This is a genomic window from Nonomuraea aurantiaca (genome assembly GCF_020215705.1).
GTDB classification, from domain to species: Bacteria; Actinomycetota; Actinomycetes; order Streptosporangiales; family Streptosporangiaceae; genus Nonomuraea; species Nonomuraea aurantiaca.
This window is the reverse complement of the sequence record NZ_JAIWNB010000001.1, coordinates 1,140,898-1,254,289: the sequence shown is the minus strand read 5'-3', so window position 1 is coordinate 1,254,289 and position 113,392 is coordinate 1,140,898. Positions and strand designations below refer to the sequence as shown.

Sequence of the window (113,392 nt, the reverse complement as noted above, 5' to 3'; positions counted from 1 at the left end):
GAGCGTGTCGAGCTCGGCGGCGTGCGCGCCGACGAACGCGGCGAGCGAGTCCTGGATCAGCCCGGCGGCGTGGGTGGCGGCGATGGACTCGGAGAAGGTCCGTACGCCGTGCCCGGCCGCCTCGTCGGCGATCTCCTCGGCCAGGAGCCGGGCGGCGACCCGGGAGTTCGCCGGATCCGTGATCACCCTGGCGGCGGCCTCCTCGATCGCCAGCCGCCGGTCGACGGTCTTGGCGGTGGCCGGCCGGTGATCGGCCTCAATGATCTGCGTCACGTGCTCTCTCCTCGCGAGCTCATCCCCGTGAGGGCGCGCGAGAGCACGGCGGCCCTGGACTCCACGGCCGCGACGCCCCCGGCCCTCCCTCGAGGCCATGGACACTTCGATGGGCGGAGCCGGCCGGCTCCCCCAACGTCGCCGGCAGGTCTTCGGGCTCGCGGGCATGATCGATGCTTCCTACTGGCCGTCGCTTCCCGGAGGTCTCCAGTGCTCGTGACGGCGGTCGTTCCCGCTCACCGCTGCGGGGCAGCCCCGGAATCGCACCGGGTTCCCTTTTGCTCCGCCCCGAGGGGCGAACCAGCGACGAGCAGAATCCTACATCTAGTGGCCGCGGTCGCAACTACCCCAGCATGTTGTGTTAGCGGTGTCGATCATGCCCAGATCGCGGAGCACGGCCCTGGTCCTGCCGATCTCCGAGGCCAGCCACTGTTCGAAGTCGTCGCCGCTGAGCGGGATCGAGGTCCATCCCTCCGCCCGGCAGGCCGCCCGCCACGAGTCGGACGCCGTGACCTCGTCACAGAGCCGGATGGCGACCGCCTTGCCGTCGTCGGACATCCCCTCGGGCCCCACGGCCGCGCACCAGTCGGCGAAGTCCACCCGCACTCCGCACTCCAGCAGGCTCGGCGCCTCGACGCCGTCCACCCGGCGCGCACTGGAGACGGCTAGCACCCTGACCAGTCCCTTGCCGATGGCGCGGCGCCAGTCCGCGAGCGTGCCGGTCGCCGCGGCGGCCTTGCCGCCGAGGAGCGCGGCCGCGGCCTCCTCGCTGCCGGGAAAGCCGGTGTAGTCGACCTGCCGGGTGTCGGCGCCCAGGCCCTTGGCGATCAGCCCGAACAGCAGGTGGTCGGGCTCGCCCTGCGGTCCGCCCGTCAGCGGCGTGCGGTCGGGGTGGGCGACCAGCTGCGCGCCGAACTGGTCGAAGGTGGCGAACTTGGAGCGGGCGGGCACCACCACCACCTCGATCTGGCCGGTGAGCCGGGCCAGCGGCGTGGCGGTGTCGAGCAGCGACAGCCCGTTGTTGAGCTCGGTCGCGGCCAGCGCGGGCAGCCCGGTGACGGTGATGCGGGTGACGGGCGGCGTGTCGGAGACCGGGAAACCGGCGTCGCGGGCGGTCTCGACGAGCGCCTTGGTGACACGGGCCCAGCGCCCGGCGCCCGGGACGATCGCGAACCGGCCCGAGAGGCCGGCCGCGTTGACGGCACGTCCGCCGAGGCCCCTCTCCGTGCCACATCCTGTCGCGCAGGCCGCCACCGCCAGCCCGAGCGCGAAGAACCCCCGTCGGCGCATGGCGTCCTCCCCCTCGCACCCCATTAACTACCCCAGGTCACTGACACTTAACGCACTGTTACACATCAGGGCTGTCATTATCTGGGATCACGAAAAGTCGGGAAGAACTACGAAGTTTTCTCGCCCACACCGACGAGCAGGTACGACGGCAGCGAGGGCTCGCTGACCAGCCTCGGCCGGTCGGGACGCCAGTCGGGGGCGTGCACCAGACCCGGCTCGATCAGCTCGAAGTCACCGAAGAACGCCCGGATCTCCCTCGGCGTCCGGTCCGTGCCGGCCCCGGCCGACGTGGGCCGGCGGAGCGGCGTGGCGCCCTCCTCGAACCGCCCCCGCGAGGTCGCGTGGGTGAGCACCAGGTGGCTGCCGGGCGCCACCGCCTCGCGCAGCCTGGTCACCATCTTGCCCGGGTCGCGGGCGTCCGGGATGAAGTGCAGGATCGAGACCAGCAGTACGCCCACCGGCTCGTTCAGGTCGAGGAAGCGGGACGCCTGCGCCAGCACCTCGTCGGGGTCGAGCAGGTCGGCCTGGACGAAGACGGCCCGGCCCGCCTCCTCCAGCAGCGCCCTGGCGTGCGTGGCGACGACCGGGTCGCGGTCGACGTAGACGACTTTCGCCTCCGGTGCCACCTCGTGCACGTTGCCCTGGGTCGGCAGCCCGCTGCCCAGGTCGAGGAACTGCCGGACGCCCGCGTCCGCCAGGTGGCGGACCGCGCGCTGGAGGAAGGCCCGGTTGGCACGCGCCAGAAGGACGGCTTGCGGAAGCAGGGCCGCAAGCCGGTCGATCGCCTCGCGGTCGACGGCGTAGTTGTCCGTGCCGCCGAGCATGTAATCGTACATTCGTGCGAGATTTGGCGTTTCACCATGAAACTCGGGCACAGTTTCGATCTTAAGTCCTGCCGGTCCACTTATCACGGGCTATGTGCCTATTGTGGCCGCCGGGTCGTAGCAGTTACTCGACTGTGACGCTCTTAGCCAAATTGCGTGGCTTATCCACATCGCGCTCGAGGGCCACGGCGGCGTGGTACGCCAGCAGCTGCAGCGGGATCGTGAGCAGGATCGGGTCCAGCTCGATCTCGTTCTTCGGCACCACGATGACGTCGTCGGCCAGCTTGGCGTCGGGTTCGCGGTGGCCCACCATGAGCACCTTGCCGCCGCGGGCGCGGATCTCGCCGAGCGTGGTGAGGTTCTTGTCGAGCAGCTCGTCGTCGGGGACGATCGCCACCGTCGGCATCTCGGGGCCGATGAGGGCGAGCGGCCCGTGCTTGAGCTCGCTGGCCGGATAGGCCTCGGCGTGCACGTACGAGATCTCCTTGAGCTTCTGCGCGCCTTCGCGGGCCACGGGATAACCGCGGACCCGGCCGACGAACATCATGCTCGGATAGTTCGCGTACTTCTTCGCCAGCTCGGCGATCTTGTCGCCCTGCGCCAGGATCTCCTCGATCTGGCCGGGCAGCCTGCGCAGGCCCTCGCAGACGCGGCGGCCGTCGGCGGGCGAGAGGTCGTGCACCCGGCCGAAGTGCAGCGCGAGCAGCGCGAACGCCAGGGACGTCGAGGTGAACGCCTTGGTCGAGGCGACCGAGACCTCGGGCCCGGCGTGCAGGTAGACGCCGCCGTCGACCTCGCGGGCGATGGCGCTGCCGACCGCGTTGACGATGCCGATGACCCGACCGCCCTTGCGCTTGAGCTCCTGTACGGCGGCGAGCGTGTCGTAGGTCTCGCCCGACTGGCTGATCGCGACGTAGAGCGTGTCGGGGTCGACGACCGGGTTGCGGTAGCGGAACTCGCTGGCCGGCTCGGCGTCGGCCGGGATGCGAGCCAGCTCCTCGATCAGCTGCGCGCCGATCTGGCCGGAGTAGTAGGCCGAGCCGCAGCCGATGATCTTCACCCGGCGGAAGGAGCGGGTCTCGCGGGCGTCCATGTTCAGGCCGCCCAGGTGCGCGATGTGGAAGCGCTCGTCGAGGCGGCCGCTCATGGTGCGCGAGACCGTGTCGGGCTGCTCGGAGATCTCCTTGAGCAGGTAGTGCTCGTAGCCGCCGGTGTCGTAGTGCCCGGCGTCCCAGTCGACGGTCAGCGGCTCCTTGGCGGTCTCGCGCGCGTCGCTGGCGAAGGTGTGGAACCCGTCGGCCTTGAGCACGGCCAGCTCGCCGTCCTCCAGGTGCACGACCTGGCGGGTGTAGCGGACGAGCGCGGCCACGTCGGAGGCGGCGAACATCTCCTTCTCGCCGATGCCGAGCACGATCGGGCTGCCGTTGCGGGCCACGACCACCTCGCCGGGGCGCTCACTGTCGAGGACCGCGATGCCGTACGTGCCGACGATGCTCTTGAGCGCCTTCCGTACGGCCTCCTCCAGCGTGTCGGTCTCCCCGACCGTACGGGCGATCAGGTGCGCGAGCACCTCGGTGTCGGTCTCGGAGAGAAACTCCGCCCCGTCGGCGGTCAGCTTGGCGCGCAGCTCGTCGGCGTTCTCGATGATGCCGTTGTGCACGACCGCGATCCGCTCGTCGGACGACAGGTGCGGGTGCGCGTTGAGGTCACTGGGCACGCCATGGGTGGCCCACCGCGTGTGACCGATGCCGAGGGCACCCTTGAACCTGGCGGGTACGACCTTCGCCAGGTCGGCGACCCGGCCTTTGACCTTGCGTACCTTGAGCCCCTTGTTGGACACGACGACGCCGGCCGAGTCGTAGCCTCGATACTCCAGCCGTTGCAGCCCTTCCAGCAGGATGGGCGCCGCATCCTTCGACCCAACATAGGCCACTATTCCGCACATACGACGCTCTCCTCTATCTTTGGGGCTTTTCTACCCTTTTGTCCGCTTTTATCCGTACACGATCCTGCGCAGTTGCCGGAGCGAGAGCTCCGGCGGCGCCACCCGGCGCCCGCGCAGTTCCGCGGCGACCCTGGGGAAGATCTCGTCGTTGGTCAGACCGCGAGACTTCAGCTCCCCATGACGCCGCCGGACGAACTCCTCGACCGGCTCGGAGAAGTACGACAGCACGTCGGCCACCACGCGCGCCGCCTCACCAGGACCCAGACCACTGGTCCTGACGAGATGGGCGACGAGGTCTTCGTAGGGATGCCGTGCCAGGGACACAGATGAGGACACTACGCAACTGTGATGCGACACGCTAATATCCTGCCCGAAATCGGGCAGGATATTAGCTAAAGCACGGCCGATCGACCCCATCCCTTACCGAGACGGCGCCAGGCGAACGCGCCGGCCGCCGCACCGAGGCCGATGAGGACGGCCGCGGGGCCCACCGTGGCGGACACGTCGCCGCGCACGGCGGCCTGCAGCATGGTCGTCGCCCAGTAGCCGGGCGAGGCCGGCGCGATGGTCTGCGCCCATGACGGCATCAGCGCGTACGGCACCAGCGCCCCGCCCAGCGCGCTGACCGACAGGGCGCCGATGTTGCAGAGCGTGCTGAGTTCGCCATGGCTGCGGACCACCGCGGCCAGCGCCGTACCCACGCCGAGGAGGGCGAAGCACCACGCGGCGACGGCCAGCCCGAGCGGCCAGAGCGGCCCAGTCGGCCGCATGCCCACGGCGAGGATCCCGTAGACCAGCAGGACGACCTGCTGGACAGCCAGGATGGCGAAGACCGGCAGGGTCTTGCCGATGATCAGCTCGGGCACGCGCGCCCGGGTCGCCCTGATCCGGTCCCAGGTGTGCCAGACGCGCTCGGTCAGCACGGCGCTCGCCACGTCGGCCATCGACAGCACCGAGAACATCACGAGCAGTCCCGTCACCACCTGCGCGGGCTGCCCGAGCATCGACTTGAAGACCAGCATGAGCACCATCGGCATCACCAGGTAGCTGACCAGGTGGGCGGGATCGCGCCTGCGCAGCAGCACGTTGTGCCCGACCAGCACCGCGATGCGATGGAGCGAGTCACGCGACATGGGCCGACTCCGTTCTTGCCTCTCCCCCGAAGGGGGCATCCCAGATAGACCCCAGCCCCGACGGCCCGTCTCCGCCGTTCCCGAAGGGGGATTCCTCCTCAGGGACCTCAGCCACGACGGACCGTCACAGAGATCAAGACGGTCCCGCGACCAAACACCCGAGGAACCACTGCGGTCCCCGCATCAGTGAATGCCGGACAGCTCCTGGGAGGCGCATCACGCCACATGGGACAGCTCCTTGTAGAGGTCGTCGAGCGACGGCTGGCGGATGTCGATGCCACGCACCGGCCGGTCGAGGCCGCGCAGCAGCTCGGCGAGCGTGGCCGTGGGGTCGGCCGTGGTGACGGCGAGCTCCTCGTCGTCGAGAATCACCCGCACCTCGCCCGGCAGGCCCTTGAGCAGCTCCTCGCCCGTACCTCTGGCGATCACCCTGCCGCTCTTCGCGACCGCGATCGTGGCGTCCAACTCGGTCAGTTCGGGCAGGTAGTGGGTGGCGTACACGACCGTGGCGCCGTTGTCGGCCCGGCGGCGGACGGCCGCGAGAAGAGCGGCTCGCGTCTCGGGGTCGGCGCCGACCGTCGGCTCGTCGAGCAGCAGCACGGCCGGGTCGGCGACCAGCGCGGTGGCGGCCTGGGTGCGGCGCTGCTGGCCACCGGACAGAACGCTCACCCGCCGGTCCAGCTCCTTCGTCAGCAGCATCTCCTCGGCGATCCGGTCGATGGCCTGCTTGAGCGCCTGGCGGCGCAGCCCGGCCAGGCCACCGAAGAAGCGCAGGGTCTCGCGGACGGTGACGCTCGGGTAGAGCGCGAGCTGCTGCGGCGCGACGCCCACCTGGCCGTCGATCACCACATGTCCCGACTCGGGAGCGATGAGGCCGGAGGCGATCTCGAAGAAGGTCGTCTTGCCGGCGCCGTTGTGCCCGACCAGACCCGCGATCTCCCCCGGCGCCACCTCCAGGCAGAAGCCGTCCAGCGCGGCCACCTCGTTGAAGCGCTTGACGAGTTCGGTCGCCTTGAGCATGTCTCCCGCCCTTTCTCGGTCTACCTTGTAGACTCCTCTACACCGTAGACTGAGGCGGTGCGGAAACTCAAGACCGAGCGGCAACCGGAGATCCTCGACGCCGCCCTCGCGATCGCCGACGAACGCGGCCTCGACGCCCTGACCATGCGAGCGGTCGCCGAACGCATCGGCCTGACGCCCATGGCCCTTTACGGATATTTCCGCAACAAGGATGAGCTGCTGGACGGACTCGTCGGGCGACTGCTGACGACTCTCCCGGCGGGCCCGCCCAGCGAGTCGTGGGACCAGCGGCTGAGCGCGTTCGCGTGGGCCACCAGGAGGCTGGCGCGGGAGCATCCCAGCGTCTTCCCGCTGCTGTTCGCCCGGCCGTCGGTCACGGCCGACGCGGTGCGGGTGGTGGACTGGATCTACCAGGCGCTCATAGACGCGGGGGTGCCCGACGCCGAGGTGCCGCGGATCGAGCGCATGGTCAGCACGTTCGTGCTCGGCTTCGCGACGTCCGAGGCGAACGGCCGGTTCTCGGCGGCCAGCCACGACGTCCGCTCACGCCGGGGCCGGGGGGACTTCCCGGCGCATCAGCGGCTGATGCCTTACCTCGACGCGCCGGCCGACCTGGACGCGGAATTCGCCGCCGACCTCGCGGACCTCGTCCGTATCATCCGCCCCGCCTGACCCATCTCCTTTCGAGGAATGGTTACTCTCGGTGGTTGCACTGTTGCGTGCTGTTCCGCCGTGTAGGGGGTCCTCATGTTGCTGTGGGTCGTCGTCGGTCTCACCGCGTCCACCGTCGCCATGCCCGGACTCCCCGGACTGCCCGAACTACCGGACCTGCCGGACCTGGGCGGCGTAGGGCATCGGGCTGACATGAGCCGCCAGGGCGACTTCGCGGCGGCGGCGCGGGAGTTCGGGGTGCCGGAGAGCGTGCTGCTGGGCGTGTCGTACCTGGAGGCCAGGTGGAACGCGAACGGCGGAGCACCCAGCGTGGCCGGCGGCTACGGCCCGATGCACCTCGTGGACGCACCGGCCGTAACGGGAGACAGGCACATCGCGGATCCGCCGGCGGTAGCCGGAGGCACGCACCTCGTGGACGCGCCAGCGGTAGCCGGAGGCAGGCACCTCGCGGACGCGCCGGCTGAAGCGGGGGGCAGGAATCTCGTGGAGGCCCCGGGCGTACCCGGACGCGTGCGTGACGGGGCGGCCGCACGGGAGGCGACGCTGCGGCTCGCGGAGCGCCTCACCGGACTGGCGCCCGCGCGACTGCGCGCCGATCCCGCCGCCAACATCCGAGGCGGCGCCGCCGTGCTCGCGTCCTACCAGCGCCGGCCCAGCGCGGACCCCGCCGACTGGTACGACGCGGTCGCCCGCTACTCGGGCGCGCCCGACCCGAACGCGGCCCGCGCCTTCGCCGACGAGGTGTTCGCGGTGATCCGCGCGGGAGCCACCCACCGGACGGACGACGGCCAGCCGGTACGGCTGACGGCCATCCCCACCCTCCGCCCCCTGACCCATCTACGCCCAACCCACCTCACCCCAACCCGCCTCACCGCACTTGGTCCCGGCGCGACTCCCGTGGCAGCAGCACCTGTAGCGGGCGGCCACCCCTCAACCTCACGGAAGACCGCGAACACCGCTGGAGGTTCCTCGGCGGCATCCGAAATCACCGACGCCGGCTACCCGCCCCCCTTCCCACTCCCGGCCCCAGCCCCAACCCCGCCCCCAGCCCCGACCGACGTGGCACAACCCCGGCCCGACGTGGCACAACCTGTGGCAGGCCAGGCAAAACCTGCGGCGCCAGAAGACCAACCGCCGCCCCCCGGAACCGACACGAGCCGTCCGACACTCCCGGCACCGCACACAAGCACAAAAGCAACCACAAACACGGCGAACGTCGAATGCCCCGCCTCACTGGCCTGCGAGTGGATGCCCGCCGCCTACAAACGCACCGGCAAGGGCGACTACGGCAACCACGACACCCTGAATGGGCCGAGACGCATCGACTACATCGTGATCCACGACACCGAGGGCACCTACGAAGGCGTCCCGTCGATGGTGAACGACCCCGAGTACGTGAGCTGGCACTACACGATCCGCTCCAGCGACGGACATGTCGCCCAGCACGTACGTACAAAGGACATCGCCTGGCACGCCGGCAACTGGGACATCAACTCCCGCTCCATCGGCATCGAACACGAGGGCTACCTGGCCAGCGGCGGCACCTGGTACACGGAGGCGATGTACCGCTCATCAGCCAAACTGGTGAAATATCTGGCCACCAAACACCACATCCCCCTCGACCGCGCCCACATCCTCGGGCACGACAACGTCCCGGGCCCGAGCCCCGAAACGCTCCCATCCATGCACGAGGATCCCGGCCCGTACTGGGACTGGGCACACTATTTCCGCCTGCTGGGCAGCCCACTCAAAAAGGCCAAGAAGGGCACGTCGATCATCATCCGCCCCACCTATGAAACCAACCAACCACATTTCACCGGCTGCACCGCCAGCCCCAGCAATCCCACCAATCCCATCGAGATCAACCCCATCAAACCAATTGGGAACTCCAACCCCGCCCAGCCTGGCCAGTCCGTCAAGCCTGCCCAGCCTGCCAATTCCGCCAACCCCACCGAGCCCGCCAAATCCGCGAAGCCCACCAAATCAACTAAATCCACCGGGCCCTGTCCCCCACACGGCGCCTCCGCCGTCTTTCTGCGCACAGAACCGCGCGAGGACGCCCCACTCGTGGACGACATCGGCAAACGCGTCGGCAAGCCCAGCACGTACAGCGTCTACGACCACAGCGCCCGCGCCTCGACCGGCCAGCGCTACGCCGTGGCGGACCGGAAGGGCGACTGGACGGCCATCTGGTATCTAGGCGGCAAGGCCTGGTTCTACAACCCCGCCGCCGCCCCCACCGCCATCCCGGCGAGGGGCCCGCTCGTCACCCCCCGCAGAAAACACATCAAGGTGTACGGCCGTGCATACCCCGAAAAATCCGCCTACCGAGGCGCCGTCGCCTACCAGCCCTCAACCCCGCTCGACTACGTCGTACACCCCGGCCAGTACTACTCGCTCGGCCTCACACTGCCCGGCTCCTACCACGCGACGAACTCTTTCAACCCGACCAAGCACGTCACCGTCACGGGCAAGGACCGCTACCACCAGATCCAGTTCGGCCACCGCGTCATGTTCGTCATGGCCAGAGACGTCCGCGTGACCCACCGAGCCCCAGCGGTCCGCATAACCCATCGGCCCCCACCGATCCGCATAACCCACCAAACACCACCAGCTCGGGCGGCCCAGCGACCCCACCGGCCCGCGTGACCCACGAGCCGCACCGCCCCGTACAGCCCGCCGAACTCCACCGCCGCCTGACCCAACGAACCACACCTGCCACCTGACCCGCTGAATCTCACCCGCACCCCCGCTCACCGCACACGCGCACTCCCCGAAGGCGATATGGTTTTCCCGTGGCCGGTACGTCGCCGGAAACACGCGGAAGTGGCTCAGTGGTAGAGCATCACCTTGCCAAGGTGAGGGTCGCGGGTTCAAATCCCGTCTTCCGCTCGGAGTTCAATCTCCTGGTGGAGTGGCCGAGAGGCGAGGCAGCGGCCTGCAAAGCCGTCTACACGGGTTCAAATCCCGTCTCCACCTCGGTCGCTGGACAGCGGACCCTCCCGGGTCCGCTAAAGTTAAGTGTGGCACCACGCGGAAGTGGCTCAGTGGTAGAGCATCACCTTGCCAAGGTGAGGGTCGCGGGTTCGAATCCCGTCTTCCGCTCGGAGTTCAAGTAACTCGATAAGGACGATTAGCTCAGCGGGAGAGCGCTTCCCTGACACGGAAGAGGTCACTGGTTCAATCCCAGTATCGTCCACCACGCTCCATGGCGGGCCAGAGCTCATCTGGCCAAACAGGAGTTATAGCCCCAGCTCACGGCACACGCCGGAAGTCTGGGGCTTCTTGTCGTTCCGGGTCGATCATGGCTGCTGTCAGCACCGGCGCCGGCATGGTCGCCATCCGCCTCGCCCGGCCATGCAGCATCTGGTAGGCGGTTATCCCGTTGACGACCAGCGTCACCAGCGGCGACCAAACCCTGGACGGGCAGCTACGGTCCTGGGCTCGCATCCAGGAACGGCCGGACGTCAGTCCCCGCGTCGCCGGTGCCGCCATCCTCATCTGGACCCGGGTCCACGGGATCGTGAGCCTCGAACTCACCGGATTGCTCCACGACCATCCCCTCGACGCACAGCGGCTGATCCGCCTGGAGATCGACAGCGCCCTCCAGCGGCAGCTGGCCCCGACCGCGAACTAAGCGGCCTTCCGGACCTCAAGCGCGTCGGCCGCCGTCTCCAGTGCGGCGAGGTGCTCGTCGACCGAGCGGAGTCCCGCCCGCATGGTGTTGACGGCGAGGTGAGTGGCCCCGGACTCCCGCCACTGCCGGGCCGCCTCGCGTAGTTCCTCCGCGTCGCCCGTCCAGCTGACCCGGCCTTCCATGCCCAGCGTGGCGGGGTCGCGGCCCGCCTGCGTGGCGGCCTCCGCGACCATGGCCTTGGCCTCGTCGAGCTTCGGTCCCGGAGGCATCTGCGGAAACCACCCGTCGGCCAGGCGTCCGGCGCGGCGGTACGCCGGGGGCGACTGCGCGCCGAACCAGACGGGAATCGGCCGCTGCACGGGCAGCGGCGCCAGCCCCGCGCCGGTCACCCGGTCGAAGGTGCCCTCGAACGTGAGCGACGGCTCGGTCCACAACCGGCGCATCAACGTCACCTGCTCCTCGATGCGCTTGCCTCGGGTGCTGAAGTCCTGGCCGAGGGCTTCGTACTCCACCTTGTTCCAGCCCAGTCCCACGCCCAGCCGGAACCGGCCGGAGGTGAGCAGGTCGACCTCCGCCGCCTGCTTGGCCACCAGGGCCGTCTGCCGCTGGGGCAGGATGATGATGCCCGTGACGAGCTCCAGCGAGGTCAGCGCGGCGAGGTAGCCGAACAGGACCATCGGCTCGTGGAAGGTGGTCCGTACGTCGTAGGGGCCGTCCCAGCCCTCGTGGACCGCCGGATCGGCGCCTACGACGTGGTCATAGGCCAGTACATGCCGGAACCCGAGCTCCTCGACCCGCTGTCCGTAGGCCCGTACGGCGCCCACGTCGGCGCCGAGCTCGGTCTGAGGAAAGACGACACCGATTTGCATGCGTGGCTCCCGTCAAGATCCGGCGATTCCTGAAACATCATCGGGTATCCGGCGTCGATCATCCAGATCCGACACCTGCTCAGGAGCCGCCGGTTCCGCGTGCTAGTCCACCTCCACGACCGGCCGGCCGAACTGGGCCGAGTACAGGCGGGCGTAGGCGCCGTCCGCGGCCAGCAGCGACTCGTGCGTGCCCTGCTCAACGATCCGCCCGTTCTCCATGACCAGGATCAGGCTGGCGTCACGGATCGTGGACAGCCGGTGGGCGATCACGAAGCTGGTACGCCCCTCGCGCAGCGAGCTCATCGCCCGCTGGATGAGCACCTCGGTCCGGGTGTCGACCGAGCTGGTGGCCTCGTCCAGGATCAGGATCGCCGGCTCGGACAGGAACGCGCGGGCGATCGTGATCAGCTGCGTCTCGCCCGCGCTGACCGTCGCGCCCTCCTCGTCGATCACCGTGTCGTAGCCGTCGGGCAGCGTGTGCGCGATGCGGTCGACGTGGGCGGCCTCCGCGGCGGCCTCGATCCGTTCGCGTGTGGCGCCCTCCGCCCCGTAGCCGATGTTCTCCGCGATCGTGCCGCCGAACAGCCAGGTGTCCTGCAGCACCATGCCGATGTTGGCGCGCAGCTCTTCCCTGGACATCTCCGCGATGTCGACGCCGTCGAGCGTGATGCGCCCGCCGGTCACCTCGTAGAAACGCATGATGAGGTTGACCAGCGTCGTCTTGCCCGCTCCCGTGGGGCCGACGATGGCCACGGTCTGGCCGGGTTCGACGGTCAGCGACAGGTTCTCGATCAGCGGCCGGTCCGGCGCGTACCGGAAGGACACGTTCTCGAACGCCACGCGGCCCCTGACCTGCTCGGGCCGTGCGGGCTTGGCGGGCTCGGCGGACTGTTCCGGGGCCTCCAGCAGCTCGAAGACTCGTTCGGCCGAGGCGACGCCCGATTGCACCAGGGTCGCCATGCCGGCCACCTGGGTCAGCGGCTGGCTGAACTGCCTGGAGTATTGGATGAAGGCCTGTACGTTGCCCAGCGAGATCGAGCCCGAGGCCACGTTGAACCCGCCCACCACGGCGACCAGCACGTAGTTGAGGTTGCCGATGAACATCATCGCCGGCTGGATGAGCCCGGAGATGAACTGGGCGCGGAAGCTGGAGGCGAACAGGGCCTGGTTGTGCTCGTCGAAGGTCTCGGCGACCTCCTTCTGCCTGCCGAACACCTTGACCAGCGTGTGCCCCCCGAACATCTCCTCGATGTGGCCGTTGAGCTTGCCGGTCGAGGACCACTGCTTGATGAACTGCGGCTGCGACCGCTTTCCGATGACCGTGGTGACGTACACCGACAGCGGCACCGTGACCAGCGCGATGAGCGCCAGGAGCGGCGAGATCCAGACCATCATCACCAGCACGCCCACGACCGTCAGCACCGACGAGATGAGCTGGCTCATCGTCTGCTGCAGCGTCTGCGCGATGTTGTCGGTGTCGTTGGTGGCGCGGCTGAGGATCTCGCCGCGCGGCTGGCCGTCGAAGTAGCTCAGCGGCAGCCGCGCCAGCTTGGCCTCGATCTGCCCGCGTAGCCGGGACGCCGCCCGCTGCACGACGATCGTGGTCAGCCGGAACTGCACGATCCCGAGCAGCGCCGCCACCAGGTACAGCGCCAGCACCCAGCCCAGCACCTGGGCCAGCGCGGTGAAGTCGATGCCCTGGCCGGGCACCACGCTCATCGCCGACACCATGTCGGCGAACGTGCCCTGGCCCCTGGCGCGCAGCCCCGCCACGGCCTGCTCCTTGGTGATCCCGGCGGGGAGCTGGGTGCCGATGATGCCCGAGAAGATCAGGTCAGTGGCGTGGCCGAGGATCTTGGGGCCCGTCACGGTCAGCGAGACGCTGACCGTACCGAGGGTCAGGATGACGGCCAGCAGCGCGCGCTCGGGGTGCAGCAGCCGGAGCAGGCGGCGTAACGAACCGCCGAAGTCGTGCGCCTTCTCGGCCGGCCCGGACATCATCATCCGGCCCGGCCCGAAAGCGGGCGCGGGGCGGCGCGCGGGGGTCTGGGTGGTCATGAGCTCTCCTTCGCCGGTCGCATGACCAAGGTGCTGTGCATGGTGATGAGCTCGGTCATGCCGCGGCCTCCTGTTCGGTGAGCTGAGACAGCACGATCTCCCGGTAGGTCGGGCAGGTGTCCATGAGCTCGGCGTGGTCGCCGCTGCCGACCACGCGGCCGTCGTCGAGCACGATGATGCGGTCGGCGTCGCGGATCGTGTTCACCCGCTGGGCCACGATGACGATCGTGGCGTCGGTGATCTCCTCGGCCAGCGCGGCGCGCAGCCGGGCGTCGGTGGCGTAGTCGAGGGCGGAGAAGGAGTCGTCGAACAGGTAGATCTCGGGCCGGTGCACCAGCGTCCTGGCGATGGCCAGGCGTTGGCGCTGGCCGCCGGAGACGTTCGTGCCGCCCTGGGAGATCGGCTCGTCCAGCCCTTCGGGCATCGCCTCGACGAACTCGCGGGCTTGTGCCACGTCAAGCGCCTGCCACAGCTCCTCGTCGGTCGCGTCCGGCTTGCCGTACCGGAGGTTGGAGGCGATCGTGCCGGAGAAGAGGTACGGCGACTGCGGGACCAGGCCGACCGCCCGGGAGAGCGCGGCCGGGTCGAGGTCTCGTACGCTGACGCCGTCGACCAGCACCTCGCCGGCGGTCGCGTCGAACAGCCGCGGGATGAGGTTGAGCAGCGTCGTCTTGCCGCTGCCCGTGCTGCCGATGATCGCGGTGGTACGGCCCGGCCGCGCCGCGAAACTCACCTCGCACAGCACCGGCTCGTCGGCGCCCGGGTAGCGGAAGTCCACGGACCGCAGCTCCAGCTCACCGATGTGGCTCTCCGGGGCGACGGGGGTGGCCGGCGGGTGGACGGTCGGCTCGGTGTCGAGGACCTCCTCGATGCGCTCGGCGCAGACCTCGGCGCGGGGGATCATCATGAACATGAACATCGCCATCATCACCGACATGAGGATCTGCATCAGGTAGGAGATGACCGCGGTCAGCGCGCCGACCTGCATGCTCCCGTCGGCGATGCGATGGCCGCCGAACCAGACCACGGCGACGCTCGACACGTTCACCACCAGCATGACCGTGGGGAACATCAGCGCCATCAGCCGCCCGACCCGCAGCGACACGTCGGTCAGCTGGTCGTTGGCCACCGCGAAGCGCTCACGCTCGTGCCGGTCGCGGACGAAGGCCCTGATGACCCGGATGCCGGTGATCTGCTCGCGCAGGACCTGGTTGATCCGGTCGATGCGCTCCTGCATCGTGCGGAAGAGCGGACGCATGCGCATCACGATCACGCCCACGATGACGAGCAGGACGGGCAGCACGACGAGCAGCAGCGACGACAGCGTCGCGTCGTGGCGCAGCGCCAGCACGATCCCGCCGACGCACATGATCGGCGCGGCCACCATCATCGTGAACGTCATCAGCACGAGCAACTGGATCTGCTGTACGTCGTTGGTGGTCCGGGTGATCAGGGACGGCGGGCCGAACCGGTTCACCTCCTGGGTGGAGAAGTCCTGGACCCGGTGGAAGATCGCGGCCCGTAAGTCCCTGCCCAGGGCCATCGAGGTCCGGGCGCCGTAGTAGACGGCCACGACCGAGCAGATGATCTGGAGAAGCGTCACACCGAGCATCACCAGCCCGACGCGGGCGATGTATCCGGTGTCACCCTTGACGACCCCGTTGTCGATGATGTCGGCATTGAGGGAGGGCAGATAGAGCGTGGCCAGCGTCTGCACGAACTGGAAGAGGACGACGAGCGTGATCTCTTTCCCGTACGGCCTGAGCTGTGCCCGCAAGAGACGGAGCAGCATCAAGAAGTGCTTTCTGTCGAAGGAGTGGGGGAAGGCCGCAGGAGCAGCCCGTCGAGCAGAACGGAGACGATCTCCGCGTCGTCCATGTCGCCGAACTCGCCGCCCTGGCCGAAACCGCGATGCACACTCACCGCGATCAACATCAGGAGCAGCTGTGCCGTGGCCTCGGGAGAGCGGCGCAGCCGGTCGCGGTCGGGCTCGAGCAGAGCGGCGAGCGCGGCCAGTATCTGACGCCGGCTGTCCATCATCCGCTCGCGGAACTCGACGTCGTCGACCATCAGCTCCTTGGGGCTGGAGATGAGGTTGGCATTGGCGGTCATTCCCGCCCGCAGCATCGTGACCGCCTCGCGCAGCCGCGCGCGCAGCTCGGTCCGCGTGCCGATGGCCGTCAGCGCGTCCACCGCCGACTGCGGGTCGAACGCGCTCATCACCGCCGCACGCACCAGCGAGGCCTTGTCGGGGAAGACCCCGAAGATCGTCCCCTCGGCCACGCCCGCGGCCTCGGCGATCTGGCGCGTGCTCACCGCGGTGCCGTACTCGCGCAGGAGGGGCAGCGTGGCGGCGATGAGTGTGGCCCGACGCTCTTCCGGCGCCATGGCCGGCACTCTTCGCCTCTTCGTCATGGGGAGGATCCTAATGAGCGAGTACTCACTCGTTCAAATGGTTTTATCCGGGCGACGATGAAATCCCCTGACGGGCCCCTGTGACGGTCCGTCGTGGCAGAGGCCCCGAGGAAGGGACTCTCTTGCACGTTTTGTGGGATTCGCTGGGGTAGTGGGTGTTTCGGAGGGTCGAGGAAGCATGGTGGAGATCGAACGTAAATACGATGTCAACGGCCCCGCCGAGCTCGCGATCGAGGACTTCGCCGGCCCGGACGGCAAGGTCACGGTGGATGAGCCGGAGACGTGGCGGCTGGTGGCCGACTACGTCGACACCCCGGCCCTGACGCTCGCCGCCCACGGCATCACCCTGCGCCGCCGCCGGGGCGGCCAGGACGCCGGGTGGCATCTCAAGTTGCCGGTGGCCAAGGGGGCCAAGCGGGAGGTGCACGCGCCACTGGGCGCCGGTGTGCATCAGGTGCCCGCCCGGCTGACCGACCTCGTCGCGGCCCACCTGCGCGGGCGCGACCTCGTCCCGGTCGCCACCCTGACGACCACCCGCACCACACGCAGGCTGCGCGACCAGGAGGGCCGGGTGCTGGCCGAGGTCAGCGACGACGTGGTGGTGGGCCGCCGCCAGAACGCCGACCGGCCGCCCGTCTCCTGGCGCGAGATCGAGGTCGAGCTGGTCGACGGCCCCATGGACGTACTCGATGCCGTCGAGAGCAGGCTGCGGGACGCCGGAGTGGTGCCATCACCGGCCGGTTCCAAGCTGGCGCGCGTGCTGGGCGCCGACCTGCCCCCGGAAAGCGGCCACGAGGACGGGCGGAGCGCCGGGGCGGTCCTGATCGCCTACCTCCGGCGTCAGCGCGAGCAACTGCTCGCCAACGACCCGCTGGTACGCCTGGCCGACCACGACGACGACTCGGTGCACGCCATGCGCGTGGCCCTGCGGCGCATCCGCAGTCTCCTGCGCACCCACGCTCGGCTGCTGGACGGCGACCGGATCGGCCCCCTCGACGCGGAGCTGCGATGGCTGGCCGCCGAACTGGGCACGGTGCGCGACCTCGAAGTGCTCACCGCCCGATTCGCCCGCCGCCTCGCCGACCAGCCGGCCGTCGGTCCCCGGGAGGCGGAGTGGCCTGCCGTGCTGGCCGAGCGCGAGCACAAGGCCAGGCGGGCACTCAAGAAGACGCTGCGGACACCGCGGTACTTCGCCCTCCTGGCCGCCGTCGACGATCTCATCGCTGACCCGCCCTTCCGCGACGGGGCGAGCCGCCGGCCCTCGGCCCTGGTGGCCAAGAGCTGGCGCAAGGTCCTGGCCAAGTACGCCAAGGCCGCGCACCTGCCCCCGGGAGAGGAGCGCGACCAGGCCCTGCACGCCACCCGCAAGGCGGCCAAACGCGCCCGCTACACCGCCGAAGCCGCCAGCACCGTACTCGGCAAGCCCGCCGCGAAGCTCGCCGAGCACGGCGAACGACTGCAGGACGCCTTCGGCCGCCGCCAGGACGCGCTGGTCGCCCAGCAACAGCTCACCCAGCTCGCCACCAGGGCGGACCTGTCGGCGGCCGATGCCTTCACCCTCGGCCTGCTGCTCGCCGAGGAACGCCATGAGGCCGCCGAGGCCTACCGTGACCTCGCGCCGATCTGGAAGAAGGCCGCCAAACCCAAGCTCCTGCGCTCCCTCAAGCGATGACGATGACACCGCTGGTCAGTCAGGAGGCTCCCCGTCCGCCGCGGCTCGGGCCCGGTCGCCGACCCACACGGCGATCTGGGCGCGTGAGTTGAAGCCGAGCTTGTTCAGGATGTGCTCGATATGCCCCTCGGCAGTGCGCGGGGCGATCACCAATGCGGCGGCGATCTGCTTGTTGGTCATCCCCTGGGCCACCAGCTGGGCGATCTCCGTCTCGCGGCGGGTGAGCCGCGCCGGCTCCCCCTTCGCCGCCTTCTCGTCCTGGGGCGGCTCCTCCTGGAGCGCGTAGCCGAGCGCCTCCTCATAGGAGAGCCGGGCACCCCGCCAAACCTCGGCGTCGAAGGCCGCGTCTCCCAGGGCCGCGCGCGTGCGGCGCTCGCATTCGTCGTGGTAGCGGACCAGGTGCCCGTACCCGGACAACGGCGCGCCGATCGAATTCCAGACGGTCTTCAGGATGCCCAGCAGCCGGGCGGCTCTCGGATAGTGCTGCTCCGTCTCGGCGATCCAGGCCAGCACCTCGAGGTTGACCCCGACGCCCAGCGGATCGTCGAGCGAGCGGTTGAAGACCAGGCTCTCCTTCTCGAGTTCGGTCGCGCGGCGGACGTCCCCCTGCCGCCACACCTCCACGCCGAGCGCCATCATCGTGTACGCCTTGTGCCACCCCTCCCCATAGGCGTCGCACACGGCCAGGCAGTCGTCGCCCAGCGAGATGGCCTGCGAGGAGTCACCCAGGTAGGAGTGCGCGAGGGACAGCCGGATGAGGGCCAGGGCCAGACCCACGGGGTTCTCGGTGTTCCGGTGGAGTGCCACGGCCTCCTCGTACAGCCCGATGGCCGCTTCGGTGTCGCCGCGGTACATGGCGATCATGCCCGAGTAGAGCGCGACGTACCCGCGGACCAGCTCGTCACCCAGCCGCTCCCCCAGGATCCGGCTCTCCTCCAGCATGGCCGCGGCGGCGGTGATGTCGGCCTGGATGATGGCCAGCCAGCTGTTGGCCCACAGCCCCCGGGCGCGTACCTCGCTGGGCTCGGTGTCCAGGGCCAGCCCTCGGTCCAGCCAGCGCCGGCCCTCGCCGAGGTAGTAACTGGTGATCCAGTGGTAGAGCAGGTCGGCGGCCATGCCCAGGCCGACCCGGACCTCCGCCGGGTCGCCGTAGAAGCTGTCGATGGCGGTGCGCAGGTTGGCGTGTTCGAGCTGCAGCCGGTCGAACCACGTCACCTGCGAGGGGCCGAACAACTCCGCGTGGGCCCGCGCCGCCAGTGCCCGGTAGTAGGCGCGGTGCCGCCGTTGCAGCGCCGGCTCCTGGCCCGAGGCGGTGAGCCGTTCGCGGCCGTACTGGCGGACGGTGTCGAGGAGCCGGTATCTCACCCCTCGGCCATGCTCCTCCCGGAGGAAGACGGACTTGTCGACCAGGCCCATCACCAGGTCGATGACCTCCTCGCGGCTGATGCCGTCGCCGGAGCAGACCGCCTCCGCCGCCTCCAGGTCCAGCGTGCCGGCGAACACCGACGCGCGCTCCCACATCAGCTGTTCCCGCTCCGAGCAGAGGCCGAAGCTCCAGTCGATCATCGCGCGCAGCGTCTGGTGGCGCGGCAGCGTCGCCCGCGAGCCCGCGGTGAGCAGCCGGAACCGGTCGTCCAGCCGGTCGTGGAGCTGCTGGAGCGACAGTGCCCGCAGCCGCACGGCCGCGAGCTCGATGGCGAGCGGCAGCCCGTCCAACCGGCGGCAGATCCGCAGCACGAGGTCCCGGTTGTCCTCGGTGACGGCGAACGTCGGCAGGACGGCCCGGGCCCGCTCGGTGAACAGCCGCACCCCGTCACACTGCATGAGCGTCTCGGCGGGCATCCGCGGTCTGTCGGAGTCCGGCAGCGGAAGCGTCGGCACGGGCAGCATCTGTTCGCCGCTGATGCCCAGCGTCTGCCTGCTGGTGGCCAGGATCCGCAGCTCAGGGGCGGCCCGTAGGAGCGTGTCGGCCACCACGGCGCACTCGTGGACCAGGTGCTCGCAGTTGTCGAGGATCACCAGCGTCTGCTTGTCGCGCAGGTGGCCGACGAGCACCTGCAGGGGCGTGCAGACGGTGTGGTCGCGGATCTCCAGGGCCTCGGCCACGACCTGAGCGAGCAGCTCCGGATCCTCCAGCGAGGCCAGCTCGACCAGCCACACGCCGTCGCGGAACGCCCGCCGCACCTCCAGCCCCACGCGCAGGGCCAGCCGGGTCTTGCCCACCCCGCCCACGCCGATCAGGGTCACCGTCCTGGACGCGGACAGCAGCGTTTTGACCTCGGCAACCTCGTGCCGACGGCCCACGAAACTCGTCACCTCGGCCGGCAGCCACCCGATCTGCTGCCGCCGGGACTCCCCTGTTGCCCTGATTGCCATGACGCCCTCGTGCCGGCTCGGCCAAGCAGGTCATCACCGTGCTGAATCCGGGCCCTAACTACCCAGGTTATGCCCAGACCGTTTCCCGGTGCACAGCGTGATGAAGTGGACATAGCCTGGTGGTGAGTGATGGCGCGGATACAGAGGCGCCACAAGGCAGGATGGACGCGGAGGTGACCGGTTCTCCGGAACGTCGGCGGGTAGACGGCCCCGGCATCGTCGGGCGCAGGCATGAGATGTCCGCTGTGCGGCGAATGTTGAGCCATACCCGGTTGCTGACCCTCACGGGCACCGGTGGAGTCGGCAAGACCCGGCTGGCCGTGCAGGCGGCCGGGGCCCTGCGCGGGGCGTTCGCGCACGGAGTCGAGCTGGTCGAGCTGGCCACTCTCGAGGATGCCGACCTTCTGGAGTCGGCCGTGGCCACGGCGCTGGGCCTGCGTGAACAGGGCCCCTGCTCCATGACCACGCTGGTGGACTACCTGGCCGACCGGCGGATGCTGCTGGTGCTGGACAACTGCGAGCATCTGCTGGAGGAGTGTGCCCTCCTGGTGGACCGCATGCTGCGCGGCGCTCCGCGGCTACGGATCCTGGCGACCAGCCGGCAGGCGCTCGGCGTCTATGGCGAGCAGGTGCTGCACGTCCCGCCGTTGTCGACCCCGGATCCCGGCGAGGCGGTACGCGACATCGCCCGCCATGACGCGGTCCGCCTGTTCGCCGAGCGCGCGGCGCGGGCCCACCCGGGGTTCACGGTCGACGCGGCCAACGCCGCGACGGTGGCCCGGCTGTCACAGCGCCTGGAGGGGATTCCGCTGGCGATCGAGCTGGCCGCGGTGCGGCTGCGCACGACGCCCGTGGAGCAGTTGCTGCGCGAGCTGGACGAGCACTTCGAGGCGCCGGCCGAGGACGCGCGTTCCGGCCTGCCCCGGCACCGGTCGCTGCGCGCCACCCTGGACTGGAGTTTCGGGCTGTGCTCGGCGGCCGAGCAGCGGCTGTGGAGCCGGCTGTCGATCTTCGCCGGCGGCGTCACGCTGGAGGCCGCGGAGGCGATCTGCTCTGGAACGGAGATCGAGAAGGAGGATGTCATAGATCTGATCGCCGGCTTGGTAGACAAGTCCGTACTCATCGCGACAGAGCGCGACGCCGGGGTGTACTACCGCATGCTCGACAGCATCCGCTCGTACGGCCGTGAGGAGTTGGGCGCCGCCGAGGCGAGGGCGCTGGGCCGGCGATACGTCGAGCATTACCGGGGCGAGGTCGAGCGGCACCGGTTGGATCGGCTCTGTGCTCATCAGCTCGAGGGGTTCAGGGCCCTGCTACGTGAGCTGCCCAATCTGCGCGTCGCGCTCGACCAGTGCTTCGGCCGGGCGGGCGAGGCGTCTGTGGGGCTGGAGATCGCCTCGGCGCTGTGGGTCTTCTGGATCATCGCCGGCTCTCTCACCGAGGGCCGGCACTGGCTGGATCGTGGCCTGCGGCTCGTGCCGGAGGCGAACTCCGCCCGGGCCCACGCCCTGTGGGTCGACAGCCTGCTCGCCCTCCACCAGGGCGACCTGAAGACGGCCCTGCCGCAGCTCGAGGAATGTCAGATGCTGGCCCGGCGGCTGGGTGACGCGTCGGCTCTCGCGTTCGCCACCCAGGTCTCGGGCATCGGCGCCTTCTCGGCAGGAGAGCCCCGGCGGGGTCTCGAGCTCCTGGAGAACGCCCGCGCCGGGCACCTGGCCCGCGGAGACGTCGACGCCGCCAGCATCAATCGGTTCTACGCCGCCGCCTATGGCGCGGCCGAGGCCCCGGAGCTCAGTATCACCCTGGGCGACTGGTTCCTCGCGCTGTCGGAGGCCCGTGGCGCCCAGCTCTCACGCGGCTACGCGCTGTTCGCCTTGGGCATGGCCGCGTGGAACCAGGGTGACTGGCGCAGGGCCGAGGCCTTGATGAGGGAGGCGGCCGAGCTGCGGAACAAGATCAACGACCGGTGGGGTCTCACGCAATGCCTGGAGGTGCTCGCCTGGACGGCCTGCGCGCAGGGCCGATACGAGCGGGCGGCCACGATACTCGGCACCGCGCACCCGCTGTGGCGGGCGATGGGCGCCTCACCGACCCGGCTGTTTCCCCACGTACGGGGCCACGAGCAGTGCATGGCCCGCACCCGCGAGGAACTGGGCGGGCGGGCGTTCACGGCGGCCTTCCGCCAAGGGGCGCGGCTCGGGCTGAAGCGTACGATCACGTACGCGATCGGGCGGCCCGGCGGCGAGTGACCCTCGGATACGAGAACGGGACGCCGGGACCGATCTCAGTGGTGACCCGATCGGCTCCGGCGTCCCTTGTTCAGGGGGTTCCGTAATGATCGTTTATTCAGTATGGCAACCTCCGTCCTGACGGCGTCCGCAGATCTGGCCGATCATCTGTGGTGCGGATAGGACGTTTGCGGACACGAATCTGGCGCATGAACTCTCTCTCGTCACCTTTCCGGATCGTGGGCGAGTGGGCCCGGGTTTCAGCACTGGCGCATGCCGACCGGCAGTTCGCACCAGACGACCTTTCCCCGATGGGTGCGGATGCTTCCCCAGCAACACGACAGTGTGTCGACCAGGTGCAGTCCGTGACCCCTCTCCTCGTCCGGACGGGGTGCGCGCGCCTGAGGCAGTTCGGGATTCGCATCCTCGACCTCGAAGCGCAACAGCCCGTCCTCAGCGGAGAGGCTGAGATCGACGGTCCCTTTCACATATTTCAGCGCGTTGGTGACCAACTCGCTGACCAGCAGTTCGGCGACCTCGCCCTGGCCGTCGAAGCCCCATTGGGACAGCAGCGCACGTGTCAGGTGGCGTGCCTTGGGCACCGAGCCGAGTTGGTGCGGGAGCCTCCATGAGGCAGCCCGCCGCGCGTCGGCTGGACAGTCGCTCTCGACCCTGGCCGCGAACCTGTGCCGTTCCTGCGCACCATCCCCTTGCGGCACAGACCCCATCCCTGCTCCAAGCAGTAGGTGGCGAAAGATTTCGCCTCGCGGTCGGAAACGAAGGGGGGCGGACTTGGAGGGCTGATGCTTGTACATGGCTCGCAGCCTCGATCCTCACTTCCAGCGGTTGGTACTTTGGCCATCAGCCTTCCTCACACCTCGCGATGACGAGACGTGAGAAACCCCCATAGGACTACCTATTTCGACTACGTAGGTAGTCGCCGGGACCCCTCCCTGCTCGACCTGGCCGATGGTGCACAACCGACCCGGCTCAGCCGGTAGCTTTCTGTAGTATTCCAGTTACGTTAGGTAGTTTTCGCTGCTGGGCATCGGTGCAAGGGGTCCACTCCTGATCGAAAGGAAGCCGATGCGCATCCCCTCTCTCGCGGCGTCATCACTCGCCCTCGTGGCGCTGCTCGAGATGCAGACCGCCGAGCGCGCCGCGCCGTTCGTCTTCCAGCTCACCGACCCCGCGAAGATCGAGCACGCCCGGCGGATCCTCAGCGGCGAGGAGCGGGAGGAGGTGCACGTCCTGGGCCGGATCGTCAAGAGACCGGTCCCCTACAACCCGCGCTGGAGCTTCCACTACGACCCGAACACGATCAGCTTCTTCGCGGTGGCCATCGAGGCCTGCGACGCCACGGTGCCCTACACCGAAGACCACCTCGACGAGGCGTGCGGCGCCTTCCTGCCTGGCTGCGTCTTCTGTCCCTGGACGTCCAGGCTGGCCCGCGAGATCCCCGCACCCTGAGAAACCAAGAGCCATTCCCCGCACCACCGAAACCTCCGCGGTCACGCCCGCGGAGGTTTCGGTGTTGACGGTGTGTGTTGACCCGCGAGCGCCGAGAGCCTCGTGTCGTTCGGCAGAAACTTGACCATGGTCACGGAAGCGCCTTACGTTCGAGCGATGAATCCGACAGGGAGAGCAGCCGGCATGAACGTCGAGGAGCTCGTCGCGATCGACGTCCACACGCACGCCGAAGTGTCCAAGGACGGCCACGGCTCGCTGAGCCCGGAGCTGTTCGGCGCGTCGGCGGAGTACTTCAAAGGACATGCGCGGCCGGGCATCCCCGAGATCGCCGCCTACTACCGCGAACGGAAGATGGCCGCGGTCGTGTTCACCGTGGACGCCGAGCACGCCACGGGTCACCCGCGCATCTCCAACGAGGAGGTGGCGGAGAGCTGCGCCGAGCACGCCGACGTGCTGATCCCGTTCGGCAGCGTGGACCCGTGGAAGGGACGGGCGGGCGCCCGTGAGGCGCGCAGGCTCGTCGAGGAGCACGGCGTGCGCGGCTTCAAGTTCCACCCCAGCATTCAGGGCTTCGCGCCGAACGACCCGATGGCCTACCCCCTCTATGAGGTCATCGAGGAGCTCGGGGTGCCCGCGCTGTTCCACACCGGGCAGACCGGCATCGGCGCGCGGGTGCCGGGCGGGGGCGGGATCCGGCTGAAGTACGGCAACCCGATGCTGGTCGACGACGTCGCCGTGGACTTCCCCGAGCTGCGGATCATCCTGGCCCACCCATCCTTCCCCTGGCAGGACGAGGCGCTCGCGGTGGCCACGCACAAACCGTACGTCTACATCGACCTGTCAGGATGGTCGCCGAAGTACTTCCCCCCGCAGCTCGTCCAGTACGCGAACACGCTGCTCAAGGACAAGGTGCTCTTCGGCTCCGACTACCCGGTGATCACCCCCGACCGCTGGCTCGCCGACTTCGCCAATCTCGACATCAAGCCCGAGGTCCGTCCGATGATCCTCAAGGACAACGCCGTGGGCCTGCTCGGGCTCCGGCCATGACCTTGACTATGGACGCCTCCAAACCACATTAAAAGACGACCGTATTCCCAAAAGGGTGTGATAGTACCTTTTTGGCATGTTTATCATAATTAAGATGGAGGTATTTTCGGACAGGCTACTGACCGTCCAGCTTGTGACCTAATTTTCTGACCTGCTGTTTTTCGCCAACGCTTCACGACGCCCAGATTCCCACCCGCTCCCCGACGCGGAGTTAGGAAGCCCAGAAAATATTTGCGGTTCCGGCCCGAAATATGATCGGTTACGATCGTGAGAAATTTTCTCATCGTGGGCGGCGGGGTGGCCGGCGCGAGCGCGGGGTACTTCCTCGCCGAGTCCGGTACCGTGACGCTGCTGGAGATGGAGCACGCTCCCGGCTACCACGCGACCGGACGGTCCGCCGCGCTCTTCTCGGAGTACTTCGGCAACCCGGCCGTACGAGCGCTCACCACGGCGAGCCGGCCGTTCCTCACCGCACCACCGCCCGGCTTCGCGGACGGTCCGCTGCTCACCCCGCGCGGCGTGCTGACGCTGTGTCCCGTGGGCGCGGAGAAGCGGTTCGCCGAGATGCTGGCCGACGGGCTGGAGGCCCCGACTCCGGTCCGTGAGATCGACCACGATGAGGCACACCGGCTCTGCCCGATCGTGCGGTCCGGCTGGTACAGCCGCGCCATGCTGAAACCCGGGGCGATGGACATCGACGTGGCCGCGCTCCACCAGGGCTTTCTCGGCGGCATTCGGACGCGCGGCGGCCAGGTGATCACGTCGGCCCGGGTGCGGAGCCTGTCCCGGCGAGATGGGCTCTGGCGGGCGGAGACCGACGCGGGCGAGTTCACCGCGCCGATCGTGGTCAACGCCGCCGGCGCGTGGGCCGACGAGGTGGCCGGGCTCGCCGGCGTCCGGCCCATCGGCCTGCGGCCGCTACGGCGCACCGCCTTCCTCACCGACCTGCCCCAAAGCGGCGCGGGCGGCTGGCCGATGGTCACCGACGTGGCGGACACCTTCTACTTCAAGCCCGAGTCGGGACGCCTGCTCGTCTCGCCGGCCGACGCGACCCCGATGCCGCCCGGCGACGCCCGTCCCGACGACCTCGACATCGCGATCGGCGTGGAGCGATTACAGCGGGCCACCACGCTGGTGATCCGCAGCGTCCGGCACGCGTGGGCCGGCCTGCGCAGCGCAGTGGCGGACGACACGCCCGTGGTCGGCGAGGCCCCTGACGCACCGGGCTTCGTCTGGCTGGCCGCGCTCGGCGGGTACGGCGTGCAGACCGCACCCGCCGTCGGCCGGATCGCCGCCGCCGCAGCGACGCGCACCCCGCTGGACGTCGCGTACGACCACCTCTCACCGGAACGCACTCACCTGGAACGGCCTGGAACGCCTATGAGTAGGGCGGCATTCCTAACGGAGAGGTGGAAATGACCGGACAGCCCACCGGCAACGACCAGGAAGGGTCCCAGGGGCAGGGACCAGCTCCTTCCGAACCATCGATCGAATCCCAGAGCTTCGCCGGCCGAACGGTCGACTTCGGGGCGTTCCGCCCGATCTCAGCGCTTATAGAGGAGCAGACCGACCGCCATCCCGAGCGCCCGGCGGTGTCGTTCGAGGGCCGGATGCTCACCTATCGGCGGCTGGACGAGCTGGTGAACGGCCTGGCGGTCACGCTGACCGGGCACGGTGTGGGCAAGGGCGACGTGGTCGCGGTCCTGCTGGTCAACTCTCTGGAACTACCGGTCACGTATCTGGCGCTGATGAAGCTGGGCGCGGCCTTCGTCCCGCTCGACCCGTCGTGGCCGGAGGATCGGCTCCGCGGCACTTTCGGGGTGCTGCCGGCCGGGCCGATCCTGTGCGCCACCGCCGATGCGCTGCCGCAGGAGTTACGGCATCGCGCGGTCACCGTGGAGGTCGACCGGATCGTCCCGTCGTCCCGGCGGCCGGCGGTACCGGTGGGTCCCGATGACCTGATCTACGGCTATTTCACCTCGGGCACCACGGGCACTCCGAAGTGCGCGATGAACCGGCACGCGGGGCTGACCAACCGGTTTCGCTTCATGACGCGCTACTTCGCCGCGACGGGCACGGACGTCGTCCTGCAGAACAGCAGGCACACCTCCGACTCCTCGCTCTGGCAGCTGTTCTGGCCGCTGACCACGGGCGGACACACCGTACTGCCCGTACAGGAAGAGTTCCTCAACCTGCAGCACACCATCGACCTGATCGCCGAGTACGGCATCACGACCGCGGACTTCGTCTCCAGCGTCTTCAACGCGCTGGTGGCCATCGTGGACAGCGACGAGCAGACGCTTCGGAAGCTGTCGTCGCTGCGGCGGCTCGTCGTCGGGAGCGAGGCGGTCAACCCCCGCGCGGTGCACCGGCTGATGGCGCTGCTCCCGGGCCTGCGGGTGACCAACGGCTACGGCCCGACGGAGGCGTCCATCGGGATGGTCTTCCATCCCGTGTCCGCGGCCGACGGGGACACGATTCCGCTGGGCCGCCCGATCGACAACTGCTATGCCGTGGTGGTCGACGACGACCTGCGCCCGCTGCCGCCCGGCACCACCGGCGAGCTGGCCATCGGCGGGGAGTGCCTCGGCGAAGGGTATTTGGGCGACCCGGCCGCGACCGCCAAGGCGTTCGTCCCCAACCCGTTCCCGGAGATCATCCCTGGCCCCCGGCTCTACCTCACCGGCGATCTCGGTCATCTGGACCACGAGGGCCGGCTGTTCTTCTCCGGACGCAAGGACTTCCAGGTCAAGATCCGCGGTGTGCGGATCGAGCTGGGCGAGATCGAGGTGGCGGCCGAGAGGTGCCCCGGGGTCCGGCAGGCGGAGGTCCTGGTGGCCGAGCAGCGGGGGACGAAGGCGCTGGCGTTGTTCGCCTCCGGCACCGGCCTCACCGAGGCCGCGCTCAGCGAGCACCTGCGCCGCACCCTGCCCAGGACCAGCATGCCCCGCTACTTCTTCCTGCTGCCGGAGATGCCGCTGAACGACAACGGCAAGGTCGACCGGGGGCGGCTCCAGGCGGTCCTCGACGGCAGGCTGGCCGAGGACACCGCCCGGCTGGCCGAGAGCGCGCCGACCACGAACCTGGCCGACCAGGTCCTGCGGGCGCTGCGCTCGGCGCTCGGCCGGCCCGGCCTGACGGGCGACGCGCACTTCGCGGAGGCGGGCGGCGACTCCATCCAGGCCCTGTCCGTCGTGCACATGATCACCGCGGAGTGCGGTGTGCGGGTCGACGTCAAGGATCTGTACGACCACCCGACCGCGAACGAGCTGACGCCCCTGATCGAGACCCGGCGGCGCGACGGCGTGGCCATCGAGGACGAGTCCGTGCTCATGGCCCACGACTCGACGGTGCCGGAGGGCGAGCCCATCCGGCCCGCCGACCGGTCGGGCAGGCTGCGGAGCGTGCTGGTCACCGGGGCGACCGGCTTCGTCGGCAGCCGCCTGGTCCATGAGCTGCTGGCCCGTACCGACCTGCGGGTTCGCTGCCTCGCGCGGGCCGCCGACGACACCGGCGCGACCGCGCGGGTCGTCGAGGCGCTCCTCGAACGGGGCCTGTGGGAGCCGCGGTTCGCCGACCGGCTCGAAGGGTACGCGGGCGACCTGGCGTTACCAGGCCTCGGGCTGACCGCCCGGACCTGGGAGCACCTGGCACGCACGTGTGACCTGGTGCTCCACAACGGCGCACTGGTCAACTTCCTGTTCGACTATCGCGCCCACCGCCAGGTGAACGTGCGCGGCACCATCGAGCTGGTCCGGCTCGCGATGGCCTACCGGCCGGTGCCGGTGCACTATGTCTCGACGCTCGCGGCGCTCCAGGACGAGGCGCTCCGGCACCCCGACCGCCTGCCGGAGGACTACGAACCGTCCCTCGCCAGGACGCCCGCCGGCGGGTACAGCCGGTCCAAGTGGATCGCCGAACGCTACCTCGCCGAGGCCCGGCGCCGGGGCGCGCTGGTCACCGTTCTGCGGCTCGGCGAGGTGATGCCGAGCGCCGACAACGGATACCCGAATCCGGTGGCTCTCACCCATCTGCTGCTGTCGGCCTTCCTGCGGCTGGGCGTCCGGCCCGAGGTCGCCACGCGCTCCGACTACACCCCGGTCGACTATGTGGCGGCCCGCGTGGCGGCGGCGGTGTGCGACGACGGCGCCTGGGGCCGTACCCTGCACGTCTTCCGCGCCGAGAGCGTTAGCTTCGACGACGTCCTGCTGCGCGCCGGCGCGGCCATCGCGCCGATCCCGTGCGGCGACTTCGTCACGCTGGTCCGCGAGGCGGCCCGGGCGAGCGCCGACCGCGAGCTGGCCGCGCTCGCCTCCCTCCTGCCCACTCCGGAGGGCATGGGCGAGGAGGGGCTGAAGCGGGCCTTCGCCGGCCTGCTGACCGACAACCCCGCGCTGTTCCGCAAGGACGAATGCCGCCGGCTGGAGCAGCGCTGGCAGCTCGACGACGGCAGCCTGGACGGCTCGATCACCGCATACCACGCCCGGCTGGCGAGCGGAAGCGGGGACGGCCGCGCGGTGAAGGGACGCCCGCTGATCACCACGCGACAGAGAGGCTAGGGATGCGACACCGCAAGATGGGGAACCTCGGCTGGGAGGTCAGCGAGGTCGGTTACGGCATGTGGGGCATCGGCGGCGGCCCCGGCAACTTCACCGGCTGGGATTACGACGTCGCCCCGCGCTGCCTCGACGAGGCCGTGGCGCTGGGCTGCGACTTCTTCGACACGGCCTGGGTGTACGGCCGGGGCGTCAGCGAGCAGATGCTCGGCGCGCTGCTGCGCCGCCATCCCGACCGGAAACTGTACGTCGCCACGAAGATCCCCCCGAAGAACCGCGAATGGCCGCCCGGACCGGACGACACCCTCGACGACGCCTACCCCGCGGACCACATCAAGGAGTACACCCATCGCAGCCTGGAGAATCTCGGGGTGCCGCGCATCGACCTGATGCAGTTCCACACCTGGGAGGACCGGTGGGCGGCCGACGAACGCTGGCAGGAGGCGATCACCGACCTCAAGCGCGAGGGGGTCATCGACGCGGTCGGCATCAGCGTCAACCGGTGGGAACCGGCCAACTGCTTCGCCGCGCTCGACACCGGGCTCATCGACGTCATCCAGGTGATCTACAACATCTTCGACCAGGCGCCCGAGGACGAACTGTTCGAGCGCGCGCTGCGCGACGGCATCGGGATCATCGCCCGCGTACCGTTCGACGAGGGCACCCTCACCGGCACGTTGAGCGCCGACAGCAGCTGGCCGGAGGAGGACTGGCGCAGCACTTACTTCTGCGCGGAGAATCTCCTACCGAGCGTCGAACGGGCCGAGCGCCTCAAGGCGGCCCTCCCGGAGGGCACCTCGCTCCCCGAGCTCGCCCTGCGGTTCATCCTCAACCACCCGGCGGTCAGCACGGTGATCCCGGGCATGCGCAGACCCGAGCACGTACGGGCGAATCTCTCCGTCAGCGACGGCCGGCCGCTCGACGACGCGCTGCTCCAGGAGCTCCGCCGGCACCGCTGGGACCGCGTCCCGGCCTGGTGGTCCGGGTGAACCCGCTGATCGTCATGTGGGCGCACTCCCGCTCGGCCTCGACGGCGTTCCTGCGCATGATGATCGAGCGCGGCGACGTGACCGTCCTGCACGAGCCGTTCCTCGCCCTGACCGAGGAGGGCGCGGTGCCGGTCCCGTCACCGGACGGCGGCCGGGCGATGGCGCGGTCGGAGAAGGAGCTGCTCATCCGCCTCAGGGAGCTGGCCGGCGTGCGGCCGGTGTTCGTCAAGGAGGTCGTCGACTACGACTACGCCTACCTCTTCGACCACCCCGAGGAGCTCGCCGGGATGGTCCACACCTTCATCGTCCGCGATCCCAAGCCGACCATCAGCTCGCACTACGCGATCAAACCGGCGGTGACCTGCGCGGAGATCGGCTACGAGCGTCTGTACCGGCTGTTCGAGCTGGTCCGGTCGGCGACCGGGCGCAGTCCGCTCGTCATCCGCACGGAGCGGCTGGTCGGGGAGCCGGCGAAGGTGGCCGAGGCCTTCTGCGAGTACGCCGGTCTGCCCTTCCTCGCCCGCGCGCTCACCTGGGACTCCGGAGACCGGCCCGAGTGGCAGCGCACCCGCCGGTGGCATCTCGACGCGATCGGCAGCGCCGGCTTCGAGAACCGCCGCAACACCTACCCGGACACCGTCGACAACAACTCCGCCCTGAAGGCCTTCTACGACCACCACCTGCCCTTCTACCAGCGGCTCATCCAGCACGACTTCTGACCGAGAGGCCCCATGTCAACGGACACAGCCCCAGCTCCCACCGCCGTGAAGCAGTCCCCGGGCGAGGCGTTCGCGCGGGCGTTCGCGGCCGACCCCGGCCGCGCCGAGGTGACCTTCGACTACACCATCACCGAAGCACACGAGCCGACCAAGGACAGACCACGGCTGACCGTACGGAACCTGCTCAAGGTCCGCCCCACCGACGACGTCGCCCGGTTCTGGACGGAGTCCCGGCCCACCGCCGAAGAGCAGAAGGCGGTACGCGGCTCCGACGTCCGCCGGGAGGCGGCCTTCAGGTTCGGCATGGGCGAGGCCGGGGTGCACCCGATCCGGGCGTGGGTGCAGATCCCCGACGGGCTGGCCGACGACCCGGCCGCGCTGGCCACCTTCCTCGACTACCGCTTACTGGTACGGCTCGCCACCGCCGAGAACCTCGCCCTGACCAACGCCCTGCTCGACCACCCGGAGATCGCCCGGCTCCCCTACGACACCGACTACGTCACCGGAGTCTTGACGGCCTGCGACGAGGTCGAGCAGTCGGGCGCCACCCCGCACGCGATGATCATCAACCCGAACGACTACTACCACCGGCTCGTCGGCCGGAACGGCCTGCTGGCCGACCTGGCGGCGGGCAACGGCATGAAGATCAGCCGCAACCGGTGGATCAGCCCGGGGTCCGCCCTCGTCGGCGACATCTCGGTGGCGGCCAGGCTCCTGGACGCCCGCCACTCGGTGATCCGCGTGGCCGAACCGCCGCCGGGCACGTTCGCCCGGCCCGGGGTGGCCGTGTGCGCGGAGGTGTACGAGGGGGTCGCGGTCCATCTCCCTGCCCTGTTCTACCTCGTCACCCCCGCCTCGTGACCATGGTCCCCCTTCGCCATACGACCGTCTTGGTTCCTGTGACGGTCCGTGGTGGCTGGTGTCCTTTTGGAGAGATACCCCCTTCGGGGGGCAAAAGGGTGGCCCCCTCCGGGGGAACGGAGGATAAAACCCTTAGGCGATGAATTGCGGTAAATGCCGTACTTTGAATTTCGGGCAGATCAGCAGCAGACGAAGGCGTCCGCGGGGCGCCTGATGGAAGGCAGGCGAGCGTGACGGACACACATGAGGAATATCGGCGCAACGGTTGGTGGCGAAGCACGACTTTCCTGGATGACCTTCGGCATCATGTGACGGAATTTCCCGACAAGCCTGCGCTTATCAGCCGGCGCGTCGCCGAAGGCCATACCGACGTCGTCAGCTACGCGGAGCTCGACCGGCTGACCGACCGGATCGCCCACGGCCTGATCCGGCTGGGCGTACGGCCGGGAGACTACATCGCTGTCCAGTTACCCAATCGCCGCGAGGTGCTGCCCCTGACGCTGGCCTGCATCAAGATCGGCGCCCGCATCGCACCGCAGTTCCCCATCTACCGGCATCGCGAGCTCGACTTCATGATCCGGCTGACCGAGGCGCGCGTCTTCATCACCGTGAACCGCCTCGGTGACCTGCCGACCGCCGAGACCGCGATGACGCTCGCGAGCGAGATCCCGGCCCTGGAGCACGTCGTCGTGCTCGGCGGCGACGGCCCGGCCGGGTCCATCGGATTCGAGGAGCACCTCCTCGACCCCGAACCCGGTGACCCCGCGGACCTGGCCGGGCGCGCGCTGGGTCCGGACGATCCCTTCCTCATCCTGTTCACCTCGGGGACGACCGGAGAGCCCAAAGGCGCGCTGCACAGCCAGAACACCCTGCATGCCGCCATCCGCGGCTACGGGGACGCGTACGGCCTGGACGACAGCCTGGTCATCATGACGGCGCAGACCTCCATGCACTATGTGGGCCTGGTGATGACGTATCTGCAGGCGTTGATGCTGGGCGGCACCGCGGTCACGGCCGACATCTGGAACCCCGGCGTCTACCTCGACCTCATGGCAGAGCACGGCGTCACGATGTATTACGGCACGCCGCCCTTCGCCCGGGAGATCAGCGAGGAGCAGAAGGCCAACCCGCGGAAGATCCCCACTCTGCGGATCTTCGTGTCCGGCTCGGCGCCCGTCCCGCCGCACCTGGTGGAGCAGGTGAGCGAGATTCTCGGAGTACGGGTGTACGCGCTATGGGGCATGACCGAGAACGGCGGCGTCACCATGACCCGGCCCGAAGACCCGCCGGAGCGGGCGGGCGAGAGTGACGGCACCGTCGTGGTGGGCATGCAGGCGCGCATCGTCGACGAGGAGAACCAGCCGGTCCCGGCCGGCGAGATCGGCGCGTTGCAGGTACGCGGCGCGGCCCAGTGCCTCGGCTACTACCGGCGCGAGGAGATCTACGCCAAGTCGCTCACGCCGGACGGCTGGTTCGACACCGGCGACCTGGCCCGCGACGACGGGTACGGCGGCGTGCGCATCTCCGGCCGGACCAAGGACATCATCATCGCCAACATGTGTCTCAAGCTGCCGGTGAGCGACATCGAGGCGCTGCTGGGCAGGCACCCCGCCGTCCGCGACATCGCACTCATCGGCATCCCGGATCCGAAGCTGGTCGAGTTGGTGTGCGCCGTCGTGACGCCGGCCGGCGAACCGCCCACGCTGGATGATCTGCGGACGCACCTGAAGGACGCCGGCGTGAACAGCTGGTTCTGGCCCGAACGCCTCGAAGTCGTCGAGGCCATGCCGCGGACCGTGACCGGCAAGATCCGAAAGGTCGAACTCCGCGAGCGGTTCGGCGCGGCTACCAGCTGAGGTGCGCGGATCCCGGGCGCTCCCCCTGGCGGTGCTGTGCGGGAGCGCCTTTCTGGGTGCGATCGACGTACAGCTGGCCAACATCGCCTTCCCCGACATGCTCCGCAGCTTTCCGAGCAGCGGGCTGCCCGAACTCTCGTGGGTGTTCAACGGCTACGCGATCACGTTCACGGCGGCGCTGCTGCCGGCGGGCGGCCTGGCGGACCGGTTCGGCTACCGGCGGGTCTTCCTCGCCGGGCTGACGGTGTTCGTGGTCGGCGCCGCCCTGTGCGCGGTCGCCCCCTCGGCCGGCATCCTGATCGCCGCCAGGGTCGTGCAGGGCGTGGGCGGCGGCGTGATCACCCCGCTGACGCTCGCGCTGATCCTGCCGTACTACCCGCCGGAACGACGGGGCACGGCGATCGGCCTGTGGAGCGCGACGCAGTCGGTGGCGACCGCCTCCGGGCCGTCGCTCGGGGGGCTGCTGGTCGCCGTCTGGGACTGGCGTACGGTGTTCTTCCTCCACCTGCCGGTCGGGCTCGTCGTGCTGTTCGGCGCGTGGCGGACCCTGGCCAGGACGCCGCCGTCCGCCCCGTCACGGATGCCGGACATCGTCGGCCTGGTCCTGCTGGTGGCGGCCATCGGCCTGCCCTCGCTGGCCATCGTGCAGAGCGACGCGTGGGGTCCGGGCAGCCCGGGTACGATCCTCGCCCTCGCCGCCGGTGTCCTCGTCGGCGTGCTCTTCATCCGGCGGGCGCGCTCCCACCCCGCTCCCATCGTGGACCTGAAGATCCTCCGGGCACGGGGCACCCAGCGGGCCAACCTCGCGATGTTCCTCCTCGGGCTGGTGATGTTCGCCCTTCCGCTGGCCAACATCCTGTTCCTCACCAAGATCTGGGGATACTCCGAGGCCCAGGCGGGGCTCGCCGTCACTCCCGGCGCGGTCGTGCAGGTCCTCACCGCACCGCTCGCCGGGCGGCTGGCGGCGCGCACCGGGCACCGCAGGCTGGCGTTGGGCGGGGTGGTGCTGCTGTCGCTCGCCACCGGCTACCTGGCGCTCGCGGCGGGGGGCGGCCAGGCGTACCTCTCGGTGGTCCTGCCCGCGGTCGTCGCGACCGGGATGGGCGTCGCCGTGCTGGTCAACGCGCTCAGCGGTGCCGCCGTCGCCGAGATTCCGCCCGCCCGGCTGGCCACCGGCACCGCCATGTCCGTCACCTCGCGCGCCTGCGGGGCGGTCATCGGCGTCTCCGCGCTCGTGCTGGTGCTGTCGGGGGATCGCCTCGGCTCGACCGCCGCCTACCACGGTGTCTGGGCGACCATGCTCGGGCTCTGCGCCCTCATCGCGGTCGCCGCCTCGGGGCTGCGCAGCCCCGAGGCACCCGCTACGGCCGGCGCGGGCCGGCGCGAACCCGGCTCCGAGCCGCCGTGACCCTTGGGCGCCGTGGTCTTCGCGCGGGCCTGCTGGAAGAGTGATCCACGACGTAGGTCGCCGCTCTCGAGAAAGGCCCAACTCGTCGTGACGGAAGCGATGCGCCAGGCAGTGCCCTCGGCCCTTCCCCGCCCGGAATACCCTCGGCCCGCCCTGATGCGTACGGACTGGCTGAACCTGAACGGCGACTGGCAGTTCGAGATCGACGCCGGCGATTCCGGCCTCGAACGCGGGCTGGTCGAACGTGAGCTGTCGGGCCGGATCACCGTGCCCTTCGCCCCGGAGAGCGAGCTGTCCGGCGTCGCGAACGTCGATTTCATGGAGGCGGTCTGGTACCGGCGGACGGTCCGCGTCCCTGAGGCGTGGGCCGGTCGCAGCGTGCTGCTGCACTTCGGCGCCGTCGACCATGACGCGACCGTCTGGGTCAACGGGCACGAGGTCGTGCGGCATCGGGGTGGCTTCACCCCGTTCACAGCCGATCTCACCGGCGTCGCCGCACCGGGCGAGGACGCCGTGATCGTGGTCCGCGCCCGCGACAGCCGCCACAGCCTCCAGGCGCGCGGCAAGCAGTCGAGGGAGTACGCCAACGCGGGCTGCCTCTACACCCGGACGACGGGAATCTGGCAGACCGTGTGGCTGGAGCCGGTCGGCGGCGTGCACGCCCGTGAGGTGCGGGTGGTGCCGCAGCTGGCCTCGCCCGGCTTCGACGTCACCGTCCTGCTGCCGGCCAACCGGCCGGGCCATCGGGTCCGGCTCCGGCTCACCGAGACCTACGATCACGACACCAACCGTCCGGCCGGCGCCGTCCTGGCCGAGGCGGGGGTGCGCGCCGATCTCGACCTCTCCCCCAGGCTCACCCTGCGGCTGCCGGAAGGCGCGGTCAGGCCGTGGTCGCCGGCGGATCCGCACCTGTACGGGCTGAGCGTCGAGATCCTCGACGCGGCCGGGGTCGTGGTCGACGAGGCCAGGTCGTACGCGGGGCTGCGCTCGGTCTCGATCGACGGTAACCGGTTACTGCTCAACGGCCTGCCGGTGTTCCAGCGGCTCGTACTCGACCAGGGGTATTGGCCGCAGTCGCTGATGACGGCCCCGAGCGACCACGCGCTCGCCCACGACATCGAGCTGGGCATCGCGGCGGGCTTCAACGGGGCCCGCCTCCACCAGAAGGTGTTCGAGGAGCGATACCTCTACCATGCGGATCGGCTGGGCTATCTGGTCTGGGGAGAGTTCGGCGACTGGGGTGTCGACACGTCCGGACCGGCCGGGGACAACCAGCGGCCGACGGCGTCGATGGTGACGCAGTGGCTCGAAGCCGTGCGCCGCGACCTGAGCCATCCGTCGATCGTCGGCTGGTGCCCGCTGAACGAGACCTCGCAGATCCTGACGGACCGGATCACCCAGCTCGACGACGTGACGCGGGCGATGTGGCTGGCGACGAAGCTCGCCGACCCCACGCGTCCCGTTCTGGACGTGTCGGGCTACGCGCACCGCGTCGCGGAGACCGACGTCGTGGACTCGCACGACTACGAGCAGGACCCGGCGGTCTTCGCCGCGAACCACGCGGGCCTCGCCTCCGGGCGGCCGTTCATGAACACGAGCCCGGATGGCCCGATGTCCGCGGCCTATCGGGGGCAGCCGTACTTCGTCAGTGAGTTCGGCGGCATCTGGTGGGTCGCGGGCACCGAGGAGGGCGGTGATGCGCTCGATCGGTCGTGGGGGTACGGCGTTCGTCCGGCCGGTGAGGAAGAGTTCTACGTACGGTTCGGCGGTCTCGTCACCGCGTTGCTCGATAATCCGGACATGTTCGGCTATTGCTACACGCAGCTCACTGATGTGTTCCAGGAGCAGAACGGCATCTATACCTTCGATCGCTCCATGAAGCTCGATGTCGGAAGGATCCGCGCGATCCAGGTGAAGCCCGCCGCCGTCGAACGGCGGTGACGCGTACACGAGGCAGCCTTGGCTGAGCGGTCGGCATTCAGTCGGAGTAGCGCCGCTGTCTCACGCTGGCGGCCAGTGCGGCGGCTCTGGCCGCCTCTGCCGGGGTGAACGGCAGAGCGGGGCGGCTGACCAGGAGCGCCCGTTCGGGATGGACGGAAATCACCAGAGTGGTGCCGGACTCGCCGCTGTCGGCGAGGGTGTCTCCGGGGCGTCGCCACTCGACGTCCGCGGCGCGCAGCAGCTCCGCCATCGCATGGGGCAGCTGCTCCGGGTCGTCGCTGACGGCATGGGCCAGGACGAGGGCCTGGACACCGGGGTCGACCAGGTCTTTGACGTAGGCGCGGACGATGATGATGTCGAGTCCGCCGGCCTTCTCGACCGCCGACCGCAGGACTTTCTCGCTCAGCTGCGTGGGCGCCTCGACGACGAACTCGTCCAAGGCGGCGCAGCCGGATGGAGAGATCGCGCTGCTGCCCGTCGCGGCGATGTGCAGGGCCAGCACGTTGCAGTCCAGCCTGGCGAACGCCGTGGCCAGCTCCGCCAGACGGCCCGGCCGGTCGACCACCCGCGTGCGGATGCGCCACAATTTCATCGGCCGGCCTCCCTCGATATCGATCACCTCGGCGGCTTGGCGCTCGGTTCCCCATCGTCTGCGGCCTTCGCGGCCCAGGCGTTTGCGGCCGGGTCGTCGGTGGGCCAGGCGTTTGTGGACGAAGGTACACGCGATGAGCCCCGCACCGAGGGTGATCAGCACCGCGGGGCCTGGGGCGGAGTGCCCCATAAGAGTGGCGAACAGGTGGGCCAGACCGACCGCGACGAAAAGCACCGCCAGTTCTATGACCTCACGCTTCCACGAGGCGGCGGCCTGTTCAGGAGTGTGCGCCCGATCTACGTCTTTCGCATCGCTCATGCGGACAGGCTGGCAGTCCGCTGTTTCGCAACCACGCGACGTGCGGTTTCACCGACATTAACCCTGGCCCGGGGCAGCCGGGCTCGCGGCACACGCCCGCAACGCGACGAGCCGGGGCCCGCACCTCTTCAGGTGCGAACCCCGGCTCGTTGTGCGTGACTAGCGTCAGGCGGGAACGATGTTCTCGGCCTGCGGGCCCTTCTGGCCCTGCGTGATGTCGAAGCTGACCTTCTGGCCTTCCTGCAGCTCGCGGAAGCCCTGGGCAGCGATGTTGGAGTAGTGGGCGAAGACGTCGGCGCCGCCGCCGTCCTGCTCGATGAAGCCGAAGCCCTTTTCAGCGTTAAACCACTTCACGGTGCCAGTCGCCATGTCGATCTCCTCTAGGATAGGCGAAATAATCAGAACCCGCAGGTCACGGGCCCCACGTCGCCGAAATGACCCATCCGGAAATGACCGGCAAACAAAATGCGCCTGAGGGCTACGTCCCGTCAGGCGCACACAAAGTTCATTTGGGTACCAGAACTGCAACTAAGACGAGCTTACCATGCCTCCCGCGCCAATGTGTCGACCCCCGCATCGGCGCGCCGCTCACGGTCGGCGGAGGCGGATGGCAGCGGGGCGAGACCCCTGCCTGGCCCACCGATGCCGGCGGGTCAGGGCTTCCGGGCGATGCCGCCGTACATGAGCCGCTGGCCGACGCTGAGCACGTCGGGGACGGTGTCCTCGGGACGCCACAGGGGCAGCGGGACGACACCGGGCTCGACCAGCTCGTACCCGTCGAAGAACGAGGTGATCTCCTCGGGAGTCCGGAAGCGGCCGGTGCCGAGCAGCGCGAGGAACTTCTTCTCCGCGTCACGCGCGTCCTGGGTGGCGGAGCAGAAATGGGTGATGAAGACATAGCTGCCGGACGGGACCGCCGCCATGTAGGCGTCCACGATGCCCTTCGGGTCCTCGCTGTCGTGCAGGTGGTGCAGGATGCCGACCAGCATCACGCCTACCGGCCGGTCCAGGTCGATGAGCCGCTGGACCGTCTCGTCGGCCAGGATCGACTTCGGTTCGCGCAGGTCGGACGTGACCACCCCGGTCCGGTCGTTCTCGGCCAGGATCGCCCGGCCGTGGGCCAGCACCATCGGGTCATTGTCGACGTAGACCACGTGCGCGTCCGGGTCGGCCCGCTGCGCGACGTGGTGCGTGTTCTCCACCGTCGGCAGGCCGGAGCCGAGGTCGACGAATTGCGTGATGCCGCGCTCGACGAGAAAGCGTACGCCCCGGCCGAGGATCTGCCTGTTGTAGGTGGCCACATCGTAAATCTCGGGGACGACTTTCACGATCTCGGCGACGAACGCGCGGTCCACCTCGAAGTTGTCCTTGCCGTTGAGCACGACGTCATAGGCCCTGGCGATGCTGGGCCGGGTGGTGTCGATGCCATTTGCCCACAAGTCCGAATTTTCGGCCACGGTGGACTCCTCGTGAGATCGGGAACCAGTCGCAATGATCATAAGACCGCTGAATAGCCATAGGGCGGGAAAGGCGGGAGGCGGGCGTTCCCTGACATGCCATTTGAGGAATCTTGGGGTGATTGATGACTTATGTCGGATCTAGGCTGAGAGGGTCTTGCGCCAGATGTCTACAGGAGGAATGCCATGACGAGGTTCATGGATGTCCACCACCACATGGTGGGCATCACGGACGAGCAGCTCCGTGAAGCGCACGAGGCCGACCTCGCGATCCAGGGCGAAGAGGGCGTGTCCTTCATGCAGACCTGGGCGGATCCTGAGGAGGGTGTCATCTACTGCCTGTCCGACGCACCGAGCGCGGAGGCCGTACAACGCATTCACCAGCGCTCGGGCCACCCCGCCGACGAGATTCACCCCGTACCGCTGTCGCTCTGATCACCCTCCAGGAGCAGGTCCCGGAGGGCTTTGGCGGCGCCGCTCAGGAATCCGTGGCGTCGTTGGATGAGAACGACCGGGATCGAGAAGGCGGCCTCTGCGATGTCAGCCGCGTAGCCGCCGGGTGAGGCTGGTGCCGGCGAGAGTGCCGACGAAGGCGAGGACTGCCTCTCCGGTCCGTCCGCCGCTGAGCTCTCGGACCGAGTCGATGCTGTCCCGCATGACGGTGAGCAACCCGGTGCCGCGTCGTCGCCGGGGGCGCGAACAACGTGCTCGCCGAACCCGGCCTCGCCGACGCGCTCGCCCGAAGAGGCATCCTGTACGCGCCGGACTTCCTCGTCAACGCCGGTGGGCTGGTGTAACTTCCTCCAGCCGTTCACCGACGCGTTGACCCCACCGGTCACCCGTCTCGCCGGGTCCGTGCTCCGCGACATGGTGGGTGATGGGGCGGAGGCGCTGGCCAGGCTGATCCCGGAGGCCGCGCCGACGCTGCGCCAGGGGCGCCACGGCACGGTCGGGGAGGTCGGGCGGCGATCGTCGTACGAGGCGGTGGCCGCGTTCCTGCGGGCTCTGGCGGCCAGGAAGCCGGTCCTGCTGGTGCTGGAGGACCTGCACCTGGCCGGGACGGCGACCGTCGAGCTCGTCCACTACCTGGCCCGCCGGGTCTCCGGCGGGCGCCTGCTGGTCGTCGCGACTGCGCGTTCAGGGGAGGGCGCGGCGGCGATGGAGGCGCTCGGGCGCGCGGCCGGCCGGCTGGAGCCGGGGCCGCTGCCCGCTCAGGCGGTCGCGCGGCTGGCCGCGCGGAGCGGTCAGGGCAGGTGGGCGGAGGACGTCTTCCGCCGTACACGCGGCCACCCGCTGTACGTCGTCGAGCTGCTGCGCGGCCTGGCGGCGGGTGAGCACGGGGTGCCGGCGGGGTTGAGCGCGGCGGTCCTCGCGCGGGTCCACCGGACCGGCTCGCTGGTGGAGCGGCTGCTGCGGGCCGCCTCGGTGTTCCGGGGCGCCTTCGAGCCCGCGTTGGCCGGCGAGCTGCTCGGTCTGCCGCCGCAGGTGGCCGCCGAGCTGTGTGAGCGCGCGCTGCGGGTGGGCCTGCTCGTGGTGACGGGCAGCGGGTACGAGTTCGCCGACGAGCTGACCCGGGAGGCCCTGTATTCCGCCACGCCCGTCCCGACCCAGCTGGTCTACCGCCGCCGCGCCGCCGACCTGCTCGGCCACCGCGGCAACAGGCCGGTGCTCAACGGCCGGAGCCACCGCCCCGAACCCCGCTGAGGGGGAGTTCGTCGGCGTACATGCGCGCCTGCAACTCGTACAGCTCCGCGTATCGACCGGATCGGGCGATCAGCTCGTCATGCGTGCCCTCCTCCGCCAGCGCGCCCTCGTGCAGGAGGTAGATCCGGTCGGAGTTGCGCACGCTGGCCAGCCGGTGCGTGATCAGGATGACGATCCGGCCGGTGGCGAGGCGGCGCAGTGACTCGTACACGGCGAACTCGGCCTTGGCGTCCAGCGGTGCCGTCGGCTCGTCCCAGATCAGTACGGGCGCGTCGCGGAAGACGCCGCGGGCGACGGCCAGCCGCTGCCACTGGCCGCCCGAAAGTTCCTGGCCGCCGCGGAAGTACTTCGAGAGCAGCGTCTGCCAGCCGTGGGGCAGGTCCGCCACCACGGTGTCGGCGCCCGCCAGCTCGGCCGCGGCGCGCAGCCCCAGGTCGCCGGGGTCGTCGCGGTCGTGGCGGCCGGCTCGGACGTTGGCGCGGGCGGTGTGCGGCCAGCGGATCGGGTCCTGGAGCACCATCATGATCCGGTCGCCGACGCTGTGCGGGTCCATCTCGCGGATGTCCACGCCGTCCCAGCTCACCTGCCCGGCCGTGGGCTCGTACAGGCCCGCGATGATCTTGGCGAGCGTGGTCTTGCCGGAGCCGTTCTCGCCGACGAGGGCGATGGTCTGACCGGCGCGGACGGTGAGGTCGATGCCGCGCAGCGCCTCGCGGCTCCCGCCCGGGTAGCCGAACCCGACGCCGCTCAGCGTGATCACCTCCGGCGCGGCGGGCGCCGTGCGGGTGGCCGCCGCGCGGCTCCTGGAGGCGGCGTCGTCGACGAACTCCTGGTAGTCCGCCACGTACATGCCCTGCTCCAGCAGCTGGTGCGCCGAGTGGACCAGCCGGCTGAGCGCGGCGTTCGCGGTGCGCACGGCTATGACCGCGCCGCCGGCCACCGCCAGCGGGATCCAGCCCGCCTGCAGCAGCAGGCCGAGCACGGTGAACGTGATGGCGGACATGAGCCCGGTGAGCGCCCGGCCGACGGTGCCGACGCGTACCTGGCCGGTCTTCACCCGTACCTCCTGGTCGCGCAGCGGGTCGGCCACCTCGGCGTACTCCCGCAGCAGGAAGTCCTCGGCCTGGCAGGCGCGGATCTCCGGGGCGGGCTCGCGCTGCGTGCCCAGCTCGGTGATCATCTGGACCCGGCGGTTCAGGGTGACCGTGCGGGTCATGTGCGCGTACGCCAGCCGGGCCGAGCGCTGCACCGTCCAGGCCGACGGGAGTACGCCCAGCACCAGCACCGGGAGCAGCGCGGCGTGCAGGACGGCCAGGCCGGTGAACGCGGCGGCGAACGCCAGCGCCGCGCCGACGAGGTCGACCAGGTTGTCCACGGCCCGCGCGAGGTGGAACAGGCCCCGGTCGCGCGCCCGCTGCATCCGGTCGTAGAAGCCGGCGTCGTCGTAGGCGGCCAGCTCGACGCGGAGCCCGGCCTCGAACAGCTCCCCCTCCGCCATCCGGCGCACCGCGGGCGTCAGCCGGGCGTACGCGGCCGCGATGGCCGTCTCGACCGCGCCCCGCAGCAGGTACGCCCCGCCGACGAGGAGGATCATGGGCAGCGCGGCCGCCATCACCTCCACGGTGGGGCCGGTGGCGAGCAGCCGTTCCAGCGCCCCCGTGGTGGCCAGCAGGCCGAAGGCCGTGGCGGCTCCCGACACGACCTGGAGCAGGACGACCGTGACGGCGTGCCGGGGCGCCGCCCGCGCCACGATCGCGAGCACCGCCCGGCTGGTGGCCGGCAGCCGCCGGCACATCCGCCAGAAGCCCATGTCGCCCGCATCGTCGAGTTGCCAGTAAGGCGACACCATCTGAGCGTCGGCGGACGCGCTGGAGACGGCTTCATCGGCATCGGCGGACGCGCTCAAGACGGCTTCACGGTGCTGGAGAGCGGGCCGGGGTCGGGCAGGAGCACCGACGGCAGTGGGCATTCGGGATGCATGCGGAGCAACTGGTACGCGACTCCGCCGAGCCCCGGCATCAGCCCCGGCACGAACGCGTCCCTGGCGAACCCGCTGACCGGCCCGTGCTCCTCCACACTGCCGAGCAGATGGGCCTCCAGACGGGGCCGGTCCAGCCCGCCCGCGCCGAGCCCCGCGGTGACGGCGAGGTCCAGCACCTCCCAGGCCCCGAAGTCGCCGTGGCACAGGGTGTGGTTCCAGCCGATGCCGTCAGCCTGGCTGGCCTGCGCCGCGCGCCGCAGCAGGTCGCGCAGCCGGTCCGGGTCGCCGCGGCCCTCCATGAGCTGGTCGGCCGCCACGACCGCGATCCCGACGGATCCGTGGCACCACGCCGCCCCGATCTGGTCCGGGCCGCGCAGGTCGCGCCAGCTGCCGGTCTCGGGGACGTACAGGGTCTCCTCGTAGGCGAAGGCGGCCTCGGCGACGGTCACGCAGTCGGTGTCGCCGGTGGCCGCGGCCAGCCGGGACAGCGCCCAGCCGATGCCGGTCGCCCCGTGGGCCAGGCCGCCGATGCCGTCGGGGAAGCCGTCGATCGTCCAGCACGCGGTGTCGCCGCGTATCTGTGCCGCCGACACCAGCTTGCGGCCGATCGTCCTGGCCAGGTCCCCCGCGTCGGCGTCGCCCGCGCTCTCGTGGAGCCGCAGCAGGGGCACCACCGCTCCCGCCATGCCGCGTACCAGGTCGAGTGACGGGTCGGAGTCCAGCGCCGCGGGCAGCTCGCGGACGAGGTCGGCCGACCGCGAGAACGCCTCGGCCGGCTCGATCACGCCGAGGCGTACCAGCAGCAGCCAGCCCCAGATCCGCGAGGCGAGCCCGAGGTAGCCGCCGGCGGGCGCGGGCCGTCGCGTCTTGATCTCGGCCCGGTCCTTGGCCCACTGCTCCTCCGCCATCCGCACGGTACGCAGCACATCGGCCAGCAGTTGCCCGACATCCGGCACCGGGTCGGCCCGTCCCGCCTCCATCTCGCGCAGGTAGCCCGCGAGCAGCACGGCGATGCCGGCCGCGCCGCCGTACATGTCGAGGCCGAGCGGCAGCACCGCCCATCCGGTCGGGTTGAGCACCGGCGCGATCCAGGTGACGGTGCCGTCCTCGGCGCGTACGGCGGCGTCGGACAGCGACCGCATGATGTCGGCCGCCAGCGCCCGCCGCCTGCGGTCCAGGTCGTCGGTGTTCAGTACGGCCGGGAGCAGGCGCCGCTGGTCGGGTACGCCGCCCTCGTTCAGGTACGCGCTGACCAGGGCGGACTGGATCACCTGGTGCTCCAGCGCGAGGTCGGCCGACCGCCACCGGCCCAGCGTTCCGGCGATCAGGTCCTGGGCGGGACCCCACTGGGTACCGCGCGGCCCGGTGAGCCGGCCAAGGCGCGGCGTGGTGGCGAAGAACGGCACGTCGCCGTCCAGCAGCTCCTCGACCTCCGCCTCGATCACCTCGGGGTCGTCCGGCCGGCCGGGAGCGTTGGCCGCCTGCCTGGCCAGCAGGTCCGCCGCGCGCCGCCGGGCGGCGGGCTCGTCGTGCAGCGAGTGCGGATGCCAGAGCATCCGCTGCAGCTCGGCGTAGCTCTCGGTGGACCTGAGCACGACCCGGACCGGCAGGTCGGCGAACTCGCCGAGCCACCCCGCCAGCTCGCCGCCCTCGTCGAGCTTCCTGAGCCGCCCGGTCAGCCGGGTGAACCCGTCGACCACCAGGTCCCAGTGCCTGCTCAGCACGGGCTCCGGGCTCGGGTGGTTGAGCGAGAGCGGGACGCGTACGGGCGCGAGGCCGATCCGCGCCTCGTCGGTGCCGAGACCGAGGATGACGGGCAGCTCCGTGACCGGCTGCTGGCCGGGCAGTGAGCCGATGGCGGACATGTCGACACCGCGCCAGCCGAGCGCCAGCCCCCGGCCCGGCAGCAGCCCGGTGCCCAGCACCGAGCCGCCGATCAGCGCGCCCGCCCGGTCCGCCGCGAGCCCGTAGCCGGAGACGCGCGTCGGCGGCTGGGGCGTGAACAGCGTCTCGCAGTCCACGACGGTCGGGATCGGTCCTGCGGCGATCAGGTTCTCGGCGTGCAGGTCGGTGCCGCCGATCAGCCGCATCACGGCCAGCCAGTGCCCGAGGTTGCGGTAGAAGCAGCGCATCTCCTCGTCATCGGCGCAGTACCGATGGGCGACGTGCTCGGCCCAGCCGTAGCCGTCGCCGCTCACCACGTCGGGGACCCTGATCCGGGTGTCCGCGGGCTCGTCGGCCAGCAGCCGGCTCAGCAGCCGCGCCGCGGCCAGGTCCACGGCGACGGACCGCGGCTTGTAGACGACCTTGCCCGCGGCGCACGTCAGGATCGCCACGCTCTGGCCGCCGCGATGGCTGTCGCCCGCGCCGAACTCGACGCTCACCAGTTCCCCCGGCTCACCCCCTTCGGGCTGCCCCGGCTCGCCCCCCTCGAGCGGCCGGAGCAGGGTCGTGAGCAGCGGCCGGTCGGTGGCGAAGCGGGAGGCCAGGCTCATCGCCGCCGCGCACCTGTGGCCGATCAGCCGTCGCAGGCGTGGGAGCAGGGTCGGATAGTGGCCGCCCAGCGACTCCCAGAACTCCGGGGTCGCCGCCTGGGACTCCCAATCCCGCCACCTGGCCTCCGGGTCGGCGCCGGTGAGCCTGCCGGTGATCCTGGCCGCGTTCAGCTCCAGGAGCAGCACCCGGTTGGTCCTCATGCGCACGGTGTTCAGCAGCGCCGTGGCGGCGCCCGCGTGTACGGCCCGGCGCTCCGTTTGCGCCAGGCCCGCGACGGACCCGAGCCGGGCCGCCAGTCGCTCCAGTGAAGGTTCGAGCAGGCGGTCCAGCACGGTGTCGCTTACGGTGTATTCCCCCATGTCAGATCAGCAGCACAAGCGCCCGGCGGAGGCGCTGCACGCGGTGCCGCAGCCGCCCTCGGTGAGGGGAGGGGGAGGCGGGTTGCAGCCCGACGCGGCGAGGATGGATTCGAGGGTGATGTCCGCTTCCGCGTACTCACCGCTGGCGAACAGCGGGCCCGCCGGGTTGCCCCATCCTTCGACGAGCTGCGTGCCGCTCCGCCAGCCGGCCACGATCCGGTCGGCCTGCTCCGGGGTCAGTTTGGGCATGAGATCGGTCCCTTCCTTGAGCCGAACAATCCGCTCAAGATGCTGCCAACCGACGTTGCAAATCCGTTGCAGCCGGGACATCGAGCACACGGCTTGCCGAGCGCGTGCTCGTGGGATCAGGCTTCTTCTGCCAGGACGCGCTGCGCGACGGCGAAGGCGGCGTTGGCGGCCGGGACCCCGCAGTAGATCGCCGTCTGCAGGAGCACCTCGCCGATCTCGTCGGGAGTCAGGCCGTTGCGCAGGGCCGCGCGCACGTGCATGGCCAGCTCGTCCAGGTGGCCGCGGGCGACCAGCGCGGTCAGGGTGACACAGCTGCGGGTACGGCGGTCGAGGCCGGGCCGGTTCCAGATCTCGTTCCAGGCGTAGCGGGTGATGAGGTGCTGGAAGTCGCGGGTGAAACCGGTGGTGGCGGCGACGGCCCGGTCCACGTGGGCGTCGCCGAGCACCTCGCGCCTGGTACGCATCCCGGCCGCGTGACCGGAGTCGCCGCCCAGGTGGCCGGCGATCGCGGACGTGACGGTGTCGGCCCGCTCCACGCTCGCCAGATGGGCCGCGTCAGGCACCACGCGCAGCAGCGCGCCCGGGATGCCTTGGGCCAGGGTGAGAGCCTGGTCCAAGGGCGTGGCCGGGTCATCGGCACCCGCGACGATCAGCGTGGGGGCGGTGATGGCGGCCAGGCGTCCGGTCAGGTCGCAGGAGGCGATGGCGGTGCAGCAGGCCGCGTACGACTCGGCGTCCACGTGTTCCAGCATGTCCGTCACCCAGCGGCCGTCGTAGCCGGCGGTGAACCAGCGGCCCGCCAGCACCGGGGCGAGCTGGGCCACGCCGGAGGCACGTACCAGCGCCGCCCGCTCCAGCCACGGCCCCGGCTCCCCGAACCGCGCCGACGTGCAGCACAACACCAGACTCCGCACCCGATCCTGCCGACCGGCCTGCTGCTCACCGGCTTCCTGCCGACCGGCCTGCCACCGACCCGGCTCCTGCTGACCGGCCTGCCGCTGACCGGCCGCGATCGCGGTGGCGATCGCGCCGCCGAGCGAGATGCCGCCGACCGCGAACTCTCCGTCCTCCGCGTCCCCCACGTCGTCCACCAGGTCCAGTACGGCCCGCGCCAGGTCGTCGATCGTCAGGCCGGAGGCGGCGGGGGCCGAGCCGCCATGGCCCGGCAGGTCGTACCGGAGCACCCGCCACGACCGGGTGAGCGCGCTCAGCTGCGGCCGCCAGATGTCGAGCGTGGTGCCGAGCGACGGCCCGAGAACCAGCAGCGGCGCTCCGGCGGGACCGTCGACGCGGTGATGCAGCTTCATGCTCACGATCACTTCCGGTAGTCGGCCGGGACGCGGCGCTCGCGGTAGTCGGCCAGGAGACGATCGACGAGTTCCGGCGCGGCACCCAGGTAGTCCTCGGGATCGAGCAGTTCCTCCGGCCCCTCCAGCGGGCCCGGACGGCTCAGCGCCTCGTCGAGGGCGTCGCGGCCGAGGTGGACCGCGAGCCGTTCCGACACGATGCGCCCGCCGGTCAGGCAGGCGTTCTCCCGCATCCTGTCGGGGAACACCTGAAGCCCGGCGATCAGCTCGGCGGCCGTCTCCGCGGCGCCGCCGGTCAGGCGCAGACATTCGCGCAGCGGCGACCACTCCGCCTGCCAGGCGCCCGCGGCCCGCTCGTGCTCCCCCGCCTGTCCCAGTAGCTGGGCGTACGCGGGCACCTGGAGGGCCGCCGACCGGATCAGCACCGACAGGGCCGGGTTGCGCTTCTGCGGCATGGCCGAAGAGCCGCCCCGTGACGACTCGGCCACCTCGCCGACCTCGGTCTGGGCCATGAGGATCACGTCGGTCGCCACCTTGCCGAGCGCACCCGCCGTACCGGCCAGGGCAGCGCCCAGCTCGGCGGTCACAGACCGCTCGGCATGCCACGGCGCGAGCGGAGCGGCCAGCCCGAGCTCCTCGGCATACAGCTCGACCAGCCGAAGCACCCGCACCTGCGCACTCTCGCCACCCCCGGGTTCGGCGTCGGCGGTGCGGGCGGTTTCGACGAGGGCGGCCAGGGTGCCGGCCGCGCCGCCGAGCTGGGCGGGCAGGCGTAGCGCGGCCAAGCGGTCGCGGGCGTGCAGGAGGCCGGTCAGCCAGCTCGCCGCCTTGAGCCCGAACGTCGTGGGGACCGCCTGCTGGCCCAGGGTGCGAGCCGCCATCAGCGTGCCGCGATGCCGCTCCGCCAGCCCGGCGAGGACGTCCATGGTCGCGTCCAGATCCGCCGCGATCAGGGCGACGGCACGCGCGGCGACCAGCATGGCGGCCGAGTCACAGATGTCCTGACTGGTGGCTCCCCGGTGGACGAACACGGCGGCCCCTCTGCCCCCAACGGCCTCTCGCGCCTCCCCAGCGCCTCCGGTAGCGGCGGCGGCTTCGGCTTGGGCGGCGGCGTTGACGGCTTTTCGCAGGTCGGCCACCAGGGGGACGACGGGGTTGGCGGCCTGCCTGGCTCGCTGGGCGAGGTCCGGTAGGTCCGGGGTGAACCCCGAGGCCACCCGGTCGATCAGGGCGGCCGCCGCGCCGGGGATCAGCCCCGCGCGGCTCTGCGCACGGGCCAGCGCCGCCTCGGCGTCCAGCATGGCGCGCAGCCAGGCCGCGTCCGACGTCACCGCCTCCACCCGGGTGCCCGCCCGCACCGGCGCCAGCAGCCCGCTGTCCGCAGCAGCCCCGCCGGAGGCCCCCTCAGAAGTCCCGTCAGCAACCCTGCCAAAAGCGGCGGCAGTCCCGTCAGAAGTCAAGGAACACCGTCTCCCCATCCCCCTGGAGCCGCACGTCGAACCGGTACCGGTCCCCCGACCCCGTCGCGATCAGTGTCCCCCGCCGTTCCGGCTCCAAGCCGTCCAGCAGCGGATCCGGCCGATCCTCCAGGTAGACGCGGGTCAGCAACGACCGCAGCAACCCCCGCGCGAACACCTGCAGCGACAGATAAGCCCCCTCAGGCCGCACTGTACGGAACCTAAACGAACCATCCGGAGCCGTCGCACAGCGCCCGAAGCCGGACACCTCCCCATCCCCTCGCAGCAGCGCGCCGCGGTCGCCGGTGCGGCCCAGCCAGAGTTCCAGCAGCGCGTCCGGCACCGGCTCGCCGGCGCCGTCCAGCACGCGGCCGGTCAGCATGATCGCGCCCGCGTGCCCGGCAGGCACCAGCTCCCAGTCGTGCGGGTACGGCAGCGCGTGGCTGAAGAACGGCCCCACGGTCTGGGAAGGCGTGGGGTTCATGAGGACTCCGTCGGGGTTCGGCCCAGCACGATGTCGAAGGAGTAGCCCAGCGACCATTCGGGCTCGGTCAGCTCCATGGAGAAGGCCGAGACGAGCCGTTGCCTGGCCGCTTCGTCGGGGATCGACTGGAGGATGGGGTCGAAGGGCATCAGCGGGTCGCCGGGGAAGTACATCTGCGTGACGAGCCGCTCGGTGAAGGCCCGCCCGAACACGGAGAAGTGCAGGTGCGCCGGCCGCCACGCGTTGTGGTGGTTGCGCCAGGGATAGGCGCCTGGCTTGATCGTGACGAACCGGTAGCGGCCGTCCTCGTCGGTGAGGCAGCGGCCGGCGCCGGTGAAGTTCGGGTCGAGGGGGGCGGGGTGCTGGTCGCGTTCGTGGGCGTAGCGGCCGGCGGCGTTGGCCTGCCAGAGCTCCACGAGCGTGCCGCGGATCGGTTTTCCGGCGGAGTCCAGGATGCGGCCCGTGACGGAGATGCGCTCGCCGAGCGGCTCCCCGGCATGCTGCCTGGTCAGGTCGGCGTCGAGCGAGCCGACCTCGTGGTGGCCGAAGACCGGGCCGGTCAGCTCGATCGCGTCGGGATCGGTCCTGAACGCCACCGGCGGCCGCGCGGGCGCGCGCAGGATCGTGCTGCGGTAGCCAGGGCTCAGGTAAGGAGGATGGGTCATGGCCGCCCTTCGAGGTTGATCATGGAAGCCCCACGTAGTTCTCCGCCAGCGTCGTGGCGGCCGCCTCCGAGGAGGTCACGTAGTCCAGGTAGGACAGCTGCAGCCGCCGCCCGTAGTCATCGTCGGAGTCGAACGTGTGCAGCAGGGTCGTCATCCACCACGAGAAGTGCTGGGCCCGCCAGACCCGCTTCAGGCACGACTCGGAGTAGGTGTCGAGCAGGTCGGCCGAGCCGGTGGAGAAGAACCGGTCCAGCGCCTCGGTCAGGACGCGCACGTCGGCCACGGCGAGGTTCAGCCCCTTCGCGCCGGTGGGCGGCACGATGTGGGCGGCATCGCCGGCGAGGTAGAGGCGGCCGTACTGCATGGGCTCGGCGACGAAGGCCCGCATCGGCGTGACGCCCTTGTCGAAGATCTCTCCGGTGTCGAGGGTGAAGCCGGGTACGGTCTCCAGCCGCGCCTTCAGCTCGGCCCAGATCCGCTCGTCCGGCCACTCCGCGACGGTGGCGTCGGGCGGGACCTGCAGGTAGAAACGGCTGACCGTGGGCGAGCGCATGCTGTGCAAGGCGAAGCCGCGCTCGGTCCTGGCGTAGATGAGCTCCTCGGACGAGGGCGCCACCCGGGCCAGGATGCCGAGCCAGGCGAAGGGATACTCCCGCTCGAACAACCGCAGAACGCCCGGCGGGATGGACGGCCTGGACACGCCGTGGAAGCCGTCGCAACCGGCGATCACGTCGCAGTCGAGCCGCTCGCCACCGAACGTCAGGTACGGCTCGGCCTCAAGCCCGTGCACGGCCACGTCCTCGATCTCGAACCGCACGTCGCCGCCCGCCTCCAGCCTGGCGGCGATCAGGTCCTTGACCACCTCCTGCTGGCCGTACACGGTGATGGACCGGCCGGGCACCAGCTTCTCGAAGGCGATGCGGCGGCCCTGCCCGCCGTACCTGAGCTCGATGCCCCGGTGCGGCAGGCCCTCGCGCAGCAGCCGCGCGCCGACGCCCGCCTCGACCAGCGTGTCCACCGTCCCCTGCTCCAGTACGCCGGCGCGCACGCGGCGCTCCACGTACGCGCGGCCGCGCTTCTCCAGCACCACGGAGGAGATGCCGCGCAGGTGGAGCAGGTGGGACAGCAGCAGGCCGGCGGGCCCCGCCCCGATGATCCCTACCTGAGTGCGCATGAGGGAAGCATCCTGCTTCGGCGGCCGATTGTTCGAGACGCCTCTTCCACTGAGCGGAAGAATTGTGCAGGATTTGCGATATGTCAGGCGGATCCCAGGGACGTACGGTGACGTCCAAGGTGCTCGCCATCCTGGGCGCGTTCGACTCCGGCCACCCGCAGCTCACGCTGACTGACCTGGCCAGGCGCAGCGGCGTGCCGCTGAGCACGGTGCACCGCCTGGTCGGCGAGCTGGAGGAGTGGCAGGCGCTGAGCCGCGCGCCCGACGGGCGGCTCCGCATCGGGCTGCGGCTGTGGGAGCTCGGCCAGCTCGCGCCCGCCAAGCTCCAGGACCTGGCCCATCCGTGGTTGCAGGAGCTGTTCGCGAGCACCGGCGAGAACGTGCACCTGGCCGTGCGCGACGGCCTGGAGGTCCTGTACGTGGACAAGGTGGCCGGTCGGCGGGCCGTGCCGATCGTGTCCAGGACGGGCGGGCGGCTGCCCATGCATCCGACGGGCGTCGGCAAGGCCCTGCTCGCCTACGAGCCCGAGTGGTTCGTCCGGTCGTACCTGGACCGCGTGCTCGAACGGCCGACCCCGCACACGATCACCGAGCCGGGGCGGCTGGCGCGTGAGCTGGCCACTGTACGCGCCCAGGGGTACGCGCTGACGTACGAGGAGATGACGCTCGGCTCCTGCTCGGCCGCGGCCCCGGTCCTCGTCGACGGCCGGGCCATCGCCGCGCTCGGCATGGTGCTGTCCTCCAGGCGCGCCCGCGAGCTCCCCCGGCTGGTCGAGCCCCTGCTGACCGCCGCGAACGGGATCGCCAGGGCGTGCGCCGCCACGCCGTAGCCACTTGCCCAGGAGTGCCCGCGCACCATAACGTGCTCCGGTAAGCGCTTTCCAAAGGTCCCCAAGGAGGTCGCCCGTGCCGTCCCCCCTGCGTGTCGCCGTCGTCGGCGGCGGCGCGATCGCGAGCTTCGCGCACATGCCCGCCTTCCAGGAGCTGTCCGACGACATCGAGGTGGTCGCCGTCGTGGACGCGACCGCCGAGCTGGCCCAGGCGTTCGCCGACCGGTTCGGCGTGCCGTACGCCTCGGACGACCTCGAAGGCATGCTCGCCGAGGTACGCCCCGACCTGGTCGACGTCTGCAGCCCGCCCTCCCTGCACGCCGCGCAGGTGGCCGCCGCGCTGCGCGCGGGCGCGTGGGTGTGGTGCGAGAAACCGCCGTGCCTGTCGCTGGCCGAGTACGACGCCATGGTCGCGGCCGAGCGGGAAGGCGGCCCGTACGCGGCGATCGTGTTCCAGCAGCGGTTCGGCTCCGGCGCGCAGCACCTGCGGCGGCTGATCGAGAAGGGCGCGCTCGGCACGCCGTACGTCGCGCACTGCCAGACCACCTGGTACCGCGACGACGCCTACTACGCGGTGCCGTGGCGCGGGCGCTGGGAGACCGAGGGCGGCGGCCCCGCGATGGGCCACGGCATCCACCAGCTCGACCTGCTGCTGGAGCTGCTCGGCGAGTGGAGCGAGGTACGCGCCATGGCGGCCAGGCTGGCGCGCGACGTCGAGACCGACGACGTCACGACCGCGCTGGTCCGCTTCGAGTCCGGCGCCCTGGCCACGGTGGTCAACAGCGTGCTGTCGCCGCGGCAGGTCAGCCACCTGCGCATCGACCTCGCCGACGCCACGCTGGAGCTGACCCACCTGTACGGCTACGCCAACGACGACTGGACCTGCACCCCGGCCGAGCACGCCGGCCCGATCGACTGGCCGCCCGCCGAGGACGAGCCCACCTCCCACCTGAAGCAGCTGCGGGCCCTGGTGGCGGACCTGCGCGCGGGCCGGCGGCCCCGGGCCAGCGGGCGGGACGGGCGCCGGTCGCTGGAGCTGATCACCGCCATGTACAAGGCGGCACTGACCGGCGGCACGGTACGCGCGGGCGAGGTGGGCCCCGGCGATCCCTTCTACCGCAGCCTGCACGGCGACACACCCGGATGGAGCCCCTCATGAGCGCGATCGTCTTCGAGGCGCACGGCGTGGAGCTGATGCGCTACGTCCACGAGCCCGACCCGCAGCCGTTCGAGGCGCCCAAGCCGTACGTCCACCCGCTGCGTACGCTGGCCGGTGACGTGGTGACCTCCTACCGGCCGCACGACCACCGCTGGCACAAGGGCCTGCAGCTGACCGCCTCGCACGTGTCCGGCCAGAACTTCTGGGGCGGCGGCACCTTCGTCCGCGAGGAGAAGCGCTACATCGACCTGGACAACAACGGCACGATGCGCCACGACACCCTCGACGTACGCGAAGACGGCCTGTCAGGGCAGCTGACCTGGCGCAGCTCGCGCGGCGAGCCCTGGGTGGAGGAACGGCGCGAGCTCACCGTCGAGGCGGTCGATCCGGCGAACGGCTCCTGGGAGCTGGTCTGGCACACGATACTCACCGGCCTGCGAGAGGAACCGCTGCGCTTCGGCAGCCCCACCACGCACGGCCGCCCGCTCGCCGGATACAGCGGCCTGTTCTGGCGCGGCCCGCGCTCGTTCACCGGCGGCGAGGTGCTCGGCCCCGACGGGATGGGCGGCGAGGAGATGATGGGACAGCGGGCCCGCTGGCTGGCCTTCCAGGGACGGCATGACGAGGTGGACCGGTCGTCCACGCTGGTGTTCGTGCCGGAGCCGGGGCCGGAGTCGCACTGGTTCGTGCGCAGTGGCCCGTTCGCCGCCGTCAACCCCTCATGGGCCTTCCACCAGGAGTTCGAGCTGGCGCGCGGTCAGACGATCTCCCGCCGCTACCGGATCGTGCTGGCGACCGGCTGGTGGGGCACCGAACGGATCGAGGAGCACCTGGCCAAGCGCCGAGCCGCTGACTAGTCGCCGAGCCGCTGGATCCGGTCCTTGAACAGGGTGGTGGCGATGGCGGCCCGGTGCGGCTGGCCCTTGATGAACGCCTGGGCGAAGCTCTTGGCCTGGTCGTAGGAGACCTTGGCGGGCAGGGGCGGCTCGTTCGGGTTCACCTCCACGTCCACCAGCGCGGGCCCGTCGTAGGCCAGCGCCTGCTGGATCGCGGACTCAAGATCGCCGGCCTTGGTGACCTTGACCCCGAACCCGCCGCAGCCCCGGGCCCAGCCGGCGAAGTCGCCCGCCGGTTCGGGGAAGCGCACGCCGTGCTCGGGGTAGCCGAGGACCATCTGCTCCCACAGGATCTGGCCGAGCGAGCGGTTGTTGTTGATGACGACCTTGACCGGCAGCCGCTGCTGGGCGGCGGTGAGGAACTCGGCCATGAGCATGGCGAACCCGCCGTCGCCGACGTACGCGATCACCTGCCGGCCCGGGTAGGCGTGCTGCATGGCGTTGGCGTACGGCAGGCCGGGCGCCATCGAGGCCAGGTTGCCCGACAGGTAGAACGCGCGCCCGCCGCGGATCGTCCAGTGCCTGGCCGCCCAGGTGGCGATCGTGCCGCTGTCGCAGGTCATGATGGCGTCGTCGGCGGCCAGGTCGTCGAGGACCGACACCACGTACTGGGGCGCGATGGGGTCGCGGTCGGCGTTCTCCTGCGCGTCCATGTCCTCACGCCACTTGACCATTTTCTTCTGATATTTCGCTAGATGGGCGTTCCCGTCGCGGGCGGAGAGCAGCGGCAGGAGGGCCCGCAGGCCCTCCTTGGCGTCGCACACGACCGGCACGTCGGTGGCGATCCGCGCCCCGGCCCTGGCGGGGTCGGCCTCCAGCTGCACGACCCGCGTCCCTCCCGGCTCCGGCAGGAACTTGGAGTAGGGGAAGTTGGTGCCCACCATGAGCAGAACGTCGGCGTCCTCCATCAGGTCCTCGCTCGGCCGGGTGCCGAGCAGCCCGATCCCGCCCGTCGTGTACGGCGAGTCGTCGGGGACCACCGCCTTGCCGGGCAGCGTCTTGACCACAGGCGCGCCGAGCGCCTCGGCGACCGCCAGCACCTCGTCCCTGGCGTGCAACGCGCCCGCCCCGACCAGGATGGCGGGCCGTTCGGCCGTGTTGAGCACCTCGGCCGCCCACTCGATGTCCTCCTGGCGGGGGATCCCGCCGGGCTCGAGGTAGACGGGCGCCGTCTGCGGGGTCCTGGCGGGCGCCACGTGCTGCCAGGGGTCGGCGTCCGCGTCGGCCACCTGCAGGTCGTTGGGCAGCGTGAGGTGGGCGACCCCGCGTCGCGCGTACGCGGTGCGGATCGCCACGTCCACCAGCGCCGGCAGCTGGGCCGGATTGGTGATCATCATGTTGTACTCGGCCACGTCCGCGTACAGCCGATCCAGCTGCACCTCCTGCTGGTAGGCGGTGCCCAGCACGGAGCTCTCCTGCATCCCGGTGATGGCCAGGACGGGAGCGTGGTCGAGTTTGGCGTCATAGAGCCCGTTGAGCAGGTGGATGCCGCCGGGGCCCGAGGTGGCCAGGCAGACGCCGATCCGCCCCGTCGCCTTGGCGTAGCCCGTGGCCATGAAAGCGGCGGCCTCCTCGTGGTGCACCAGGACGAAGCGCACCTTGTCGCGATGGCGTCGCAGGCCCTCCATGATGCCGTTGATGCCGTCGCCCGGCATGCCGAAGACGGTGTCGACGCCCCACTCGGCGAGCCGCTCTACCAGGGATTCCGCTGCTATGCGTGCCATGACAGCGGCTCTACCCCCGACTGGGGTAGGCAGACCCTTTGACCAAGCATGCGCTGAATTTCGTTGTCATTTCGGGAGAATTCCCAGGCTGCGGGTAGGGGCGGGGAATGCACATTCTGGTCACGGGGGCAACCGGCACGCTGGGCAAAGCGGTGGTGCCCACACTCCTCAGGACGGGTCACGCGGTGCGGGCGTTGAGCCGCGAGGCGCACTCAGGCCGGGACGTCGAATGGGTATGGGGTGACCTGACCGGGGGCAAAGGCGTCTACAGCGCCGTGCGGGACGTCGACGCGATCATCCATCTCGCCACCTTCGCCCGCAAGGGCCACCGGGCCGGCTCCGTCGACGTCGCGGGCACCGCGGTGCTGCTCGACGCGGCCAGGGAGGCCGGGGTGCCCCACCTGGTGTTCACCTCGATCGTCGGCGCCGACCAGGCCGCGACCGGGTATCTCGAGGACAAGCTCGAAGCCGAGCGGCTGATCAGGGAGAGCGGGATCGGCTGGACGATCCTCCGTTCCACCACCTTCCACCAGCACCTCGACCAGCTGCTCCGGGAGCTGGCCGCCACCTACCCCGCGATCCCGGTGGACCGCACGCTCCCCTGGCAGCCGGTGGACCGCTCCGAGGTCGCCGGGTATCTGACCGATCTGGTCGCCGCCGGTCCCGAGCGGGGCGTGATCGAATATGGCGGGCCCGAGGTGATCGGCATGGACGAGGTGGTCAGATCCTGGCTGCAGGCCAGGCGGGTGCGGCGCCTGCTGCTGCCGGTGCGCTATCCGGGCGGCCGGTGGGCCGCCCAGCGGGCCGGCTGGCACACCACGGACGCCATACCGCTGGGGCGGATCAGCTGGCGCGACCATCTCTTCCCCGACCCGCCCGAGCCGTCGGACGACTTCGCCATCGAGCACACCGCCTCACCGACCAGCCCGGCCACCCAGCCGGACCTCCACCCGAACGCGCACGTCTACGGCGGGGACGACGGCTACGAGCGCCCGACCCGCGCCTGACCCGCCTTGAATCCGGGCCCCCTCAGGTCCAGGGGTCGTAGTCGACCTCCAGCGGCTCCTGCGCCGGCCGCTCGGCCTCCGGGACGTGCTGGAGGTTGACCCTGATCCGGTACCACACGCTGCTGCGCCCGCGCATGCCGTCGACCAGCACGTCGGCGGGCTGGAGATGGCCGGCCACCTCGGGATGCCTCGCCTTCCACCGCTCGAACCCGGCCAGCGCCTCGTCCTTGTGCTGCGCCCTGGCGATCTCGACGACGGGAAGGTCCTCCCGCTCGGGGGCGGGCCCCTGCGACTCGGCCAGCTCCAGCAGCGACTCCAGGCCGCCCGGATGCAGGTCCATGTCCGCCCACGGGTCGCCGAGCTCGGCGAACCTCTTGGGGACCGTGTCGATCGTGTGGTCACCCGGCCGGCAGCCCGGCACCTCGTCCCAGGTCAGCGGCGTGGAGACGCGGGCGTCGGCGACCGGCCTGACCGAGTAGGCGGAGGCGACCGTGCGGTCATAGGCGTTCTGGTTGTAGTCGACGAACACGCCGTGCCGCTGCTCCTTCCACCAACGGCTGGTGGCCACCTCGGGGGCGCGCCGCTCGACCTCCCGGGCCACCGCCTCGGCCGCCCGGCGCACCTCGGCGAACGTCCAGCGCGGCTCGATGCGGGCGTAGACATGGAAGCCCCGCGATCCCGACGTCTTCGGCCAGGCGGTCAGGCCGTGGTCGGCCAGCACCTCGCGGGAGACCTGCGCCGTGCGCAGCACGTCGCCCCAGCGCACGCCCGGCACCGGGTCGAGGTCGATGCGCAGCTCGTCGGGGTGGGCCAGGTCGGCGGCCAGCACCGGGTGCGGGTTGAGGTCGACGCACCCCAGGTTGACCGCCCACACGATGTGGGCCGTCTCGGTCGCGACGACCTCCTCGGCACTGCGCCCGGAGCGGTAGCGGAGCTCGGCCACCTGGATCCAGTCGGGCCGCTTGGCGGGCGCGCGCTTCTGGAAGAACGCCTCCTCCTCGATGCCGTGCACGAACCGCTTGAGCACCATCGGCCGTCCCTGGACGCCGCGCAGCGCGCCCTCACCGACCGCCTGGTAGTAGCGGATCAGGTCGAGCTTGGTGTGCCCGGTGCCCGGGAACACCACCTTGTCGGGGTTGGTGATGCGGACTTCGCGCCCTGCGACCTCGATGTCAGGCATGAGGGTCACGATACGTGGCGCCCCCGACAGATCAGCTTCGGCTCCGCGCCTCCCAATAGGTCAGGCCGAGCCGCCGGTGCGTGTCGATCGCCGCCCGCCGGTGCTCGTCCGCCTCCTCGGCACGGCCCAGGCGTACGGCCAGCGCCGCGAGGACGTCGCGGATCGAGCCCCAGGCGGCGCTGCCCATGCCCATGACGATGAGCTGGTCGGCCACGGGCAGCAGGATCTCGTACAGCTCCTCCGGGTCCGGCGCGCCGAGCCGGGCGGCGATGAGGCCCCAGATCGGCACCACGAAGTCCCCCGACCAGTCGTCCCGCAGCTCCGCGCCCCACCGGGCGATCAACGCCCTGGCCAGCTCCTCCTTGCCGACGTCGAGGGCGGCCAGGACGGCGAGGGGCCGCATCGGGGTCATCTGCGGGAGGTCGCCCGCGGCGATGAGGTCGTCGAGGAGCTCGGCCACCCGGCCCTGGCCGCGCCGGCAGGTGTAGAGCGTGGTCAGTCTGCGGGCCTTCGCGCCCCACAGGCTGGAGCCGTACTTGAGGTCGGGGAAGTCCTCGACCAGCGCCTCGGCCTCCTGCCAGCGGGCGTGCAGGGTGTGCCCGCCCGTCTGGGCCACCCGGACCATGGCCTCCAGCTCGGGGCGGCGTACCTCTTCCAGGAGCCGCTCGCAGCGGGCGAGCTCGCGTTCCCACTCGGCCTGCTCCCCGGCGCGGAGCAGGCAGGACATCCGCAGGCCCCGGCCACCAGCCGGGCCTCCCTGGTCAGCCCGGGCAGCGCCGCCATCTCCTCGGCCGCGCGCAGCCTGGCGGGGTTGCGGCCGAGGACGAACCCGGCGAGCAGGTAGTTGTTCAGCGTCCTGGCCATCAGCGCCGAGTCGCCCAGCGTGCGGGCCAGCTCCACGGCGTCCGCGGCGAGCAACTCGCCCTCGGCGCGGCGCGGCCCGTAGTGCAGCTCGACGCCGAGCGTGCCCAGCAGCATGGCTCTGGCGCGGTCGTCGAGCGGGCCGGCCAGCAGGTCCTCCATGATCGTCACCAGCTCGTCGTCCACCGTGCCGTACGGCCGCCAGTTCCACACCGACAGCCCGCCGAACGACGAGAGCGCCGCCACCAGCGCGTCGCGGTCGCCGAGCCGCCTGGACGCCGCGATCGCCTCGGTCAGGTCCTGCTGGGCGCCGTCGGCGTCGCCCACGGTACGGCGGGCCTGAGCGAGCTCGGTCAGCAGGTGGCAGCGGGCGGCCGAGTCGCCGGGCGGCAGGTGCTCGATCGCCAGCTGCCAGAACGTGGCCGCCTCGGTGTAGCCGTGCCGGGCCACCGCCTCCCGGGCCGCGGCGACGGCGTAGGCCGCCGCCCGCTCCGCGCCGCCCAGCTTCGCGGCCGCGGCGAAGTGGCCGGCGAGCCGGGCGGGGTCGGCGCCGGGCATGGCCTCCAGGTACGTACCGGCCCTCAGGTGCAGCCGGGCTCTGGCCAGCTGGGTGAGGCCCGCGTCCAGCGCCTGCCGTACCAGGGCGTGCGAGAACCGGTAGTCGGCGGGCCGCGCGTCCTCGGTCAGCAGGCCGACGGCGAGGGCGGGCTCGGCCAGGGTCATGACCTCCTCCACCGGCCGCTCGGTGAGCGCGGCCAGCAGGTCGACGGTCACCTCCCGGCCGGCCACCGCGGCGGCTCTGAGCAGGTCCTGCGTGGCGGCGGGCAGCCGGGCGAGCCGCCGGTCGATGACATCGCGGGCACCGGCCGGGACCAGGTCCCGCTCGCTCTGCGGCAGCAGGAGCAGCTCGGTCAGATAGAACGGGTTGCCGCCCGAGCGGTCGAGCATCGCCACCGGATCCGCGTCCACGTGGCGCAGGCGCAGGTAGTCGAGCACCTCGCCGGCGTCGAACGGGGCCAGCGGCACCCGGTGGCTCTCCCGCGCCAGCGCGCCCAGCGTCTCGCGCAGCTGCTCGGGATGGTCGCCCGGCTCGGGTCTGAGCGTGACCAGGACCAGTGCGGGCGTACGGGCGAGCTCACCGGCGACGTGGCCGAGCAGCCTCAGCGACGAGACGTCGGCCCAGTGCACGTCCTCCAGCACCAGCAGGAGCGGGCCGCCGCGCAGCCGCGACACCACGCCGTCGTACAGGTCGAACAGCTCGGCCTGCGGCTGCGCGGGGATCAGCCCGGCCTGGGTCCAGGGCCAGAAGGGCGGGGCCGTCTCGCCGTCCAGGCAGCGGCCCCAGGCCGTCTGGAAGCCGCGCGCGGCGGCCACCTCGGCGGCGGCGCGCGCCAGGCTCGTCTTGCCGATGCCCGCCTCGCCGGTCACCAGCAGCAGGCCGCCCCTCCCCCGGCGGGCCTCGGCCAGCAGCTCCTCGACCAGGTGCAACTGGCCGTCCCGCGCGACGAGCCGCTGACCGGCCCTGTCCCGACCGCTGACCGAGTCGTCCGCCGGCGCGCGCCGCCCCTCGAAGCGGTTGTCGGGAACAGGGGTGGTGAAGGCGGTCGGGGCGGTGAGGCCGGGCGCGGTGAGGGTCATCAGATCGGGCGACTGGTCGAACACCGCCTGCTCCAGCCGCTTCAGCTCCGGGCCGGGCTCGATGCCCAGCTCGCCATTCAGCAGCGCCCGGACCCGGCGCAGCGCCCCGAGCGCGTCCGCCTGCCGGCCCGCCCGGTAGAGCGCCAGCACCAGCAGCGCCCACGCCCGCTCCCTATAGGGATGGGCCTCGACCAGCGCCTCCAGATCCGGCAGGCCGGGCTCGCCGAGCGCCAGCCGCGCCTCGAACCGGTCCTCGGCCGCCCCCAGCCGCAGCTCCTCCAGCCGGTGTACAGCCCGCCGGGCGAACTCCAGGTCGGCGAACTCCCCCAGCAGCTCGCCCCGCCACAGGCCGAGCCCGCGGTCGAGCACTTCCAGCGCCTCGGCGTACCTGCCGCCCCGCAGCACGCGCCGCCCGTCCTCGGCCAGCGCGGTGAAGCGGCCCGCGTCGATCTGTCCCGGCGCGATGTCGAGCAGGTAGCCGGGCTCGCGGGTGAGCAGCAGCCGGGGCGGTGTGCGCGGCTTCCTGCCGGGTTCCAGCACCCGGCGCAGGTGGGAGACGTACGCCTGGAGGGTCGCCGTCGCCTTGGCCGGTGCCTCCCCGGCCCACAGCTCCTCGATCAGCCGGTCGAGCGGCACCACACGCCCTGGTGAGAGGGCCAGCACGGCGAGCACGGCCCGCTGCTTGCGGGTGCCGAGATCGAGCCGAACACCATCGGCGGAGTCGACCTCAAGCCGGCCGAACAGACGAACGTCCACAAACCCCAAGTCAACCCCAAATCCCCCTCAAATGGTAAAACGCACACTTGGTCCCATGAATGACATCAAAGTGAACGGCACCCTTCTGCTCCCCGGCGACGCGGGCTTCGACGAGGCCCGCAAGCCCTGGAACCTGGCGGTGGACCAGCCGGTGCGCGCGGTGGTCGAGGCGGCCGACGCCGACGACGTGGCCGCCGTGGTGAGCTACGCGCGGCTCAACGGCCTGGCGGTCACCGCCCAGCCGAGCGGCCACGGCGCTTCCGGCGACACCGACGGGACGATCCTGCTCAAGACCACGCACTTGGGCGGCGTGAGTATCGAGGACGGTGTCGCGCGGGTCGGCGCGGGCGTGAAGTGGGGCGAGGTGCTGGCGGCCGCGGGCCCGCTCGGCCTCACGGGCCTGGCGGGCAGCTCGCCGGTGGTGAGCGTGACCGGCTACACGCTCGGCGGTGGTTTGAGCTGGTTCGGGCGCAGGTACGGCTTCGCGGCCGACAGCGTGCGGGCCTTCGAGGCGGTCGACGCCGCCGGGGACCGCGTCAGGGTGACGGCGGAGTCGGATCCGGATCTGTTCTGGGCGCTGCGGGGCGGCGGCGGCGACTTCGCCCTGGTCACCTCGCTGGAGTTCGGCCTGAACCCGGCCCCCGAGCTGTTCGGCGGGCGGATGATGTGGCCGGTCGAGCGGGCTCGGGAGGTGTTCGACGCCTTCGCCGAGACCACCGCCGAGGCGCCGGAGGAGCTGACGCTCTGGTTCGACCTGCTGAAGTTCCCCGGTGCTCCGGGATTCGTCGCCGTCGACGCCACCTTCCTCGGCGAGCACCCCGGCGCCCTGCTGCGCCGCTTCGACCGGATCGGCGGGCTGATCAGCGACACCCGGCGGCCGACGCCGGTGGCCGAGCTGGGCTCGATCTGCGCCGAGCCCACGGACCCCAGCCCGGGGTCGGGCCGGTTCGAGCTGCTCACCGGGCTGGAGGGCGTGGCGGACGTGCTGCTCGGCGCGCCGATCGACCCGCTGATCAGCGTGCAGGTCCGGCACCTGGGCGGAGCGCTGGCCCGGCCCGCCGAGGGTGGCGGCGCCGTGGGGCACCTGGCCGAGCCGTACTCCGTCTACATGTTCGGACGGCCGACGCCGGACACGGCCGAGCGCATCACCGACCTGACGAAGGCGCTCGTGCCGCACACGAGCGGACGTAAGACGTACACGATGCTGACTCAGGGCGAACGTGCCGCGTCCGCCTTCCCCGCGAGCACGCTGGCCCGGCTGCGCGACCTCAAGCGGGCCCGCGACCCGCACGGCGTGATCCGCGCGAACTTCCCCGTGCTGAGGTAGTGACCGCGGGGATGGGACGTCGCGGCCTTCGGTCCGGTCGAGTCGGCCGGACCGGTCGAGTCGGCCGGACCGCCGGGCGACAACCGGGGTCGCTAGAAGGTGCCGTGGCGGCCCGCGCCCGCCGCGAAGCGGGCGGCGCCGCCGACCGCGTCGGGCAGGGACACCAGCCCGTGGCGCAACTCGTTCCGCATCGCCTCCCGCTCGGGCAGCCCGTCCTGCTCCAGCGCCGACAGCCGGTCGCCGCGCAGGCAGGTCTGCGGGAAGCCGGCGATCTCGCGAGCCAGCTCCTCCGCCTGGCGCCTGGCCGTGCCGGTGGGGACGACGCGGTTGGCCAGGCCCATCTCGTACGCCTCGCGGGCGCCGACCGGACGGCCGGCGAGGATCAGGTCCATGGCCCGGGAGGCGCCGATGAGCCGCGGAAGCCGTACGGTCCCGCCGTCGATGAGCGGCACGCCGAAGCGGCGGCAGAACACCCCGAAGACCGCGTCCTCCTCGGCCACCCGCAGGTCGCACCAGAGCGCCAGCTCCAGCCCGCCCGCGACGGCGTGCCCGGCGACAGCGGCGACGACCGGCTTGGACAGGCGCATCCTCGTCGGGCCCATCGGCCCGTCGCCGTCCTCGCCGACGTGGTTGTCGAGCGTCTTCAGGTCGGCGCCCGAGCAGAACGTGCCGCCCTCACCCCACAGCACGGCCACCGCGGCGTCGGACTCCTCGAACGCCCTGAACGCGTCCACCAACGCGTCGGCGCTCTTGCGGTCGACCGCGTTGCGGACCTCCGGCCTGCTCAGTATTACGGTCGTGACCTGGCCTTCTCGCTCCATGCGTACGGTCATGGCTGCCTCCGTGATGGGTGGTCGCCGGAACGTGAGCGTACGGCGGCACCGGAGGTCACGCCAGCGCCCGATCCCTTGCGGCATACGGCTACCCGTATCCGGACTTTATTCTCACAAGAACGTGGTCGCTGCGGTCAGCCGGTCAGCGGGCGGCGGGACCGGCCAAGCTGCACGCCCGCGACCGCGCCCAACTCGTGGTCCTCGCCTGCGAAAGCGGCCTGGTAGCCCCGGGCAAGTCCTGACATCTGTGCACTCCACGCAGATGCGCTTCTTTATACACTGCGAATATATCCTCAGGGTATAGTCCGTCGACATGATCGAATCCCCGAACCGGGCCACGCCGGATGACAGCCATCGCGAGCCCCGGCGACGTGGCCGGCTAGCCATCATCACCGGGCTCGTCACCGTCCTGGCCGCCACCGGACTCGTCCAGGCCCTGCCGGCCGCGGCGTCCCAGACGGTCACGCCGTTCCTGCCCGCACCGACCGGCTCCCAGCCGGTCGGCACCACATCCCTGTACCTGAAGGACACCTCGCGTCCCGACCCCTGGGTTCCCACCGTCAAGTACCGCGAGCTCATGGTCTCGCTGTGGTACCCGGCCAAGTCGCCAGGCCGCAAGCGAGCGCAGTACATGACGGCGAAGGAGTCCGAGCTGCTGCTCAAGGACGGAGAGATCACCACCATCCCGTCCGACACGCTGAGCAAGACGCGCACCAACGCCTTCACCGACGCCCGTCCCGCCGGGCGCAGGCACAGCCTGCCCCTCGTGGTGCTCTCCCCCGGGCACAGCAAGCCCCGCAGCGAGCTCACGGGCCTCGCCGAGGAGCTGGCGAGCCGGGGGTACGCGGTGGCGGCCATCGACCACACCTACGAGAACGTCGCCACGACCTTCCCGGACGGACGGGTCACCACCTGTGTCACGTGCGAGATCAGCAAGGGGCAGGGCTGGTGGGTGAAGCTGGAGAAGAGCCGGGCCGCGGACGTGTCCTTCGTGCTCGACCAGCTGACCGGCAAGCATCCGAAGTGGAAAGGCGCCGGCCTGATCGATACGTCGAAAATCGCCATGGCCGGTCACTCGGCCGGCGGCGCGAGCGTCGTCATGGCCATGCTGAAGGACTCCCGGCTGCGCGCCGGCATCGACATCGACGGAACCGTGGCGAGCACGGTCCCCGCGTCCGGGCTGTCCCGGCCGTTCCTCTTCTTGGGCAAACCCGCGACCTACACGCCGGGCAAGGGTGAGGCCGCCGCCTCGTGGGAGCGCGTCTGGACGGGACTGACCGGCTGGAAGCGCTGGCTGCTGATGTCCGGAGCCGTGCACATGTCCTTCACCGACCTGGGCGTACTGGTCGACCAACTCGGTATCGAGGTCGGCGCCGACATAGCCGGCGCCCGCGCTACGAACATCACCCGCAGGTACGTCACGGCCTTCTTCGACCAGCACCCGCGCGGCAAGCCTCAGCCTCTGTTGAACAAGTCCTCAGCGAGCTACCCCGAGATCACCTTCTGCAGCCCGCCGGAGAAGACCTGCGCTTGACGCGCTCGCCGAGTAGCCCAGAGACGGACGTAGCGCGGCCTCTCACAGATCGATGACGAGGCGGGGCGACAGCGAGCGGGACACGCAGGCGTACATGCGACCGGGCGCGGCGCCGATGTCGTCGCGATGCTCCGGCTCGCCCTCCAGGACGGTGAGCTCGCAGCTGCCGCAGACGCCTTCCCGGCAGCCTGCGGGCACGGGGAGGCCGGCGTGGGTCAGGGCGGCCAGCAGCGACTCGTCCGCGGGTATCCGCACGGTCCGTTCCGATCGTGCGCACACCACGTCGAACGCGGTGTTGGGCGCGAACGTCCTGGGCGTCGGGCGGAAGCGCTCGGTGTGCAGCCGCTCGGCCGGAAAGACGGCCTCGGACGCGGTGAGCAGCGAGGCAGGCCCGCAGCAGTACACGACGGTCTCGGGTCCGAGGCCGGCACCGAGCGCGGCGAGGTCGGGGCGCCTGTCGCGCTCGGTGGCGACGATCGTCACCCGCTCGCCGTACGCGTCGCGCAGGTCGCCGGCGAAGGGCATGGTGGCGTACGTGCGTCCGGTGTAGACCATCGCGCCGGACGCGCCCTCGTCGACGGCCGCCCGCAGCATCGGCAGGATGGCGGTGATGCCGATCCCGCCCGCGAGGAAGAGGTAGTCGGGAGCCGGAACGAGCGGGAAGTTGTTGCGCGGCAGGGACACCTCCAGCGTGCGGCCCGGCCGGAGATAGCGATGGATGTAGTCGGAGCCGCCTCGGCTGAGCCGTTCGTGGCGCACCGCGACGCGGTAGTGCCCGCGGTCCGCCGGGTCGCCGCACAGGGAGTATTGCCTGGTCAGCCAGTTCGGCAGGGCGAGGTCGATGTGCGCGCCCGGCTCCCATGGAGCCAGCGGACCGGTCGCGCCGCGCAGGGTGAGGGCGACGACGTCCTCGGCGACCCGGTCGATGCGGTCGAGAAGGGTGAGCTGCATAAGATGATCACTTCGGGTCTCGGTCAATAGAGTTTCCGGTAGTCCTCTTCGAGGCTCGCTTCGATGAGCCGCGGGTCGATGTCGAGCCCGAACTGCGCCGCCGCCACCTCACCGAGCGTCGGGAGCTCGTCCGCGAGCGCCTGACTGGCGGGGTCCCACAGCCGGGAGCGGATGAGCGCGCGGCCGCAGTGGAAGTAGGCCTCCTCGACGTCGACGACGAGGGCCAGTTCGGGCTCGCTGGCCTCGATCTGCATCCGGGCGAGCACGTCGGGCTCGTCGGTGGCATAAGCGCGGCCGTTGACGCGCAGACTCTCCCGCGAGCCGGGAATGAGGAACAGCAGCCCGATCCCGTCGTTCTCGGCGAGGTTGCGGAAGGAGTCGGCGATCTTGTTGCCGGCCCGGTCGGGGATCGCGAGCGTGTGTTCGTCGAGGACCTTCACGAAGCCCGGGTAGTCGCCGCGAGGCGAGCAGTCGGCCCGGCCCGAGGCGTCCGCGGTGGCCATCGCCAGGAAGGGCGAGTGAGCGATGAAGAGGCGGATGTGCTCGTCGATGCGATCTTGGATCTTGTTCGCGACCATCGCGTCGGGCTCGCCGAGCCGGGCACGGACCTCTTCCATGGACACCTCGCGGGGCCGCCGACAGGGCTCGGGGAGTGGCGTATTTTGCCTGCTCATGGCACTATTATGAGCAATTATTCAGTTCTTGCGCTACTCGCTTTCGCGCTCTTCGGCAGGAGGTCCGCGGTGTCGGAGAAGCAATGGCTTCACCCGCGCAAACAGCCACGGCAGGCCCGCGCCGAGCTGACCCGCCAGCGCATACTCAAGGCGGCTGCTCACGTTTTCGCCGAGTACGGCTACGCCGCCGGCACCACCAACCGGATCGCCGAGCGGGCCGGCGTGTCGATCGGATCGCTGTATCAGTACTATCCGAACAAGGACGCCATCCTTTTGGAGCTGATGGCCGGCCACTTCGACAGCGGCGCGGCCGAGGTCGCCCGCCGCCAGGCCGAGGAGCTGCCCGACACCATCGAAGGCGTCATGCGCGTCTTCGTCCAGGCCGCCATCGCGAACCACCTGGACGACCCGCAACTGCTGCGCATCATGGTGGAGCAGGCGCCGCGCTCCCAAGACCTGATGAAAAAGGTCTACCAGTTCAAGGACGCGCGGGTCGCCTATGCCCGCGAGCTGCTGCGCCGCTATCCCGAGGTGCGGGTCTCCGACGTCGACACCGCCGCCCGGATCATCAACGCCTCGATCGAACTGGTCGTCCACCAGGTCATCGCGGAGCACGAGCCCATCGACCTGAAGCGCCTGGAGGACGAGCTCGTCGCGATGTTCACCCGCTACCTGACATCGGCGTGATCAGCGCCTTCCGGCCGCGTCAGAGTGTGAGAGCGCCCGCGAGAAGATCGTCAAAGCGGTCCAGCCCCTCTGCCGGGCGGTCGATCCCCCGCAACGGACCGTGGTCCGCGAGGTGCGCGTCGGCGTAGAGCCGGGCCACCAGTGCCTTGCGGTCGGTGCCGAGCTCCCGTGCCTCCCAGGCTGCCTGCTCCAGCAGCAGCGCCGCCGCGTAGACGTCCGCCATGTACGTGGCCAGCGCGAACAGCCGAGCCTCCGCCGCGACGGGGCTCAGGGAGGACCAAGCGGTGATCGCCTTGCGGAGGTCCTCGATCCGGCCGCGGACCAGAGCCACGGTCTCCGCATCGACGGACGAAGCCGAGTCGACCGCCGAGGCGAGCCGGTCGAGGAAGGGCTCGTGGGCGTTCTCGCGCAGCATCGCCCGCCGTACGTCCAGGCACAGGATGTTGTCCCCGCCCTCCCAGATCGGGTTGACCTGGGCGTCGCGCAGCAGCCTGGCCACCGGCCACTGCTCGATGTAGCCGTTGCCGCCGTGCACCTCGATCGCGTCACTGGCCGCTGTGACGCCGAGCCGGGCCGCCCGCAGCTTGATCAGGGCCGGTGCGATGCGCAGGCGGGGTCCGACGAGGCCGTCGAAGACGAGCGCCTGGGCCGCCTCGACCTCGACGATCAGCTCGGCCAGCTTGCGGCGCATCAACGGCTGTTCGATGAGCGGCCGGCCGAACGCCTCGCGAGAGCGCGCGTAGCAGAGCGACTCGACCAGGGCGCGCCTGGCCACGCCGGCACCCATCATCGCCACGCCGAGCCGGGAGGCGTTGGTGAGCTTCATCATCGTGCCGAGCCCCGAGCCGGAGCCGCTCCCGGCCAGCAGGAACGCCTCCGCGTCGGCGAACTCCACCTCGGCCGACGCGACGGACCGGGTGCCGAGCTTGTCCTTCAGCCGCCTGATCCGCACCCCGTTGCGCGAGCCGTCACGGCGCTCCCACAGCACCAGGAACGGCGCCACGTCGCCCTCGGGAAGCCGGGCGAGCACGACGAAGGCGGAGCCGTTGGCGTTCGAGGCGAACCACTTGAACCCGGACAGCAGCCAGGAGTCGCCGTCGGGCACCGCCGTGGCCTCCAGGGCGGCCAGGTCGGAGCCGCCGGTCCGCTCCGTGAACATCTGAGCGGCCTCGCCGGAGTAGAAGCCGTTGGCGAAGATCGCCCGTACCCGGCCCCGTACGTCGTCGGGCGCGTGCCGCTCGGCCAGGGAGACCACCATGTCGCCGCCCGTGCCGAGCGCGCAGCCCATCCCGATGTCGGCCTGGTCGAGCAGGTACGTCCAGGCCGCGGCGAGCGCGGCGGGATTCGCCCCGTTCGCCCGAGCCTCGTCGGCGAACGCAGGTGCGGTGAAGTTGTTGGCCATGAGGGCGTTCCTGGCCGTGTGGAAGGAGGGCGGCATCACGACCTCGCTGACGTCCCTGCCCCACTTGTCGTACTTCTCCAGCCGCGGCGGGTGCCGATCGGTCTCCTCCGCGCACTCGGCCACGGTGCCGCCCATCAGCGCGCCCAGCTTCTCCAGGTAGGGCGTGGCCCAGGCGAAGCCGTCACCCAGGTGGCGCCGCATGAGCAACTGCAGCGTCGGATCGCAGCTCCACCAGTTACGTCCCGTCGCGCCCTGATAGCGCTCGGTGGCGTAACGGTCGCTGCTGTCGAACGATTCGATGAGATAGCGCCCCATACCCCGGACATTACATATACTCGACACGCGATGGAAGAGCGTAACAATCTCAGTGCGAGGTCGGCCGTGCTGAGCGCGCTGCTCGGCAGCCATCCGCCCCGGCTGGCCGCCCGCCACCTGGTGCGCATCGGCGCGCTGTTCGGCATCGCCGAGGGGACCGTGCGCGTGGCGCTGTCACGCATGGTCGCCGCGGGCGACCTGGTCCAGTCCAGCGGCCGCTACACGCTGTCGGACCGCCTCATCGAGCGTCAGGGCAGGCAGGACGAGAGCCGCGACCCGCACACCAGGCCGTGGGACGGCACCTGGGAGATCGCGGTCGTGACGGCCGAGCGCCGCGCCCCGGCCGACCGGGCCGCCTTCCGGCACACGATGACCGCGCTGCGCCTGGCCGAGCTCCGTGAGGGCACCTGGCTGCGCCCGGCCAACCTGCTGCGGCAGTGGCCGGAGAGCGTCACCGCGCAGTGCACGCTGATCGACGGCCGCCCGCGCGACGACCCCACGCCGCTGCTGTGGGACCTCGACGGCTGGGCGGGCGAGGCGCGCCGGCTGGAGAGCGCGCTCGACCGGGCCGAGGGCCTGACCGAGGGGTTCCTGGTGTCGGCGGCGGTGGTACGCCACCTGCTGGCCGACCCGCTGCTGCCCGAGGAGTTGCTGCCCGGCGACTGGCCGGGGTCCCGGCTGCGCGCCCGCTACGACGACTTCGACCGCCACTACCGCGAACTGCTGTACCAGCATCTCAACGATTGACAGCGCCTCACAGATTGACGCCGAAGATCATCCGCTTATGCCTGAACTCGGTGACGCTCCACAGCCTGCCGCCCTGCACGGTCAGGTCCTCCGGCCCGATGGGATAGGGGCGGGTGACGAGCTTGCCCTCGGTGCTGACGTGCAGCTTGCCGTTGGTGTTGCCGTCGGCCGCCTGGCTCATGTACCACTTGCCGCCGCTGGTGAGCGCGCCCTGGATCTTCGGCAGGCCCATGACGTAGGCGTCCCTGGGCACGCCGTCGCTGAGCTCCAGGTCCCAGCGGGCGACGCGGCCGTTGGGGTCGTTCTCGTGGTATTCGCCGCAGATGAGGGTGTGCGGCGTGGTGGTGCGGTCGATGGAGGCGAACGAGAAGAGGGCGCCGGTCGTGGCGAGGCGCCAGGAGTCGCTCTGCGGGATGACGTAGCGGTAGCCGAACGCGTGGTACTTGCCGCCCTGGCGGCCGATCCGCGCCGGATCGCCCAGGTCGTTCTGGGCGGTGCGCAGGTCCAGCAGGTGGTTGAGGTCGAAGACCCGCAGTCCCTTGCTCGTGTCGGCCACGTAGAGCAGGTCGCCGTGCCAGGCCACGCCGCCCGCGTGGATGTTGATCGCCCCGTACGACCCGTCCGGCTTGGCCTCGACGAGGAGCGCGTGCTGGTACTTCAGCGTCTGCGGGCTGAGGAAGCTCACCCTGATCCCGCGTTCGACCACGGGCGGCGACGGCTTGAAGTACCAGCTGGCCACGAACACCGGGACCCCCGCCGAGCCGGAGTCCTCGCCGCAGGTCAGGCCCTGCGGATACCAGTCGGTCGTGTCCTGGTCCTTGTCGTCGAAGGCGTACCAGTCGGCCGGTCTGGGGTTCATCGAGCCCAGCGCCCCCGTCGCCCCCTTGCGCTCGCCGGTCCGGTTGGCGTGGGCCAGCACCGCCGCCACCGAGACGGCGCCGATGCCACTGGCCAGCTTGGCCGCCCCCTCGGCCAAGGTTCCCGTAGCCCTGCGTAAGGTGAAGGGCGTCTTGTCGATCGGAACCATTCCCGGTGCAGCCATACTTCCCCCGCCTTTCCGTCGATGTCTCGTGTATTCGACGGATCGGCGGGCGGAATAGTTCGGCTAACTCCAGGTATGTACGGGTTGCCCGGAAAGGGCGAGCTCCCGATAACGCCGCACCAGCCGCTCGGTGTCGCCACCGAACTCGGCCAGCGTTTCGCGCTGCCACGCCGCTCCGGTACGGCGCAGCCGGGTCCGCTGCCTGATGACGTCGAGCGCGCCGTCGGCGTCCGAGGGCGTGACCCCGGCCGCGAGCAGCCCCTCCCTGGCCTCGGGCAGCAGCTCGAGCACCAGGTCGGCGGCCGCGAACTCGCCGTCCCGGCCGGGCCAGGACAGCTTGGCGTCGAGCCCGTGCATGGCGGCCCGGTAGAAGTTCTGGTACGCCTCGGCGAACGCGAACTCGGTGAGATCCCGTTCCGCCTGCGCCATTGTCAGCCCGATGAGGAAGGCGGTGTTGGCCGCCATGTCCGCGCACGACGGGCCTGCGGGCAGGGCGCGCATCTCGATCCGCAGGTGGCCGCCGTCGGACGGGTCGTAGACGGGCCGGTTCCAGTGCCAGATCGTGCCCTGGTGCAGCCGCAGCTCGGGCACGTCCAGCGGGTCCGTGGTGTCCGTCAGCTCGGGCAGGACCGGATCGTAGTCCCGTACGTACCGCTCGAACAGCTCATAGGCCCCCTCACGCACCCAATCAGACCCGAACGTGACCCGGCCGTCCTTCCGATAGCGCCGCTCCAGGTCCCGATCGTCGGCCGCCTCCTCCATCAACGCGATCCTGGTCTCCTCCCGCAGCTGCCGGCCGAGGAAGAACGGCGAGTTGCCGCAGGCCGCCAGCACCGGCCCGGTGGCCAGCTGCGCCGCGTTGAACAGCCGGGCGAACCGGTCCGGCGGCGTGCGGATGTGCACCTGCCACGAGGTGTTGGCGCTCTCCAGGATGACGTCCTCGACCGCCAGCTCCAGGTCGTCGATCTTGACCAAGAACGGCTCCAGCCGCAGCCGCCGCAGCCCCCGGCTCATCGCCCGGTAGCGGTTCTGGTCGCTGATCGCCTCCTTGGTGAAATCGTCGGCGCTCAACGTGGGCAGGATGCCGATGGGCACCGCGCCGCCACCCTCCACCGCCTGGTCCACGCTCGTCAGGGTCTCCTGCACCTCCGCGCCCAGCTGCTCGAACGGCCGCCCCTCCAGCGGCAGCGGAGTCAGGTTGACCTCCAGGTTGTACCGGCCCAGCTCCAGGACCACGCGGGGGTCGCCGAGCGCGTCGCGCACCTCGGCGTTGCGCGGCAGCGGGCGGCCCGCCTCGTCGATGAGGAACAGCTCCAGCTCCGCGCCGATGGTCGTCGGCCCCTCGCCGAAGCCCGGCCTGCCGAGCAGCTCGCGCAGCACGCCGAGCTGCTCGTGGAGGCGCTCTCCGAAGCGGGCGTACTCCGCTTCGGAGAACCGCTCTTTGTCCAAATCTTGTCCCATGCCTCCTTACTGTCCGGACATCTCCCTTCCACACCTCACCACGTCAGCGGGCCGTCCTCATCCAAGAAGGCGCCGGTCGGGCCGTCGGCGCCGAGGGTGGCCATCCGTACGGCGATCGTCGCGCCCTGCTCCGGCGTGCGCGGGCCGGTGTGTCCGTTGAGATCGGTGGCGCAGTAACCCGGGGTGACGGCGTTCACCTTGATCGAGGTGTCCCAGAGCTCCTTGGCGTAGGAGACGGTGACCATGTTGAGCGCGGTCTTGGAGGAGTTGTAGCCCATGAAGTTGCGCTCCCAGAGGCGGCCGTCCGGGTCCATCACCAGGGACAGGGAGCCGAGCTCGCTCGACATGTTCACGATCCTGGCCGCCTCGGCCCGGCGCAGCAGGGGCAGCATCGCGTTGGTCACGGTGACCACGCCGAACACGTTGGTCTCGTACACCTGCCTGAGGTCGTCGACACTGGTGGCGCTGGGGCGCGGGTCCTCCGCCCAGATCATGGCCCCCGCGTTGTTCACCAGGATGTCGAGCTTGCCGTACTCCTGCTCGATCCACTTGGCGGCGGCCTGCACGCTGTCGGCGTCGGTCACGTCGAGCCGCACGTACGGCTGGCCGATCCGCTCGGCGGCGGCCCGGCCGCGCTCCTCGTCGCGCGCCCCCACGATGGCGGTGACGCCGCGCTCGCCGAGCAGCCGCGCGATCTCGAAGCCGATTCCCTTGTTGGCACCTGTGATGAGGGCTGTTGTCGTCATGGTTCAACGCTCGCGCGGATCGGGCCGGAGCGTGAGAGACCTCCCTATGCTGGGATCGGCGGTACCACCCAAGCAGCCACGATCTGCCAGAAGATAGAGGGATGGACCGCAACAAACTCGCCGAGTTCCTCCGCAGCAGGCGCGCCCGCATCACGCCCCGCGACGTGGCGCTGCCCGAGGCCGGGCGCCGGCGCACGCCGGGCCTGCGCAGGCAGGAGGTCGCGCAGCTCGCGGGCATGTCGATCGACTACTACATCCGGCTGGAGCAGGGACGTGGACCCCATCCGTCACGCCAGGTGCTCAACGCGCTGGCCAGGGCGCTCATGCTCAGCCAGGACGAGCGCGGCCACCTGTTCAACCTGGCCGGCCAGGCGCTGGAGACGCCGCGCATCAGGGCCGACGTGCCCGAGGCCATCCTGCACCTCATCTCCTTCCTGGAGGAGGTGCCCGCCTATGTGGTCGACGCCAAGTACGACATCCTCGCCTGGAACCCGCTCGCCGGCATGGTCATGGGCGATCTCGACGCACGCTCGCCCGACGACCTCAACGTCATCCGCTGGCTGTTCCGCTCCTCCGACATCGCCGCGCACCTCGCGGACGAGGAGAAGAGCCGCTTCGCCCGCGGGTCCGTGGCCGACCTCCGCGTCGCGGCGGGCCGTTACCCGGACGACCAGGGCCTCCAGGCGCTGGTCGCGGAGCTGCTCGCGCTGAGCCCCGAATTCGCCGAGATCTGGGCCAGGCACGAGGTGGAGGTCCGGCGGCGCAACACCAAGCGCGTCGACCTGCCGAACATCGGCGTCATCGACGTCACCTGCCAGGTCCTCGCCGTGCCCGACCGCGAGGACTTGCGCATCGTCATCTACACGACCGAACCGGGCTCACCCTCGCACCAAGCCTTGCGCAAGTGGCGACGGTTGACCCTAAGCTCATGAGATGCGAGCCGTTGCGTTTGACCTGTTCGGTGGGGAGCTCGACCTGCGCGAGCTGCCCGATCCGTCGCCGGCGCCACACGGGGCGGTGATCAGGGTCGAGGCGACGGGCCTGTGCCGCAGCGACTGGCACGGCTGGCAGGGCCACGACCCCGACATCCGCGTCCTGCCCCACGTGCCGGGGCACGAGCTCGCGGGCGTCGTGGAGGCGGTCGGCGCCGAGGTGCGCGGCTGGCTGCCCGGCGCCAGGATCACCGTCCCGTTCGTCTGCGCCTGCGGATCCTGTACGGCCTGCGCCGCCGGCCAGCAGCAGGTGTGCGAGCGGCAGACCCAGCCGGGCTTCACCCACTGGGGCTCCTACGCCGAATACGTGGCGATCGACCACGCCGACGTGAACCTGATCCCGGTCCCCGAGGAGATGGCCTACGTGACCGCGGCCGGGCTCGGCTGCCGCTTCGCCACCGCCTTCCGCGCCATCACGCAGGTGGGAGCGGTGCGGCCGGGCGAGTGGGTGGCCGTGCACGGCTGCGGCGGGGTCGGCCTGTCCGCCATCATGATCGCCACCGCCGCCGGGGCGCGCGTGGTGGCCGTCGACATCAACACCGACGCGCTCCAGCTCGCCGAGCAGGCGGGTGCCACGCACTTCGTCGACGGCTCGGCCGGTGACGCGGGCGCCCAGGTCAGGGAGCTGACCAGGGGCGGGGCGCACCTGTCGATCGACGCGCTGGGCAGCCCCCAGACCTGCGCGGCCTCCGTCGAGAGCCTGCGCCGCCGCGGCCGGCACGTACAGGTCGGGCTGCTGCCCGGCGCCGCGACCCCGGTGCCGATGGACCGGGTGATCGGGCACGAGCTGCGGCTGCTCGGCAGCCACGGCATGGCCGCGCACGACTACGCGCCGATGATGGAGATGATCAGGGCCGGGATCCTGCACCCCGACCAGCTCGTCACGCGGACCATCGGGCTCGCCGACGCGGGCAAGGCCCTGTCCTCGATCGGCAGCGTGCCCGGCGTGACGATGATCACCCCGCGCTTCCCCCTCTAGCCGGGCCCAGGAGCCCGACCGGCCGCTTGGTACGCCGCTGACCGCTTTGCAGGGGATGCCGGATACGTCAGACTTATAGGCTCACAGGCTTGCTGGCTGACCGTGAGGACAACAGTGATCCGAACCTTGCTCGCTGAGGACATGCATCTGGTGCGAGGAGCGATCGTGGCATTGCTGGCCTATGAGGAGGATATCGAGATCGTCGCGGAGGTCGACCGGGGTGATCGCATCCTCCACGTCGCCCAGACGGTCCGGCCCGACGTGGCCGTGCTCGACGTCGCGCTGCCCGGCAAGGACGGGCTGGAGGCCGCCGGCGAGCTGCACGACAAGCTGCCGGAGTGCGGCGTGCTCATCCTCACCGGCGTCGGCACGCCCGGGCTGCTCAAGCGGGCCCTGGACGTGCACGTGCGGGGGTTCATGGCCAAGGACGCGCCACCCGGCCGGCTCGGGGACGCCATCCGCAGGGTGGCCGCCGGGGAGCGGGTCATCGACTCGGAGCTGGCGATCGCCGCGATGAGCCCGCCGGAGGCGCCGCTGACGGAGCGGGAGCTGGACGTGATCGGCGCCGCGGCCGAAGGGGCCACGGTGTCGGAGATCGCCGCGTCGCTGTTCCTCGCGGAAGGAACGGTCCGAAATTACCTCCACCGCAGTACGGCGAAGCTGGGGGCGCGCAGCCGGATCGACGCGATCCGCATCGCCCGCGAGTCCGGCTGGATCTGACCCTGCCCGCTTGGGACCGGCGACTCAGGGCATCGGTTCCAGGCCGGTGTGGGCGGCGGCGAAGGCGAGCACGTCGGCGGCCAGGCCGATCGACCTGCTGACCGCCCTGGCCCCGTGGCCGACGTCACGCTCATGGCGCAGCAGGATCGGCCGCTCTCCCGCCGTCGCCCACTGCAGGGCCGCGCACATCTTGCGCGCGTGCATCGGATCCACCCGCGAGTCGGCGCCGGAGACCGTGAACAGCGTCGCCGGGTAGTCGATCCCCTGGCGTACGTGATGGTAGGGCGAGTAGCCGAGCAGCCAGCCCAGCTGCTCGGGAAGGTCGGCGGAGCCGTACTCACCGGTCCAGGCCGCCCCGAGCCCCGACCGTTCGTACCGGACCATGTCCAGCAGCCCCGCGGAACACACGACGGCCGCGAACAGCTCCGGCCGCCGCGTCATCGCGGCCCCCACGAGCAGGCCGCCGTTCGACTCGCCCCAGACGGCCAGCCGGCCGGGGGTCGTCCACCCGTCGGCGATCAGCTTCTCGGCGGCGGCGGTGAAGTCCTGGAAGACGTTCTGCTTGCGCTCAAGCATGCCGTCGCGGTGCCACGCCTCGCCTTCCTCCCCGCCGCCGCGCAGGTTGGCCACGGCCAGGACGCCGCCGGCCTCGACCCAGGCCAGGGAGTCGGCCGCGTACCCAGGGGTGAGCGACATCCCGAACCCGCCGTAACCGGTCAGGATCGTCGGACGGGGGCCGCCGGGGTGCGGGCCCGCCACGACCACCATGCGCACCCGGGTCCCGTCGGCGGAGTCGTACTCGAGGTGGTGGCTCTCCACCCGCGAGACCCGCGAGACCCGCGAGCCCGTCACCGCCGCGCCGCCCGCGGCCGATGACCAGAGGGTCGTCGTCCCCTCGCGGGCGTCGTGGCGCCAGACCTCCGCCGGGGTGACCGCGTCCGTGTAGACGAACCACGCCTCGTGGCCGCCGCCGGGGCGCGAGGTCAGCGAGGCGATGGAGCCGCTGCCGGGCAGCGGGACGCTGCCGGTGCGCTCCCCCGTGGCGGCGTCGTGGACCGCGAGCTCGCCGACCGCGTGGCGGATCCTGGAGATCAGCAGCCGGGCGCCGTCGAGCAGCGTGAAGGTCCCCAGTACGGCCATGGGGTCCTCGGGCACGAGCTCCTCCCACGCGGCGGGGGTGGCCGGGTCGGCGACGCAGAGCCGGCGCCGGGGCGCGTCCTGGTCGGTGAGGATGTACAGGCGGCCGTCCGGGCCCATCGCCGCCGCGGCGCGCGCCGCCACCCCTTCCTGGATCACCTTCAGGTCGAGGCGCTCGGGCGGGCCCGCGGAGAGGTCGGCGAGGTAGAGGTCGTTCCGGGCGGGGGTGCCCGCGGAGATCACCAGCCAGCGCCCGTCCGCGCTGATCTGCAGGCCGTACGAGAGCGCGCCCCGCGTGAAGACCTGGACGTCGCCGTCTCGCCGGTGCAGGTGTACGCCCTGGTGGAAGCGGACGTAGAAGAACTCCCTGCCACCGGGCAGCCAGGCGACCGGTGAGTAGCGGCAGCCGCCGATCGGGCCGTCGACGATCTCGCCGGTGTCGATGTCCATGACGTACAGGTCCGCCCGCTCGTCCCCGCTCCTCGACAGCTGGTACGCCAGCAGGCGCCCCTCCCAGTCGGGCTGCCAGTCGTCCAGCGTGGTGAGGCCGGTGTCGTCGAGCTCCATGGGATCGAGGATCGCCCGGTCGTCGCGGTACAGCACCGGATGCTCCTGGCCCGCGGACTGGGACAGGTGGAAGCGCCGCTCGCCGCGCCACAGCGGCGGGGTGGTCATCCCGGTGACGCTGAGCTCGGTCAGGCGCTTCTGGAAGTGCTCACGGAGGGGGAGGCCGGCGGCGTGGTGCCGCCAGAGCCGGTCCTGCTCGGCCTGCCAGGCGAGGGTGGCCGGATGGGTGGCGTCCTCCAGCCGGCGGTAGGGGTCGGTGACGAGGTGGCCGTGCAGCTCCTCGACGAGTGACAGACGCTCTGCGTCCGGATATTTCATGACACGGGCTCCGGTTGCCAGTGACCGGCCAGGTCAGCGTATGTGGGTGAGATGCGCACCAGCTCGTCATGCGTGCCGGCCACGGCCTGACCGGCGTCCATGAGCAGGATGCGGCGGGCGCGCGTGGCCGAGGTGAGGCGGTGGGCGACGACGATCAGCGTGCCACCGCGCTCGGCGAACGCGGCCTCCACCCGTGCCTCTGCCGCGGGGTCGAGATGGCAGGTGGCCTCGTCCAGGATGACCAGGCGAGCCGAGGCCAGGTAGGCGCGTACGAGGGCGATCATCTGACGCTGCCCGGCGGACAGGGAGCCGGGGTCGAGCTCCGGAGGGCCCGCCAGCAGGCCGGTGGCGCCGAGCGCGGTGACGGCGGCCTCCACCTGGTGGGGTGGTGCGTCGCTCAGGTACGTGAGGTTCTCGTGCAGCGAGCCGCGGAAGACGTACGCCTCCTGGGGGATCAGCACCCGCGCGGCGGGAGGCACGTCGGCGGCGGGCACCCCGCCGATCCGGACGTCGCCGCTGTCCGGCTGGAGAAGACCGCTGACCAGGGCCGCCAGGGTGGACTTGCCGGCACCGCTCGGGCCGACGACCGCTAGGTGGTCGCCCTCGGGGATGTCGAGATCGAGCCCGTCGATCACCGCCTCGGAGTGCGGCCCGTACGCGAACGTGACCCCCCTCAACCGCACGCCGCCCGCGCCTGCCCGCCCCGGCCCTGCCACCAGAGCCTCGGGAGCCTCTAGCGGGGCCGAGGTCTGGAGCGGGGCCGGGGGGCCGGAGGTGGCGATGCGGCGGAGGGTGGCCACCAGGCTGACGCCGCTGACGCCGAGGCCGTGGACGAGGCCGTTCAGGGCGGGGGCCAGCGACTGGGTGACGTAGGCCAGGGCGCCCACGACGACCCCCGCGCCCATGCCGCCGCCGAGCAGCCAGGGGGTACCGGTCAGGAGGAGCACCACGGGCAGCCAGGCGCCGACGGCGAGCGCGATCGTGCGCGCGGCGGTCACGCGGGCCAGAGCGCGCGCCGCCGACGCCTGCGCCTCGACCCGGTCGGCCAGCGCCGCGCCCACGCGGTCCTCCGCCCCGCAGGCCACGATGTCGCGCAGGCCCCCGGCCATGCCGGTCATCGACTCGGCGAGCAGTTCGTCGGCCATCAGGAACGCCCGCTGCCGCCGCGCCAGAGCCGGCAGGGACACCAGGAACAGCCCCAGCCCGGCCACGAACGGCGGCAGCACCAGCACCGCCGCCTGCGGAGCCAGCGTGAGCAGCCCCAGCACCACGCTCACCACGGTGAACGCGAACCCGCGCACGGTGGTGACCACCGCCGCGAAGGCGTCCCTGGCCAGCTCCACCTGGAGACCGGCCCTGGTGACGGCGGCGGTGTCCGGGCGGGCGGTCACCGACTGGGCGGCCCGGCGCATGGCTCCGCCGACCACGTGAGCGAGCAGGTCGTCCCGGAACGGCTCGGCGACCGCCGCCACGGCGAGAATGATCTGGCGGGCGGCGACGGCGGCGACCAGCCACGCACAGCCGAGCGCCGCCAGCCAGACCAGCCCCAGGGCCGGGCGGCCCACCGCGAAGCCGTCCTCGATGGCGCGCGCGACGGCGTGCCCGATGAGGAACGCGGGCGCCGCCTCCAGCACCGACCACAGACAGAGACGCAGCAACGCGTACGGCCGCCGCCGCAACGCCTGCCAGAGCAGCGACTTCATGAGAGGTCTCCCCCGCGTCCGTCGGACCCGCCGAGTTCCTGGGGGCCCTGGAAGACGGCTCGGTAGCGTGGGTCCGCCCACAGTTCGTGGTGCGGTGCGTGGCCCAGCACCCTGCCGTCCTCCAGCCAGACGACCCGGTCGGCGCGGGACGCCGTGGTGAGCCGGTGGGCCACGATGAGCCGGGTACGCCCCCGGGGGTCTGCGGTGAGGGCGGTGCCGACCTGGCGTTCGGTGACGGTGTCGAGGCTGGAGGTGGCGTCGTCGAGCACCAGCAGGCGCTCTCCTTGCGCGAACGCCCTGGCCAGGCCGATCCGCTGCCGTTCGCCGCCGGAGAGCGGGGTGTCGGCCATGGGGGTCGCGTACCCGCCGGGCAGGCGGCGGATGAACCCGTCGGCGCACGCCGCCGTCGCCGCCGCCGCTACGACTCCTTGGCCATCCGCACCGAGCCCGATGGCCGCGCCGACGGTGTCGCCGACCAGGACCGGCCGTTCGAAGGCGTACCCGATGGCCCGTCTCAGCTCGGCGCGGTCAAGCTCCGGCAGCGGCACGCCGTCGAGCAGCACCGTTCCCCCTGCGGGGTCCGCCAGCCGGGCCGCCAGGGCGGCGAGCAGTGACTTGCCGGATCCCGACCGCCCCACCACGGCCGTGACCGACCCAGCGGGGATCACCAGCTCGTCCACCGCCAGACCGGGCATCGTGACCCCACGGAAGTCCACGGTGCCGCGCCCGGCGGGTGCCGCGGAGGTGCCGGCCGGCGGGTGGGTGGCCGGGAGGAGGCGGGTGCCGTAGCGGGTGGTGGGGAGGCCGAGGATCTCGGCGACGCGCTCGGCCGCCGCGCGTGCCCTGGCCAGGCCGCCGATGTAGCCGAGCGAAGTGCTCAGTGCCGCGCCCAGTACCGCGTACCTGGCCGCCGCGTACAGTTCGCCGATCGTGAGCTCGCCGGCGGCCAGCCGGAGCCCGCCCACGGCGAGTACGGCCACCTCCACCAGCGGCACGATGAGGCCCGCCTGGACGCCGGCCGAGGCGTTCGCCCGCCACAGCTCCATGCCGTGGGCCCGCAGCCGGTCCATGGGCGCCAGGACCCGGCGCGTCTCGCGGTCGGCGGTTCCGGCGGCGGCGATCGTCCGGGCCCCGCCGAGCGCGTCCACCAGCCGGACGGCGATCTCGCCCTGAACCTCCTGGTAGCCGCCCGCGATCGTGGTCGTGGCCCGGAGGAAGGCCCGCAGGACGAACAGGATGAGCGCGATCCCGGCGACCAGCGTCGCGGTCAGCACGGGGTCGATGAGCGTGAGCGCCGCCAGCGCGCCGAGCGTGGGGACGAGCAGCGCCAGCGCGCCGGTCACGGCTTCGGGCGCCCGGCCGGCCTCCTCGGCGTTCAGGCCGGCGCGGGTGACCAGCTCGCCTTCGGGGAAACGGCGGGTCGCGGCGGGGCCGACGCCCAGGACGTGCCGCAGCACCGACAGGCGCAGCCGGGCGGCCGCGTACGCGCTGCTCGCGCCGCGTGCCCAGACCCCGGCGCTCTCGCAGAGCATGATCCCGGCCACGATCACCGCGCAGGCCGCCAGCCAGGACGCGGTCCCGGGCCGGGCGGAGACGAAGCCGTCGACGGTGCGGCCGACCACGTAGGGCAATGCCAGCTCGGCGGCCGCGCCCCCGATCGCCGCGACCGCGAGGACGGCGGGCCATGGGCCGCTTCGCCGTACCGCGTCCATCACCAGCCGGTCTCCGGCCCGCACGACCGTCTCCTTCATAGGGCGCAATGGACAGACATCAAGAGACCAATCCCCGCGCCGCCATGAGCAGCGCGGGGATCGGCGCTAAATGTGTCAGTGACAAAGTGCGACACTGAGGTTGCTCGGGTGGCCTGAGTGACACGTCAGAGCGGTCAGAGTGCTGCCGCCACTGGCGACATCGCTGCCGGCCGGGGTCTCGAGACCCTGCAGGTCGAGAAGTACCATGGTTTACACCTCCTTCTGGGACTGGTTGGAGACAGGCCGCCGGTCGGCGGCGGCCTCGAGGAAGGGCAGGCGTCCCGGCTGTTCGCCCATCACTGTGCCGAGGGCGAACAGGACGCCTGCCGTTCCGGTCGCGAAATCCATGGAGAGGCGCAGCAACTGGTCACCGGGGAAGGCCAGTCCTCCGCCGTACGGCAACGCGTGCCAGCGCAAGCCCTTGACCTGGGCCTCAGACGCGCCGTCAAAGTCGAGCCCGCAGCCGAGTGCGGCCACGATGCCCGCGCGCCCGGTGAACAGCCCCGGCTGGACGAAGAACCCCGAACGCGCGACCAGCCGAAGATCACGCAGCGCGGTGGCGAACCTCTCGTCCTCCCGGTGCGCCAGGTAGCGGGCGAGTACCAGGCCGATCCCGACGGACCCCTCGTCCAGGTACGGCAGCAGCCGCCAGCCCTGGTTCACCTGGAGTGAGCCGTCCTCGGCCGCGCGGCAGCGGCGCAGGTCCTGCCGGAGCGCGACGGCGGCCAGGTCGAGCAGCGCCGTGTCACCGGTGCGCTCGTAGGCGTGCAGGAACAGCAGGGCGGGTCCGCAGGAGCCGTACATGAGCCCGGCCCGCGGATTCGTGCCGCCGCTGAGCTCCGGGACGTCGTCGGCGCCGCCGAGCCGGTCCGCGCAGATGTCGACGGCCCGCAGCGCGCTGCGCTCCAGCTCGGGCTCGCCCAGGTGGAAGAGGTTCAGCCCGATGCCGGACAGGCCGGAGAAGAGGGCCGATTCCAGGCCGTCCCACTTCTCGCGCAGGCTGATCTCGACCACGTCGAGCGCGTCCTGCCGATGGCCGAGCAGGTCAAGGGTGTAGGCGATGCCATGCAGGCCGTCGTAGAAGCCGAGGCCGGAGCCCGGCGCCGGGCGCTTGGCCCGCGCGAGCAGCCAGCTCTCATACTCGGGGAAGCGGCCGGCCCCGGTCGAAGCCAGGGCGTACAGGACGCCGGCGGCGCCGTAGGCGAGGTTCAGGCCGCCGCCCGGCTGGAACTGGGCCACGTCGCCGGGGAAGAGCCGGTCGTCGCGTCCGGGCGTCGCGGACGTCGTGATGGCCCGGCACATCGCGGCGCGCAGCTCGGGCCAGGTGGCGCTCCCGGGCATCGGCAGGGCGCGCATCTCGCCCTCGTCACGGTCGTCGCCCGCGATCGTGGACACGGCCGTCGCGATCTCGCGGGTGAAGATGTCCGACACGATCTCGCCGAGGTGCGCGACCTTGGCCCGGTGCAACGGCAGCATGATGGTGCACTGCGGGGCGAACAGCCCGAGCCGCAGGCAGGCCATCGCGTACCTGTCGACCTCGGTGCCCCGCCGGTCGGCCGGTGCCGCGTACGCGGGATGGGCCAGCGCGGCGCGGCCGCCGTCCTCGGCGAGCGTGGCGACCTCGTAGTCGATGAGCACGACCCGGCCGCTCTCGGTGAGCAGGATGTTGTCGGGATGCAGGTCGCCGAAGACCACGCCGCGCTCGTGCAGCGACGCCAGCGCCCGGTCCACCCGGTCCAGGGTGTCGAGGGCCCAATCGGTGTAGCCGGCGAGGTCGTCCGGCGTGCACGTCGCGCGGGTCAGCGGGTACCTGTGCACCAGGCGGCGTTGCAGCGTGTTCCCGTCGACGAACTCCTGCACCAGGAAGTGATGCTCACCGAGGGTGAAGTAGCCGAGCAGCTGCGGCGCCGCGGACAGCCCGGCCAGGCGGGCCAGTATGTCGCGCTCGTGCGTCAGCCGCGCCACCGCGTCCCGTCCCGCGTTGTCGAGCCCGGCGTACGGCCTGGCCTCCTTCAGCACGACCCGGTCGCCCGTTCGCTGGTCACGGGCGAGATAGACGCCGCCGCCGTTGGAGAAGTGCAGCACGTTCTCGATCTCGTACGGCAGGCCGGTCGTGGTCACGGCGTTGCGCGCGGCGAGATGGGGCTCGAGGAACTCGGGCAGCGTCGTCCAGGGTGGCACCGAGAACGTGGCGCCCCGCACGTCGGGCACGAGCTGTCCGCCGCCGTCCTCGACGGCCAGCACCCGCTCGCCGCCGGACAGGCAGTGCCGCTCGGCGAAGCCGCCGTAGCGGACGAACAGCGGTCCCTCGCCGTAGCGCAGGTCGCTCAGGATGTACGGCCCGCGCACGTCGCGCAGGAGTTCGTGCAGCTCTTTGAGAACGAGTTCGAGCTGGGCCTCGTCCCTGGGATAAATGGTGACCAGTTTGCCGCTCGACGCCCTGGACGCGGCCTTGGAATTGAGCATGACCAGGACCGGGAGGCCGCGCAGGAACTTGAACGCGATCCCGCGGGGCAGGCAATAGTCCCAGACGGCCGCCAAGGCCCGTTCGGCGTCGTCGACACGGGCCGAAACATGGATCTTCCAGCCCTGGGAAGGCAGGGGCGCCACGCCGCCCGGCGCGTAGTAGCACCAGGTCTCCGTCGCCTCGTGCAACCATCCTTCGGGGACCGGCCGGTGCGCGATAGGAAAGTCGGCGTCCTCGGCGGTGCTGTGCTCGAGGGTGTCGTAGAAACGACCGTCCGCGAGGCAGTACAGCTCATACTGGTCCATCCGGTGCGACCTCCCGTGCGTTGTCATTAAGAGAATGGCAACGCACGGGCAAGGCGTCTAGTAACACACGACATTACCGATGTGTGCTTACCTCATAGGCATTTGTGAATTTCACACGTTTGTTTATCTGAGGCACATAAACCGAGAAGGTGAATTGCCCGCTACGGACCGCGGTGATCTCCAGCCAGCCGCCCACATCGGCCATCCGCTCGGTCAGGTTCATCAGCCCTTGACCCGACTCTCCCGTCCTGCGTACCGGGCGGACGCCGTCGTTCTTGATCGACAGCCGGACCAGTTCGCCGCGATCGAGCAGTTGGATGTCGCACTGCCGCGCCTCCGCGTGGCGCAGCACGTTGGTCACGCCTTCGCGCAGGGCGTGCGTGAGCGCGTCGGCGACGTCCCCGGGCAGGTCGGGACACGCCACCCGGATCTGGCACCGCACGCCCACCGATTCCAGCAGGGCGCGGGCCGAGCTCATCTCCACTTCCAGCGAGGAACGCCGCCCGCCGTGGGCGACGGCCCGTACGTCTCCCGCCAGGGTGCGCAGCAGTTCGAGGGTCTCGCCGACCTCCAGCTTCGCCTTCTCGTTCTCCTCGTCCACCAGCCGATCGATGAGCTGCGTCTTCAGGACCAGGGCGGTGAGCCGGTGGCCCACCAGGTCGTGCAGGTCCCTGCTGAAGCGGCGGCGTTCGAGCGCCACGCTCGTACGGATGGCGTCGGTCCTGGCGGAGGCCAGCCATTGCGCCCGCGCGGCCAGGCTCACCAGGGCGTACTCCATCAGGCCGAGCACCGGCGCGGCCAGCGCCCACCCCCGGTCCGCGAGCCCGTCGTGGGGAGCCGCGAGCAGGACCGGTCCGCAGCACACGGCCAGCGCCACCAGCGTGGCCGAGCTGATGCGCCCGGCCACCAGCAGCAGCGCACCGGCCAGCAGCCCGCACATCGGCGTCCACGCCGCCCCGAACACGGCCAGCGGCACGTACGTCAGCCAGGCCTGCACGCCGACCAGCCACCACCCCCCGGCCCTGCCGGCCAGGCCCCCCAGCACGAACCGGGCGTGGACGGCCAGCAGGAGGAGCAAGGTCACCGAGGCCGCCGGCGAGAATCCCGAACCGGCGAGCTCTGCCTGCACCGGAACCGTCACAGTGAGGAGCCCCGCCATCAAGGTCAGCCAGGCCATGTCCAGGGGAGACGAGGGAAGGTCGCCGAGAAGACGCAGCCGAGGAGCCGGCTCGCTTCCTAATCCATTCACTTGTCCCCCGTTGCGCTGCGTCACGAGCACCGAACCGTCCGTTGTCCCTCTCCAATCGACCCGATGTACCGCCTTCTGTAAAGCGCAATGTCGGCTTCGAGCAGAACTTTCTGCCCGCACCCGCCTGACTTAGGCCGGGTGACGTCGTCATAGGGTTGCGGCTATGGATTACAGACGACTTGGTGACACCGGCCTGCGGGTCTCGCGCATCTGCCTCGGCATGATGAGCTTCGGAGATCCGGCCAGGCAGGAGTGGGCGCTGCCCGAGGACCAGGCCGAACCGCTCGTCCGCCGGGCCGCCGACGGTGGGGTGACGTTCTTCGACACAGCCGACGTTTACAGCGCCGGCGAGAGCGAGGTCGTGACCGGAAACCTGCTGCGCAAGATCTTCCCCAGGCGCGAGGACTACGTACTGGCCACCAAGGTCTATTTCCCGATGGGCAAGGGGGTCAACGACCGGGGCCTGTCACGCAAGCACATCTTCGACGCGATCGACGCCTCGCTGCGCCGGCTGGGCACCGACTACGTGGACCTCTACCAGATCCACCGGTGGGACGACGAGACGCCCATCGAGGAGACCATGGAGGCGCTGCACGACGTGGTCAAGGCGGGCAAGGTCCGCTACATCGGCGCCTCGACGATGTGGGCGTGGCAGTTCGCCAAGGCGCAGCACGTGGCGCAGGAGAACGGGTGGACCAGGTTCGTGTCCATGCAGAACCACTACAACCTGCTCTACCGCGAGGAGGAGCGGGAGATGCTCCCGCTCTGCGCGGACCAGGGCGTGGGCGTGATCCCGTGGAGCCCGCTGGCGCGCGGCGTGCTGGCCCGCGCGGGCGCGTCCCAGTCGACGACCAGGGCCGGTTCCGACGCGCGCATCGACGCCCTCTACGACCCTGAGAACGACCGGCTCATCCTTGACCGGCTGGCGGAGCTGGCGCGCGAGCTCGAGCTGCCGGCCGCCCAGATCGCCCTGGCTTGGGTGCTCCAGCAGCCGGCCGTCATCGCCCCCATCGTGGGCGCCACCAAGCCCGGCCACGTGGACGACGCCCTCGCCGCGGTGTCCGTGTCGCTTTCGGACAAGGACCTGGCCTCCCTCGCGGAGCCTTACCGCCCGCGCGACGTGCGCATGTAACGCGTTTCACGGGCTGCCCGGGCGGTCGGCCGCCGCGTCAGGAGGTCGGCGGCTTGGGCTTCTGGTAGGGCTCCGGAATCTCGCGCTTGGGAGCCACGTACGTCGAGGGCGGCCGCGTCGAGATCCTGGCCCGATGGAAGTCGATCTCCACACTCCCGGTCGGCTTGAGGTTGAACAACTGCCCCAAGGACTGGCTGCTGGTGGCCAGGGTGGCGCCCGCCACGGCGAGGAAGACCGCGAAGATCTTCGTGTTCTTCGCGATGACGAAGTTCGTGAGGGCGACGAGACGGTTGAGCAGGACCTCCGCGTAGGCCCTCGTATAGGGCGTGAGCCTCATGAGGCCGCAGGCCACCACATAGCCCACCACGGTGACGGCGATCGCGGCGATGTCCATCCAGTAGCGGTTGTAGGCATCGCGTACCTGGTCGACCTGGCCCTCCAGGTTGTAGCAGAGCCCGCTGAGCTTTTGCAGGTCACCGCCGAAGAGCGTGCACGCGTTCAGGAACGCTTCCCGGTCGTCGGCCACCCAGTCGGCGCGGGACAGGAAGACCGCGTTGCCCAGCATGCCGGGGTATTCGACTTCGAGAGCCTTGGCCAGCGCCCCCCAGTTGGCCTTGGCGTCGCCCATTCCGGGCAGGTTCGCCACCGCTGTGACGGCGACGGCCACGCCCGTCCATAGAGCGGGCGCCGACCTGGCGGCCTCCCCGAGCGCCTGGAGGGCAGCCTTGGACTGGAGGGCGGGGAAGATGGGGGCCATGGCCGCCTTTCCGCTGGGCCGTCATTTGTAGACGACGGTGCTATTGAGCTCTGCTTTGACCCAGTTCTTCTTGATGGTCTCCAGCGCTTCGATCCACTTCTCCACGGTGTCGATGGCGTCGTCGACCATCCCCCGCACGTCATTCTGCGTACCACCGTACTTGCCGATCATCAGCAGCCCCAGGGAGCCGAACCCGGGGAACGGAACGCTGGTGGAATCGACGTGTCCCTTCAGCTCCCGCAGCGCGGGAATGAACGTCTCCCCCAGGTTCCGCTGAATGTCCGCGATGGCCGATGAGGTGACATGAATCTCCTGCGACAAAACCCTGGCCTCCCGTGGGCGCGTCACCGTTCACCGGCACTTCGCTGTCTAACAGTCTGTCGTTCACCGTGTTAGGACTGTATCTTGCGTTTTGCAGCGTGTCTGCAGTGATTATTGTTACGAATGATCACGGAGTGAGAGGATTTCCTGATGTCCGCCTTCGGCTTGGACCCGAGCAATTTCGACCCCGAGAACCTCGACCGGGTCGTCCAGGAGGCCGAACAGACGATGAAGCGGCTGGCCTCCGTCGAGGGCGAGCTGGCCCACGTACGCGGCACGGCGACCGGTGCGGACGACATGATCTCCGTGGTCACGGACGGCAACGGGCGCTTGGAACGGCTCGACCTCGACCCGCGGACGAGGCGGCTGGAGACCCACGTCCTCGCGGAGGAACTGCTGAAGACGATCCACGCAGCGCAGGACGACGGGGAGCGACGGACGCGCGAACTGGTGGGTGAGGCGCTGGGCGGTGTGGGGCTTCCCCACGGAGGATTCGACCCCGCGGAGATGGAGCGGCGGTTGACGGAGGCCGCGGAGTCGTTCGACCACGCCATGGAGTGGCAGACGGCTCGCCTGCGCGCGTCCGGAGCCGAATAGCCGCGGCCGGCCTCACGCGCGGCCCCGGTTTACTCCCGGCCCCGCCCTGACTCGCGGCCGCTCCGACCTAGCCTGTCGGGAGATCACCGCATCGTCGGCGTCCAGCGCCGCCCTCGACCGCGCCGTTTGTCGGAGGGAATCCCTAAGCTGGCTCCATGGCTAGGGCTAACGATGATGCGGCGGCGGCGCTCTCCGAATACGCGGAGCTGTTCGCGCTGACCGGCGGCGACGCGTTCCGGGTGCGGAGCTACCAGAAGGCCGCCAAGGCGATCGCCGGGTTCCCCGAGGACATCTCGGTGGCCGACGTGCGCGATGTGCCGGGTGTGGGCGAGGCGATCGCCAAGAAGATGGAGGAGTTCCTGCAGCGCGGGAGCTTCCGCCAGCTCGACGACCTGCGCGGCCGGGTGCCCGAAGGGGTGCGGCGGCTGACCCGCGTGCCGACGCTGGGGCCGAAGACGGCGATCATGCTTTTCGAGGACTACGGCATCGACTCGCCCGTGGCGCTCGGCGAGGCGATCGCCTCGGGGCGGCTCGACGGCGTCAAGGGACTCGGCCCCAAGACCCTCGCCAACCTCCTCAAGGGCATCGAGCAACTGGAGCAGTCGGGCCGCCGGGTGCACATCGGCGTCGCCATGTCCCTGGCCGAGCAGGTGATGGCCTCGCTGAAGGCCGAGCGGATCGCCTACGCCGGGTCACTGCGGCGGATGAAGGACACGATCGGCGACATCGACATCCTGGCCGTGGCGCCCGAGTCCATCATGGAGGACTTCCGCGCCCAGCCCTATGTCGCGGACGTCATCGCGGCGGGCGACAAGAAGACGTCGATCCGCACGACGTCGGGCCTTCAGGTGGACCTGCGCGTGGTGCCCGCCCAGTCGTGGGGCGCGGCAATGCAATACTTCACCGGCTCGAAGGAGCACAACGTGGCCATCCGGGAGATGGCGGTGAAGAAGGGGTGGAAGCTCTCCGAGTACGGACTGTTCGAGGGTGAGACGGTGATCGCCTCGGAGTCCGAGGAGGAGATCTACGCCGCGCTCGGCATGCAGTTCGTACCCCCACCCATGCGCGAGGACGGCGGCGAGGTGAAGGCCGCGCTCCGCCACGAGCTGCCGGATCTCGTCCAGCTCCCCGACCTCAAGGGCGACCTGCACACGCACACCAACCTGACGGACGGCATCGCCTCGCTGGCGGACATGGTGGCGGCAGGCCACGCCCGCGGCTACCTCTACTACGCCATCACCGACCACGCCCCCGACCTGGCCATGCAGCGGATGACCCTGGACAAGGCGCTGGAGCAGCGGCAGCAGGTCGCGGAGCTGCAACAGAAATATCCCGACATGCGGCTCCTGCACGGCACCGAGCTCAACATCGCCCCCGACGGCTCCGTCGACTGGCCCGGCGAGATCCTCCGCGAGTTCGACGTGTGCGTCGCCTCGGTCCATTCGCACTTCGGCATGTCCCGCGACGAGATGACCCGCCGCTTCATCGCCGCCTGCGAAAATCCGTACGTGGACATCATCGGCCACCCGACCACCCGCAAGATCGGCAAACGCCCGCAGGTCGACGCCGACTGGGACGCCGTCTTCCGCGCGGCCGGCCGCACCGGGACGGCCATGGAGATCGACTCCTTCCCCGACCGCTCGGACCTGCCCGCCGACCTGGTCCGCCTGGCCAAGCACCACGGGGTGAAGTTCTCGATCGACAGCGACTCACACGCCATCCCCCACCTGGCCAACCAGCGCTTCGGCATCGGGATCGCGCAGCGCGCCTGGCTGACCACGGAGGACGTCATCAACACCTGGCCGTTGGAGCGCATGCTCGCCTTCCTCGGCCGGTAGGCGCGGCCATCGCTCGATCGTCTGCGCGCAACAGGCTCAGGTTCGGTCATCGCTCTCTCGCACGCACGGAACAGGCTCAGGCCCGGTCATCGCTCGATCGCCCGCATGGAACAGGCTCAGGAGCGGTGATCTCTCAAGCCACCCCCTGAGCCGCCCCGACGCGCTACTTCTTCGCCACCTCAAACCTCAGGTGCGTGGCGAACGGAGACTCCAGCGCCCGAGTCCAGTGCAGTCAGACGCGCTCGCTCCCGATCTCAAACAACCTGATCCCTTCCCCCAGCAACACGGGCGCCAGGTGGATCTGCAGGTCGTCGACGAGCCCGGCACGGAGAAACTGCCGGCCCACATCGCCCCGCCACCGATCGCGACGTCCGATCTCCAGCCACCGCCCGAGCCTGCGCCAACGCGCTCTCAACACCGCCAGTGACGAACGTGAACAGCGAGCCGTCCCTGACCCACTCCTCCGGCGGCCGATGAGTCATCACAAAACAGGGCAGTCCACCCGGGCGAATGACCACCCCAAACGCCCGACACATCGAACATCCTCCGCCCCACGATGATCGCCCCCACCTCAGCGACCAACCCGCCCAGGACCTCCGCATCGATCCCTGTCGCTCCGAAACTGCCCCACTCACCACCATGAACCCAGTCGTACAGAACCTCCCCGCCCCCGAGCCCCGCCCTCCCGAGCCTGCCCTCCGAGCCCGCCCTCCGAGCCCGCCCTCCCGAATCCGCCCTCCCGAATCCGCCCTTCCGAATCCGCCCTCCCGAGCCCCATCTCGGCTCGTCGTACAGCGCGGCGATGAAGCCATCGAGCGACATCGAAATCGAGAAGACGACCTTCCCCATGGAGGCTCTCCAACCACTCGTGGTCGCCGTTCTGTCCCCCATGAAGAGCCCGGCACCTCACAACTCATCACGCGAGAGCCCACCCCGGCTACCCCACAAAGGCGATCCCCTCGACCAACAGGCCGCCACGACCACCCCGCCTGCATGTCATCCCCCAGAATGACCACCCACAGGTGGATGTGGCCACCAACGGATTACGCGAAAGTAATCCTCACCTCCACCCCCACGAAAGGACGGCGATCATGCCACCGGCGCCCAAGCGGTCGAGAGCCCGCAAGATCTGGACCCGGGCTCTCGCAGCGCTGGCCGTGCTGCTCGTCGCCGCAGTCGCCGGCGTGGCGGTGGCCTACCCCTCCGTGGCCGCCACGACGTGCCCCGGCTGCTATGGCCTGACAGAGCTCCGCCCCGGCGTCTACGTCGAGCCCGACCTATCGCCCCAGCAACGATCACAAGTCAGCCAGACGGTCGACACCGCCACGAAGCGAGTCGACACCTTCTACGGCGGCAGAAAGAGCTCACCCAGCCTGCTCATCTGCACCACCGAGGAGTGCTACCAGCACATCGGCGGTCACCAGGAGCGTGGCATCGCCGTTCTGAACCGCTCCGTGATGCTGTCACCGCGCGGCCTCGACACGGTGATCGCCTCACACGAGATGTCCCACGTCGAGCTCCACACCCGCTTCACCTCCGGGGTAGAAATCCCGCAGTGGTTCGACGAGGGCCTCGCCGTAGTCGTCTCCGACGATCCCCGCTACCTCGCCCCACGAACGACCGGCGACCGCTGCCTGGTCCTCCCGACCGCGCCGCTGCCGGTCTCCTTGGACGAGTGGCTGAGTACGGCCAGCAAGGAGACGAACACGTATGCCAAGGCAGCCTGCCAAGTAGACCGCTGGCTCCGAGCCAACGGGGACCGGCGGGGCTTGGAGTCCCTCATTCAGCGCCTCAACGCCGGCGAGACATTCGACTCACTCGTCCCCAACTGAGCACCCGAGCACTCAGCCAGAGCTGAACCTCGCCCATCAGCGCCCCGAGCGGCGGACCCGGAGGGCCCGCGCAAGCACCCCTATCAGCCCCGCCCTGCGAGAATCTCAGGCATCAGCCCCGCCCTGCGGGAATCTCAGGCGGTCCGAGGGGGCGAGTACAACCACGGGTCGCGCAGGTCGAAGTAGGTGAGTTCGCCCTCGAACAGCCCCTTCCACGCCTCGAAGAGCTCCCGCATCTCGTCCGGGAGCTGCTTGCCCTCGCCTTCTCTGGCCGCCTGCTCGGAAGTGAAGTACGCGACCTCGGTGTATCCGCCGTCCCCGTGCAGGGCGGCGAACCCGCCGATGAGGTCGGGCCGGAATGCGGCCATGGCCCGCTCGCTCTGAGCGGTGATCTCCCGCATCCGCTGCGGGTCCCGGACCCGTCCCTGCATCACCTGGACGAACCCCGCCGCATCAGACCCGCCCTTCAGATACGTGTACGCCTCGGTGCAGTCGTGGAAGGTCACCTCACCGCTGAAGAGTTTCGCGGTCTCGGCCCACCACTGACCCTGCTCCGGCCGCTCGCTGTTGCGCCGTGCCACTTCCTGCGACTCGAACCGCGCCGTGTTCACGAACATGCCGTCGTCCGTCACCCCGGCGGTCGTACCGAGCCAGCCGTCCACCCCTGGCGCGAGCTCGGCATGCCATCGGTCCAACGCCGCCCGCATCTCGCCGACGTCCGTGATCTGTCCCTGAATGACCTGGATGAACATCGCGGCCCCCTCGCTGTGTACCTCAGATCCACGATAAGAGCCCGCCCGAGAAGGCCGAGATGTCGAGGCCCCATGCCATGCCCAAAACTTGCCGTCGCCCCGTTGACCTCGGCGGACGGGACTCCACCCGGGAGGTACTACCAGTACACCCTTTGGCAGAGCCTGTTTGTCTGGACGCAAAGCCGGTTACCTGAAGGCAAGGAACTCCTCGTCCAGGTCGGCGACGCCTCTCGCGAGCCGGGCTCCATCCTGACCCTCATCTGATACATCTCATAACCCCGTACGTCTGAGAGAGACACCATGGAATTCGTCAAACAGCAGGCCACCACCAAGGCCCCCGCGGATTGGTTCACCGGCGACGTCTGGTTCGACGTGATCTACGCGGGCCAGGAGCCGTCCCGGATGCGTGCCAACATGGTCCGTTTCTCCCCCGGAGCCCGCACCCACTGGCACTCCCACGTACTGGGCCAAACCCTGCACGTCGTCTCCGGCATCGCCCTGATCGGCACCCGCGACGGCACTGTCTTCGAAGCCCATCCCGGCCAGACCGTCCGCTGCCCCCCGAACGAGGAGCACTGGCACGGCGCCACTCCCGACCGCTTCATGGAGCACCTGGCCATGTGGGAAGGCGCGGGCGACGGCAGCACCGAAACCACATGGAACGAGCCGGTCACCGACGAGCAGTACAACCGCGCCCGCACCCACTGACCAGGTAAACCGTCTTCTTCCCGCTCCGGCCGCGGCAGCGCCGAGGTACACCGGCGATCCCGGTCCCGCAGCAGCCGCCGCGCACCGCCGGGCCGAAGGACTGCCAGCGAAAGGATCTTCGATGACCGAGCAACCCCGGCAGATCGGCGGCGGACGCCGCATGATCGGCGATTTCGCTCCGAAGCTCGCCGAGCTCACCGACGATGTCCTGTTCGAGGACGTCTGGAATCGCCCCGAGCTGGCCGCCCGCGACCGCAGCCTGATCACCGTCGCCACACTCGTCGCCGGCGGCGACGCCGATCAGCTCCGCTTCCACCTCGGGCGAGCCAAGGAGAACGGCGTCACCGAGACCGAGCTCATCGAGGCGATCACCCACCTCGCCTTCTACGCCGGCTGGCCGAAGGCCATGACGGCGATCACGACCGCGAAGCAGGTCTTCTCAGGTTGAGCGCCGAGACGAACGTGGTGGTGAATTCGTGAGTCGGATCTTGGTGACTGGTTCCGCGGACGGCCTTGGACGTGCCGCGGCGGATTCGTTGTTGTCCGCGGGACACAACGTGGTGGTGCACGCCCGCAACCGGGAACGCGCAGCGGGCCTCGACGCGCTGGTCGGCCGAGGGGCACACCTCGTGGTGGGCGACTTCACCGAGCGAGACGCCGTACGACGCATCGCCGCGGAGCTGAACGACGCGGAGCCGCTCGACGCGGTCATCCACAACGCCGGCGTGTGGAGCGGACCGGCGGTCATGCCGGTCAACATCATCGCACCGTATCTGCTCACGGCCCTGCTCCGCGGGCCGCGCCGGCTGGTGTACCTGAGCAGCAGCTCGCATTTCGACGGGCGCCCGTCGGTCACCGGAGTCGACTGGCGGGGCCGGAACGTCGGCTCCTACGCCGACAGCAAGCTGTTCGTCACCACGCTCGCGGCCGCAGTGGCTCGGCTGTGTCCCGGGCTGCTGAGCAACGCCGTCGATCCGGGCTGGGTGCCGACGAAGATGGGCGGCCCGAGCGCACCGGACGATCTCGAGCTCGGCCATCAGACACAGGAATGGCTCGCATCGAGCGACGACCCGCAGGTCCTGACCACCGGCGGGTACTGGTACCACCGCCGGCGCCTGCAGCCGCACCGCGCGGTCCACGACGAGGCGTTCCAAGACCGCCTCCTGCAGAGGTTGGCCGAGGAGACCGGCACAGCGCTGTCAGCAGCGTGAACACGCCATACGTCGCCACCCATCCGCCCCGACGCCCGCAACCCCACCAGGCGCCGTCCACAACGAGCCGTTCCAACACCGCCCCCTACAGACGTTGGCCCACGAGACCCGCGGCGGCGGCATCATCGGATTGCAGTGGGTCGTGGACGGCTACACCCTGATGTTCGCCGCTCTGCTGCTGTCGGCCGGCGCCCTGTCGGACCGGATCGGTGCCCGCCGCGCGTTCGCGGGCGGACTGGTGCTGTTCGTGATCGCCTCGATGGCCTGCGGGCTGGCCCCGTCGCTGCCGGCGCTGGTCGCCGCGCGCGTGGCGCAGGGCATCGGCGCGGCGGTCATCATGCCGACCTCGATGGCGCTGGTCCGGCACGCCTTCCCCGGCCCGGCCCGCCGGGCCCGCGCGGTGGGGGCCATGGGCGGCGCCGTGGCGGCGGCAGGGCCCGTGCTCGGCGGTGTGCTGAGCCTGGTCTCCTGGCGGATGATCTTCTGGATCAACCTGCCGGTCGGCGTCCTCACCCTGCTGCTTCTGGCCCGCGCCCCGCATTCTCCGACCCGTCCGGCGCCCTTCGACTGGATCGGGCAGGTCACCGGGATCCTGGCCATGGGCGGGCTGACCTACGGGGCGATCGAGGCCGGGGCGGCCGGGTTCACCGCGCCTCGGGTGCTCGGGGCGCTCGGTGTGGCGGTGGTGGCGTTCGCCGTGTTCGTGACCGCGCAGGCCAAAGTGGCCCATCCGATGGTGCCGCTCGAGCTGTTCCGCTCCGGGACGGTGGTGATCGCCACCGGGATCGGGTTCGCGTTCATGGTCGGCTTCTACGGGCTGCCGTTCCTGTTCAGCCTGTACTTCCAGCAGCAGCACGGTTTGTCCGCCCTGTCCGCCGGGATCGCGTTCCTGCCGATGATGCTGCTCAGCGCCTGCCTGACCCCGTTCTCCGCGCGGATCGCGGAACGCACCGACCCGCGCGTGCCGATCATGGCGGGCCTGGCGTTGATCGCGGCCGGGTCCGTGGCGCTGGCCCTGGTGCCGGGGTCGGTGCCGGTGTGGGTGACCGCGCTGCTGCTGATCCCGGTCGGACTGGCGGGTCCGCTGGTGATGCCCCTGACCACCGCCCTGCTGCTGGAGCACGTGCCCGCCCACCAGACCGGCACCGCCAGCGGCGTGTTCAACACCAGCCGCCAGGTCGGCGGGGCCCTGGCCGTGGCCGTCTTCGGCGCACTGATCTCCGCTCCCGCGGGTTTCGAGTACGGGCTGCGCATTAGCCTCGCCCTGGCCGCCGCCGTGGCGCTGGCCGCCGCGCTCGCCGCCACCCGCATGGCCACCACCCGCAGGGCCGCTACCCGACGCGTCGCCTCAGGCTAGGAGTCCTGGTGGTTGCCGCCCGGTCACGTTCGGCGCCCGCGGTGCGTCATGTCCATGACGCGACCGCGCGGGGAAAGGTGACGGATGGACGAGCACAAGATTCTGGCCGGACGGTTCGAGGAGCACCGTCCGCGGTTGCAGGCGGTGGCCTACCGGATGCTCGGCTCGCACAGCGAGGCTGAGGACGCCGTGCAGGAGGCGTGGCTGCGGCTCAGCCGTTCCGCCGCCGGCGAGGTGGAGAACCTGGCCGGCTGGCTGACCACCGTGGTAGGGCGGATCTGTCTGGACCTGCTCCGCAGGCGCGCCGCGCGGCATGAGGAGCCGTTGGGCACGCGCCTGCCCGACCCCGTCGTCGGCCCCGCCGAGGGGGCCGATCCGGAGCAGGAGGCTCTCCTGGCCGACTCGGTGGGGCTGGCGCTGCTCGTGGTGCTGGAGTCGCTGAGGCCAGCGGAGCGGCTGGCGTTCGTGCTGCACGACATGTTCAGCGTGCCGTTCGAGGAGATCGGGCGGATCGTGGGCCGTACGCCGGACGCGGCGAAGCAGCTCGCGAGCCGGGCGCGCCACCGGGTACGCGGCTCCGTCCCACCGCCCGGCTCCGTCCCACCGCCCGGCTCCGTCCCACCGCCCGGCTCCGTCCCACCGCCCGGCTCCGTCCCACCGCCCGGCTCCACCCCAGCGCCCCGCTCCGCCCCACCGCCCCGCTCCAGCCTGACCCGGCAGCGTGAGGTCGTCGACGCGTTCCTGGCCGCCGCCCGTGATGGCGACTTCGAGGCGCTGATGACCGTATTGGACCCGGATGTCGTCGCCCGTTCCGACCTGCGCGGCTCTGGGGGGCTGACCGTGGTGAGGGGCGCGGCGGCGGTGGCCAGGCAGGCGATCGGCTGGGCCCGCATCGCCGGGTCGTCGTGGCCGGCGCTGGTGAACGGCTCGCCGGGGTTCGTGACGCTGCGGGACGGGCGGCCGTTCGCGGTCATGGGGTTCGCGATCGTGGAGGGACAAGTGGCGGAGATCGACGTGCTCGCCGACCCGGACCGCGTCGCCCGGCTGGACCTCAGCGGCCTGAAGTAGCGGCCTGAAGCGCGCAGTCTCAAGCACACGGCCTCAAGCACACGGCCTCAAGCACGCCGCCTCAAGCACGCCGCCTCAAGCACGCCGCCGCAAGCACGCCGCCGCAAGCGCGCCGCCGCAAGCGCGAACTCGTTGTCGTCCAGTAGCCCGCTCCCCCAGTCGAACAACGGCCGCCGCGTCTCCTGGACGCGGCGGGCAAGCTCGTGCCCCCGCTCGGCCAGGGCCATCTCGACCGAGGGCGCCGGTTCTCCCGAGAGAGCGTGCGCTGGACCAGTCCGGCCGTGTCGAGGCGGTCGATCAGCCGGGTGAGTGCCGGAGCCGGCCGCTGGCGGGGCACGGGCACGGGCTCAGCCGACACGATTAAATGGTTTCCCTGTAGGAAATACATGCTGTGGAGGTAGCGCCCATGGAGCAAGCTCTGGCGACGATCGTCAAACCGCTGCCGGCCCACCTGTTCACCGTGTACGACGGCAGCGCCGAGATGCGGTGGGAAGCCATGGCCGGGCAGGGATACCACACCCCTATAGACCGATTTTTCGTGCGAAATCATACGTACACGCCCAGCATCGATCCCACGACCTGGCGGCTGCGGCTCCACGGCCCCGGCCTGCGATGTCCGGGCGAGTACGACTACGACCAGCTTCGTGCCATGCCGTCACGCACCCTCGACGCCGCGATCGAGTGTGCCGGGAACGGCCGGCGACTGTACGCGGCGCAGCAGCTCAACCCGACCCCGGGCACGCAGTGGGGGCTGGGCGCGATCGGCGTCGCGCGGTGGCGCGGGGTGCCGCTCAGTTACCTGCTCCGGCACGCGGGACTGCGGCCGGATGCCGTGGACCTGCTGCCGAGCGGTCTCGACGCGCCGTTCGAGGACCACGGGCACGTGCGCAGGCCGCTCCCCGTCGACAAGGCCATGGACGACGTGCTCGTCGCGTACGAGATGAACGGCCGGCCGCTCCCGCCCGACCACGGATTTCCGGTACGCCTGGTGGTGCCGGGCTGGGTGGGAATAGCGTCGATCAAATGGCTGGGTGATATCGAGGTGGCGACCCGAGAGCTTACTTCCCCGTGGAACACCGTCTTTTACCGCGACGTTACGACTCAGCCGGTGAAGAGCGCTTTCGAGCTGGCGTGGAATGCGCGCCTGGCGGTCGGCCGGCCGTACGTCCTGCACGGCAGGTCGTGGTCGGGTCGGGGGCGGATCGTCCGGGTCGAGGTCAGCGTCGACGGCGGACTGAGCTGGCAGCGGCCCGCGCAGCACGGCCCGCACCTGGTCAGCGCCTGGTTGCCGTGGCACATCGGCTGGACGCCCCGGCGGCCGGGGCCGTACGAGCTGATGGCGAGGGCGACCGACGAGACGGGCGAGACGCAGCCCCTGACGACGCCGCACCACCCGTTCGGATATCACTTCGACGCTGTCGTGCGGCACCCTGTTTCCGTTGTCCATGGATAGGGAATTGTCCCCGATCAGGGGTGAGCTGCGCATTTACTAAATGATGGGACAGCGCATCCGAATTCATCTGGAAGACTCTCGCGGAAACGTCGCGGCAATCCTCGCATGTGATGGTGGCCAGATTCCGGGAGAAAGGGAGAGCAGATGCGCCAGCTCACCGCGCTCGACGCCCAGTTCCTCAACGTCGAATCCGCGACCACCGCCGCCAATGTGGCGGGCCTGGCGATCCTCGACCCCGCCGGGGGCCACGTCACCCGCGACAACCTCGCGGCCCTGCTGCTGGAGCGGCTGCACCTGTCGCCGGCGCTGAGCCTGCGGCTGGCGGAGGTGCCGTTCGGGCTGGACCGGCCCTACTGGGTGCCCGACACCGAGTTCGACATCGGCAACCACCTGTTCGAGACGACACTGCTCCCGCCCGGCGGCGAGCGGCAGCTGGCCGAGACGGTGGCGGCGATCCACGCCCGGCGGCTCGACCGGGCCCATCCGCTGTGGGAGATGCACCTGATCAACGGGCTGCCCGACGGTCTGGCCGCCGTCTACACCAAGGTGCACCACGCGGCCATCGACGGTGTCTCCGGCGCGGAGACGCTCGCCACCCTGCTCGACCTCTCCCCCGACGCCCGGGACCCGCTGCCGCCCGACTGCCGGTCAGGCCGGACACCACGCCGGCAGGATCAGCCGGACCAACCGGCGCCCGGCCTGGTGAGCATGCTGGCCGCCGCCGCCGTACAGACCGCGATCCACCCCATGCGCGCCGTCCGCTCGGTGGTCAGGGCCGCCGGTGACCTCGACGCGATCCCCGTGGCCTCCGCCCTCCCCGGCTCGCGGCTGATCGCCAGGGCGGCCAGGTTCGTCGCCGGCGACGACAAGCCGCGCCCCGAGCTGCCCGGCCTGACCGTCCCGCGCACGCCGTTCAACGGGCCGATCAGCGGGCGGCGCCATCTGTCGTTCGGGTCGGTCTCGCTCAAGGACGTCAAGAGCGTGGCCAAGGCCAACGGGATGAGCGTCAACGACATCGTCATGGCGCTGTGCACGTCGGCGCTGCGGTCGTGGCTGGAGGAGCGGGCCGCGCTGCCCGACGAGCCGCTGGTCGTCGCGGTCCCCGTCGCGGTCCGTACGGCCGGTGCCGGGGAGACGGTGGGCAACCAGATCTCCGCCATGATCGCCCCGATGCCCACGAACGTCGCCGACCCGGTACAACGCCTGCGGGCCGTCGGCGCCACCATGAGCGCGGCCAAACGGCGCTTCGCCCTGGCGCCGCCCGTCTGGCTGGACGAGCTCTGCTCGCTGCTGCCCGCGCCCATCACCAGCCTGGCCACACCGGCGATCTTCCGGCTGGCGTCGGTGACGTTCCCGCCGATCAACCTGATCATCAGCAACGTGCCGGGGCCGCAGTTCCCGCTGTATCTGTGCGGGGGACGGATCCTGTCGTACTACCCGCTGTCGGTGCTGACCGACATGAGCGGCGGCGTGAACATCACCTGCTTCTCCTACGACGGCATGCTCGACTTCGGCGTGGTGGCCTGCCCCGAGCGGATGGACGACGTGTGGGGGCTGCTCTCCCACCTGAGGACGGCCCTCGACGAGCTGTCAGACGAGCGAGTGGGCGATGAGTTCCGCGACCGCGTCGGGATCGATCTGGTGGCCGGTTAGCTGGCAGAGGTTCTCCTGATAGAGCAGTACGGCCGCGAACGTGGCCGCCGCCACCTCCAGCCGGGCCGCGTCGCCCCTGGCCCCCGGCAGCGCCAGCTCCAGCGCGAACCTGGCCCGGCTGATCAGCTCGCCGTTGAGCCGGCCGAGCCGCTCCTTGACCGAGCCGTGCGTGTCGGCCTCCCGGAACAGGATGCGGCGCATCGCCGGCGAGGCGCGCAGCGGCAGCCTGCGGGCCAGCCGCGACAGCGTGCCCGCCGGGTCGCCGGGCACCGCCTCGACCTCGTGCCCCTCCTCCACCAGCGTGCGCTCGTCGATGAGCGCCACCAGAACGTCGATCTTGCGCGGGAAGTAGTGGAAGATCAGCCCCTTGGGCACCGCGGCCAGCCGGGCGATGACCGCCGTCGGCGTGGCCTCGTAACCGCCACCGGCGAACAGCTCCTCCGCCGCGTCCAGAATGCGCGTCCGCGCGTCACCGACCTCCACAGCCGCACCCTAACGTCACCCCATAGCCCCTGGTAAGGGCATAGAAGTCGACGACACCCTCACTGGGCGCCGATGGCCCGGGTGAGCATGGGGTAGGCCCGGTGCAGCTCCCGCTGCCAGGATTCGTGGTTGTGCCCACCGCGATAGAAGTGCGTCCGTACAGGCACGCCCAGCCGCTCCAGCCGCCCCGCGAACGCCCGCGCGGCCCGGTTGGCGAGGTCCTCGACCAGGTCGCCCGCGCCCGCGGCCACGTACAGCTCGACCCCCTTGAGCTTCCCGGCCTGGTCATAGGGGTTGTGCGCGCGCCAGACGGAGCGCTGCGCGGCCGGATCCCCCCAGACGCGCTTCCAGTCGGTGCCGAAGCAGCCGATCGTGGTGCCCGCCATGACGGCCTGCGGCACGCCGGGTTCGAGGATGTGCACGGCTCCGCTGAAGGAGGCCGCGGCCTTGAAGTACCCCTTGGCGGCGTACAGCATCGCGCCCTGACCGCCCATCGAATAGCCCGCGATGGCCCGCTCCCGCCCGGCGCGGTAGCGGGATTCGAGCAGCGGCAGCAGCTCTTTGAGGTGGTACGTCGCCCAGCGCGGCGGGCCGCCGTCGCCGCCGTTCCACCAGTCAGAGTAGCTGCCGCACTTGCCGCCGTCAGGCATGACGACCATCAGCCCGGAGTCGCGGGTGAGCGCGTCGACGTCGGTCTTGGCGGTCCACGAGGCGTAGTCGTCGAGGCCGCCGTGCAGCAGCCAGAGCACCGGCCAGTCGCGCCGCGACTCCCATCGCGAGGGCAGCAGCAGCCGTACCTTCGTGGTGCCGGCGAGCGCCGGCGACCTGATCGTCAGCTCCATCCTGCGCTCGTCGAGCCGCTTCTCCTCGACGACTTCGGCCGCCTCGGCCGCCCGCGCGCCGCTCGACGGAGCTGGCCGGCGGGCGGGCTCGCCATCGCGATTGAGCAGTACGGCCACTGCCCCCACCGCGAGAAGGCCGCCGATGACCAGCCAACCACGTAATCGGGGTGCCATCGAAGCCTCCCTTTTCGATGCGCGGATAATAGCGAGATGAGATCTTCTGAGTTGAGATCAATCGCCACTACGGACCTATCCGTGTTCCCGATATGTCTGGGCACCAACGTCTTTGGCTGGACCGCCGACCGGGCGGCGTCCTTCGAGGTGCTCGACGCCTACATCGAGGGCGGCGGCAACTTCATCGACACGGCCGACGTCTACCCCTACTGGGCCACCGGCGAGTCCACCTCCGAGACGATCATCGGTGAGTGGCTGGCGGAGCGCGGCAATCGCGACTCGATCGTGCTGGCCACCAAGGTCGGCATGCTGGAGGGCGTGAAGGGCCTGGCGCCCAAGACCATCCGCACCGCCGTCGAGCACTCGCTGCGCCGGCTGCGTACCGACCGGATCGACCTCTACTGGGCGCATGTCGACGACCAGGACACCCCGCTGGCCGACACGCTGGCCACGTTCGGGCAGCTGATCGAGGAGGGCAAGATCCGCCACATCGGCGCCTCCAACTACGGCGCCGACCGGCTGGCGGAGGCGCTGCGGGTGGCCGACGACGAGGGCCTGCCCAGGTACGTCGCGCTGCAGCAGCAGTACAGCCTGATGGAGCGCGACTACGAGGGTGGCCTGCGCGACGTCGTGGCCGCCGAGGGGCTGTCCAGCACCCCCTACTCCACGCTGGCCCGCGGCTTCCTGACCGGCAAGTACGCCCCGGGGGTCACGGTCGACAGCCCGCGAGCGGGACAGGCGGCCAAATACCTGGAGACGGAGCGCGGGCCGCGGACGATCGAGGCCCTCACCAAGGTGGCCGCCGAGCACGACGTCGAGCCGGCCGCGGTAGCGCTGGCCTGGCTCGCCGCCCAGCCCACGATCACCGCGCCGATCTCCAGCGCCCGCGACGTCAGGCAGCTCCAGCCGCTCCTCGCGGCGGCCGCGCTCACGCTGACCGCCGACGAAGTACGCGTCCTCGACGAGGCCTCCCGCCCCTGACCACGGATACCGCGTCTCAGCGAAACGCCGCGTGACGGCCTGGCTGCTTGACGCAGGTCGGAGCGCGGCGGATCTTGGCAGGTAACCGCTGCTGAGAGGGCCGCCTCATGACGACGTCCGGTGACGACCTGCTGTCCGAGCGGGTGGCGGGCGGGATCCTGCCGAAGGTGCTCACCACGTTCGACATGGTCGCCATCTTCGTGGCGATCGTGCTGTTCATCACGAACGCCGCGGTGATCCAGAGCGCCGGTCCGGCCGCGTTCGGCTGGTGGATCATCGCGTTCGCGCTGTTCCTGATCCCGTGCGCGATCGTGACCGGGCAGCTCGGCGCCATGTTCCCCGGTGAGGGTTCGATCTACCTGTGGACCAGCAAGGCGTTCGGGCCGTTCTGGGGGTTCTTCGCCGGGTTCTGCGCGTGGTGGCCGGGCGTCCTGGTGATGGTGGCCACGGGCACGCTGACGATCTCGTTCCTCGGCTTCGTCTTCCCCGCCGTCGGCGCCCTGTCCGTGCAGGCGCAGGGCGGGTTGATCGTGGCGATCCTGGTGCTGGCGGCCGTGCTGGCCGTGCTGCGGTTCCGCCTGACGCAGAACGTGGTCAACATCGTCTTCCTCGCGTACGGCCTGGCCATCCTGCTGATCTTCGGGGCCGGGCTCGTCCACCTGCTGCGGGGCAACGCGGCGGCGACAAACCCGTGGGACTTCTCGGCCTGGAGCCCGTCGGCCGAGCACGGGATCAACCTCGGCAACTGGAGCTTCTTCGGCCTGGCGGTGCTCGCCCTGCTCGGCGTCGAGGTGCCGCTGAACATGGGCGTGGAGATCCGGCAGGACCGCGCGGTCACCCGCTACCTGCTGTGGGGCTCGCTCGCCGTGATGATCGCCTACCTCACCGCCACCTGGGGCGTGATGGTCTCGGTTCCGGCGGACCGGTCGGCGCAGATCACCGCGGTGGCGGCCGCGGTCGGCATCGGGCTGGGCGCCTGGGCGGGCAAGCTGGTGGCGCTCGTGCTGGCGGCGATGTTCTTCATCATCACCGTCGTCTACAACTACTCCTTCGCCCGCCTGATCTTCGTCTCCGGGCTCGACCAGCGGCTGCCCAAGGCCGTCTCGCACGTCAACGCGCACAAGGTGCCGGACGTGGCGGTCTGGATCCAGACCGTGCTGGCCGCGCTGTTCACCGTGGCGGCGTTCATCGTGGTGCCGTTCGCGTCGGCCGCGCCGGCCGACGCGCAGACCGAGGTCTACAACGTGCTGCAGGCGGCGGTCACGGTCATCTGGTGCCTGTCGATCGTGGTGCTGTTCGTCGACGTGCTCATCATCGTGCGCCGCTACCGGACCCAGTTCGAGGCGCGGCGGCTGGCCTCGCCCGCCGTGTTCTGGGTGGCCTCGATCGTCGGCGCCCTGGCCTCGCTCGTGGGGGTCGTCTCCACGCTGTCGGGCTCGTGGACACCGTTGATCTCCAACAACGCCGGCTCGTTCGCCCTGCTGGGGGCGGAGATCTCCTACGGCACGTGGTTCTGGCTGGTCGGCGGCATCGCCCTGGCCTCGCTCGTCGTGGGGGCCCTGCTGTACCTGCTCGGCGCGGGCGGCAGACGAAAGGGCCCGGCCTGAGCCGGGCCCTTCGACCAGTGCGTGTCAGTGCTCGGTGGCCTTCTCGGCGCCGACACCGGTGAGCGAGCGGACCTCGATCTCGGCGTACTTGGCCGCGTTGTACTCCTTGCTCAGGACCGTGCCGAGGTAGCCGAACAGGAAGCCCAGCGGGATCGAGATGATGCCCGGGTTGCTCAGCGGGAACCAGTTGAAGTGCGCCGTCTTGAACAGGGCCGTCTCCGACCCGGACACCACCGGCGAGAAGATGACCAGCAGGAGGGCGGAGATCAGGCCGCCGTAGATGGCGCTGACCGCTCCCGCGGTGTTGAACCTCTTCCAGAACAGGCTGTAGAGGATCGCCGGCAGGTTGCCCGAGGCGGCCACCGCGAACGCCAGCGCCACCAGGAACGCGACGTTCTGTCCCTGCGCCAGGATGCCGAGGCCGATGGCGACCGCGCCGATCACGAACGCCGAGACGCGGGCCACCAGCACCTCTTCGCGCTCGGTGGCGTTGCCGCGCCGGAACACGTGCGCGTACAGGTCGTGCGAGAAACTGGAGGAGGAGGCCAGCGTGAGCCCGGCCACCACGGCCAGGATCGTGGCGAAGGCCACCGCGCCGATCAGCGCCAGCAGGATCGTGCCGCCCGCCGACCCGAGGAACGTCTCGCCGATGGCCTTGGCCAGCAGCGGTGCGGCCGTGTTGCCCGCTTTGTCCGAGGCGGCGATCGCCTTGCTGCCGACCAGGGCCGCCGCGCCGAAGCCGAGGACCAGGGTGAGCAGGTAGAACACGCCGATGATGCCGATGCCCCAGAGCACCGACTTGCGGGCGTCCTTGGCGGTCGGGACGGTGTAGAAGCGGATCAGGATGTGCGGCAGACCGGCCGTGCCGAGGACCAGGGCGAGACCGAGGCTGATCAGGTCGATCTTGCCCGCGAGGCCCTGTGCCTCGGTGCCGTACTTGAGGCCGGGGATGAGGAAGTTGCCGTTCTTGCCGCTCTGCGTCGCCGCGTCGCCCAGCAGGGACGACAGGTTGAAGCCGTAGTGCGCCAGGACCAGGATCGTGATCAGGGCGGCGCCGGTCATCAGCAGCACGGCCTTGACGATCTGCACCCAGGTGGTGCCCTTCATGCCGCCGAACACCACATACACGATCATCAGGGCGCCCACCCCGACGATCGTCCACGCCTTGCCCGAGGGGCTGGTGATGCCGAGCAGCAGGCCGACCAGCGCGCCCGCGCCGACCATCTGGGCCAGCAGGTAGAAGATGCTCACCGTGATCGTGGACACGCCCGCAGCGGTCCTGACCGGGCGCGGGCTCATCCGGAAGGCCAGCACGTCGGCCATGGTGAACTTGCCGGAGTTACGCATCAGCTCGGCGACCAGCAGCAGCGCGACCAGCCACGCCACCAGGAAGCCGATGGAGTAGAGGAACCCGTCGTAGCCGGACAGGGCGATGATGCCGGCGATGCCGAGGAAGGAGGCGGCCGACATGTAGTCGCCGCCGATCGCCAGACCGTTCTGCACGCCGGTGAACGACCGGCCGCCGGCGTAGTAGTCGGCGGCCGTCTTGGTCTGCCTGCTGGCCCAGAACGTGATGACCAGCGTCAGCGCGACGAAGGTCAGGAAGAGAATGGTGGCCAGGGTCTCGGACTTCACTGGATCTTCTCCTCGACCTCGTGGCGGAGCTTGTCGGCGATGGGGTCGAGATGCTTCTCGGCGTGCCTGGAGTAGGCCCACGCGATCGCGAACGTCGACACGAACTGGAGCAGTCCGAAGACGAGCGCCACGTTGATGTTGCCGAACAGCTTGATCCCCATGAAGTCACGCGCCCACCCGGACAGCACCACGTAGAGCAGGTACCACACCAGGAACGCCGCGGTCATGGGGAACGTCCACCGCCGGAAGCGCCGCTTCAGGTCCTGGAATTCGGCGCTCCTCTGAATCTCTTCATAGACGGATGCGTCATGTTTATCAGTCGTCACGAGTCCTCCACTGTGATGCGGATCACGCACAAGATAGGAGCGAAACCTACCCTTCGTGGAGGCCTTGAGTCGCGTTGTTCGACGAGCCGCCGCAGCTCAGCGCCTAGTTGGGAGGGGATTGCGGTGAAAGGTCACATCCGCACGATGAACGGTCACAACAGCTCGCGCTTGCGCCGCAGCAGTGCCGCCCGCCGCGGCTGCCCCGCCGGCGCGTACCAGACCCCGAACCACGCCGCCCTTACTATGAGCGATCAAATGACTACCCTGCGGGGCGATTGTGGTGGGCCTTCCCGGCATGCTGATGTGATCGGCGTGATTCCATCGGAGGATCGCCTCTTCCGCGAGCTCAACGCGGCGATGGGGCAGGGCGCGAGCCCCGACGAACTGGGCGAGGCGATCTCGCGCGCCGTCTCGCGGTGGGTGAGTCATGACGCGCTGCGGCTGGTCGGCACCAGCCCGGCGACCGGACTGGGACTCGGGTCCTTCAGCTTCTGGCACCGCTACGAGCCGGCGCTCATCCGCGCGCTCGCGATGAGCCGCTACCTCGACGACGATCCGTGCCGCCCGGCCGCGCTGGCCCGGCGGCCCGTGCCGGTGGGCCTGGTGGGCGCGGGATGCGGTGGCAGCCGCTGCAAGCAGCACGGCGAGGGGCCGTGCGACCTGCACGGCGACCGGCTGACGCGGGAGGTGCTGCTGGCGCACGGTGCGGGCTGCGAGCTCCGGCTGCTGCTGCGCGACTCCCACGGCGTGTGGGGGTTGCTCGGGCTGATCCGCTCGGAGGGCGGCCGGCCGTTCGGCGCCGAGGACGCGGACAGAGCGGTGCGGCTGGCCCCGGCGCTGCTGTCCGCGCTGCGCCGCTATGTGACCGTCGCGCCGCTGACCCCGTCGTTCCCGGCACTGCCCGCGGGCCTGATCGTGATAGGCGCCGACCACGCCGTCCACTCGGTCACACCGCAGGCCCGCGCGTGGCTGGCGCAGATGTGGACGCCCGGCCGGTGCGACCTGCCCGGCTGGCTGGCCGACACCTCGATGATCGGCCTGTCACTCGACACGCGGACGTACGCCCGCGACCCGGGCTCCTGGCGGCCGCTGATCTGCGCGCCCGCGGCCAGCTTCGGCCGCTGGACGGCGATCGAGGGCCAGCCCCTCTCCCCCGACGGCGACGGTGACGTGGCCATCGTCATCCAGGCGGCCACCGGCCCGCTGCTGCTCCCGTCCTTCTGCGACTGGTACGGCATCACGCCGCGCGAACGGTGCGTCGTGGAGTGCCTGTACGACGGAGCGGCCCCCAAGCAGATCGCCCGCCGCCTCGACCTGTCGGTGCACACGGTCAACGACCACCTGAAGGCGGTGTTCCGCAAGACCGGCGCCAGCGGCAGAGACGAGCTCATGGCCGCGCTGACCAGCTGACGGCCGTCACCCCTTGACGGCGCCGGCCGTGAGCCCTTCGACGATGTAGCGGCGGATCGCGGCGAACAGCACCAGCGTCGGCAGCACCGAGACCACGGTGGCGGCGGCCATCGAGCCCCAGTCGATGTCGTACTGGGTGATGAAGGAGTTCATGGCGACGGGGATGGTCTTGGCGTCCTCGCTGTCGATGAACGTGATCGCCAGGAACAACTCGTTCCAGCACTGCACGAAGGCGAAGATGAACGTCGCGGCGATGCCCGGCAGCATGACCGGGATCACCACCCGGACCATGGCGACCAGCCGGGAGGCGCCGTCGACCTGCGCGGCTTCCTCGAGCGCCACGGGGATGCGCTCGTAGAAGCCGCGCATGATGATCGTGGCGAACGGCACCAGCATGGCGATGTACACGAGCATGAGCCCGGCCAGCCGGTTGAGCAGGTCGAGGTCGGACATCAGCAGGTAGAGCGGGCCGAGCGCGATGAACAGCGGGAGCATCTGGGTGACCAGGAACGCCAGCATGAGCGCGCCCCGCCCGGGGAAGCTGAAGCGGGCCAGCGTGTAGCCGCCGAGCACGCCGATCATGGTCACCGCCCCGGCCGCCACCAGCGAGACGAGCAGGCTGTTGAGCAGGTAGGTGCCGAAGTCGGCGAAGGAGAACAGGTCCGCGTAGTGCTCGAACGTCACGTTGCCCGGCCAGTATTTGATCGGCATCGAAAAGATCTCGACCTTGGGCTTGAGCGAGGTGACGACGATCCAGTAGAGGGGGAAGAGCGTGATCAGCAGCCAGACGCCGAGCACGATCACTTTGGCCAGGCGTCTCATCGGGCCTTCTCGAATCGGGTGGCGTTCAGGTAGAAGACGCTGAAGGCGAGCAGCAGGCCGAGCACGAGCATGCCGACCGCGCCGCCCCGGCCGTAGTCGCCGCCGATCACCTGCTGGATGAGGAACGTGGTGATGATGTCGGTGCTCCCCGCGGGTCCGCCGCCGGTCATCGAGTAGATCAGGTCGGGGAAGTTCAGGATCCAGATGATGCGCAGCAGCACGATCAGCGCCAGCGTCGGCCGGATGTGCGGCAGCGTCACGTGCCAGAACTGCCTGAGCCGTGACGCCCCGTCCACGTCCGCCGCCTCGTAGAGCTCGCGGGGCACCGACTGCAGGGCCGCCATGATCATGATGGCGAAGAACGTCACGCCGTACCAGACGTTGGCGACGATGACCGAGGTCATCGCCCACCCGGGCGTCGCGAGGAAGCCGATGCGGTGCTCGATGATCCCGCTCCTGAGCAGCAGGTCGTTGATCACCCCGAACTGCCCGTTGAACATCCACCGCCACAGCAGCCCGATCAGGAACCCGGACATCGCCCAGGGGAAGAACACCCACGCCTGGTAGAGCCCCCGGCCGCGGAAGTGCCGCCGCAGCAGCAGCGCCAGCCCGAAGCCGAGGAAGAACTGGAAGAACAGCGACACGGCCACCCAGGTGCCGGTGTTGCGGAGCGCCGTCCAGAACCGGTCCTCGGCCAGCACCGCGCGGAAGTTCTCCAGGCCCACGAACGGCGTCGAGGTCAGGTCGAACAGGTTGTACTGCTGGAAGGCGATGATCGCGCCGCGGATCACCGGGTAGTACGTGAAGAGCACCACGAACACCACGCCGGGCAGCAGGCACAGGGCGATGAACCTGGCCTTGCGGGTGGTGAACGCGGGCCTGGCGGATCCCACGCTCACGAGACCTTCTTCGCCTGGTCCGTCCAGAACGCGTCCCACGACTTGAGCACCTCGGCCGTGGTCTTCTTGCCGGTGAGCAGCGCCTGCACGTCACGGTCGGAGTCGACCTGGAACTGGCTCCAGCCCGGGTAGTCGACCGGCCGGATCGTGATCACCTGCTTGGGGTCCTGCTGCGCCTGGAGGTAGGCCTTCCAGGCGCCCTGGGAGAACTGCGGGTCGCCCTGGGCCTGCTTGGAGATCGGGATGAGCGAGTTGCCCTTGGCGAAGGCGATGCTCTGCTTGGCCTCCGACAGGAACTGCACCAGCTTGACCGCCTCCTTGGGGTGCGCGCTGAAGGAGGTCGCGCCCCAGCCGGCGTAGCCGACCGGCTGGAAGGCGTAGCCCGACGGGCCCTTGGGGATCGGGGCCGTGGACCAGGTCTTGACCGAGCTCTCCTCGACCGTCTTGATCACCTCGGGGTCCTGGATGAGCATGCCGGTGACGCCCGAGGTGAAGCCCTGGACCATCTCCGGGTAGCCCCACGACACCGAGTCGGGCGGCGAGATCTCTTTGAAGATCTTCACGAACAGGTCCGTGGCCTGGACGGCCTCGGGGGTCGAGAAGATCGTCCGCTTGTCCTTGAGGAAGAAGGATTTCTCGGGGTTCAGGGCCTCGCCGTTGTAGGCGCTGATCATCTGGACCACATAGTCGGCGCCGCCCTTGCCACCCCGGAAGGAGTAGCCGAACCTGTCGCCCGAGGTCATCTTCTTGCCGGCCTCGTAGAGCTCCTGCCAGGTCGTGGGCGGCTGGGCCATGCCCCAGTCGGTCCGGTAGAACAGCGTGCGCTCATAGAAGCCGTACGGGATGAGGTACGGCTTGCCGCCGACCTCGACCGCCTTCTTCTGGGCCAGCTCGGTCAGGTCCGACCAGCCCGCCCATTCCGTGGTCGGCAGCACGGCCAGCCAGCCGTTGTTGGAGAAGGACTTGGCCGTGTGGTCGCGGACCTCCAGGACGTCCAAGCCCTTCTTCGTCTGCAGGATCTGGGTGATCTTCTGGTCGGCGCTGTCGAGCGGCGGCGAGATCAGCTCCACCTTGACCTTCGGGTTCGCCTTCTCGAAGTCCGCGATCAAGGTCTTGATCAGCTTCGTCCGTTCGGGACTGGTCAGGCTCTCGATCATGCGCAGCCGTACCTCTCCCGAGGACGACGACCCGGAGCCGCAGCCCGCGAGCACCAGTGTTGCCGCGGCGAAAACAGGAAGGAGGGGGGTTCTCATCTGAGCCTCCAGAGAGGAAAGACAGCGCTGTCAATCACGCTAGGGGACTGGCACCCTCCAGCGCTAGACCGAGGTCCTTGATCAACGTATCGGCGGGTTCCAGCCCGACCGACAGGCGGACCAGCCCGACCGGGATGCCCATGGTCGCTCGCACGCTCTCCTCGGTCGAGAGCGCGGGCGCGTTGACCAGGCTCTCAAAGCCTCCCCACGACACCCCGATCCTGAAATATCGCAACAAATCAATGAATGCTGCGACCACCGGCCGGGAGTCGGTGTCCAGTTCCAGGCTGAACAGGCTGGAGAAGCCGGACATCTGGCGAAGTGCCTGCGCGTGACCGGGATGCGAGGGCAGCCCCGGATAGTTGACCCGCCGCACCGCCGGATGATCCGCCAGGAAGCCGGCCACCGCCAGCCCGCGCTCCTGGTGCGCCGCCATCCGTACCGGCAGCGTACGCAGCCCCTTGATCACCTTGGCCGCGTCGTGCGGCGACATGGCCGCCCCGTAGAGCTGGTACTCGGTCAGCGCCAGCGGCCTGATGAGCCGCGACGGTCCGATCACCACGCCGCCGACCAGGTCGCTGTGGCCGCCGATGTACTTCGACAGCGAGTGCACGACCAGGTCCACCCCGAGCGTCAGCGGCTTCTGGAACAGCGGCGTGGACCAGGTGTTGTCCATCACCGTCACCAGCCCCCGCTCCCGCGCCCACGCGGTCACCTCCGCGATGTCCACGACGGCGTAGGCCATGTAGGAGGGAGACTCGAAGTAGAGTAGGCGGGTGCTCGCCGTGATAGCGCTGTCACAGCCCTCAAGATCATCGACGTGCGTATGCGTGACGCCGAACTTCTCCAGGTAACGCAGGAACTGGGTGGTGGGCCCATAGACCGCGCCCAGCACCAGCACATGGTCACCGGTCTTCACCAGCGAGGAGATCGTCGCGGCGATCGCGCCCATGCCAGAGGCGAAGCACTTGGCCCGCTCCCCCCGCTCCAGCGCGGCGAGCTTGCGCTGCGCCAGGTCGACCGTCGGGTTGGTGCCCCGCCAGTAGACGTAGCGCTCGTCCTCGTTCCTGATCGCCTCACCCAGTTCGCCGGCCGTCTCGAAGGTGAACAGGGAGTTCTCGAACACCGGCGGGTTGACCGCGCCCAGCATCCACGGCTCGTCCTCGCCCAGCCGTCCACAGATCCAGTCATCATCCATGGGGGCACCATATGACAGGCCACAAGGGAGCCATCAACCCGACTATGGCCGACGTCGCCAGGCGCGCGGGTGTGAGCCTGAAGACCGTATCGCGGGTGGTCAACCAGGAGCCGCACGTGAGCGCGCCACTGCGGCAGCGGGTGCAGGAGGCGATCAGCGCGCTCGGCTTCCGCCGCAACGAGGCGGCCAGCCGGCTGGCCCGCCGGGCCACCATGCTGACGCTCGGCCTGGTCATGGAGAACATCTCCAACGAGTTCTACTCCCGCCTGGCCAAGGCGGTGGAAGCGGCGGCGGCCGAGCACGAGGCGCTGGTCATCTTCGGCTCCTACGAGGAACGGCCGGAGCGGGAGCGGATGCTCGTGGAGTCCATGTACGCCCGGGGGGTCGACTCGCTGATCATCGTGCCGTCGGCCGCCGACCACGGCTGGCTCGCCGAGCACGGCGGCCTGACCACGGTGTTCGTGGACCGGGTGCCACATGGCCTGGAGCAGGCGGACGTGGTGCTGCTGGACGACGTCAGGGGCGGCCGGATGGCGACGGAGCACCTGCTGAGGCACGGACACCGGCGCATCGGGCTCATCTCCGACGATGACGGGCTGAGCTCGGTCCACGACCGCGCCTCCGGCTACCGCGCGGCGCTGCGGGCGGCGGGAGTGGCGGTGGACGAGTCGCTGGTGGTGCGGGAGGTGTTCGACCCGTGGCGGGCCGGGGAGGAGGTGACGCGGCTGCTGTCGCTGGCCGACCCGCCGACGGCGTTCTTCGCCACCAACAACCGGGCCGCGATCGGCATCCTCCAGGCACTGCGCGAGCGGCCCGAACGCCCGGCGTTCGTGGGGTTCGACGACTTCGCGCTGGCGGAGGTGTTCAACCCGGGGGTGACGGTGGTGCGCTACGAGGTGACGCGGCTGGGCCGGAGCGCGGTGGACCTGCTCCTGGACCCCTCGGACCAGCAACGGCGGGTCAAGGTCCCGGTCGAACTGATCACCCGCGGCTCCGGCGAGCAGCCCCCTCAGGGCCGGCCCTCTTAGGACGAGCGGGGCCGCCAGTCGCCGCGGTCCAGGTCGAGGTCCTCCGGGGTGTGCAGACGGACCATGGTCCGCGCCACCCCCGCCGGGACCCGGTGCGGGGTCAGGAACGACACCGACACCATCACCGCGAACGCGATCGGCACGGTCCAGGCGGCCGGCTGGGCCAGCAGGGCGCCCGCGAGCCCGTCCCATGGCCCGCCGGTGATCGTGGCCAGCACCGCCGCGCTGGCCAGCCCGCCACCCACCAGCAGGCCGGCGAGTGCGCCCGCGGTGCTGAGCCGGCGCCACCAGATGCCGAGCACGAGCAGCGGGCAGAACGACGAGGCGGCCACCGCGAACGCCAGTCCCACCACGTCGGCCACCGGCAGGGCCCGCGCCCACAGCGCCAGGACCAGCGGCACCGCGACCGCCATGAGCGTCGCGGCCCTGAACGAGCGGACGCTGCCCTTGAGCAGGTCCTGGGCGATCACCCCGGCCACCGACACGGTCAGCCCCGACGACGTGGACAGGAACGCCGCGAACGCCCCCGCCGTGACCAGCGCGGTCAGCAGGTCGCCCAGGGTGCCGCCGACCATCCGCTCCGGCAGGGTCAGCA

Annotated in this window: 97 protein-coding genes, 4 tRNA genes, 1 pseudogene and 1 riboswitch (2 of these 103 running past the window's edge); of the genes and pseudogenes, 49 read left to right on the top strand and 53 right to left on the bottom strand. The window is 70.5% G+C overall.

What is annotated here, in order from left to right:
* From LDL49_RS05670 to LDL49_RS05640, 7 genes are all read right to left on the bottom strand, one after another.
* Positions 1–273, bottom strand: partial view of a ribonucleoside-diphosphate reductase subunit alpha gene (locus tag LDL49_RS05670; protein WP_225289812.1) — the start only. 1,908 nt of this gene lie to the left of the window's left edge; only the first 273 of its 2,181 coding nucleotides appear in the window; it begins with the start codon at positions 271–273; its stop codon lies beyond the left edge, outside the window.
* A gap of 126 nt (positions 274–399) precedes the next feature.
* A riboswitch (cobalamin riboswitch) is annotated at positions 400–593 on the bottom strand.
* 4 nt (positions 594–597) lie between these two features.
* The gene (locus LDL49_RS05665) at positions 598–1,563 is read right to left on the bottom strand and encodes a tripartite tricarboxylate transporter substrate-binding protein (protein ID WP_225289811.1); all 966 of its coding nucleotides are present in this window, start codon (positions 1,561–1,563) and stop codon (positions 598–600) included.
* A 107-nt stretch (positions 1,564–1,670) separates the two neighbouring features.
* Positions 1,671–2,438 (bottom strand): SAM-dependent methyltransferase, encoded by a 768-nt coding sequence (locus LDL49_RS05660; protein WP_225289810.1) that lies wholly within the window; start codon positions 2,436–2,438, stop codon positions 1,671–1,673.
* A gap of 73 nt (positions 2,439–2,511) precedes the next feature.
* Positions 2,512–4,332, bottom strand: coding sequence for a glutamine--fructose-6-phosphate transaminase (isomerizing) (gene glmS / locus LDL49_RS05655; protein ID WP_225289809.1), 1,821 nt, complete (start codon positions 4,330–4,332; stop codon positions 2,512–2,514).
* Between the two features lie 48 nt (positions 4,333–4,380).
* Positions 4,381–4,656 carry a hypothetical protein gene (locus tag LDL49_RS05650; RefSeq protein WP_225289808.1) on the bottom strand — a complete coding sequence of 92 codons (276 nt, stop codon included), beginning with the start codon at positions 4,654–4,656 and terminating at the stop codon, positions 4,381–4,383.
* 68 nt (positions 4,657–4,724) lie between these two features.
* Positions 4,725–5,465: an ABC transporter permease gene (locus tag LDL49_RS05645; RefSeq protein ID WP_225289807.1), complete on the bottom strand. Its 741-nt coding sequence runs from the start codon at positions 5,463–5,465 to the stop codon at positions 4,725–4,727.
* A 216-nt stretch (positions 5,466–5,681) separates the two neighbouring features.
* Entirely contained in the window at positions 5,682–6,485 is an 804-nt protein-coding gene (locus LDL49_RS05640) for an ABC transporter ATP-binding protein (RefSeq protein ID WP_225289806.1), read from the bottom strand.
* Positions 6,486–6,542: 57 nt separating this feature from the next.
* On the opposite strand from LDL49_RS05640, the gene LDL49_RS05635 reads away from it, so the two are divergent.
* From LDL49_RS05635 to LDL49_RS05605, 7 genes are all read left to right on the top strand, one after another.
* Positions 6,543–7,157, top strand: a complete 615-nt coding sequence (locus tag LDL49_RS05635; protein ID WP_225289805.1) for a TetR/AcrR family transcriptional regulator — start codon at positions 6,543–6,545, stop codon at positions 7,155–7,157.
* A 75-nt stretch (positions 7,158–7,232) separates the two neighbouring features.
* Positions 7,233–9,806, top strand: coding sequence for a peptidoglycan recognition protein family protein (locus LDL49_RS05630; protein WP_225289804.1), 2,574 nt, complete (start codon positions 7,233–7,235; stop codon positions 9,804–9,806).
* 171 nt (positions 9,807–9,977) lie between these two features.
* Positions 9,978–10,049: transfer RNA gene (locus LDL49_RS05625), tRNA-Gly, on the top strand.
* 16 nt (positions 10,050–10,065) lie between these two features.
* A tRNA-Cys gene (locus tag LDL49_RS05620) sits at positions 10,066–10,136 on the top strand.
* A 54-nt stretch (positions 10,137–10,190) separates the two neighbouring features.
* Positions 10,191–10,262, top strand: a tRNA-Gly gene (locus tag LDL49_RS05615).
* A gap of 22 nt (positions 10,263–10,284) precedes the next feature.
* Positions 10,285–10,359, top strand: a tRNA-Val gene (locus LDL49_RS05610).
* A gap of 183 nt (positions 10,360–10,542) precedes the next feature.
* The gene (locus tag LDL49_RS05605; protein ID WP_225289803.1) at positions 10,543–10,794 is read left to right on the top strand and encodes a TetR-like C-terminal domain-containing protein; all 252 of its coding nucleotides are present in this window, start codon (positions 10,543–10,545) and stop codon (positions 10,792–10,794) included.
* Here LDL49_RS05605 and LDL49_RS05600 read toward each other — a convergent pair.
* The 4 genes from LDL49_RS05600 to LDL49_RS05585 form a co-directional block, all read right to left on the bottom strand.
* Positions 10,791–11,663, bottom strand: coding sequence for an LLM class F420-dependent oxidoreductase (locus tag LDL49_RS05600; RefSeq protein WP_225289802.1), 873 nt, complete (start codon positions 11,661–11,663; stop codon positions 10,791–10,793). The genes LDL49_RS05605 and LDL49_RS05600 overlap by 4 nt on opposite strands.
* 102 nt (positions 11,664–11,765) lie before the next feature.
* Positions 11,766–13,721 (bottom strand): ABC transporter ATP-binding protein, encoded by a 1,956-nt coding sequence (locus LDL49_RS05595; RefSeq protein ID WP_308016078.1) that lies wholly within the window; start codon positions 13,719–13,721, stop codon positions 11,766–11,768.
* A 55-nt stretch (positions 13,722–13,776) separates the two neighbouring features.
* On the bottom strand, positions 13,777–15,513 hold the full coding sequence (locus LDL49_RS05590; RefSeq protein ID WP_225289801.1) for an ABC transporter ATP-binding protein: 1,737 nt from the start codon (positions 15,511–15,513) through the stop codon (positions 13,777–13,779).
* Positions 15,513–16,136, bottom strand: coding sequence for a TetR/AcrR family transcriptional regulator (locus tag LDL49_RS05585; protein WP_225289800.1), 624 nt, complete (start codon positions 16,134–16,136; stop codon positions 15,513–15,515). Before LDL49_RS05585 ends, LDL49_RS05590 begins: the two co-directional genes overlap by 1 nt.
* 178 nt (positions 16,137–16,314) lie before the next feature.
* Between LDL49_RS05585 and LDL49_RS05580 the strand changes: the two genes are divergently transcribed.
* Positions 16,315–17,808 carry a CYTH and CHAD domain-containing protein gene (locus LDL49_RS05580; protein WP_225289799.1) on the top strand — a complete coding sequence of 498 codons (1,494 nt, stop codon included), beginning with the start codon at positions 16,315–16,317 and terminating at the stop codon, positions 17,806–17,808.
* 15 nt (positions 17,809–17,823) lie between these two features.
* On the opposite strand, the gene LDL49_RS05575 is transcribed toward LDL49_RS05580, so the two are convergent.
* Positions 17,824–20,184: an ATP-binding protein gene (locus tag LDL49_RS05575; protein WP_225289798.1), complete on the bottom strand. Its 2,361-nt coding sequence runs from the start codon at positions 20,182–20,184 to the stop codon at positions 17,824–17,826.
* Positions 20,185–20,438: 254 nt separating this feature from the next.
* Here LDL49_RS05575 and LDL49_RS05570 point away from each other — a divergent pair, with 254 nt between their 5' ends.
* The gene (locus tag LDL49_RS05570) at positions 20,439–22,433 is read left to right on the top strand and encodes an ATP-binding protein (protein ID WP_372470342.1); all 1,995 of its coding nucleotides are present in this window, start codon (positions 20,439–20,441) and stop codon (positions 22,431–22,433) included.
* Positions 22,434–22,672: 239 nt separating this feature from the next.
* On the opposite strand, the gene LDL49_RS05565 is transcribed toward LDL49_RS05570, so the two are convergent.
* A complete protein-coding gene (locus LDL49_RS05565) occupies positions 22,673–23,140 on the bottom strand; it encodes an ATP-binding protein (RefSeq protein WP_372470336.1) in 468 nt (155 codons plus the stop codon).
* A gap of 358 nt (positions 23,141–23,498) precedes the next feature.
* Here LDL49_RS05565 and LDL49_RS05560 point away from each other — a divergent pair, with 358 nt between their 5' ends.
* From LDL49_RS05560 to LDL49_RS05515, 10 genes are all read left to right on the top strand, one after another.
* Complete coding sequence (locus LDL49_RS05560; protein ID WP_225289795.1) at positions 23,499–23,882, top strand: BP74-related protein; 384 nt, start codon at positions 23,499–23,501, stop codon at positions 23,880–23,882.
* 183 nt (positions 23,883–24,065) lie between these two features.
* A complete protein-coding gene (locus LDL49_RS05555; protein ID WP_225289794.1) occupies positions 24,066–24,929 on the top strand; it encodes an amidohydrolase family protein in 864 nt (287 codons plus the stop codon).
* Positions 24,930–25,196: 267 nt separating this feature from the next.
* A complete protein-coding gene (locus tag LDL49_RS05550) occupies positions 25,197–26,348 on the top strand; it encodes an NAD(P)/FAD-dependent oxidoreductase (protein WP_225289793.1) in 1,152 nt (383 codons plus the stop codon).
* Entirely contained in the window at positions 26,345–29,488 is a 3,144-nt protein-coding gene (locus LDL49_RS05545; protein ID WP_225289792.1) for a non-ribosomal peptide synthetase, read from the top strand. Before LDL49_RS05550 ends, LDL49_RS05545 begins: the two co-directional genes overlap by 4 nt.
* Positions 29,489–29,490: 2 nt before the next feature.
* Entirely contained in the window at positions 29,491–30,474 is a 984-nt protein-coding gene (locus LDL49_RS05540; RefSeq protein ID WP_225289791.1) for an aldo/keto reductase, read from the top strand.
* Positions 30,471–31,193 (top strand): sulfotransferase-like domain-containing protein, encoded by a 723-nt coding sequence (locus LDL49_RS05535; RefSeq protein ID WP_225289790.1) that lies wholly within the window; start codon positions 30,471–30,473, stop codon positions 31,191–31,193. Before LDL49_RS05540 ends, LDL49_RS05535 begins: the two co-directional genes overlap by 4 nt.
* Positions 31,194–31,205: 12 nt before the next feature.
* Positions 31,206–32,054 (top strand): family 3 encapsulin nanocompartment shell protein, encoded by an 849-nt coding sequence (locus LDL49_RS05530; protein ID WP_225289789.1) that lies wholly within the window; start codon positions 31,206–31,208, stop codon positions 32,052–32,054.
* Positions 32,055–32,362: 308 nt separating this feature from the next.
* Complete coding sequence (locus tag LDL49_RS05525) at positions 32,363–33,910, top strand: AMP-binding protein (RefSeq protein WP_308016076.1); 1,548 nt, start codon at positions 32,363–32,365, stop codon at positions 33,908–33,910.
* Between the two features lies 1 nt (position 33,911).
* A complete protein-coding gene (locus LDL49_RS05520) occupies positions 33,912–35,318 on the top strand; it encodes a DHA2 family efflux MFS transporter permease subunit (RefSeq protein WP_225289787.1) in 1,407 nt (468 codons plus the stop codon).
* Positions 35,319–35,474: 156 nt separating this feature from the next.
* Positions 35,475–37,259, top strand: coding sequence for a glycoside hydrolase family 2 protein (locus tag LDL49_RS05515; protein WP_225289786.1), 1,785 nt, complete (start codon positions 35,475–35,477; stop codon positions 37,257–37,259).
* 37 nt (positions 37,260–37,296) lie between these two features.
* Here LDL49_RS05515 and LDL49_RS05510 read toward each other — a convergent pair whose 3' ends face one another.
* The 3 genes from LDL49_RS05510 to LDL49_RS05500 all read right to left on the bottom strand — a co-directional run bounded on the left by LDL49_RS05510 (position 37,297) and on the right by LDL49_RS05500 (position 39,626).
* Positions 37,297–38,169: an ACT domain-containing protein gene (locus LDL49_RS05510; RefSeq protein WP_225289785.1), complete on the bottom strand. Its 873-nt coding sequence runs from the start codon at positions 38,167–38,169 to the stop codon at positions 37,297–37,299.
* Positions 38,170–38,334: 165 nt separating this feature from the next.
* The gene (locus LDL49_RS05505; protein ID WP_030475722.1) at positions 38,335–38,538 is read right to left on the bottom strand and encodes a cold-shock protein; all 204 of its coding nucleotides are present in this window, start codon (positions 38,536–38,538) and stop codon (positions 38,335–38,337) included.
* A gap of 284 nt (positions 38,539–38,822) precedes the next feature.
* Positions 38,823–39,626: an SAM-dependent methyltransferase gene (locus LDL49_RS05500; protein ID WP_225289784.1), complete on the bottom strand. Its 804-nt coding sequence runs from the start codon at positions 39,624–39,626 to the stop codon at positions 38,823–38,825.
* Positions 39,627–39,812: 186 nt separating this feature from the next.
* Here LDL49_RS05500 and LDL49_RS05495 point away from each other — a divergent pair, with 186 nt between their 5' ends.
* From LDL49_RS05495 to LDL49_RS05490, 3 genes are all read left to right on the top strand, one after another.
* Positions 39,813–40,061 (top strand): SCO4226 family nickel-binding protein, encoded by a 249-nt coding sequence (locus LDL49_RS05495; protein WP_225289783.1) that lies wholly within the window; start codon positions 39,813–39,815, stop codon positions 40,059–40,061.
* Positions 40,062–40,330: 269 nt separating this feature from the next.
* Positions 40,331–40,423, top strand: a complete 93-nt coding sequence (locus LDL49_RS59060) for a hypothetical protein (protein ID WP_372470335.1) — start codon at positions 40,331–40,333, stop codon at positions 40,421–40,423.
* Positions 40,410–41,330, top strand: a complete 921-nt coding sequence (locus LDL49_RS05490; RefSeq protein ID WP_225289782.1) for an ATP-binding protein — start codon at positions 40,410–40,412, stop codon at positions 41,328–41,330. Before LDL49_RS59060 ends, LDL49_RS05490 begins: the two co-directional genes overlap by 14 nt.
* On the opposite strand, the gene LDL49_RS05485 is transcribed toward LDL49_RS05490, so the two are convergent.
* The 8 genes from LDL49_RS05485 to LDL49_RS05450 all read right to left on the bottom strand — a co-directional run bounded on the left by LDL49_RS05485 (position 41,296) and on the right by LDL49_RS05450 (position 51,502).
* A complete protein-coding gene (locus LDL49_RS05485) occupies positions 41,296–43,236 on the bottom strand; it encodes an ABC transporter ATP-binding protein (protein ID WP_225289781.1) in 1,941 nt (646 codons plus the stop codon). The two genes, LDL49_RS05490 and LDL49_RS05485, sit on opposite strands and share 35 nt — an antisense overlap.
* Positions 43,233–46,166, bottom strand: coding sequence for a type 2 lanthipeptide synthetase LanM family protein (locus LDL49_RS05480; RefSeq protein WP_225289780.1), 2,934 nt, complete (start codon positions 46,164–46,166; stop codon positions 43,233–43,235). The genes LDL49_RS05485 and LDL49_RS05480 overlap by 4 nt, the downstream gene beginning before the upstream one ends.
* Positions 46,167–46,172: 6 nt before the next feature.
* A complete protein-coding gene (locus LDL49_RS05475) occupies positions 46,173–46,415 on the bottom strand; it encodes a DUF6229 family protein (protein WP_225289779.1) in 243 nt (80 codons plus the stop codon).
* Positions 46,416–46,531: 116 nt separating this feature from the next.
* A complete protein-coding gene (pcaDC, locus tag LDL49_RS05470; RefSeq protein WP_263654687.1) occupies positions 46,532–47,722 on the bottom strand; it encodes a bifunctional 3-oxoadipate enol-lactonase/4-carboxymuconolactone decarboxylase PcaDC in 1,191 nt (396 codons plus the stop codon).
* 8 nt (positions 47,723–47,730) lie between these two features.
* Entirely contained in the window at positions 47,731–49,182 is a 1,452-nt protein-coding gene (locus LDL49_RS05465) for a lyase family protein (RefSeq protein ID WP_225289777.1), read from the bottom strand.
* Positions 49,172–49,663 carry a dioxygenase family protein gene (locus tag LDL49_RS05460; RefSeq protein WP_225289776.1) on the bottom strand — a complete coding sequence of 164 codons (492 nt, stop codon included), beginning with the start codon at positions 49,661–49,663 and terminating at the stop codon, positions 49,172–49,174. The genes LDL49_RS05465 and LDL49_RS05460 overlap by 11 nt, the downstream gene beginning before the upstream one ends.
* Positions 49,660–50,328, bottom strand: a complete 669-nt coding sequence (gene pcaH, locus LDL49_RS05455; RefSeq protein WP_225289775.1) for a protocatechuate 3,4-dioxygenase subunit beta — start codon at positions 50,326–50,328, stop codon at positions 49,660–49,662. The genes LDL49_RS05460 and pcaH overlap by 4 nt, the downstream gene beginning before the upstream one ends.
* A 19-nt stretch (positions 50,329–50,347) precedes the next feature.
* Positions 50,348–51,502, bottom strand: a complete 1,155-nt coding sequence (locus LDL49_RS05450) for a 4-hydroxybenzoate 3-monooxygenase (RefSeq protein ID WP_225289774.1) — start codon at positions 51,500–51,502, stop codon at positions 50,348–50,350.
* An 80-nt stretch (positions 51,503–51,582) separates the two neighbouring features.
* Here LDL49_RS05450 and LDL49_RS05445 point away from each other — a divergent pair, with 80 nt between their 5' ends.
* The 3 genes from LDL49_RS05445 to LDL49_RS05435 all read left to right on the top strand — a co-directional run bounded on the left by LDL49_RS05445 (position 51,583) and on the right by LDL49_RS05435 (position 54,348).
* Positions 51,583–52,332 carry an IclR family transcriptional regulator gene (locus LDL49_RS05445; protein ID WP_225289773.1) on the top strand — a complete coding sequence of 250 codons (750 nt, stop codon included), beginning with the start codon at positions 51,583–51,585 and terminating at the stop codon, positions 52,330–52,332.
* Positions 52,333–52,408: 76 nt separating this feature from the next.
* Entirely contained in the window at positions 52,409–53,491 is a 1,083-nt protein-coding gene (locus LDL49_RS05440; RefSeq protein ID WP_225289772.1) for a Gfo/Idh/MocA family protein, read from the top strand.
* Complete coding sequence (locus LDL49_RS05435) at positions 53,488–54,348, top strand: DUF6807 domain-containing protein (RefSeq protein WP_225289771.1); 861 nt, start codon at positions 53,488–53,490, stop codon at positions 54,346–54,348. The genes LDL49_RS05440 and LDL49_RS05435 overlap by 4 nt, the downstream gene beginning before the upstream one ends.
* On the opposite strand, the gene LDL49_RS05430 is transcribed toward LDL49_RS05435, so the two are convergent.
* Positions 54,345–56,111 (bottom strand): thiamine pyrophosphate-dependent enzyme, encoded by a 1,767-nt coding sequence (locus LDL49_RS05430; RefSeq protein ID WP_225289770.1) that lies wholly within the window; start codon positions 56,109–56,111, stop codon positions 54,345–54,347. The genes LDL49_RS05435 and LDL49_RS05430 overlap by 4 nt on opposite strands.
* Positions 56,112–56,218: 107 nt before the next feature.
* Here LDL49_RS05430 and LDL49_RS05425 point away from each other — a divergent pair, with 107 nt between their 5' ends.
* Complete coding sequence (locus LDL49_RS05425) at positions 56,219–57,118, top strand: SDR family oxidoreductase (protein WP_225289769.1); 900 nt, start codon at positions 56,219–56,221, stop codon at positions 57,116–57,118.
* 22 nt (positions 57,119–57,140) lie between these two features.
* On the opposite strand, the gene ligD is transcribed toward LDL49_RS05425, so the two are convergent.
* Both ligD and LDL49_RS58220 read right to left on the bottom strand, forming a co-directional pair.
* Positions 57,141–58,298, bottom strand: a complete 1,158-nt coding sequence (ligD, locus tag LDL49_RS05420) for a non-homologous end-joining DNA ligase (RefSeq protein WP_225289768.1) — start codon at positions 58,296–58,298, stop codon at positions 57,141–57,143.
* A 495-nt stretch (positions 58,299–58,793) separates the two neighbouring features.
* Positions 58,794–61,553, bottom strand: a complete 2,760-nt coding sequence (locus LDL49_RS58220; RefSeq protein WP_225289767.1) for a BTAD domain-containing putative transcriptional regulator — start codon at positions 61,551–61,553, stop codon at positions 58,794–58,796.
* Positions 61,554–61,608: 55 nt separating this feature from the next.
* Here LDL49_RS58220 and LDL49_RS05410 point away from each other — a divergent pair, with 55 nt between their 5' ends.
* Positions 61,609–62,880, top strand: a complete 1,272-nt coding sequence (locus tag LDL49_RS05410) for an FAD-binding oxidoreductase (protein WP_225289766.1) — start codon at positions 61,609–61,611, stop codon at positions 62,878–62,880.
* Between the two features lie 92 nt (positions 62,881–62,972).
* On the opposite strand, the gene LDL49_RS05405 is transcribed toward LDL49_RS05410, so the two are convergent.
* Positions 62,973–63,713, bottom strand: a complete 741-nt coding sequence (locus tag LDL49_RS05405; RefSeq protein ID WP_225289765.1) for a crotonase/enoyl-CoA hydratase family protein — start codon at positions 63,711–63,713, stop codon at positions 62,973–62,975.
* A 164-nt stretch (positions 63,714–63,877) separates the two neighbouring features.
* Here LDL49_RS05405 and LDL49_RS58215 point away from each other — a divergent pair.
* Both LDL49_RS58215 and LDL49_RS05400 read left to right on the top strand, forming a co-directional pair.
* Positions 63,878–63,955, top strand: a pseudogene (locus LDL49_RS58215) (DNA-binding response regulator); the annotation flags it as partial.
* A 71-nt stretch (positions 63,956–64,026) separates the two neighbouring features.
* Positions 64,027–65,247 (top strand): alpha/beta hydrolase family protein, encoded by a 1,221-nt coding sequence (locus LDL49_RS05400; RefSeq protein WP_225289764.1) that lies wholly within the window; start codon positions 64,027–64,029, stop codon positions 65,245–65,247.
* A gap of 42 nt (positions 65,248–65,289) precedes the next feature.
* Here the strand turns inward: LDL49_RS05400 and LDL49_RS05395 are convergent, their stop codons facing one another.
* On the bottom strand, positions 65,290–66,198 hold the full coding sequence (locus LDL49_RS05395) for a PDR/VanB family oxidoreductase (RefSeq protein ID WP_225289763.1): 909 nt from the start codon (positions 66,196–66,198) through the stop codon (positions 65,290–65,292).
* A gap of 23 nt (positions 66,199–66,221) precedes the next feature.
* Positions 66,222–66,872, bottom strand: coding sequence for an MSMEG_1061 family FMN-dependent PPOX-type flavoprotein (locus LDL49_RS05390; protein ID WP_225289762.1), 651 nt, complete (start codon positions 66,870–66,872; stop codon positions 66,222–66,224).
* Between the two features lie 69 nt (positions 66,873–66,941).
* On the opposite strand from LDL49_RS05390, the gene LDL49_RS05385 reads away from it, so the two are divergent.
* Positions 66,942–67,559: a TetR/AcrR family transcriptional regulator gene (locus LDL49_RS05385; RefSeq protein WP_225289761.1), complete on the top strand. Its 618-nt coding sequence runs from the start codon at positions 66,942–66,944 to the stop codon at positions 67,557–67,559.
* A gap of 19 nt (positions 67,560–67,578) precedes the next feature.
* Here LDL49_RS05385 and LDL49_RS05380 read toward each other — a convergent pair whose 3' ends face one another.
* Entirely contained in the window at positions 67,579–69,276 is a 1,698-nt protein-coding gene (locus LDL49_RS05380) for an acyl-CoA dehydrogenase family protein (RefSeq protein WP_225289760.1), read from the bottom strand.
* A 30-nt stretch (positions 69,277–69,306) separates the two neighbouring features.
* Here LDL49_RS05380 and LDL49_RS05375 point away from each other — a divergent pair, with 30 nt between their 5' ends.
* Positions 69,307–70,023, top strand: coding sequence for a PaaX family transcriptional regulator C-terminal domain-containing protein (locus LDL49_RS05375; protein WP_225289759.1), 717 nt, complete (start codon positions 69,307–69,309; stop codon positions 70,021–70,023).
* A gap of 7 nt (positions 70,024–70,030) precedes the next feature.
* On the opposite strand, the gene LDL49_RS05370 is transcribed toward LDL49_RS05375, so the two are convergent.
* The 3 genes from LDL49_RS05370 to LDL49_RS05360 all read right to left on the bottom strand — a co-directional run bounded on the left by LDL49_RS05370 (position 70,031) and on the right by LDL49_RS05360 (position 73,272).
* A complete protein-coding gene (locus LDL49_RS05370; RefSeq protein WP_225289758.1) occupies positions 70,031–71,065 on the bottom strand; it encodes a hypothetical protein in 1,035 nt (344 codons plus the stop codon).
* 63 nt (positions 71,066–71,128) lie between these two features.
* Positions 71,129–72,526, bottom strand: a complete 1,398-nt coding sequence (locus tag LDL49_RS05365; RefSeq protein ID WP_225289757.1) for a glutamate-cysteine ligase family protein — start codon at positions 72,524–72,526, stop codon at positions 71,129–71,131.
* Between the two features lie 35 nt (positions 72,527–72,561).
* Positions 72,562–73,272, bottom strand: coding sequence for an SDR family oxidoreductase (locus LDL49_RS05360; protein ID WP_225289756.1), 711 nt, complete (start codon positions 73,270–73,272; stop codon positions 72,562–72,564).
* A 101-nt stretch (positions 73,273–73,373) separates the two neighbouring features.
* On the opposite strand from LDL49_RS05360, the gene LDL49_RS05355 reads away from it, so the two are divergent.
* The 3 genes from LDL49_RS05355 to LDL49_RS05345 all read left to right on the top strand — a co-directional run bounded on the left by LDL49_RS05355 (position 73,374) and on the right by LDL49_RS05345 (position 75,963).
* Positions 73,374–74,204 carry a helix-turn-helix transcriptional regulator gene (locus tag LDL49_RS05355; RefSeq protein WP_225289755.1) on the top strand — a complete coding sequence of 277 codons (831 nt, stop codon included), beginning with the start codon at positions 73,374–73,376 and terminating at the stop codon, positions 74,202–74,204.
* A gap of 1 nt (position 74,205) precedes the next feature.
* The gene (locus LDL49_RS05350) at positions 74,206–75,243 is read left to right on the top strand and encodes a zinc-dependent alcohol dehydrogenase family protein (protein WP_225289754.1); all 1,038 of its coding nucleotides are present in this window, start codon (positions 74,206–74,208) and stop codon (positions 75,241–75,243) included.
* Between the two features lie 102 nt (positions 75,244–75,345).
* On the top strand, positions 75,346–75,963 hold the full coding sequence (locus LDL49_RS05345; RefSeq protein ID WP_308016075.1) for a response regulator transcription factor: 618 nt from the start codon (positions 75,346–75,348) through the stop codon (positions 75,961–75,963).
* Between the two features lie 24 nt (positions 75,964–75,987).
* Here LDL49_RS05345 and LDL49_RS05340 read toward each other — a convergent pair whose 3' ends face one another.
* From LDL49_RS05340 to LDL49_RS05315, 6 genes are all read right to left on the bottom strand, one after another.
* The gene (locus LDL49_RS05340) at positions 75,988–77,985 is read right to left on the bottom strand and encodes a prolyl oligopeptidase family serine peptidase (protein WP_225289752.1); all 1,998 of its coding nucleotides are present in this window, start codon (positions 77,983–77,985) and stop codon (positions 75,988–75,990) included.
* Positions 77,982–79,688, bottom strand: coding sequence for an ATP-binding cassette domain-containing protein (locus LDL49_RS05335; protein ID WP_225289751.1), 1,707 nt, complete (start codon positions 79,686–79,688; stop codon positions 77,982–77,984). The genes LDL49_RS05340 and LDL49_RS05335 overlap by 4 nt, the downstream gene beginning before the upstream one ends.
* Positions 79,685–81,439 (bottom strand): ABC transporter ATP-binding protein, encoded by a 1,755-nt coding sequence (locus LDL49_RS05330; protein ID WP_225289750.1) that lies wholly within the window; start codon positions 81,437–81,439, stop codon positions 79,685–79,687. The genes LDL49_RS05335 and LDL49_RS05330 overlap by 4 nt, the downstream gene beginning before the upstream one ends.
* Before the next feature lie 75 nt (positions 81,440–81,514).
* Positions 81,515–81,646 (bottom strand): SapB/AmfS family lanthipeptide, encoded by a 132-nt coding sequence (locus LDL49_RS05325; protein ID WP_225289749.1) that lies wholly within the window; start codon positions 81,644–81,646, stop codon positions 81,515–81,517.
* Positions 81,647–81,649: 3 nt separating this feature from the next.
* Positions 81,650–84,211 carry a class III lanthionine synthetase LanKC gene (gene lanKC / locus LDL49_RS05320; RefSeq protein WP_225289748.1) on the bottom strand — a complete coding sequence of 854 codons (2,562 nt, stop codon included), beginning with the start codon at positions 84,209–84,211 and terminating at the stop codon, positions 81,650–81,652.
* A 73-nt stretch (positions 84,212–84,284) separates the two neighbouring features.
* Positions 84,285–85,388, bottom strand: coding sequence for a sensor histidine kinase (locus tag LDL49_RS05315; RefSeq protein ID WP_225289747.1), 1,104 nt, complete (start codon positions 85,386–85,388; stop codon positions 84,285–84,287).
* A gap of 235 nt (positions 85,389–85,623) precedes the next feature.
* On the opposite strand from LDL49_RS05315, the gene LDL49_RS05310 reads away from it, so the two are divergent.
* Positions 85,624–86,592: an aldo/keto reductase gene (locus tag LDL49_RS05310; protein WP_225289746.1), complete on the top strand. Its 969-nt coding sequence runs from the start codon at positions 85,624–85,626 to the stop codon at positions 86,590–86,592.
* Between the two features lie 37 nt (positions 86,593–86,629).
* On the opposite strand, the gene LDL49_RS05305 is transcribed toward LDL49_RS05310, so the two are convergent.
* The gene (locus LDL49_RS05305) at positions 86,630–87,349 is read right to left on the bottom strand and encodes a hypothetical protein (RefSeq protein ID WP_225289745.1); all 720 of its coding nucleotides are present in this window, start codon (positions 87,347–87,349) and stop codon (positions 86,630–86,632) included.
* Positions 87,350–87,370: 21 nt separating this feature from the next.
* Positions 87,371–87,697: a hypothetical protein gene (locus LDL49_RS05300; RefSeq protein WP_225289744.1), complete on the bottom strand. Its 327-nt coding sequence runs from the start codon at positions 87,695–87,697 to the stop codon at positions 87,371–87,373.
* 123 nt (positions 87,698–87,820) lie between these two features.
* Here LDL49_RS05300 and LDL49_RS05295 point away from each other — a divergent pair, with 123 nt between their 5' ends.
* Together LDL49_RS05295 and polX are read left to right on the top strand one after the other, a co-directional pair.
* Positions 87,821–88,267, top strand: a complete 447-nt coding sequence (locus LDL49_RS05295) for a YbaB/EbfC family nucleoid-associated protein (protein ID WP_225289743.1) — start codon at positions 87,821–87,823, stop codon at positions 88,265–88,267.
* Positions 88,268–88,422: 155 nt separating this feature from the next.
* Entirely contained in the window at positions 88,423–90,105 is a 1,683-nt protein-coding gene (polX, locus tag LDL49_RS05290; protein WP_225289742.1) for a DNA polymerase/3'-5' exonuclease PolX, read from the top strand.
* Positions 90,106–90,337: 232 nt separating this feature from the next.
* On the opposite strand, the gene LDL49_RS59055 is transcribed toward polX, so the two are convergent.
* Complete coding sequence (locus LDL49_RS59055; RefSeq protein ID WP_225289859.1) at positions 90,338–90,451, bottom strand: dihydrofolate reductase family protein; 114 nt, start codon at positions 90,449–90,451, stop codon at positions 90,338–90,340.
* 745 nt (positions 90,452–91,196) lie between these two features.
* On the opposite strand from LDL49_RS59055, the gene LDL49_RS05280 reads away from it, so the two are divergent.
* On the top strand, positions 91,197–91,937 hold the full coding sequence (locus LDL49_RS05280) for a hypothetical protein (protein WP_225289741.1): 741 nt from the start codon (positions 91,197–91,199) through the stop codon (positions 91,935–91,937).
* Between the two features lie 134 nt (positions 91,938–92,071).
* On the opposite strand, the gene LDL49_RS05275 is transcribed toward LDL49_RS05280, so the two are convergent.
* A complete protein-coding gene (locus LDL49_RS05275; protein ID WP_225289740.1) occupies positions 92,072–92,689 on the bottom strand; it encodes a hypothetical protein in 618 nt (205 codons plus the stop codon).
* Positions 92,690–92,989: 300 nt separating this feature from the next.
* Here LDL49_RS05275 and LDL49_RS05270 point away from each other — a divergent pair, with 300 nt between their 5' ends.
* The 7 genes from LDL49_RS05270 (at position 92,990) to LDL49_RS05240 (ending at position 100,139) form a co-directional block, all read left to right on the top strand.
* On the top strand, positions 92,990–93,397 hold the full coding sequence (locus LDL49_RS05270; RefSeq protein WP_225289739.1) for a (R)-mandelonitrile lyase: 408 nt from the start codon (positions 92,990–92,992) through the stop codon (positions 93,395–93,397).
* Between the two features lie 121 nt (positions 93,398–93,518).
* Positions 93,519–93,845 (top strand): carboxymuconolactone decarboxylase family protein, encoded by a 327-nt coding sequence (locus LDL49_RS05265; RefSeq protein WP_225289738.1) that lies wholly within the window; start codon positions 93,519–93,521, stop codon positions 93,843–93,845.
* 28 nt (positions 93,846–93,873) lie between these two features.
* Positions 93,874–94,608: an SDR family NAD(P)-dependent oxidoreductase gene (locus LDL49_RS05260; protein ID WP_225289737.1), complete on the top strand. Its 735-nt coding sequence runs from the start codon at positions 93,874–93,876 to the stop codon at positions 94,606–94,608.
* Positions 94,609–94,702: 94 nt separating this feature from the next.
* Positions 94,703–95,965 (top strand): MFS transporter, encoded by a 1,263-nt coding sequence (locus tag LDL49_RS05255; protein ID WP_225289736.1) that lies wholly within the window; start codon positions 94,703–94,705, stop codon positions 95,963–95,965.
* A gap of 84 nt (positions 95,966–96,049) precedes the next feature.
* On the top strand, positions 96,050–97,033 hold the full coding sequence (locus tag LDL49_RS05250; RefSeq protein ID WP_225289735.1) for a sigma-70 family RNA polymerase sigma factor: 984 nt from the start codon (positions 96,050–96,052) through the stop codon (positions 97,031–97,033).
* 406 nt (positions 97,034–97,439) lie between these two features.
* A complete protein-coding gene (locus LDL49_RS05245; RefSeq protein ID WP_225289734.1) occupies positions 97,440–98,486 on the top strand; it encodes a sulfite oxidase in 1,047 nt (348 codons plus the stop codon).
* A 144-nt stretch (positions 98,487–98,630) separates the two neighbouring features.
* On the top strand, positions 98,631–100,139 hold the full coding sequence (locus LDL49_RS05240) for a WS/DGAT/MGAT family O-acyltransferase (RefSeq protein WP_225289733.1): 1,509 nt from the start codon (positions 98,631–98,633) through the stop codon (positions 100,137–100,139).
* On the opposite strand, the gene LDL49_RS05235 is transcribed toward LDL49_RS05240, so the two are convergent.
* Positions 100,077–100,622 (bottom strand): TetR/AcrR family transcriptional regulator, encoded by a 546-nt coding sequence (locus LDL49_RS05235; protein ID WP_225289732.1) that lies wholly within the window; start codon positions 100,620–100,622, stop codon positions 100,077–100,079. The genes LDL49_RS05240 and LDL49_RS05235 overlap by 63 nt on opposite strands.
* Before the next feature lie 59 nt (positions 100,623–100,681).
* Positions 100,682–101,638, bottom strand: coding sequence for an alpha/beta hydrolase (locus LDL49_RS05230; RefSeq protein WP_225289731.1), 957 nt, complete (start codon positions 101,636–101,638; stop codon positions 100,682–100,684).
* Positions 101,639–101,719: 81 nt separating this feature from the next.
* Here LDL49_RS05230 and LDL49_RS05225 point away from each other — a divergent pair, with 81 nt between their 5' ends.
* Both LDL49_RS05225 and LDL49_RS05220 read left to right on the top strand, forming a co-directional pair.
* Positions 101,720–102,619, top strand: coding sequence for an aldo/keto reductase (locus LDL49_RS05225; RefSeq protein ID WP_308016073.1), 900 nt, complete (start codon positions 101,720–101,722; stop codon positions 102,617–102,619).
* A 107-nt stretch (positions 102,620–102,726) separates the two neighbouring features.
* The gene (locus LDL49_RS05220; protein WP_225289729.1) at positions 102,727–104,226 is read left to right on the top strand and encodes an APC family permease; all 1,500 of its coding nucleotides are present in this window, start codon (positions 102,727–102,729) and stop codon (positions 104,224–104,226) included.
* 24 nt (positions 104,227–104,250) lie between these two features.
* Here the strand turns inward: LDL49_RS05220 and LDL49_RS05215 are convergent, their stop codons facing one another.
* Together LDL49_RS05215 and LDL49_RS05210 are read right to left on the bottom strand one after the other, a co-directional pair.
* Positions 104,251–105,861 (bottom strand): monocarboxylic acid transporter, encoded by a 1,611-nt coding sequence (locus tag LDL49_RS05215; RefSeq protein WP_225289728.1) that lies wholly within the window; start codon positions 105,859–105,861, stop codon positions 104,251–104,253.
* Positions 105,858–106,187 carry a DUF485 domain-containing protein gene (locus LDL49_RS05210; RefSeq protein WP_225289727.1) on the bottom strand — a complete coding sequence of 110 codons (330 nt, stop codon included), beginning with the start codon at positions 106,185–106,187 and terminating at the stop codon, positions 105,858–105,860. Before LDL49_RS05210 ends, LDL49_RS05215 begins: the two co-directional genes overlap by 4 nt.
* Positions 106,188–106,499: 312 nt before the next feature.
* On the opposite strand from LDL49_RS05210, the gene LDL49_RS58210 reads away from it, so the two are divergent.
* Entirely contained in the window at positions 106,500–107,597 is a 1,098-nt protein-coding gene (locus LDL49_RS58210; protein WP_225289726.1) for a helix-turn-helix transcriptional regulator, read from the top strand.
* Between the two features lie 6 nt (positions 107,598–107,603).
* On the opposite strand, the gene LDL49_RS05200 is transcribed toward LDL49_RS58210, so the two are convergent.
* The 4 genes from LDL49_RS05200 to LDL49_RS05185 are packed head-to-tail and all read right to left on the bottom strand — an operon-like array spanning position 107,604 to position 111,769.
* Positions 107,604–108,419, bottom strand: coding sequence for a carbohydrate ABC transporter permease (locus LDL49_RS05200; RefSeq protein ID WP_225289725.1), 816 nt, complete (start codon positions 108,417–108,419; stop codon positions 107,604–107,606).
* Positions 108,416–109,318 carry a carbohydrate ABC transporter permease gene (locus LDL49_RS05195; RefSeq protein ID WP_225289724.1) on the bottom strand — a complete coding sequence of 301 codons (903 nt, stop codon included), beginning with the start codon at positions 109,316–109,318 and terminating at the stop codon, positions 108,416–108,418. Before LDL49_RS05195 ends, LDL49_RS05200 begins: the two co-directional genes overlap by 4 nt.
* Entirely contained in the window at positions 109,315–110,571 is a 1,257-nt protein-coding gene (locus LDL49_RS05190) for an ABC transporter substrate-binding protein (RefSeq protein WP_225289723.1), read from the bottom strand. Before LDL49_RS05190 ends, LDL49_RS05195 begins: the two co-directional genes overlap by 4 nt.
* A 34-nt stretch (positions 110,572–110,605) precedes the next feature.
* On the bottom strand, positions 110,606–111,769 hold the full coding sequence (locus LDL49_RS05185; protein ID WP_225289722.1) for a trans-sulfuration enzyme family protein: 1,164 nt from the start codon (positions 111,767–111,769) through the stop codon (positions 110,606–110,608).
* Positions 111,770–111,780: 11 nt separating this feature from the next.
* On the opposite strand from LDL49_RS05185, the gene LDL49_RS05180 reads away from it, so the two are divergent.
* Positions 111,781–112,797, top strand: coding sequence for a LacI family DNA-binding transcriptional regulator (locus LDL49_RS05180; RefSeq protein WP_225289721.1), 1,017 nt, complete (start codon positions 111,781–111,783; stop codon positions 112,795–112,797).
* Here LDL49_RS05180 and LDL49_RS05175 read toward each other — a convergent pair.
* Positions 112,794–113,392: the end of a sodium/solute symporter gene (locus LDL49_RS05175; RefSeq protein WP_225289720.1), read on the bottom strand. Its footprint extends 889 nt past the window's final position; the window shows 599 of its 1,488 coding nt (coding positions 890–1,488); its start codon lies off the right edge, out of view; its stop codon occupies positions 112,794–112,796. The two genes, LDL49_RS05180 and LDL49_RS05175, sit on opposite strands and share 4 nt — an antisense overlap.

What these genes read in the sequence shown, in the direction of transcription:
- LDL49_RS05405 (WP_225289765.1), bottom strand. Translation starts at nt 63,713, where the DNA reads ATGACCGTACGCATGGAGCGAGAAGGCCAGGTCACGACCGTAATACTG.
- LDL49_RS05315 (WP_225289747.1), bottom strand. Translation starts at nt 85,388, where the DNA reads ATGGCCTGGCTGACCTTGATGGCGGGGCTCCTCACTGTGACGGTTCCG.
- LDL49_RS05435 (WP_225289771.1), top strand. Translation starts at nt 53,488, where the DNA reads ATGAGCGCGATCGTCTTCGAGGCGCACGGCGTGGAGCTGATGCGCTAC.
- LDL49_RS05220 (WP_225289729.1), top strand. Translation starts at nt 102,727, where the DNA reads ATGACGACGTCCGGTGACGACCTGCTGTCCGAGCGGGTGGCGGGCGGG.
- LDL49_RS05665 (WP_225289811.1), bottom strand. Translation starts at nt 1,563, where the DNA reads ATGCGCCGACGGGGGTTCTTCGCGCTCGGGCTGGCGGTGGCGGCCTGC.
- LDL49_RS05460 (WP_225289776.1), bottom strand. Translation starts at nt 49,663, where the DNA reads ATGAACCCCACGCCTTCCCAGACCGTGGGGCCGTTCTTCAGCCACGCG.
- LDL49_RS05590 (WP_225289801.1), bottom strand. Translation starts at nt 15,513, where the DNA reads ATGCTGCTCCGTCTCTTGCGGGCACAGCTCAGGCCGTACGGGAAAGAG.
- LDL49_RS05630 (WP_225289804.1), top strand. Translation starts at nt 7,233, where the DNA reads ATGTTGCTGTGGGTCGTCGTCGGTCTCACCGCGTCCACCGTCGCCATG.
- polX (WP_225289742.1), top strand. Translation starts at nt 88,423, where the DNA reads ATGGCTAGGGCTAACGATGATGCGGCGGCGGCGCTCTCCGAATACGCG.
- LDL49_RS05295 (WP_225289743.1), top strand. Translation starts at nt 87,821, where the DNA reads ATGTCCGCCTTCGGCTTGGACCCGAGCAATTTCGACCCCGAGAACCTC.
- LDL49_RS05180 (WP_225289721.1), top strand. Translation starts at nt 111,781, where the DNA reads ATGACAGGCCACAAGGGAGCCATCAACCCGACTATGGCCGACGTCGCC.
- LDL49_RS05425 (WP_225289769.1), top strand. Translation starts at nt 56,219, where the DNA reads ATGCACATTCTGGTCACGGGGGCAACCGGCACGCTGGGCAAAGCGGTG.
- LDL49_RS05475 (WP_225289779.1), bottom strand. Translation starts at nt 46,415, where the DNA reads ATGCCCAAACTGACCCCGGAGCAGGCCGACCGGATCGTGGCCGGCTGG.
- LDL49_RS05640 (WP_225289806.1), bottom strand. Translation starts at nt 6,485, where the DNA reads ATGCTCAAGGCGACCGAACTCGTCAAGCGCTTCAACGAGGTGGCCGCG.
- LDL49_RS05365 (WP_225289757.1), bottom strand. Translation starts at nt 72,526, where the DNA reads ATGGGACAAGATTTGGACAAAGAGCGGTTCTCCGAAGCGGAGTACGCC.
- LDL49_RS05355 (WP_225289755.1), top strand. Translation starts at nt 73,374, where the DNA reads ATGGACCGCAACAAACTCGCCGAGTTCCTCCGCAGCAGGCGCGCCCGC.
- LDL49_RS05530 (WP_225289789.1), top strand. Translation starts at nt 31,206, where the DNA reads ATGTCAACGGACACAGCCCCAGCTCCCACCGCCGTGAAGCAGTCCCCG.
- LDL49_RS05245 (WP_225289734.1), top strand. Translation starts at nt 97,440, where the DNA reads ATGGAGCAAGCTCTGGCGACGATCGTCAAACCGCTGCCGGCCCACCTG.
- lanKC (WP_225289748.1), bottom strand. Translation starts at nt 84,211, where the DNA reads ATGGACCAGTATGAGCTGTACTGCCTCGCGGACGGTCGTTTCTACGAC.
- LDL49_RS05580 (WP_225289799.1), top strand. Translation starts at nt 16,315, where the DNA reads ATGGTGGAGATCGAACGTAAATACGATGTCAACGGCCCCGCCGAGCTC.
- LDL49_RS05390 (WP_225289762.1), bottom strand. Translation starts at nt 66,872, where the DNA reads ATGAGCAGGCAAAATACGCCACTCCCCGAGCCCTGTCGGCGGCCCCGC.
- LDL49_RS05585 (WP_225289800.1), bottom strand. Translation starts at nt 16,136, where the DNA reads ATGACGAAGAGGCGAAGAGTGCCGGCCATGGCGCCGGAAGAGCGTCGG.
- LDL49_RS05200 (WP_225289725.1), bottom strand. Translation starts at nt 108,419, where the DNA reads ATGAGACGCCTGGCCAAAGTGATCGTGCTCGGCGTCTGGCTGCTGATC.
- LDL49_RS05330 (WP_225289750.1), bottom strand. Translation starts at nt 81,439, where the DNA reads ATGAAGGAGACGGTCGTGCGGGCCGGAGACCGGCTGGTGATGGACGCG.
- LDL49_RS05380 (WP_225289760.1), bottom strand. Translation starts at nt 69,276, where the DNA reads ATGGGGCGCTATCTCATCGAATCGTTCGACAGCAGCGACCGTTACGCC.
- LDL49_RS05515 (WP_225289786.1), top strand. Translation starts at nt 35,475, where the DNA reads ATGCGTACGGACTGGCTGAACCTGAACGGCGACTGGCAGTTCGAGATC.
- LDL49_RS05410 (WP_225289766.1), top strand. Translation starts at nt 61,609, where the DNA reads ATGAATGACATCAAAGTGAACGGCACCCTTCTGCTCCCCGGCGACGCG.
- LDL49_RS05250 (WP_225289735.1), top strand. Translation starts at nt 96,050, where the DNA reads ATGGACGAGCACAAGATTCTGGCCGGACGGTTCGAGGAGCACCGTCCG.
- LDL49_RS05555 (WP_225289794.1), top strand. Translation starts at nt 24,066, where the DNA reads ATGAACGTCGAGGAGCTCGTCGCGATCGACGTCCACACGCACGCCGAA.
- LDL49_RS05240 (WP_225289733.1), top strand. Translation starts at nt 98,631, where the DNA reads ATGCGCCAGCTCACCGCGCTCGACGCCCAGTTCCTCAACGTCGAATCC.
- LDL49_RS05265 (WP_225289738.1), top strand. Translation starts at nt 93,519, where the DNA reads ATGACCGAGCAACCCCGGCAGATCGGCGGCGGACGCCGCATGATCGGC.
- LDL49_RS05495 (WP_225289783.1), top strand. Translation starts at nt 39,813, where the DNA reads ATGACGAGGTTCATGGATGTCCACCACCACATGGTGGGCATCACGGAC.
- LDL49_RS05325 (WP_225289749.1), bottom strand. Translation starts at nt 81,646, where the DNA reads ATGGTACTTCTCGACCTGCAGGGTCTCGAGACCCCGGCCGGCAGCGAT.
- LDL49_RS05645 (WP_225289807.1), bottom strand. Translation starts at nt 5,465, where the DNA reads ATGTCGCGTGACTCGCTCCATCGCATCGCGGTGCTGGTCGGGCACAAC.
- LDL49_RS05230 (WP_225289731.1), bottom strand. Translation starts at nt 101,638, where the DNA reads ATGGCACCCCGATTACGTGGTTGGCTGGTCATCGGCGGCCTTCTCGCG.
- LDL49_RS05335 (WP_225289751.1), bottom strand. Translation starts at nt 79,688, where the DNA reads ATGAAGTCGCTGCTCTGGCAGGCGTTGCGGCGGCGGCCGTACGCGTTG.
- pcaDC (WP_263654687.1), bottom strand. Translation starts at nt 47,722, where the DNA reads ATGAAGCTGCATCACCGCGTCGACGGTCCCGCCGGAGCGCCGCTGCTG.
- LDL49_RS05190 (WP_225289723.1), bottom strand. Translation starts at nt 110,571, where the DNA reads ATGAGAACCCCCCTCCTTCCTGTTTTCGCCGCGGCAACACTGGTGCTC.
- LDL49_RS05275 (WP_225289740.1), bottom strand. Translation starts at nt 92,689, where the DNA reads ATGTTCATCCAGGTCATTCAGGGACAGATCACGGACGTCGGCGAGATG.
- LDL49_RS05545 (WP_225289792.1), top strand. Translation starts at nt 26,345, where the DNA reads ATGACCGGACAGCCCACCGGCAACGACCAGGAAGGGTCCCAGGGGCAG.
- LDL49_RS05575 (WP_225289798.1), bottom strand. Translation starts at nt 20,184, where the DNA reads ATGGCAATCAGGGCAACAGGGGAGTCCCGGCGGCAGCAGATCGGGTGG.
- LDL49_RS05360 (WP_225289756.1), bottom strand. Translation starts at nt 73,272, where the DNA reads ATGACGACAACAGCCCTCATCACAGGTGCCAACAAGGGAATCGGCTTC.
- LDL49_RS05340 (WP_225289752.1), bottom strand. Translation starts at nt 77,985, where the DNA reads ATGAAATATCCGGACGCAGAGCGTCTGTCACTCGTCGAGGAGCTGCAC.
- LDL49_RS05400 (WP_225289764.1), top strand. Translation starts at nt 64,027, where the DNA reads ATGATCGAATCCCCGAACCGGGCCACGCCGGATGACAGCCATCGCGAG.
- LDL49_RS05600 (WP_225289802.1), bottom strand. Translation starts at nt 11,663, where the DNA reads ATGCAAATCGGTGTCGTCTTTCCTCAGACCGAGCTCGGCGCCGACGTG.
- LDL49_RS05185 (WP_225289722.1), bottom strand. Translation starts at nt 111,769, where the DNA reads ATGGATGATGACTGGATCTGTGGACGGCTGGGCGAGGACGAGCCGTGG.
- LDL49_RS05270 (WP_225289739.1), top strand. Translation starts at nt 92,990, where the DNA reads ATGGAATTCGTCAAACAGCAGGCCACCACCAAGGCCCCCGCGGATTGG.
- LDL49_RS05565 (WP_372470336.1), bottom strand. Translation starts at nt 23,140, where the DNA reads ATGGGGTCTGTGCCGCAAGGGGATGGTGCGCAGGAACGGCACAGGTTC.
- LDL49_RS05280 (WP_225289741.1), top strand. Translation starts at nt 91,197, where the DNA reads ATGCCACCGGCGCCCAAGCGGTCGAGAGCCCGCAAGATCTGGACCCGG.
- LDL49_RS05445 (WP_225289773.1), top strand. Translation starts at nt 51,583, where the DNA reads ATGTCAGGCGGATCCCAGGGACGTACGGTGACGTCCAAGGTGCTCGCC.
- LDL49_RS05595 (WP_308016078.1), bottom strand. Translation starts at nt 13,721, where the DNA reads ATGACCACCCAGACCCCCGCGCGCCGCCCCGCGCCCGCTTTCGGGCCG.
- LDL49_RS05370 (WP_225289758.1), bottom strand. Translation starts at nt 71,065, where the DNA reads ATGGCTGCACCGGGAATGGTTCCGATCGACAAGACGCCCTTCACCTTA.
- LDL49_RS05570 (WP_372470342.1), top strand. Translation starts at nt 20,439, where the DNA reads ATGTTGAGCCATACCCGGTTGCTGACCCTCACGGGCACCGGTGGAGTC.
- LDL49_RS05350 (WP_225289754.1), top strand. Translation starts at nt 74,206, where the DNA reads ATGCGAGCCGTTGCGTTTGACCTGTTCGGTGGGGAGCTCGACCTGCGC.
- LDL49_RS05505 (WP_030475722.1), bottom strand. Translation starts at nt 38,538, where the DNA reads ATGGCGACTGGCACCGTGAAGTGGTTTAACGCTGAAAAGGGCTTCGGC.
- LDL49_RS05510 (WP_225289785.1), bottom strand. Translation starts at nt 38,169, where the DNA reads ATGAGCGATGCGAAAGACGTAGATCGGGCGCACACTCCTGAACAGGCC.
- glmS (WP_225289809.1), bottom strand. Translation starts at nt 4,332, where the DNA reads ATGTGCGGAATAGTGGCCTATGTTGGGTCGAAGGATGCGGCGCCCATC.
- pcaH (WP_225289775.1), bottom strand. Translation starts at nt 50,328, where the DNA reads ATGACCCATCCTCCTTACCTGAGCCCTGGCTACCGCAGCACGATCCTG.
- ligD (WP_225289768.1), bottom strand. Translation starts at nt 58,298, where the DNA reads ATGCCTGACATCGAGGTCGCAGGGCGCGAAGTCCGCATCACCAACCCC.
- LDL49_RS05310 (WP_225289746.1), top strand. Translation starts at nt 85,624, where the DNA reads ATGGATTACAGACGACTTGGTGACACCGGCCTGCGGGTCTCGCGCATC.
- LDL49_RS05305 (WP_225289745.1), bottom strand. Translation starts at nt 87,349, where the DNA reads ATGGCCCCCATCTTCCCCGCCCTCCAGTCCAAGGCTGCCCTCCAGGCG.
- LDL49_RS05395 (WP_225289763.1), bottom strand. Translation starts at nt 66,198, where the DNA reads ATGCAGCTCACCCTTCTCGACCGCATCGACCGGGTCGCCGAGGACGTC.
- LDL49_RS05560 (WP_225289795.1), top strand. Translation starts at nt 23,499, where the DNA reads ATGCGCATCCCCTCTCTCGCGGCGTCATCACTCGCCCTCGTGGCGCTG.
- LDL49_RS05450 (WP_225289774.1), bottom strand. Translation starts at nt 51,502, where the DNA reads ATGCGCACTCAGGTAGGGATCATCGGGGCGGGGCCCGCCGGCCTGCTG.
- LDL49_RS05430 (WP_225289770.1), bottom strand. Translation starts at nt 56,111, where the DNA reads ATGGCACGCATAGCAGCGGAATCCCTGGTAGAGCGGCTCGCCGAGTGG.
- LDL49_RS05540 (WP_225289791.1), top strand. Translation starts at nt 29,491, where the DNA reads ATGCGACACCGCAAGATGGGGAACCTCGGCTGGGAGGTCAGCGAGGTC.
- LDL49_RS05375 (WP_225289759.1), top strand. Translation starts at nt 69,307, where the DNA reads ATGGAAGAGCGTAACAATCTCAGTGCGAGGTCGGCCGTGCTGAGCGCG.
- LDL49_RS05480 (WP_225289780.1), bottom strand. Translation starts at nt 46,166, where the DNA reads ATGGGGGAATACACCGTAAGCGACACCGTGCTGGACCGCCTGCTCGAA.